The 114,371-nt window shown below is 60.3% G+C and carries 108 protein-coding genes (2 of these 108 cut by a window edge); 65 read left to right on the forward strand and 43 right to left on the reverse strand.

Annotated features, from left to right (window positions below; translation table 11 throughout):
• The 3 genes from PH605_RS07740 to PH605_RS07750 all read right to left on the reverse strand — a co-directional run.
• Positions 1-94, reverse strand: partial view of a carbohydrate ABC transporter permease gene (locus PH605_RS07740; protein ID WP_104679882.1) — the 5' end (the start) only. Its footprint begins 779 nt before the window's first position; 94 of the gene's 873 nt are visible here — the first part of the coding sequence; its start codon is at positions 92-94; its stop codon lies beyond the left edge, outside the window.
• Positions 95-160: 66 nt separating this feature from the next.
• On the reverse strand, positions 161-1,438 hold the full coding sequence (locus PH605_RS07745; RefSeq protein ID WP_142844553.1) for a D-tagatose-bisphosphate aldolase, class II, non-catalytic subunit: 1,278 nt from the start codon (positions 1,436-1,438) through the stop codon (positions 161-163).
• Positions 1,435-2,442 (reverse strand): tagatose kinase, encoded by a 1,008-nt coding sequence (locus PH605_RS07750; RefSeq protein WP_161987803.1) that lies wholly within the window; start codon positions 2,440-2,442, stop codon positions 1,435-1,437. The genes PH605_RS07745 and PH605_RS07750 overlap by 4 nt, the downstream gene beginning before the upstream one ends.
• A gap of 312 nt (positions 2,443-2,754) precedes the next feature.
• Between PH605_RS07750 and PH605_RS07755 the strand changes: the two genes are divergently transcribed.
• The 10 genes from PH605_RS07755 to PH605_RS07800 all read left to right on the forward strand — a co-directional run bounded on the left by PH605_RS07755 (position 2,755) and on the right by PH605_RS07800 (position 13,094).
• Complete coding sequence (locus PH605_RS07755; protein WP_161987802.1) at positions 2,755-4,068, forward strand: ABC transporter substrate-binding protein; 1,314 nt, start codon at positions 2,755-2,757, stop codon at positions 4,066-4,068.
• 259 nt (positions 4,069-4,327) lie between these two features.
• Entirely contained in the window at positions 4,328-5,098 is a 771-nt protein-coding gene (locus PH605_RS07760) for a galactitol 2-dehydrogenase (RefSeq protein WP_142844551.1), read from the forward strand.
• A 16-nt stretch (positions 5,099-5,114) separates the two neighbouring features.
• Positions 5,115-6,125: a D-altritol 5-dehydrogenase gene (locus PH605_RS07765; RefSeq protein ID WP_142844550.1), complete on the forward strand. Its 1,011-nt coding sequence runs from the start codon at positions 5,115-5,117 to the stop codon at positions 6,123-6,125.
• Between the two features lie 116 nt (positions 6,126-6,241).
• Positions 6,242-7,255, forward strand: coding sequence for a LacI family DNA-binding transcriptional regulator (locus PH605_RS07770; protein ID WP_142844626.1), 1,014 nt, complete (start codon positions 6,242-6,244; stop codon positions 7,253-7,255).
• A gap of 262 nt (positions 7,256-7,517) precedes the next feature.
• A complete protein-coding gene (locus tag PH605_RS07775) occupies positions 7,518-8,876 on the forward strand; it encodes an NAD(P)H-dependent oxidoreductase (protein ID WP_161987801.1) in 1,359 nt (452 codons plus the stop codon).
• Positions 8,877-8,893: 17 nt separating this feature from the next.
• Positions 8,894-9,196, forward strand: coding sequence for a putative quinol monooxygenase (locus tag PH605_RS07780; RefSeq protein WP_078053652.1), 303 nt, complete (start codon positions 8,894-8,896; stop codon positions 9,194-9,196).
• Positions 9,197-9,208: 12 nt separating this feature from the next.
• Positions 9,209-10,111, forward strand: a complete 903-nt coding sequence (locus PH605_RS07785) for an NAD(P)-dependent oxidoreductase (RefSeq protein WP_142844548.1) — start codon at positions 9,209-9,211, stop codon at positions 10,109-10,111.
• A gap of 22 nt (positions 10,112-10,133) precedes the next feature.
• Positions 10,134-11,129 carry a DctP family TRAP transporter solute-binding subunit gene (locus PH605_RS07790; protein WP_142844547.1) on the forward strand — a complete coding sequence of 332 codons (996 nt, stop codon included), beginning with the start codon at positions 10,134-10,136 and terminating at the stop codon, positions 11,127-11,129.
• Between the two features lie 129 nt (positions 11,130-11,258).
• Entirely contained in the window at positions 11,259-11,810 is a 552-nt protein-coding gene (locus tag PH605_RS07795; protein WP_078053641.1) for a TRAP transporter small permease, read from the forward strand.
• Positions 11,811-11,813: 3 nt separating this feature from the next.
• On the forward strand, positions 11,814-13,094 hold the full coding sequence (locus tag PH605_RS07800; RefSeq protein ID WP_035225683.1) for a TRAP transporter large permease: 1,281 nt from the start codon (positions 11,814-11,816) through the stop codon (positions 13,092-13,094).
• A 24-nt stretch (positions 13,095-13,118) separates the two neighbouring features.
• Here the strand turns inward: PH605_RS07800 and PH605_RS07805 are convergent, their stop codons facing one another.
• Positions 13,119-14,015: a LysR substrate-binding domain-containing protein gene (locus PH605_RS07805; RefSeq protein WP_142844546.1), complete on the reverse strand. Its 897-nt coding sequence runs from the start codon at positions 14,013-14,015 to the stop codon at positions 13,119-13,121.
• A gap of 85 nt (positions 14,016-14,100) precedes the next feature.
• On the reverse strand, positions 14,101-15,309 hold the full coding sequence (locus tag PH605_RS07810) for an MFS transporter (protein ID WP_142844545.1): 1,209 nt from the start codon (positions 15,307-15,309) through the stop codon (positions 14,101-14,103).
• A 123-nt stretch (positions 15,310-15,432) separates the two neighbouring features.
• Between PH605_RS07810 and PH605_RS07815 the strand changes: the two genes are divergently transcribed.
• Positions 15,433-16,278 (forward strand): AraC family transcriptional regulator, encoded by an 846-nt coding sequence (locus PH605_RS07815; protein ID WP_142844544.1) that lies wholly within the window; start codon positions 15,433-15,435, stop codon positions 16,276-16,278.
• On the opposite strand, the gene PH605_RS07820 is transcribed toward PH605_RS07815, so the two are convergent.
• Entirely contained in the window at positions 16,275-17,171 is an 897-nt protein-coding gene (locus PH605_RS07820; protein WP_193559570.1) for a helix-turn-helix domain-containing protein, read from the reverse strand. The two genes, PH605_RS07815 and PH605_RS07820, sit on opposite strands and share 4 nt — an antisense overlap.
• A gap of 86 nt (positions 17,172-17,257) precedes the next feature.
• Here PH605_RS07820 and PH605_RS07825 point away from each other — a divergent pair, with 86 nt between their 5' ends.
• The 6 genes from PH605_RS07825 to PH605_RS07850 all read left to right on the forward strand — a co-directional run bounded on the left by PH605_RS07825 (position 17,258) and on the right by PH605_RS07850 (position 25,189).
• Positions 17,258-18,529 carry an ABC transporter substrate-binding protein gene (locus PH605_RS07825; protein WP_142844542.1) on the forward strand — a complete coding sequence of 424 codons (1,272 nt, stop codon included), beginning with the start codon at positions 17,258-17,260 and terminating at the stop codon, positions 18,527-18,529.
• A gap of 258 nt (positions 18,530-18,787) precedes the next feature.
• Positions 18,788-19,648, forward strand: a complete 861-nt coding sequence (locus PH605_RS07830) for a carbohydrate ABC transporter permease (protein ID WP_142844541.1) — start codon at positions 18,788-18,790, stop codon at positions 19,646-19,648.
• On the forward strand, positions 19,645-20,481 hold the full coding sequence (locus tag PH605_RS07835; RefSeq protein WP_142844540.1) for a carbohydrate ABC transporter permease: 837 nt from the start codon (positions 19,645-19,647) through the stop codon (positions 20,479-20,481). The genes PH605_RS07830 and PH605_RS07835 overlap by 4 nt, the downstream gene beginning before the upstream one ends.
• Positions 20,482-20,490: 9 nt before the next feature.
• A complete protein-coding gene (locus PH605_RS07840; RefSeq protein ID WP_065656174.1) occupies positions 20,491-21,576 on the forward strand; it encodes an ABC transporter ATP-binding protein in 1,086 nt (361 codons plus the stop codon).
• Between the two features lie 45 nt (positions 21,577-21,621).
• Positions 21,622-23,625, forward strand: coding sequence for an aldo/keto reductase (locus PH605_RS07845; protein WP_142844539.1), 2,004 nt, complete (start codon positions 21,622-21,624; stop codon positions 23,623-23,625).
• A 331-nt stretch (positions 23,626-23,956) separates the two neighbouring features.
• Positions 23,957-25,189: a M24 family metallopeptidase gene (locus PH605_RS07850; protein WP_142844538.1), complete on the forward strand. Its 1,233-nt coding sequence runs from the start codon at positions 23,957-23,959 to the stop codon at positions 25,187-25,189.
• A gap of 8 nt (positions 25,190-25,197) precedes the next feature.
• On the opposite strand, the gene PH605_RS07855 is transcribed toward PH605_RS07850, so the two are convergent.
• The 3 genes from PH605_RS07855 to PH605_RS07865 form a co-directional block, all read right to left on the reverse strand.
• Complete coding sequence (locus tag PH605_RS07855; RefSeq protein WP_142844537.1) at positions 25,198-25,515, reverse strand: cupin domain-containing protein; 318 nt, start codon at positions 25,513-25,515, stop codon at positions 25,198-25,200.
• A 42-nt stretch (positions 25,516-25,557) separates the two neighbouring features.
• Complete coding sequence (locus PH605_RS07860; protein WP_125146388.1) at positions 25,558-26,295, reverse strand: FadR/GntR family transcriptional regulator; 738 nt, start codon at positions 26,293-26,295, stop codon at positions 25,558-25,560.
• 109 nt (positions 26,296-26,404) lie between these two features.
• Positions 26,405-27,202: an NAD-dependent epimerase/dehydratase family protein gene (locus tag PH605_RS07865; RefSeq protein WP_142844536.1), complete on the reverse strand. Its 798-nt coding sequence runs from the start codon at positions 27,200-27,202 to the stop codon at positions 26,405-26,407.
• A 138-nt stretch (positions 27,203-27,340) separates the two neighbouring features.
• Here PH605_RS07865 and kduI point away from each other — a divergent pair, with 138 nt between their 5' ends.
• The 8 genes from kduI to PH605_RS07905 all read left to right on the forward strand — a co-directional run bounded on the left by kduI (position 27,341) and on the right by PH605_RS07905 (position 34,972).
• On the forward strand, positions 27,341-28,165 hold the full coding sequence (kduI, locus tag PH605_RS07870; RefSeq protein ID WP_065656169.1) for a 5-dehydro-4-deoxy-D-glucuronate isomerase: 825 nt from the start codon (positions 27,341-27,343) through the stop codon (positions 28,163-28,165).
• A complete protein-coding gene (gene kduD / locus PH605_RS07875) occupies positions 28,162-28,905 on the forward strand; it encodes a 2-dehydro-3-deoxy-D-gluconate 5-dehydrogenase KduD (RefSeq protein ID WP_078053632.1) in 744 nt (247 codons plus the stop codon). The genes kduI and kduD overlap by 4 nt, the downstream gene beginning before the upstream one ends.
• Before the next feature lie 114 nt (positions 28,906-29,019).
• Positions 29,020-29,931: a 5-dehydro-4-deoxyglucarate dehydratase gene (kdgD, locus tag PH605_RS07880; protein WP_078053631.1), complete on the forward strand. Its 912-nt coding sequence runs from the start codon at positions 29,020-29,022 to the stop codon at positions 29,929-29,931.
• Between the two features lie 36 nt (positions 29,932-29,967).
• Complete coding sequence (locus PH605_RS07885; protein WP_142844535.1) at positions 29,968-31,104, forward strand: D-galactarolactone cycloisomerase; 1,137 nt, start codon at positions 29,968-29,970, stop codon at positions 31,102-31,104.
• The gene (locus tag PH605_RS07890; protein ID WP_065656165.1) at positions 31,101-31,979 is read left to right on the forward strand and encodes an amidohydrolase family protein; all 879 of its coding nucleotides are present in this window, start codon (positions 31,101-31,103) and stop codon (positions 31,977-31,979) included. Before PH605_RS07885 ends, PH605_RS07890 begins: the two co-directional genes overlap by 4 nt.
• Positions 31,980-32,122: 143 nt before the next feature.
• Positions 32,123-33,100, forward strand: a complete 978-nt coding sequence (locus PH605_RS07895; RefSeq protein WP_080858108.1) for a TRAP transporter substrate-binding protein — start codon at positions 32,123-32,125, stop codon at positions 33,098-33,100.
• Positions 33,101-33,169: 69 nt separating this feature from the next.
• Positions 33,170-33,691, forward strand: coding sequence for a TRAP transporter small permease (locus PH605_RS07900; RefSeq protein WP_003522682.1), 522 nt, complete (start codon positions 33,170-33,172; stop codon positions 33,689-33,691).
• Positions 33,692-34,972 (forward strand): TRAP transporter large permease, encoded by a 1,281-nt coding sequence (locus PH605_RS07905; protein ID WP_059757073.1) that lies wholly within the window; start codon positions 33,692-33,694, stop codon positions 34,970-34,972.
• Between the two features lie 29 nt (positions 34,973-35,001).
• Here the strand turns inward: PH605_RS07905 and PH605_RS07910 are convergent, their stop codons facing one another.
• Complete coding sequence (locus PH605_RS07910; protein ID WP_142844534.1) at positions 35,002-35,928, reverse strand: helix-turn-helix domain-containing protein; 927 nt, start codon at positions 35,926-35,928, stop codon at positions 35,002-35,004.
• Positions 35,929-36,140: 212 nt separating this feature from the next.
• Here PH605_RS07910 and PH605_RS07915 point away from each other — a divergent pair, with 212 nt between their 5' ends.
• The 6 genes from PH605_RS07915 to PH605_RS07940 all read left to right on the forward strand — a co-directional run bounded on the left by PH605_RS07915 (position 36,141) and on the right by PH605_RS07940 (position 43,125).
• Positions 36,141-37,022 (forward strand): carbohydrate ABC transporter permease, encoded by an 882-nt coding sequence (locus PH605_RS07915; protein ID WP_020812253.1) that lies wholly within the window; start codon positions 36,141-36,143, stop codon positions 37,020-37,022.
• A 4-nt stretch (positions 37,023-37,026) separates the two neighbouring features.
• On the forward strand, positions 37,027-37,911 hold the full coding sequence (locus PH605_RS07920) for a carbohydrate ABC transporter permease (protein WP_125146381.1): 885 nt from the start codon (positions 37,027-37,029) through the stop codon (positions 37,909-37,911).
• A 2-nt stretch (positions 37,912-37,913) separates the two neighbouring features.
• On the forward strand, positions 37,914-39,014 hold the full coding sequence (locus PH605_RS07925) for an ABC transporter ATP-binding protein (protein ID WP_125146380.1): 1,101 nt from the start codon (positions 37,914-37,916) through the stop codon (positions 39,012-39,014).
• A gap of 43 nt (positions 39,015-39,057) precedes the next feature.
• The gene (locus PH605_RS07930; protein ID WP_020809390.1) at positions 39,058-40,326 is read left to right on the forward strand and encodes an ABC transporter substrate-binding protein; all 1,269 of its coding nucleotides are present in this window, start codon (positions 39,058-39,060) and stop codon (positions 40,324-40,326) included.
• 112 nt (positions 40,327-40,438) lie between these two features.
• Entirely contained in the window at positions 40,439-41,992 is a 1,554-nt protein-coding gene (gene pglA, locus PH605_RS07935) for a polygalacturonase PglA (protein ID WP_142844533.1), read from the forward strand.
• Positions 41,993-42,000: 8 nt separating this feature from the next.
• The gene (locus PH605_RS07940) at positions 42,001-43,125 is read left to right on the forward strand and encodes a glycoside hydrolase family 88/105 protein (RefSeq protein ID WP_142844532.1); all 1,125 of its coding nucleotides are present in this window, start codon (positions 42,001-42,003) and stop codon (positions 43,123-43,125) included.
• A gap of 2 nt (positions 43,126-43,127) precedes the next feature.
• Here the strand turns inward: PH605_RS07940 and PH605_RS07945 are convergent, their stop codons facing one another.
• Both PH605_RS07945 and PH605_RS07950 read right to left on the reverse strand, forming a co-directional pair.
• Positions 43,128-44,390 (reverse strand): ATP-binding protein, encoded by a 1,263-nt coding sequence (locus PH605_RS07945; protein WP_142844531.1) that lies wholly within the window; start codon positions 44,388-44,390, stop codon positions 43,128-43,130.
• Complete coding sequence (locus tag PH605_RS07950; protein ID WP_193559569.1) at positions 44,387-45,118, reverse strand: response regulator; 732 nt, start codon at positions 45,116-45,118, stop codon at positions 44,387-44,389. The genes PH605_RS07945 and PH605_RS07950 overlap by 4 nt, the downstream gene beginning before the upstream one ends.
• Before the next feature lie 202 nt (positions 45,119-45,320).
• On the opposite strand from PH605_RS07950, the gene PH605_RS07955 reads away from it, so the two are divergent.
• From PH605_RS07955 to PH605_RS07970, 4 genes are all read left to right on the forward strand, one after another.
• The gene (locus PH605_RS07955; RefSeq protein WP_142844529.1) at positions 45,321-45,947 is read left to right on the forward strand and encodes a hypothetical protein; all 627 of its coding nucleotides are present in this window, start codon (positions 45,321-45,323) and stop codon (positions 45,945-45,947) included.
• A gap of 127 nt (positions 45,948-46,074) precedes the next feature.
• Positions 46,075-46,371, forward strand: coding sequence for a hypothetical protein (locus PH605_RS07960; protein WP_142844528.1), 297 nt, complete (start codon positions 46,075-46,077; stop codon positions 46,369-46,371).
• Positions 46,372-46,393: 22 nt separating this feature from the next.
• Entirely contained in the window at positions 46,394-47,617 is a 1,224-nt protein-coding gene (locus tag PH605_RS07965; protein ID WP_142844527.1) for an efflux RND transporter periplasmic adaptor subunit, read from the forward strand.
• Positions 47,618-47,620: 3 nt separating this feature from the next.
• Positions 47,621-49,579 (forward strand): MacB family efflux pump subunit, encoded by a 1,959-nt coding sequence (locus tag PH605_RS07970; protein ID WP_142844526.1) that lies wholly within the window; start codon positions 47,621-47,623, stop codon positions 49,577-49,579.
• Positions 49,580-49,592: 13 nt separating this feature from the next.
• Here PH605_RS07970 and PH605_RS07975 read toward each other — a convergent pair whose 3' ends face one another.
• A complete protein-coding gene (locus PH605_RS07975) occupies positions 49,593-49,829 on the reverse strand; it encodes an acyl carrier protein (protein ID WP_003520197.1) in 237 nt (78 codons plus the stop codon).
• A gap of 311 nt (positions 49,830-50,140) precedes the next feature.
• Between PH605_RS07975 and PH605_RS07980 the strand changes: the two genes are divergently transcribed.
• Positions 50,141-51,238: an acyltransferase family protein gene (locus PH605_RS07980; RefSeq protein ID WP_125146372.1), complete on the forward strand. Its 1,098-nt coding sequence runs from the start codon at positions 50,141-50,143 to the stop codon at positions 51,236-51,238.
• 369 nt (positions 51,239-51,607) lie between these two features.
• On the opposite strand, the gene PH605_RS07985 is transcribed toward PH605_RS07980, so the two are convergent.
• From PH605_RS07985 to PH605_RS08035, 10 genes are all read right to left on the reverse strand, one after another.
• On the reverse strand, positions 51,608-51,895 hold the full coding sequence (locus PH605_RS07985; RefSeq protein WP_142844525.1) for a hypothetical protein: 288 nt from the start codon (positions 51,893-51,895) through the stop codon (positions 51,608-51,610).
• Between the two features lie 547 nt (positions 51,896-52,442).
• On the reverse strand, positions 52,443-52,580 hold the full coding sequence (locus PH605_RS07990; RefSeq protein ID WP_162856819.1) for a hypothetical protein: 138 nt from the start codon (positions 52,578-52,580) through the stop codon (positions 52,443-52,445).
• 96 nt (positions 52,581-52,676) lie between these two features.
• Positions 52,677-52,892 (reverse strand): hypothetical protein, encoded by a 216-nt coding sequence (locus tag PH605_RS07995; RefSeq protein ID WP_078053614.1) that lies wholly within the window; start codon positions 52,890-52,892, stop codon positions 52,677-52,679.
• A gap of 252 nt (positions 52,893-53,144) precedes the next feature.
• The gene (locus tag PH605_RS08005) at positions 53,145-53,354 is read right to left on the reverse strand and encodes a cold-shock protein (RefSeq protein WP_003508146.1); all 210 of its coding nucleotides are present in this window, start codon (positions 53,352-53,354) and stop codon (positions 53,145-53,147) included.
• Between the two features lie 281 nt (positions 53,355-53,635).
• Positions 53,636-53,806 carry a hypothetical protein gene (locus PH605_RS08010; RefSeq protein WP_162856817.1) on the reverse strand — a complete coding sequence of 57 codons (171 nt, stop codon included), beginning with the start codon at positions 53,804-53,806 and terminating at the stop codon, positions 53,636-53,638.
• Positions 53,807-54,141: 335 nt separating this feature from the next.
• Entirely contained in the window at positions 54,142-55,377 is a 1,236-nt protein-coding gene (locus PH605_RS08015) for a Gfo/Idh/MocA family protein (RefSeq protein ID WP_125146370.1), read from the reverse strand.
• A gap of 18 nt (positions 55,378-55,395) precedes the next feature.
• Positions 55,396-56,217, reverse strand: coding sequence for a sugar phosphate isomerase/epimerase family protein (locus PH605_RS08020; protein ID WP_078053612.1), 822 nt, complete (start codon positions 56,215-56,217; stop codon positions 55,396-55,398).
• A 24-nt stretch (positions 56,218-56,241) separates the two neighbouring features.
• Positions 56,242-57,405 carry a dihydrodipicolinate synthase family protein gene (locus PH605_RS08025; RefSeq protein WP_142844524.1) on the reverse strand — a complete coding sequence of 388 codons (1,164 nt, stop codon included), beginning with the start codon at positions 57,403-57,405 and terminating at the stop codon, positions 56,242-56,244.
• A gap of 10 nt (positions 57,406-57,415) precedes the next feature.
• Complete coding sequence (locus PH605_RS08030; RefSeq protein WP_065656148.1) at positions 57,416-58,558, reverse strand: Gfo/Idh/MocA family protein; 1,143 nt, start codon at positions 58,556-58,558, stop codon at positions 57,416-57,418.
• 245 nt (positions 58,559-58,803) lie between these two features.
• Positions 58,804-59,514, reverse strand: a complete 711-nt coding sequence (locus PH605_RS08035) for a TetR/AcrR family transcriptional regulator (protein WP_080857166.1) — start codon at positions 59,512-59,514, stop codon at positions 58,804-58,806.
• Between the two features lie 117 nt (positions 59,515-59,631).
• On the opposite strand from PH605_RS08035, the gene PH605_RS08040 reads away from it, so the two are divergent.
• The 5 genes from PH605_RS08040 to PH605_RS08060 all read left to right on the forward strand — a co-directional run bounded on the left by PH605_RS08040 (position 59,632) and on the right by PH605_RS08060 (position 64,540).
• A complete protein-coding gene (locus PH605_RS08040; RefSeq protein ID WP_125146367.1) occupies positions 59,632-60,921 on the forward strand; it encodes an ABC transporter substrate-binding protein in 1,290 nt (429 codons plus the stop codon).
• 6 nt (positions 60,922-60,927) lie between these two features.
• Positions 60,928-61,881, forward strand: coding sequence for a carbohydrate ABC transporter permease (locus tag PH605_RS08045; protein WP_003520181.1), 954 nt, complete (start codon positions 60,928-60,930; stop codon positions 61,879-61,881).
• Positions 61,874-62,749 (forward strand): carbohydrate ABC transporter permease, encoded by an 876-nt coding sequence (locus PH605_RS08050; RefSeq protein ID WP_020809242.1) that lies wholly within the window; start codon positions 61,874-61,876, stop codon positions 62,747-62,749. The genes PH605_RS08045 and PH605_RS08050 overlap by 8 nt, the downstream gene beginning before the upstream one ends.
• An 86-nt stretch (positions 62,750-62,835) precedes the next feature.
• Entirely contained in the window at positions 62,836-63,912 is a 1,077-nt protein-coding gene (locus PH605_RS08055) for an ABC transporter ATP-binding protein (RefSeq protein ID WP_078053609.1), read from the forward strand.
• 262 nt (positions 63,913-64,174) lie between these two features.
• Positions 64,175-64,540: a hypothetical protein gene (locus tag PH605_RS08060; protein ID WP_020809241.1), complete on the forward strand. Its 366-nt coding sequence runs from the start codon at positions 64,175-64,177 to the stop codon at positions 64,538-64,540.
• A gap of 315 nt (positions 64,541-64,855) precedes the next feature.
• On the opposite strand, the gene PH605_RS08065 is transcribed toward PH605_RS08060, so the two are convergent.
• Genes PH605_RS08065 through PH605_RS08080 form a run of 4 tightly spaced genes read right to left on the reverse strand, consistent with a single transcriptional unit; the run spans position 64,856 to position 69,576 of the window.
• Positions 64,856-65,632: a sugar phosphate isomerase/epimerase family protein gene (locus PH605_RS08065; RefSeq protein ID WP_142844523.1), complete on the reverse strand. Its 777-nt coding sequence runs from the start codon at positions 65,630-65,632 to the stop codon at positions 64,856-64,858.
• A complete protein-coding gene (locus PH605_RS08070; protein WP_142844522.1) occupies positions 65,629-66,645 on the reverse strand; it encodes a hydroxyacid dehydrogenase in 1,017 nt (338 codons plus the stop codon). The genes PH605_RS08065 and PH605_RS08070 overlap by 4 nt, the downstream gene beginning before the upstream one ends.
• Complete coding sequence (locus tag PH605_RS08075) at positions 66,642-68,519, reverse strand: DUF2264 domain-containing protein (RefSeq protein ID WP_142844521.1); 1,878 nt, start codon at positions 68,517-68,519, stop codon at positions 66,642-66,644. The genes PH605_RS08070 and PH605_RS08075 overlap by 4 nt, the downstream gene beginning before the upstream one ends.
• Positions 68,512-69,576 carry a LacI family DNA-binding transcriptional regulator gene (locus tag PH605_RS08080; RefSeq protein WP_142844520.1) on the reverse strand — a complete coding sequence of 355 codons (1,065 nt, stop codon included), beginning with the start codon at positions 69,574-69,576 and terminating at the stop codon, positions 68,512-68,514. The genes PH605_RS08075 and PH605_RS08080 overlap by 8 nt, the downstream gene beginning before the upstream one ends.
• Positions 69,577-69,688: 112 nt before the next feature.
• Between PH605_RS08080 and PH605_RS08085 the strand changes: the two genes are divergently transcribed.
• The 7 genes from PH605_RS08085 (at position 69,689) to PH605_RS08115 (ending at position 77,934) form a co-directional block, all read left to right on the forward strand.
• The gene (locus PH605_RS08085) at positions 69,689-70,981 is read left to right on the forward strand and encodes an ABC transporter substrate-binding protein (RefSeq protein ID WP_142844519.1); all 1,293 of its coding nucleotides are present in this window, start codon (positions 69,689-69,691) and stop codon (positions 70,979-70,981) included.
• Between the two features lie 183 nt (positions 70,982-71,164).
• Complete coding sequence (locus PH605_RS08090) at positions 71,165-72,094, forward strand: ArsR/SmtB family transcription factor (protein WP_065656073.1); 930 nt, start codon at positions 71,165-71,167, stop codon at positions 72,092-72,094.
• A 122-nt stretch (positions 72,095-72,216) separates the two neighbouring features.
• Positions 72,217-73,728 (forward strand): arabinosylfuranosidase ArfA, encoded by a 1,512-nt coding sequence (gene arfA / locus PH605_RS08095; protein ID WP_065656072.1) that lies wholly within the window; start codon positions 72,217-72,219, stop codon positions 73,726-73,728.
• Between the two features lie 7 nt (positions 73,729-73,735).
• Positions 73,736-74,809: an ABC transporter ATP-binding protein gene (locus PH605_RS08100; RefSeq protein WP_065656071.1), complete on the forward strand. Its 1,074-nt coding sequence runs from the start codon at positions 73,736-73,738 to the stop codon at positions 74,807-74,809.
• A 73-nt stretch (positions 74,810-74,882) separates the two neighbouring features.
• The gene (locus tag PH605_RS08105) at positions 74,883-76,157 is read left to right on the forward strand and encodes an extracellular solute-binding protein (protein WP_142844518.1); all 1,275 of its coding nucleotides are present in this window, start codon (positions 74,883-74,885) and stop codon (positions 76,155-76,157) included.
• Between the two features lie 68 nt (positions 76,158-76,225).
• Entirely contained in the window at positions 76,226-77,110 is an 885-nt protein-coding gene (locus PH605_RS08110) for a carbohydrate ABC transporter permease (RefSeq protein ID WP_059757167.1), read from the forward strand.
• Positions 77,107-77,934 carry a carbohydrate ABC transporter permease gene (locus PH605_RS08115; RefSeq protein WP_065656069.1) on the forward strand — a complete coding sequence of 276 codons (828 nt, stop codon included), beginning with the start codon at positions 77,107-77,109 and terminating at the stop codon, positions 77,932-77,934. Before PH605_RS08110 ends, PH605_RS08115 begins: the two co-directional genes overlap by 4 nt.
• A 103-nt stretch (positions 77,935-78,037) precedes the next feature.
• On the opposite strand, the gene PH605_RS08120 is transcribed toward PH605_RS08115, so the two are convergent.
• From PH605_RS08120 to PH605_RS08145, 6 genes are all read right to left on the reverse strand, one after another.
• Positions 78,038-79,363: an LLM class flavin-dependent oxidoreductase gene (locus PH605_RS08120; protein ID WP_142844517.1), complete on the reverse strand. Its 1,326-nt coding sequence runs from the start codon at positions 79,361-79,363 to the stop codon at positions 78,038-78,040.
• A 406-nt stretch (positions 79,364-79,769) separates the two neighbouring features.
• The gene (locus PH605_RS08125) at positions 79,770-80,891 is read right to left on the reverse strand and encodes a sn-glycerol-3-phosphate import ATP-binding protein UgpC (RefSeq protein WP_125146359.1); all 1,122 of its coding nucleotides are present in this window, start codon (positions 80,889-80,891) and stop codon (positions 79,770-79,772) included.
• 32 nt (positions 80,892-80,923) lie between these two features.
• Positions 80,924-81,808 carry an ABC transporter permease subunit gene (locus PH605_RS08130; protein WP_065656066.1) on the reverse strand — a complete coding sequence of 295 codons (885 nt, stop codon included), beginning with the start codon at positions 81,806-81,808 and terminating at the stop codon, positions 80,924-80,926.
• A gap of 7 nt (positions 81,809-81,815) precedes the next feature.
• The gene (locus PH605_RS08135) at positions 81,816-82,706 is read right to left on the reverse strand and encodes a carbohydrate ABC transporter permease (RefSeq protein ID WP_065656065.1); all 891 of its coding nucleotides are present in this window, start codon (positions 82,704-82,706) and stop codon (positions 81,816-81,818) included.
• An 82-nt stretch (positions 82,707-82,788) separates the two neighbouring features.
• Entirely contained in the window at positions 82,789-84,132 is a 1,344-nt protein-coding gene (locus PH605_RS08140) for an extracellular solute-binding protein (protein WP_004432875.1), read from the reverse strand.
• Between the two features lie 262 nt (positions 84,133-84,394).
• Complete coding sequence (locus tag PH605_RS08145) at positions 84,395-84,868, reverse strand: VOC family protein (RefSeq protein WP_142844516.1); 474 nt, start codon at positions 84,866-84,868, stop codon at positions 84,395-84,397.
• Between the two features lie 272 nt (positions 84,869-85,140).
• Between PH605_RS08145 and PH605_RS08150 the strand changes: the two genes are divergently transcribed.
• The 3 genes from PH605_RS08150 to PH605_RS08160 all read left to right on the forward strand — a co-directional run bounded on the left by PH605_RS08150 (position 85,141) and on the right by PH605_RS08160 (position 88,730).
• Positions 85,141-86,925: a methyl-accepting chemotaxis protein gene (locus PH605_RS08150; protein WP_125146358.1), complete on the forward strand. Its 1,785-nt coding sequence runs from the start codon at positions 85,141-85,143 to the stop codon at positions 86,923-86,925.
• Positions 86,926-87,250: 325 nt separating this feature from the next.
• Positions 87,251-88,144, forward strand: coding sequence for a transglycosylase SLT domain-containing protein (locus tag PH605_RS08155; protein ID WP_142844515.1), 894 nt, complete (start codon positions 87,251-87,253; stop codon positions 88,142-88,144).
• Between the two features lie 172 nt (positions 88,145-88,316).
• On the forward strand, positions 88,317-88,730 hold the full coding sequence (locus tag PH605_RS08160; protein WP_142844514.1) for a hypothetical protein: 414 nt from the start codon (positions 88,317-88,319) through the stop codon (positions 88,728-88,730).
• A gap of 36 nt (positions 88,731-88,766) precedes the next feature.
• On the opposite strand, the gene PH605_RS08165 is transcribed toward PH605_RS08160, so the two are convergent.
• Positions 88,767-89,669 (reverse strand): hypothetical protein, encoded by a 903-nt coding sequence (locus PH605_RS08165; RefSeq protein ID WP_142780276.1) that lies wholly within the window; start codon positions 89,667-89,669, stop codon positions 88,767-88,769.
• A gap of 191 nt (positions 89,670-89,860) precedes the next feature.
• Here PH605_RS08165 and PH605_RS08170 point away from each other — a divergent pair, with 191 nt between their 5' ends.
• The 6 genes from PH605_RS08170 to PH605_RS08195 all read left to right on the forward strand — a co-directional run bounded on the left by PH605_RS08170 (position 89,861) and on the right by PH605_RS08195 (position 96,048).
• Positions 89,861-90,841 (forward strand): 3'-5' exonuclease, encoded by a 981-nt coding sequence (locus tag PH605_RS08170; RefSeq protein ID WP_142844513.1) that lies wholly within the window; start codon positions 89,861-89,863, stop codon positions 90,839-90,841.
• Between the two features lie 182 nt (positions 90,842-91,023).
• Positions 91,024-92,109 (forward strand): ABC transporter ATP-binding protein, encoded by a 1,086-nt coding sequence (locus PH605_RS08175; RefSeq protein ID WP_065656057.1) that lies wholly within the window; start codon positions 91,024-91,026, stop codon positions 92,107-92,109.
• Between the two features lie 30 nt (positions 92,110-92,139).
• Positions 92,140-93,429 carry an ABC transporter substrate-binding protein gene (locus tag PH605_RS08180; protein ID WP_004432888.1) on the forward strand — a complete coding sequence of 430 codons (1,290 nt, stop codon included), beginning with the start codon at positions 92,140-92,142 and terminating at the stop codon, positions 93,427-93,429.
• Positions 93,430-93,498: 69 nt separating this feature from the next.
• Entirely contained in the window at positions 93,499-94,410 is a 912-nt protein-coding gene (locus tag PH605_RS08185; RefSeq protein WP_142844625.1) for an ABC transporter permease, read from the forward strand.
• A 4-nt stretch (positions 94,411-94,414) separates the two neighbouring features.
• Entirely contained in the window at positions 94,415-95,233 is an 819-nt protein-coding gene (locus tag PH605_RS08190) for an ABC transporter permease (RefSeq protein WP_142844512.1), read from the forward strand.
• An 11-nt stretch (positions 95,234-95,244) separates the two neighbouring features.
• A complete protein-coding gene (locus PH605_RS08195; protein ID WP_142844511.1) occupies positions 95,245-96,048 on the forward strand; it encodes an aspartate/glutamate racemase family protein in 804 nt (267 codons plus the stop codon).
• On the opposite strand, the gene PH605_RS08200 is transcribed toward PH605_RS08195, so the two are convergent.
• Positions 95,940-96,833, reverse strand: a complete 894-nt coding sequence (locus PH605_RS08200) for a hypothetical protein (RefSeq protein WP_142844510.1) — start codon at positions 96,831-96,833, stop codon at positions 95,940-95,942. The genes PH605_RS08195 and PH605_RS08200 overlap by 109 nt on opposite strands.
• Before the next feature lie 573 nt (positions 96,834-97,406).
• Between PH605_RS08200 and PH605_RS08205 the strand changes: the two genes are divergently transcribed.
• The 5 genes from PH605_RS08205 (at position 97,407) to chrA (ending at position 103,013) form a co-directional block, all read left to right on the forward strand.
• The gene (locus tag PH605_RS08205) at positions 97,407-98,309 is read left to right on the forward strand and encodes a hypothetical protein (RefSeq protein WP_142781540.1); all 903 of its coding nucleotides are present in this window, start codon (positions 97,407-97,409) and stop codon (positions 98,307-98,309) included.
• A gap of 59 nt (positions 98,310-98,368) precedes the next feature.
• Positions 98,369-100,237 (forward strand): tyrosyl-tRNA deacylase, encoded by a 1,869-nt coding sequence (locus PH605_RS08210; protein ID WP_142844509.1) that lies wholly within the window; start codon positions 98,369-98,371, stop codon positions 100,235-100,237.
• A gap of 221 nt (positions 100,238-100,458) precedes the next feature.
• A complete protein-coding gene (locus PH605_RS08215) occupies positions 100,459-101,001 on the forward strand; it encodes a hypothetical protein (RefSeq protein WP_065656049.1) in 543 nt (180 codons plus the stop codon).
• A gap of 136 nt (positions 101,002-101,137) precedes the next feature.
• On the forward strand, positions 101,138-101,620 hold the full coding sequence (locus tag PH605_RS08220) for a hypothetical protein (RefSeq protein WP_065656048.1): 483 nt from the start codon (positions 101,138-101,140) through the stop codon (positions 101,618-101,620).
• Between the two features lie 184 nt (positions 101,621-101,804).
• Entirely contained in the window at positions 101,805-103,013 is a 1,209-nt protein-coding gene (gene chrA, locus PH605_RS08225) for a chromate efflux transporter (RefSeq protein ID WP_142844624.1), read from the forward strand.
• A 3-nt stretch (positions 103,014-103,016) separates the two neighbouring features.
• Here the strand turns inward: chrA and gcvA are convergent, their stop codons facing one another.
• A complete protein-coding gene (gene gcvA / locus PH605_RS08230; RefSeq protein ID WP_142844508.1) occupies positions 103,017-103,898 on the reverse strand; it encodes a transcriptional regulator GcvA in 882 nt (293 codons plus the stop codon).
• Positions 103,899-104,031: 133 nt separating this feature from the next.
• Here gcvA and ampC point away from each other — a divergent pair, with 133 nt between their 5' ends.
• Complete coding sequence (gene ampC / locus PH605_RS08235; protein WP_142844507.1) at positions 104,032-105,189, forward strand: class C beta-lactamase; 1,158 nt, start codon at positions 104,032-104,034, stop codon at positions 105,187-105,189.
• Between the two features lie 248 nt (positions 105,190-105,437).
• Positions 105,438-106,760 (forward strand): solute carrier family 23 protein, encoded by a 1,323-nt coding sequence (locus PH605_RS08240; protein WP_078053583.1) that lies wholly within the window; start codon positions 105,438-105,440, stop codon positions 106,758-106,760.
• A gap of 122 nt (positions 106,761-106,882) precedes the next feature.
• On the opposite strand, the gene PH605_RS08245 is transcribed toward PH605_RS08240, so the two are convergent.
• Positions 106,883-107,779: an SDR family oxidoreductase gene (locus tag PH605_RS08245; RefSeq protein ID WP_142844506.1), complete on the reverse strand. Its 897-nt coding sequence runs from the start codon at positions 107,777-107,779 to the stop codon at positions 106,883-106,885.
• Positions 107,780-107,886: 107 nt separating this feature from the next.
• Between PH605_RS08245 and PH605_RS08250 the strand changes: the two genes are divergently transcribed.
• On the forward strand, positions 107,887-108,705 hold the full coding sequence (locus tag PH605_RS08250) for a helix-turn-helix transcriptional regulator (RefSeq protein ID WP_142844505.1): 819 nt from the start codon (positions 107,887-107,889) through the stop codon (positions 108,703-108,705).
• Between the two features lie 72 nt (positions 108,706-108,777).
• Here PH605_RS08250 and PH605_RS08255 read toward each other — a convergent pair whose 3' ends face one another.
• From PH605_RS08255 to PH605_RS08280, 6 genes are all read right to left on the reverse strand, one after another.
• Complete coding sequence (locus tag PH605_RS08255; RefSeq protein ID WP_142844504.1) at positions 108,778-109,890, reverse strand: FAD binding domain-containing protein; 1,113 nt, start codon at positions 109,888-109,890, stop codon at positions 108,778-108,780.
• Positions 109,891-109,991: 101 nt separating this feature from the next.
• On the reverse strand, positions 109,992-111,239 hold the full coding sequence (locus PH605_RS08260; protein ID WP_142844503.1) for an oxalate decarboxylase family bicupin: 1,248 nt from the start codon (positions 111,237-111,239) through the stop codon (positions 109,992-109,994).
• A gap of 1 nt (position 111,240) precedes the next feature.
• Positions 111,241-111,708, reverse strand: a complete 468-nt coding sequence (locus tag PH605_RS08265) for a hypothetical protein (protein WP_065656040.1) — start codon at positions 111,706-111,708, stop codon at positions 111,241-111,243.
• 240 nt (positions 111,709-111,948) lie between these two features.
• Complete coding sequence (locus PH605_RS08270) at positions 111,949-112,323, reverse strand: response regulator transcription factor (RefSeq protein ID WP_080820869.1); 375 nt, start codon at positions 112,321-112,323, stop codon at positions 111,949-111,951.
• 66 nt (positions 112,324-112,389) lie between these two features.
• A complete protein-coding gene (locus PH605_RS08275; protein ID WP_142844502.1) occupies positions 112,390-113,046 on the reverse strand; it encodes a response regulator transcription factor in 657 nt (218 codons plus the stop codon).
• Positions 113,039-114,371, reverse strand: partial view of a PAS domain-containing sensor histidine kinase gene (locus PH605_RS08280; protein WP_142844501.1) — the 3' portion only. Its footprint extends 248 nt past the window's final position; the window shows 1,333 of its 1,581 coding nt (coding positions 249-1,581); its start codon lies beyond the right edge, outside the window — the gene reads right to left on this strand; the stop codon is at positions 113,039-113,041. Before PH605_RS08280 ends, PH605_RS08275 begins: the two co-directional genes overlap by 8 nt.

Here is a 114,371-nt window from a genome sequence, read left to right on the forward strand (position 1 = left end):
TCATCGCCAGAGGCACGATCATCCACACCAGCAACAACAGCACCGATGGCGCAAGCATGACCCGCGCTAATCCGCTCGTGTTTCGGGTTGCCATGAGTTTCCCCTCCCTGACCGATACCCGCAACGTCTCCCGCCGGGGCATCCCAATTTAACGATTGTCTTAGTGACGATCTTCGCCGGTTGCCGCATGGTAGGTCGCCAGCACCTGATCCACTGCCGCGACCAGAACCTCCTCCATATCCTTTCCTGCAACTGCCGCGAGCGGCAACTCGCCGAGATACTGGCGCAGCAGGGGTTCGGGAATTGTCTTCCCATCCAGCGCCTTATGCAAGGCGGAAACGGCCGCAAGCGCTTCCGGCCGCGTCCAGTAATAGCGGATACGGTCGCTGTAGCTGTAGTGGCGCTGCAATCGCAGCGTGATGTCATCGCCATGGTAATGTCCGCGCCAGTCGCCGGGTGAGGAAAGCATCAGCTCCTCCATGGTGCGCGCCAAAGGACGGTCGCCATAATCGCCGATCATCTCGGAGGCGATCATGTCGAGAGCGTAAAGCGCCTCGCGATAGGCGAAGGTCAGGCCGGGGCCCACTTTCAGGATGGGATATCCATCGCATACCAGTGTCGTGAGGGCGGCCTGCGTCTGGTAATCGGTGGAATGGGCCTCGAAGACCAGTTGCGGTTCGGCGTCCAGCACGGCGCTCAAGGCGGTGGCCGCTTGCGGGTCGTAAGCGACGACATTGTCGCTGCCGAATTCCACGCCGGGCTGCACGACAAAGGCGATGACCCGCTCGAACGCATCGGAAAGGCCGTGTCGCGCGAATATTTCGCGGTGAAGGTCGATGGTTTGGCGCGCCGCCTGCGGCTGCGTCGGTGCGACGGTGTCGAGCACATGGTCCGCACCCCCCGGCACCGGCACCTCGGTGCCGAGAATATAAAGCGGTCTCGGCAGGCCGGCAGCCGCGGCCGCCTTTTCGGCGACGGTTGCAAGCTTGGCGGCGCGGTTGGCTATCGTGTCGTCGTCCAGCGCCGCCGGTTCACCGGCGCAGCCCATCGAGGCATCGAGATGGATCTTGCGAAAACCCGCCGTCACATAGGCCTCGACCATGGCGGCGGCTTTTGTCAGCGCTTCCTCGGCCGTTTCCCTGCGCCAGGGATTGGGGCCGAGATGATCTCCGCCAAAAATCACCAGTTCGCGGGGCAACCCTTCTTCCTCGGCAATGCTGTTGACGAAGCTGACGAAGTCCCGTGGCGTCATGCCGGTATAACCGCCGAGATGATTGACCTGATTGCAGGTCGCCTCGATCAGCACCGGTGTCTTGCCGGCGGCGGCACGGCGGATTGCGGCGCGCAGAACCACGGGATGGGCGGAGCAGACGGAGGTTATGCCGGCGGGCTTGCCGGAGCGGCGCGCGGCGGCGAGATTTTCGAGTATACCGGTCACAGGATTTCCTCCGACAGTTGCGCGGCCAGAAAGGCGTCGAGTTCGGAAAGGCTGGCGGCGCCCTCCATCGGGCCACGGCGGGTGACATTGTGCGCGCCGGCGGCATTGGCATAGGTGAGCGCCTTTTGCGGATGCATGCCGAGGCGGCGGCAGGTGAGATAGGTCGCACCGAAACAGTCGCCGGCACCGGTCGGGTCGATTTCGCGGACCCGCAAGCCGGGGACGTCGATGCGCCCATGGGCGCGGCTGAAATGGCTTGCGCCATCCGCGCCGCGCTTCAGCACGATTTCGCCGATACCGGAGGCAAGCAGCTTTTCAATCGCCGCCTCCTCGTCATTCAGCCCGGAGGCCGCCTGAAGTTCCTCGCCGGAAGGCAGGAGAAGATCGGTAACACCAAGCAGATCGTCGATCAGCCTGCGGCCGGCATCGCCCTGCGCCAGTTCCTTGCGGATGTTGGGATCGAAGGAGACCGAGCCGCCGCGCGCCTTGACGCGTCTGATGGCTTCGAGAATGATTTCGCCAATGCCGGCAATCGCGAAGGCCGATCCCATGACATGCACATGGCCGGCTTTTTCGATGAGAGCCTGCGCTTCAGCCGTCATATGCGTTTCGCTGGCCGCCGAATGGGCGATGTTGAAAACGAAGTCCCTTGCGCCGTTTTCCCGGTAACGCACGAAGGCGCTGCCCGTTGGCCGATCGGGGATGGTAGCGATGGCTGAGACGTCGACGCCGTCGCCGCGCAGCCTCTCGACATTGAGACGACCGAAATCGTCGTCACCCACTGCCGCAATGATGCCGGCGGCTCCGCCGCAGCGCGCCACCTGATCGATGAAGATGGCGGGTGCGCCGCTCGGGAAGGGGCCGATCAGCGCCTGCGGCTCGAGAAAGCCGCTTCCCACCGTCGTCGCCATGATCTCCACGAGGATTTCGCCGGCCGTGATGGTCGGGCCTTTCGTGTGCGGCGCCAGTGCGGATGTCTGCCTCATCGTCTCCTCCATATGCATTCGGCTCCCGTCCTTTTGGCGGAGGTAATCCCGCCGTCCCGAGGGCTTCTGGTTTTCGGATATCATTCAAAAATTTACGCGCGTCAATATATGAGATGACGAAAATTTTGTTGCATCGCAGCAAGAGGAACGCCTTGGGAAATAATTTTTTATGATATTATCCGTTTTAAAACAGTGAGTTACTGGTGCTGGCGACGATGTCTCCATGCTCCGATTTATTTTCGGACGTTGACAAGAGCGCGGATTTTGCGAGATAAAAAATTTACGCATGTATTGTTATGCGTGGACATCCGTAAAGGAGGAGCGGGTCTCATGAGCAAATTAACTGGAATTCTGTCATCGTCCGTGGTTGGCATCGGCCTTTTCGCCGGTCTGGCGCAGGCAGAGGAAATCAACATCGCCACCGTCAATAACGGCGACATGATCATCATGCAGAAGCTTTCCAGCGCCTGGGAGAAGGAGACGGGCAACAAGATCAACTGGATCGTGCTGGAAGAGAATGTTCTGCGCGAACGCGTCACCACCGATATCGCCACCAATGGCGGCCAGTTCGACATCATGACCATTGGCGGTTACGAAGCGCCGATCTGGGGCAAGCAGGGCTGGCTGGCGTCGGTCGACGATCTCGGCGACGATTACGATTACGCCGATCTGCTCGATCCGATCAAAAAGGGCCTGACTGTCGATGGCAAGCTTTACGCGGTGCCGTTCTACACCGAAAGCTCGTTCACGCTTTACCGCAAGGATCTGTTCGACGCCGCCGGCCTGAAGATGCCGGATAATCCGACCTACGACCAGATCAAGGATTTCGCTGCCAAGCTGACCGACAAGTCGAAACAGCAATATGGCATATGCCTGCGCGGCAAGCCGGGCTGGGGCGAGAACATGGCCTTCCTCGGCACCATGATCAACACCTATGGCGGCCGCTGGTTCGACATGGACTGGAAACCGCAGCTGACGAGCGAGCCGTGGAAAAAGGCGATCTCGGATTATGTGGCGCTGATGAGCTCCTACGGCCCGCCCGGCGCGGCCGCCAACGGCTTCAACGAGAACCAGACGCTGTTTTCATCCGGCCGTTGCGCCATGTGGATTGACGCCACCTCAGCGGCGGGCCGCGTTTATGACCCCAAGCAGAGCCAGGTTGCCGACAAGACCGCGTTTACGCGTGCTCCGGTCGAGGCAACGCCGAACGGGTCGAGCTGGTCGTGGTCCTGGAACCTCGCCATTCCAAACAGCACGAAGAAGCTTGAAACCGCCAAGTCCTTCGTCAAATGGGCGACCTCAAAGAACTATGTGAAGACGGTTGGTGAAAGCGAAGGCTGGGTGGCCGTGCCGCCGGGCACGCGCAAATCCACCTATGAGTTGCCGGAATACAAGAAGGCCGCGCCTTTCGCGGATACCGTGCTGAAGGCGATCATGTCGGCCGATCCGTCCAAGCCGACCAAGGATCCGGTGCCCTATACCGGTGTGCAGTTCGTCGCCATACCGGAGTTCCAGTCCATCGGTACGGTTGTCGGCCAGCAGATCGCGGCAGCCCTCTCCGGCCAGCAGACCGTCGATGCGGCGCTCGAAGGCGCACAGAAACAGGTCGAACGTGACATGACCCGCGCGGGCTACATCAAGTAGCCGCGTCCTCCCGGCGTGCCGCCCGTTCGTCACTTTGGCGGCGGGCGGCATGGGTGGGGCTTTCGCACCCGTCTCCTCATTCCTGTGCTTGTCACAGGAATCTAGCCAGCCCAAGTCCTTGGTTTGGAAGGACTCTCTTGCCGCGTGAGAGCCGTGTCGGCTGCATTCCTGCAACAAGCAGGAATGAGGGGAGTGAGGAAAAGCATCGAACAACAAAAGAGCATGGCCAGATTACCCGCCATGCATCATGGAGATCGACATGAGATTGAAGAACAAGGTCGCGCTGATTACCGGCGCCGCCCGCGGCATCGGCCTTGGTTTTGCGCGGGCTTTTGCCGATGAAGGCGCGAAGGTGATTATCGCCGATATCGATATTGCCCGCGCGACGGCTTCCGCCGCGGCCATCGGCCCTGCCGCCAAGGCCGTGAAGCTGGATGTGACCGATCTTTCCGAGATCGACGCCGTGGTGAAGGCGGTAGATCAGGAATTCGGCGGCATCGACATTCTCGTCAACAATGCCGCGATCTTCGACATGGCGCCGATCAACGGCATTACCGAACGGAGTTATGAGCGGGTCTTCGACATCAATCTCAAGGGACCGCTGTTCATGATGAAGGCGGTTTCCAATGTGATGATCGAGCGGGCGCGCGGTGGCAAGATCATCAATATGGCAAGCCAGGCCGGCCGTCGCGGCGAAGCGCTCGTCACGCTTTATTGCGCTTCCAAGGCGGCGATCATTTCCGCCACGCAGTCGGCGGCGCTCGCGCTCGTCAAGCACGGCATCAATGTCAACGCCATTGCACCGGGCGTGGTGGATGGCGAGCATTGGGAAGTGGTCGATGCGGAATTCGCCAAATGGGAAGGCCTGAAGCCGGGTGAGAAGAAGGCGGCGGTGGCGAAATCCGTGCCGATCGGCCGTTTTGCGACGCCCGATGACATCAAGGGTCTCGCGGTTTTCCTCGCCTCTTCCGACAGCGACTATATTCTCGCCCAGACATATAATGTCGACGGCGGCAACTGGATGAGCTGAAAAGCCGGAGATGACCATGCATGCCATTCAATTCGTCGAGAAGGGACAGGCCGTTCTGGCGGAAGTTCCCGTTGCCGATCTGCCGCCTGGCCACGCGCTCGTGCGGGTCAAGGCTTCGGGGCTTTGCCACACCGATATCGACGTTCTCCACGCGCGTTACGGCGACGGTGCCTTTCCGGTCATTCCGGGGCATGAATATGCCGGTGAAGTTGCGGCCGTGGCCGCCGATGTGACGGGCGTAAAGGCCGGCGACCGGGTGGTGGTCGACCCCAATCTACCGTGCGGCACCTGCCCGAGTTGCAGGAAGGGGCTGACCAATCTGTGCAGCACGCTGAAGGCCTATGGTGTCTCCCATAACGGTGGTTTCGCGGAATTCAGCCTGGTGCGCGCCGATCACCTGCATGGCATCGGCTCCATGCCCTATCATGTCGCGGCGCTGGCCGAACCGCTTGCCTGCGTCGTCAACGGCATGCAGAGCGCGGGTATCGGCGAGAACGGAACGGTGGCTGAAAATGCGCTGGTTTTTGGCGCCGGTCCCATCGGCCTGCTGCTTGCCCTGTCGTTGAAAGCGCGCGGCGTCGAGACGGTGACGATTGCCGATATCAACGAAAGCAGGCTGGCTTTTGCCGAAGGTCTCGGGCTTAAGGTGGCGGTTTCCGGTTCGGAAGCGCTGCTGCGGCAACAGAAGTCTTTCGATGTCGTGGCCGATGCCACCGGTATCGCCCCCGTTGCGGAAGCGATGATCCCGCTGGTTGCCGATGGCGGCACGGCGCTGTTCTTCGGCGTCTGCGCGCCGGATGCCCGCATTTCGGTCGCACCCTTCGAAATCTTCAGGCGTCAGCTGAAGCTTGTCGGTTCGCATTCGTTGAACCGCAACATACCGCAGGCGCTTGCCATTCTGGAAACGGATGGCGATGTCATGGCGCGGCTCGTCTCGCACCGGCTGCCGCTTTCGGAGATGCTGCCGTTCTTTACGAAGAAACCATCCGATCCGGCCACCATGAAAGTGCAATTTGCAGCCGAATGATCGTTTGGTGGTTGATAACCGCAGTCGACCGGCTTTTCGTGCGAAGGCCGGTCGATATAAAGTACCACATGTAATATTTCATGGGGGCAAGCACTTTGGCCAAATCTATCAGGACGATGGAAGAGTTTTCGGAATTCGTCGGCCTTTCGCGCCCGACTGTTTCGAAATACTTCAATGATCCGGCCTCGGTCCGCAAGAAGACCCGGGACGCCATCGAGGATGCGCTGAAGAAATCGGGCTTCAGGCCTAATATTTTCGCCGTCAACCTCAACCGCCGCCGCTCCAATATCATTGGCATCATCATCCCGAATTCCACCGATCCGTTCTATATGGCGCTGACGAGCCGTATCGAGCTCATCGCCAACGAGGCGGGCTTCCTTGCTTTCGTGCTGTCATCGGATGGCAAAGCGGAAATCGAAGACCGCGCCATCCGCACTTTCAAGTCGATGAATGTCGCCGGCGCGATCATCGCGCCGCTGGGCGTCAAATCCCACCGCGCCACGCTGGAGCAACTCGCCGCCAGCATTCCGATCGTTTATGTCGATTCGCCGCTCGACGAGACCTCGGCCTTTGTTGGCACCGACAACCGCCAGAGTGTCGGGCTGATGGTGGATTATCTCTGCCGCTCGGGCGAGCCGCCCTGTTTCTTCGACATGCCGCAGGTCAATACCAATGCCGCCACGCGTCGCACCGCCTATGAGGAGGCCATGCGGCGCCTTGGTTTCGAGCCGCAGGTGATCAAGGTTCCGGACATTGTCACCTGGGATTTCGAGCGTTTCGCCTTCGATGAGGCGGGCCGGCTGCTGGAAGGGGCGGGTTCTCTGCCATCGCGCACCATTCTATGCGCCAACGACCGTATCGCCTTCGGCGTCATCGCAGCCGCCTTCCAGAAGGGCCTCAGGGTCGGCCATGGTGCGGATTATGACCTCAGGGTGGCCGGCCATGACGATCATCCGCTGTCGCGTTATGCCTGTCCGCCGATTACCACCGTGGCGCAGAATTATAACGAGATCGGCAGGCTGTCGATTGAGCTTCTGTTGCAGAAGCTGGACGAGGAGGCGGATGACACGACGCGGATGCGCGAGCGCATTCTCCTCAGCGCCGATCTGATGCTGCGCAAATCGGCCTGATGATCTGTTAGATAAGCTAAACAAAGAATCTGATTTTCTAAATAGAACTAATATTTGAACGCTCCTACTCTGTTCTCAAGGTTGCTTTGGGAGGCGACCGCGAGAGCCGGCGCAAAGGCGTGCCGGGATCCGGGAGGAACGCAGAAACGTCATGTGGCCAGCGCCGCGAGGGGTGAACCTTCGCAGCCTTGGTATCGCATGGCCTTCGCCGGGCAGTCTGGACATTCTCGCCAGCAATTTCCCCAGCGAAGGATGTCAAAACATGAATCTCTATTCTCTTCTGTCAGCGCGTGCAGCCGGCGGCAAACCCGTGCGGGTCGGCCTCATCGGCGCGGGCAAGTTCGGCTCCATGGTGCTGGCGCAGGCGCAGCGCATTGCCGGTTTCCATATGGTCGCCGTCGCAGACCTCAATGTCGGCAAGGCGAAGGAATCGCTGGATCGCGTCGGCTGGCCGAAGGAGCGTTACGATGCGAAGAGCTGCGCCGAGGCGCTGAAGAGCGGCAAGACCTATGTGACCGACGATGTGAACGAGCTTTTCGCCTGCGGCGAGATCGAATGCGTGATCGAGGCCACCGGCCATCCGCTGGCCGGCGCGCGCCATGCGCTGGGCGCCATCGACCACAACAAACATGTCGTCATGGTCAATGTCGAAGCCGATGTCATGGTCGGGCCGATCCTTGCCGAAAAGGCCCGCGCCAAGGGCCTGATCTATTCGATGGCTTACGGCGACCAGCCGGCGCTGATCTGCGAGCTGGTCGACTGGGCGCGCGCCACCGGTTTCGAGGTCGTTTCCGCCGGCAAGGGCATGAATTTCGAGCCGCGTTACCGTTATTCGACGCCGGACACGGTCTGGGGTTATTTCGGCTGGACGGACGAGGAAGTGGCCAAGGGTGACTTCAATCCGAAAATGTACAATTCCTTCACCGACGGCACCAAGGCTGCCATTGAAATGGCGGCCGTCGCCAACGGTACGGGACTGGATTGCCCGGATGACGGTCTGGCTTTCCCGCCGGCCGGCCTGCACGATCTCGCCCGTGTTTTCCGTCCCGCCGCCGATGGCGGCCGCATGGCGCGTTCCGGCCTCGTCGACATTGCCGCAAGCCAGGAGCCGGATGGACGCGAGGTGTTCAATAACATCCGCTATGGTGTTTTCGTCACCTTCAAGGCCCACAATGAATATGCCCGCGCCTGCTTCAAGCAATATGGCCTGCTGACGGATCCGTCCGGCTGGTACGCCTCCATGTGGCGTCCGTTCCACATCATCGGGCTGGAAACCTCGATCAGCGTGCTTTCCGCCGTGCTGCGCAACGAAGCGACCGGTTGCTCCAAGGAGTTCCGCGGCGATGCCGTCGCCACGGCGAAGAAGGATATGGCACCGGGCGAGATGCTGGACGGCGAGGGCGGATACGCGGTCTGGGCTAACGCCATTCCGGCCACCCGCAGCCTCGATATGAAGGCGCTGCCGATTGGCCTTGCCCATAATGTCAAACTGAAGCGCGCCATCAAGAAGGACCAGATCGTCAGCTTCGACGATGTGGAGCTGGTGAACGACCTCGATGTGGTGAAGTTGCGTCAGGACATGGAAAACCGCTTCCGTCCGCAAAAAGACGCAGCTGCGTAATGGACGGAGAACGGAACATGTCGAAAGGAGCTTTCGTGGTGATCGCGGAATTTCGGGTGAAGCCTGACGCGATGGATGCCTTTCTCGACGCCGCACGCGATGACGCCCAGCATTCGGTTCAGGATGAACCGGGTTGCCGACAATTCGACGTGGTGCGGCCGGAAACGGGGAACAATGTGGTGTTTTACGAGGTCTACGACGACCGGCAGGCTTTCGACGATCATCTCAAAACACCGCATCTCGACCGGTTTCGGGAAGCATTTCCCGCCCTTATCGAAGAAGAACTGCCGGTGCGTTTCCTGAACCGGCAATGGCTCTGAAAGATGGAAAAGATGGCTGACATTCGCCGGATCGCCGTTATCGGAACGGGTATCATGGGTGCCCCCATGGCGGGGCGTCTGGCGGAGGCCGGGTTTTCCGTCAAAGCCTGGAACCGCAGCGCTGAAAAAGCTGCGGTTCTGGCGGCAAAAGGCGTGCAGCCGGCGGCCACTGCTGCCGAAGCCGTGGTCGAAGCCGATGTCGTCATCTGCATGCTGAGTTCCGGGCCGGTCTGTGACGAGGTTCTGCTCGGTGCCTCGGGTGTCGTTTCCAACATGAAGCCCGGTGCTATTCTGCTGGTGATGAGTTCCATCCCGGTCGACAGCGCACGGGAACAGGCAGAGGTGGCCAAGGCTTATGGCGTCGCTTATGTCGACGCACCGGTTTCCGGCGGTGAAAAGGGAGCGATCGAAGGAACGCTCGCCATCATGGCCGGCGGCGAACAGCAGGATGTGGATGCATTGCGGCCACTCCTCAATTGCCTTGGCCGCGTCACCCATGTCGGGCCGGTGGGCTGCGGCTCATTGGCCAAGCTCGCCAACCAGCTGATCGTCGCCTCGACAATCTGCGCCGTTGCCGAAGCGTTGACGCTGGTTGAAGCGGGGGGAGCCGACCCGGCGCAGGTGCGCCAGGCTTTGCTGGGCGGTTTTGCCGAATCCACCGTTTTCCGCCAGCACGGCAAACGCATGGTGGAAGGCGATTTCCGTCCCGGCGGGCCGGCGAAATATCAGGTGAAGGATACGTCCACGGCGCTGGCCTTCGCCAGAAGCCGGGGCCTCAGACTACCGGTCGGCGAGGAGGTTGACCGGCTGTTCCGCTCCATGGTCGAGCATGGCGCGGGCGAGCTTGATCACAGCGGTGTGATCCTTGAGATTAAGCGCATGAATGCGTTCGGAGGAACGCTCGAAACTGTTTGAGAGACGACAAAGGGAGGAACACATGAAAATTTCAAAACTTTACGGGCTGGCTCTGGCCGCCACCATGCTGGTCGCATCCATCGCGCAGGCCGAAACGCTGACGCTTTCGACGCCCGATGCGGATACGTCCGAAATCACGCTTGCCGCCAACAAGTTTGCCGAGATCGTTTCGAAAAAGACCGATGGCAAGCTCAAGATCAAGGTGTTTCCGAACGGCACGCTTTATGGCGGCGACCCTTCAGCGGGTGTCAAGCAGCTGGCCGGCGGTTCACTCGACATGCTGTTGAACTCGACCTCGCTTTACGCGACCTTCAATCCCAAGTTCACGGCCATCGCCATTCCCTACCAGTTCCGCGATATCGACCAGCTCCGGGTCTATCTCGACAGCGATCTCGGCAAGGAACTTTCCACCGATCTCAGCAAAATCGGCATTCTCGGGCTCGATCTCTGGTCGCGGCCGCTGCGCCAGATCACCAATTCCAAGGCGCCGATCAAGTCGCCGGCCGATCTCAAGGGCATGAAGCTGCGGGTGCCGAACAATCCGCTCTGGGTCGAGTTCTTCGGCGCCATGGGCGCTGCTCCGACGCCTATGGCCTTTGCCGAAGTCTATAACGCTCTTCAGCTGAAAGTTGTCGACGGGCAGGAAAACCCGGTCAACGTGCCGGTCAGCGCAAAGCTTTATGAAGTGCAGAAGTATCTGACGATCAGCAATCACATCGCTGACGCCTGGGTGCTGGGCATGAACCCGGCCCGCTTCGAAGGTCTCGATGAGAACTTCAAGGTCGCGCTGAAGGAAGCAGCCACCGAGACCGAAGCCTGGAAGGCGCAGAACGACGCTGCCGATATCGACAAGTCGCTCGAAACGCTGAAGAAGAACGGCATGGAGGTCAACACGCTGACCGATGACGAACGCAAGGCCTTCGTAGAGGTCGCAGCCGGGCTTTCGGCGAAGTTCTCCGCACTGGTGAAAGATCAGGCGTTCTTCGACAAGACGCAGGCTTTCCTCAAGACGAACTGACGTTTTCGCGCAGGGAAGGCCGGATCTCGGTCCGGCCTTCCCCAACGTCAGCAAGGGTTGCTTTGCCGCAGAGGCAGGGTGGCATTCGTTTTACCGGATATCCGGTTTCAGCAGTGGAAGGGTATTGTCATGAACGATACGAAACCTTCGGTGCTCGGCACCATCGTTAAACTCATCGCCGATGTGGCCGCAGGGGCAGCCTGTGCCGGCATTCTCATCGTCGTTCTTCTTCAGGTCATTGGCCGCCTTGCCGGCAGCCCGCTTCCCTGGACCGAGGAGGCGACCCGCTTTCTTTTCATCTGGATGGTCTTCCTTGGCCTTGCGGCCGGTTTCCGCACCGTTGAAAGCGCCCGTGTCGTGGTGTTTCTGGTGCTGTTTCACCGCTTCTTCCGGCGGCTGGCGGTGCCGATCTATGTCGGTTCCTCGGTGTTCTTTTTCGGCATGATGGGCTGGACGGGCCTCACTTTGGTGCGCCAGCAGATCATGATGAACGAGACCGCCGCCACCCTGCCGATCCCCATGTGGACCATCGGCATTGTCTTGCCGGTTTCCGCCGTCATCGCAGTGCTGGCCATCATCGAATCGCTGCGCAGCCGCCGGGAGCTTATCGCGCTTCCCGAGCTTGGCCTGCCGGCGGATGAGATCGCCCATGCCGATATTTCCATTTCAGCAGGACATTGAGCCATGTCGGTCTTTCTTCTCGTCGCCTTTTTTGGTCTCAGTATGCTCGGCGTGCCGCTTGCCATCGCGCTCGCGCTCGCCAGTGTCGGCACGCTCTGGCTCTTCACCTCCATGCCCATGGACCTGCTGTCGCAGACGATGTTCTCGTCGATGAACTCCTTCCTCCTCGTCGCCGTGCCGCTGTTCATTCTCGTCGGCACCGTCATGGAACGAGGGCGTGTGGCGGAGCGCATCTTCGATTTCGCCGAGGCCATGGTCGGCTGGCTTCCCGGCGGTCTCGGCCATGTCAACGTCATCTCGTCGGTCATCTTTTCCGGCGTCTCCGGCTCGTCCGTCGCCGATATCGCCTCGGTCGGCGCCATCGAGATCAAGGCCATGGAGCGCCACGGTTTTCCGAAGGGTTATGCCGTCGGCATGACGCTCTGCACCTCCACGCTCTCCTCGATCATTCCGCCGTCGATCCTGATCGTGATTGCCGGCTCCATCGCCAATGTGTCGATCGGCACGCTGCTGATCGCGGGTCTGGTGCCCGGCCTCTTCATCGCCTTCGCCTTCCTCGTCTTCAACCACTTCTATTCGGTGCATTACGGTTACAATCCGCCGACACCGTTCAATTTCCGTCTGGTGGTCGTCACCGGTCTGCGCGCAATCCTGCCGATGCTGACACCGCTGATCCTCATCATCGGCATTGCCAGCGGCCTGTTCACGCCAACGGAGGCCGCTGCCATCGCGGTGGTTTATGTCGCGGTGCTCGGCGTTATCGTCTATCGCACGCTGCCGGTGCGGGAGCTGCCGGAAATATTGATCTCGACGGCGCGCATTTCCGGCACCATCCTGTTCATCGCCGCTACCTCGCAGCTTGCCGCCTGGGTCTTCACCTTCGATGGGCTGCCCGAACAGGTGGCCGAGCTTTTGAAGGCCATGAACCTTGGCCCGATGACCGGTATGCTCGTCATCTTCGTCTTCCTGCTGATCATCGGCATCTTCATGGAAGCGATCCCTGCCATGTTCATCCTCATCCCCGTGCTGATGCCGCCGGTGGAGGCACTGGGCATCGATCCGATCCATTTCCTGATCGTGACTGTCATGACGCTGACGCTCGGGCTGGTGACGCCACCGGTGGGGGTCTGCTTGTTTGCGGCGGCACAGGTGGCGAACATGAAGATCGAGGATGTCATTCGCGGTTCGCTGGCGCCGATGACGGTGCTGACGCTCGCCATCTTCGCGCTGGTGCTGTTCCCGGTGCTGACGCTCGGGCCAATCCGGCTGATGGGGCTTTATTGACGCGAAAACGGATTGCCTGAAACATCAGACAACGCGACGGGCTTGCCACTCGTCGCGTTGTTTTCGCATCCACTCCAGAAAAAGCGTCACTTTTCTCTGCCGCAGATGGGAATGCGGGCAGACGATCCATTGGGTGACGAGCTTGATGCGCGGCGCGTCCGTCACGGCCGGCACCAGCATTTTGTCCTGAAGCTCCCGCTCCATCATCAAGGTGCTTTCCAGCGCCACGCCAATGCCGAGAACGGCGGCATCGATGGCCATGTGGCTGCGGTCGAACAGCACCCGCCGCCAGTGCTTTTCGGCTGTCACGCCGGCCAGAGGGAACCAGTGGTTCCATTGCGCCTGCGCCTTCACCGAATGGATCAGCCGCTGGTTCTGCAATTCCTCGGGCAGAAATTTACCCGCACCCTTATAATTCGGCGAACAGACCGGCAGGAATTCCTCCTCCACCAGCCCTTCCACGAAGAGGCCCGGCCAGCGGCCATCGCCATGGCGCAGCTCTATATCGACGAGTTCCTGCGAAAAATCGGTGGGCTCGTTGGTGCCGTCAAGGCGCACTTCCAGTTCAGGATGCTCCTCCAGAAACGAGCCGAGACGCGGCAGCAGCCATTTGTTGGATATGGTCGGCGTCGCCCGGATCGTCAGCGTGGTGACAGAGCGGAAGCCGCGAATACTGTCGGTGGCGTCCGATATCTGCTCGATCTGGGCGGTGATCATCGAGAAATAGCGCTCGCCCGCTTCCGTCAATGTCACCTTGCGGCCGGTTCGCGCCATCAGGGTCGTGCCGAGCTGGCCTTCCAGCAACTGGATCTGCTGGGAAACGGCCGAAGGTGTGACACTCAGTTCCTCCGCCGCCCGTGAAATACTGCCCGCCCTTGCCGCGGCGTGGAAAACGAGGATCGATTTTATCGGGATTTGCATGGGTAGGGCTTTGCTCAACGGAATACGGCGGTCACCTGAGTATCACAGGTGACCGCCGTGTTGAAAAGCGTTGAACGCGAGGCTTTTAACGGTGGCTCGGCAGTTTGGGCAGGAACACCGTGAGCAGGCCGAGCAGCGGCATGTAGGAGCAGATGCGGTAGACGAATTCGATGCCTTCCTTATCCGCATAAACGCCCAGAACTGCCGCCCCGATGCCGCCGAAACCGAAGGCGAAACCGAAGAACATGCCGGCGATGAGGCCGACGCGGCCCGGCACCAGTTCCTGCGCGAACACGACGATGGCCGAGAAGGCGGAGGAGAACACGAAGCCGATGACGACGACGAGAATGGCTGTCCAGAACAGGTTCGCATAGGGCAGCAGCAGCGCGAAGGGAATGACGCCGAGGATCGAGAACCAGATGACGATGCGCGAGCCGAAGCGGTCGCCGATTGGGCCGCCGAAGAACACGCCCAGTGCCGAAGCGCCGAGGAAGAGGAACAGCAGAACCTGCGCGTCCTGAACACCAAGACCGAACTTGTCGATGGTGTAGAAGGTGAAGTAGCTGGACAGGCTGGCGAGATAGGCATTCTTGGTAGCGGTCAGAACCACCAGCACCAGAAGCGTCATGATCACCGTGCTACGGGCAAGGGGAAGGGTGCGGCTGGCCGGAGCCTTGCCGACCGTTGCGCGGCGATGGCGGGTGTACCAGACGCCAACCCAGGAAAGCACGCCAAAACCGACGAGCGCGATCAGCGAGAACCAGCTGAGGCTCGTCTGACCGAGCGGGATGACGATGAAGGCGGCGAGCAGCGGGCCGATGGCCGTGCCGGTATTGCCGCCCACCTGGAAGAATGACTGGGCCAGACCATGGCGGCCGCCGGATGCGAGGCGCGCGACGCGGGAAGCTTCCGGATGGAAGATCGCCGAACCGATGCCGATGAGGCAGGCGCCGATCACCAGAACCTCGAAACTATGGGCGAAGGCGAGCGTGATGAGGCCGGCGCAGGTGGACAGCATGGCGACGGGCAGGGAGAACGGCATCGGCCAGCGATCCGTCACCATGCCGACAACGGGCTGCAGCAGCGAGGCGGTGACCTGAAAAGCGAAGGTAAGCAGGCCGATCTGCACGAAATCGAGCGCGTAATTGGCTTTCAGCAGCGGGTAAAGCGACGTCAGCAGCGATTGCATGATGTCGTTCAGCATGTGGCAGAAGCTGGCTGCTGCGATGATTGAAAACGCCGTGCGTTGCGGGTTGAACCCGGTGCTGGTGCTGGCGCTGGTGACAGTGGCCATGATGACGTCCTCTCCGGTTCCCGGCGGAAGGCGGGAAACATGTCTTTATTTCTTCCCGCTTTTATTCATATTGTTTCTGGCCTGCATCTTTGCTCTGGACGATTTTCTTTGTGAGTGGGCCAAATGGCAAAAAACAATTCCATGATCTTCGGCTCCTTTTCTGCCGAAGACCACAACTACATGCTGAATTTGATCGATGGCACCAACGAGCCGGTGCTGGCGATTTCCCGCACCTATGCCAAGGGACATCGCGCACCGGTCCACAGCCATCTGCGGGCGCAGATCTGGCATGCCCGCCGGGGCGTGGTTCTGGTCAGCACCGCCGATGGTCGCTGGATGATACCGCCCGGCCATGGGCTGATTATTCCCGCCGGCCTGGAACACGAGTCGGAAACCATATCGACGGTGGAAATGCAATCGATCTATGTGCATCCCGACCTGTTTCAGGCCGAAGTGCCGCGGGTGGTGGAAATCACCGATCTCGCCTCCAGCCTGATTGCCGAATTGCTGGGCGAAGAGCATGAGCCACCCGCCTTCCATCGGCGCGGTCTGGTGCGGGCGCTGTTGCTGGACGAGATCAACCGTCTGCCGGACCGACCGCTCGGATTGCCTTTTCCCGATAACGAGCGGCTGGCGGCGCTGTGCCGCGATTTCCTGAAAAAGCCGGTGGCGCGGGTGGAGATCGATGACTGGGCGGTGGCCATGGGCATCAGCCGCCGCTCGTTTACGCGGCTGTTCCGCAAGGAATTGGGGTTGAGTTTCGTCACCTGGCGCCAGCAGGCCTGTATCTTCGCCTCCCTGCCGAGGCTGGCAGCCGGCGAGGCGGTGACGAATGTGGCGCTGGATGCCGGTTATGAAAACATCCCGGCTTTCACCACCATGTTTCGGCGAATGCTGGGCAGTTCACCAAGGGCCTATCGGCAGGCGGCGCGGCAGCGCAGCGCCGCTTTCGCCGATAATGAAGACTAAGCCGCCGCGGCCCGCATGTCGCGACGAAAATCGGATGGAGACATGCCGGCAATCTGGCGAAACGCCTTGTTGAAGGCGCTGACCGAGCCGAAGCCGCTTTCCATGGCGATCTGCAGGATATTGTCCTTGCCGGTCATCAGCATCGCCTGCGCGCGGGAGAGCCGGAGCAGGGTCAGATATTTGATCAGCGTCATGCCGGTGGATTTGCGGAACAGGTTCATCGCATATTTCGGGTGCAGCGAGGCGGCGCGGGCAATTTCCGTCGCGTCGATATCGTCGAGAAAATTGGCGGCGATGAAGTCGCACATGCGCACCACGCCGATGGACGGCGCCATGCCCTCCTCATCCTGTCTGCGTTTTCCATCGAGAGCCGAGGATATGACGGAGTAGGGCTCCAGAAACATCCGCTCGACCCGCAGCAGCAGTTCCTCGACCGCGTGCTGGGCTTTTGCCGGATCGCCCGAGGTGACGTAGCGGAACCAGCGGCCGAAATTTTCCGCATCAGCCCTGTCCGTCTCGGCACTCACCATCGTCGCACCGCCCATCAACTGGCTGGAGACGGCGGCCGGCAGGCGCATGCGGAAGAAATGCACCAGCGGCAGATGCGCGCCTGCATAAAAGGAATCGTCGGAGGAGTGGTCCATCTGATGCGGCTGGCCGCCCCAGAAGATGCACATCTGGCCGGCGTTGAGCGTCATGTCATGGTCGCCCATGCGGTAATGCACCGATCCCGACATCACATAATTCACTTCCACCTGCGCGTGCCAGTGGGGCCTGAGCATGATGGGCGGATGATTGTGAAAAAGCTGAAGCGTTGTCGGCATGCCTTCGATGCTGCTCGCACCCGGCTGGTAGAAGGCTCTTTCGGCAATCTTACTTTCCGCCAAATCGATGTTCCCTTTTTACGAGACAGATTTCCTGTCCCCGCTAATGTGCCCATGTTCGCTGAAGAACGGCAATTGAAAAAGGGAGGTTTTCAATGTGCTTGAAATTTCTTGGCGCGTCTACGGCCATGCTGCTTCTCGCAGCCCCGGCTTTCGCGCAAACCGAGACCGTTACCATCTGGAGCTGGAATGTCGCGGCTTCCGCGCTGAAATCCACGGTAGAGGGCTTCAACAAGCAGAATCCGGATATCAAGATCGTCGTTGAAGACCTTGGAAACAATCAGGTTTTTGACAAGACGCTGGCTGCCTGCGCAGCCGGGGGTGATGGTCTTCCTGATATCGTCACCATTGAAAATTTCGAAGCGGAACTGTTCTGGAGTCGTTTTCCCGATTGTTTCGCCAATCTGACCGAGCTTGGCTATACGCCTGAGAAACAGGCGCTTTTCCCTGATTTCAAGCGCACGGAACTGGAGGTTGACGGTGTCGCCTATGCGGTGCCGTGGGATTCCGGTCCGGTGGCGGTATTTTATCGCCGCGACTTCTATGAGAAGGCAGGCGTCGATCCGGCCACCATCAAAAGCTGGGATGATTTCATCGCCGCCGGCAAGAAGGTCATGGCCGCCAATCCCGGCACCGTTATGGCGCAGGCCGATTTCAATGGCGATAGCGAATGGTTTCGCATGATCGCCAATGAGCAGGGATGCGGTTACTTTTCGACCGATGGCCAGAACATCACCATCAACCAGCCTGCCTGTGTCGCGACCCTTGAAAAGGTCAAGGAAATGAAAGACGCCGGCATCATCACGGCGGCGATCTGGGATGAGAAAATCCAGGCCAATACGGCCGGCAAGGCCGCCAGCCAGATGTATGGCGCCTGGTATGAGGGCACGGTTCGTTCCGGCTCTCCTGATCTTTCCGGCAGATGGGGCGTCTATCTGATGCCGAGCCTGACGTCGGATGGCCCGCACGCCGCCAATCTCGGCGGTTCGTCGCTGGCGATCAGCTCGACCTCGGAACACAAGGAGGCCGCGTGGAAATATATCGATTACGCGCTCACCACCAATGAAGGTCAGGTGACGATGCTGAAATCCTTCGGCCTCGTTCCCTCACTGCTGTCCGCCATCGACGATCCTTTCGTCAAGGAAAAGCAGCCCTATTGGGGCGGACAGGCGGTGTGGACCGATATTCTCGCCACCCTGCCGAAGATCGTGCCGAGCCGCGGCACGGCGTTCCAGTCGGATGCGGATGCGATCTACAAGGCGACGCAGACGAAATATTTCGCCGGCGGTTATCCCGATGCGAAAGCGGCGCTCGATGATGCGGCCAAGCAGATCGAAACGGCGACGGGGCTCCCCGTCGGGCAGTAAGCCGGTGGCCAGGACCGGGCGGGTGCCACAAATTTCTTCTCCCCGAGGGGGAGAAGTCCGCGGCAGCGGGATGAGGGGGCGACGTTAGTGATATCCGGAGAGCCAGCCCCCTCATCCGACCCTTCGGGCCACCTTCTCCCCCTTGGGGAGAAGAAATATGCGGCACCGTTTTGCGATGGCGTTTTCCCTGAAAAACAGGGCGGGCCTTTCTGAAGCTTTTCCATTTATCCGGCCATCGTCCGGCATATGGAGGTCGTCATGCCGTCCAGGAACAGGATCGCTTATGCGTTTCTTGCGCCCTATCTCCTGATTTTCGCCACCTTCTGGGTCTGGCCGATCATCAGCTCGTTCATGCTGTCGTTCCAGAACACGCGGATCAATCCGTGGCGGTTCGCGCCTTCCATGAACTGGGGGCGGCTGGTTTCCGATCCGGCCTTTTATAATGCGCTCTATAATACGCTGATCATTCTGGTCATTCAGGTGCCGGTGATGATCGCGCTCGCCACCGTCATGGCGGTGCTGCTGAACTCGCCGCTCCTGAAAGCGCGGCCGCTTTATCGTTTTGCCTTCTTCGCACCCGTCGTCGTTGGCGAGGTGGCCTATGCGGCCGTCTTCCGGCTGATGTTCAGCGCCGATTTCGGCATCATCAACAAGCTCATCACCTCAGTCGGCCTTTCGTCCATCTCGTGGTTCGACAATGCCAGTGCGGCCATGGCACTGGTCATCATCGCGGTTACCTGGCGCTGGGCGGGATATAACGCCATCATAATTCTGGCCGGGCTGCAATCGATCCCCGGCGATGTCTATGAGGCGGCGACGCTGGACAAGGTGAGCAAGCGCCAGCAGTTTTTTCATATCACGCTGCCGCTCCTCAAGCCCATCATCCTGTTCTGCGTTGTCCTGTCGGTCATCGGCACCATGCAGCTGTTTGCCGAACCCTTCCTCATCACCAACAGGGGCGGGCCGGGCGGCGGCACGGAGACGCTGGGGCTGTTCCTTTATCGGCAGGGCTTCACTTCGCTCAATTTCGGCTACGCCTCGGCCATTGCCTACACCATGGCGGCGCTCGCCATCGCCATTTCACTCCTCAATCTCTGGGTCGGGAGGGAGCCGAAATGAGATCGAAATCGAGATCGCTTTTCTGGCAGAAGATCGCGCTGCATGCGGCGCTGACGCCGCTTGCCATCATCTGGCTGTTTCCGCTGTGGATGATGTTCGTGTTTTCGACCATGCCGGATTACGGCATTTTCAGCCCGGATATCGTGCTGATGCCGTCCACCAACTTCGTCGAGAATTTCAACAACCTGCAGGCGGACACCAATTTCCTCAGGGCCATGTTCATCTCGATCACCGTCGCCGTCATTTACACCGTGCTTTCGGTGTTCCTGACGTCGATGGCCGGCTGGGCGCTGGCGCGTTACCGTTTTGCCGGACGCGGGGTGGTGATCGCCATCATTCTCGGCACCATCACTTTGCCTTTCGCCGTTGTCGTCATTCCGCAATTCATCATGGTGGCGCGGGAATTCAAGCTTGCCAACACCTGGGTGGCGCTGATCGTGCCGCCGCTGTTCAACTCGCTCGGCGTGCTGTTCATGCGGCAATCCTTCTCGATGATGCCGACGGAACTTTTCGACGCGGCACGGGTGGAAGGCGTGAAGGAATGGCAGATATTCCTCCTCATCGCTTTGCCGCTGGCGCGGCCCACCATGGCGGCGCTGTCGATCATTCTCTTCCTGGCCTCGTGGAACAATTACCTCTGGCCGCTTCTCATCAATTCCCGCCCAGGAATGATGACCGCACCCGTGGCGCTTGGCACCCTCATCGGGCTGACCAAAGTGTCATGGGGCGGCATCATGGCCGGCGCGGTGCTGCTCACCGCACCCATTCTCGTGGTTTTCGTGGCGTTGCAGCGTCACTTCATCGCCGGCATTTCCGCCGGGGCAGTCAAGTAAGGGGGCCGCATGGCGGAACTTTCGCTCAACAACGTGGTCAAGCGTTATGGCGCGCTGGAAGTGATCCATGGCGCAAATCTGGAGGTAAAGGACGGGGAATTTGTCGTTTTCGTCGGCCCCTCCGGATGCGGCAAATCCACGCTTCTCCGCATGATCGCCGGGCTGGAGGATATTTCCGGTGGGGATATCGTGATCGGCGGCAGGACGGTGAGTGATGCCGACCCGGCCGATCGCGGCATTGCCATGGTGTTCCAGTCCTATGCGCTTTATCCGCATATGACGGTTGCCGAAAACCTCTCCTTCGGCCTCCGGATGAACGGCAACCCGAAGGCCGATACGCAAAAGCGGGTCAACCGCGCCGCCGAAATCCTGCAGATCAACGAGTTGATGCAGCGCCGGCCGAAGCAGCTTTCCGGCGGCCAGCGCCAGCGCGTCGCCATCGGCCGCGCCATCGTGCGCGAACCGCAGGTCTTCCTGTTCGATGAGCCATTGTCCAACCTCGATGCCGAATTGCGGGTGCAGATGCGCGTGGAAATCTCGCGCCTGCACAAGCAGCTCGGCACCACGATGATCTATGTGACGCATGACCAGACCGAGGCGATGACGCTGGCCGACAAGATCGTTGTGCTGCGGGCGGGCAATATCGAGCAGGTCGGCGCGCCGCTCGATCTCTACGATGATCCCGCCAACCGCTTCGTTGCCGGTTTCGTTGGGTCGCCGAAGATGAATTTCCTCGACGCCACCATCATCGGTAGCGGCGCCGACAGCGTCACGCTCGCTCTCGACAGCGATCCTGCGGTGCGGCTGACGTTGCCGATAAAGGAAGGCGTCAACGAGGGGGCCAAGGTCTCGCTTGGCATCCGGCCGGAGCATTTTGCCGATGCGGGCGGGGGCGATGCCGATCTCACCGTGCATGTCGATGTCGCCGAACATCTTGGCAATACCAGCTATGTCTATGCCCGAACCGAAGGCGGCGAGCAGCTGATCATCGAACGGCCGGAATCGCGCGATGTCGGCAATCGCGACCGGCTGACGGTTGGCCTTTCCGCCCGCCGGGCTTTCCTTTTCGATAGCAAGGGTGAACGCCTGCGCTGAACCCTTTCCCAAGCACCCAAGACTGATATGAAAGACGAGGATTTCATGACGACCGTACAACCGATCCGCTGGGGCATCATCGGCCCGGGCACCATCGCCAGAACTTTTGCTGACGGTATCGCCCATTCCCGCACCGGCAGGTTAGAGGCCATCGCCACCCGCAACCCGGACAAGCCGGGCCTTGCCGAAGCTTTTTCCGGTGCGCGCATTATCAAGGGTTACGACGCGCTGCTTGCCGATCCCGATATCGACGCCGTCTATATCGCCACACCCCATACCGGCCATGCCGAATGGGCGATCAAGGCAATCCGGGCGGGTAAAAACGTGCTGGTGGAAAAGCCCATCGCGCTTTCCGCCTATGATGCCGATGCCATTTTCCACGAGGCGAAAAAGGCCGGTGTCTTCGCGGGCGAAGCCTATATGTATCGCCTGCACCCGCAGACGTCGAAATTGCTGGAACTGGTGAAAGCCCGGGCGGTGGGCGATGTCCGGATCATCCGCTCCAGCTTCGGTTTCAACATGGGCTCGTTCCGGGCCGATCACCGGCTGTTCGCCAATGAAACGGCGGGCGGCGGCATTCTCGATGTCGGCGGTTATCCGGTTTCCATGGTCCGGATGATCGCCGGTGCCGTGGACGGCAAACCCTTCGCCGAACCGGAAAAGGTGGTGGGCGTCGCCCATCTCGGCCAGTCGGGCGTCGATGAATGGGCCTCGGCGGTGCTGAAATTCGCAAACGGCATCGTCGCCGAAGTCTCGTGCTCGATCATGGCGGCACAGGACAATGTGCTGCGCATCATCGGCTCGGAAGGGCGCATCGAGGTCAAGGATTTCTGGTTCGCCGCCGGCCACAAGGGCGGCACCGGGCGGATCGATATCATCAGGGGCGACAAGGTGGAAACCATCGAGTTGCCGGAGGATCGCTGGCTTTATTCCTTCGAGGTCGACGCGGCCGGCGAGGCGATCCGGCAGGGAAAAAAGGAATTCGATGCACCCGGCATGGCCTGGGCGGACAGTCTCGGCAATCTGCGTGTCATGGATCAATGGCGGGCTTCCGTCGGGCTCGAATACAGCATTGAAAAAGCAACGTCGCGCGTTGCCAATATTGCCGGCGGCAAGGTCGTGGCCGGAAACGCAGTGCCGAAGCGGCAGATACCGGGCCTTGCCAAGCCCGCTTCGGTGGTCGCGCTCGGTTTCGAGTTTTTCCCCAATTTCGCTTCTGCATCCCTGACGCTCGATGCGTTTTACGAGGCGGGCGGCAATCTCTTCGATACGGCCTATGTCTATGGCGGCGGCAAAACGGAGGCGATTTTCGGCGACTGGCACACCAGCCGCAAAGTGCCGCGCGAAGAGATCGTGTTGATCGGCAAGGGCGCGCATTCGCCGCTTTGCTATCCTGACATGATCGCCAGGCAGCTCGACCAGTCGCTGGAACGGCTGAAGACGGATTACGTCGATGTTTATTTCATGCATCGCGATAATCTGGAGGTTCCGGTCGGCGAGTTCGTCGATGCCATGGATGCCGAAGTCCGGCGCGGACGCATTCGCGGCATTTTCGGCGGCTCCAACTGGACGCGCGAGCGCATGGATGAGGCGGCCGCCTATGCTGCGAAGAATGGCAAGCAGGCTCCGGCCGCGCTCTCCAACAATTTCTCGCTGGCGGAAATGCTCGATCCCATCTGGGCGGGCTGCGTTGCTGCATCAGACGATGAGTGGAAGCAATGGCTGAAATCGCGCCAGATTCCCAATTTCGCCTGGTCCAGCCAGGGGCGCGGATTTTTCACGGACAGGGCAGGGCGCGACAAGCATGACGATGAAGAAATCGTCCGCGTCTGGTATTCCGACCGCAACTTCGTCCGCCGCGACCGGGCGATCGAGCTTGCGCAGAAACTCGGGCGCCACCCGATCCATATTGCGCTCGCTTATGTCATCGCCCAGCCTTTCCCGGTCATTCCGCTGATCGGGCCGCGCACGATTGCGGAGCTGGAAGACAGTCTTTCGGCGCTGGATATCAGGCTGACGCCCGAGCAGGTGAAGTGGCTGGAGGCGTGAAAGACAATGAGACGGCGGATTTATCCGCCGCTCATTCGGATAGGGCAAGGCGTTGCGGCATATTTCTTCTCCCCGCCGGGGAGAAGGTGGCCCGAAGGGTCGGATGAGGGGGCAAGCTCTCGGTTTATCTCTATCCTTGCCCCCTCATCCCGCTGCCGCGGACTTCTCCCCGGCGGGGAGAAGAAACAAGGGGCATCCGCTTGCTCCAACTGACGAATCTCAGGATGGAGACATCATCTTCTACCTTCATTCCTCTCCCGGCGACTGCTAAAGCGTAGGTTCATAAACCGTGCGGCCTGGCATTGCAGGCAAATGATCTACCGGGGTTCCCATGAGCGATATCGACCGAAGCCGTGCCCAGCAGCTGATGCGGGAAGCGGATATCGAGGCGCTGGTGCTGTTCCAACCAGAAGCCTTCCGTTATGCGGTCGGCGCCCATGCCGGTGTCGCGACCATGTGGGGCAGGGCGGGTTCGGCAATTGCGCTGGTGCCGGCCGATGCCGATGCGCGGCTTGCGGCCATCGTCAGCGATCATGCCGCCCCGCTTGTCAGAAGGGCCGCGCCGGATGTCGATCTGCGCTGCCATCGCATCTGGATCGATTTGGTCGATCTGTCGGGCGCCGAAACCATCGCGCAGGTGGACGACGCCTATCGCCGCAACAATTCCGGTGGCCCTAGGCCGGAAACATTCGACCGCGCCGCCTGTTTCGTCCTTCTGGCTGACCTGCTGCGGGAGCGCGGGCTGTCGGCGGCGCGCATTGGCGCAGACCTCGAATTCATGCCCGCCGCCGATTTTCTGGCGCTGCGTCAGGCGCTGCCCGATGTCGACTGGGTCGACGGATCGGCCGTGCTGCGCCGTCTGCGCGCCGTGAAATCCGAGCGTGAGATCGAGCTTCTGAGGCGTGCGGCGACTGCTGCGGAGGCCGGGCTGGTCGCGATGACTGCTGCCGTGAGACCCGGCGCGGCGCTCGGCGGGCTTTCCGCCGCCTGGAAGGCCGGCGCACAGGCCCATGCCGCGAAATCCGGGTTTTCGCTGAGCGGCCATTGGGATTACATATCCGTCGGACCCGCTTTGTCGGATATGGCGGCGGTTGTTACGCCGGGTGCGCTCATCAAGGCCGATGTCGGCACGCTGGTCGACGGTTATTCATCGGATGGCGCGCGGAGTTTTTCGTGGGGGCCGGTCTCGCCGCTGGCCGCCGATGTTTTCAGCGCCCTGGAAGCGGCCTTTGCCAGCGGGCTGGAAGCGATTCGTCCCGGCAATACATTCGGTGCTGTGCACGCCGCCATGCTGGCCTCGATGCGCAGGCAAGGTTTCAGCGAATATTATCGCGGCCATTTCGGCCATTCCGTCGGCAGTGGCGTGGGCATTGAGGAATGGCCGTTCTTTTCCCATGACAATCCGGAAATCATTCTTCCCGGCATGGTCGTGGCGCTCGAAGCGCCGTTTTATGGCGAAGGGCTGGGCGCGCTGATGATCGAGGACCAGTTCCTCGTCACCCCCTCCGGCGCGGAATGCATGAACAGCCTGCCGCGCAGCCTGCGGGATTTATCGGCGGACTGAGCGCCGGATCAGAGGAAATCGTCGCGGCGCGGGGTAAAGCAGTCGATCAGCTCGCCCTCTTCCAGACACAGGCAGCCGTGCTCGATATGGCCGGGAATGACGAGGCTATCGCCCTTCTGAAGGTCGTAGGCTTCTCCGTCGCGGTAAAAGCGGAAGCTGCCGCTGGCGACGTAGGTGGATTGCACATGCGGATGGCTGTGCAGCCTGCCTTCGGCGCCGGTATTGAAGCGGAAGGATACCACCATCAGTTCCGGCGCTTCGGAAAGCACTGTGCGCTCCACGCCATCGTCGGGGGAAACGGTGGGGAAGGTCGGAAGCTGCTGCATATCGTTCTCCTCAGTCATGCAATGCGGTTTAAACAGGTAGTCTCAGCGCGGCGCGCGCAGCATGGAGCGATAACGCGTCTGGCTGCTTTTCAGGTGGCTGCGCATGGCGCTGCGCGCCGCCTCCTCGTCGCCGTCCTGTATCGCGATCAGGATCGCTTCGTGTTCACCGACGAGCCGGGCGAGATCGGCGGGCGAAAGCACGGTTTCCGTGCCGTTTTCGGCCACCGCGCGGCGCGGAATGAGGGTGGGGCCGAGCACCTGCAGAAACTCGCTGAAGCGGGGATTGTTGGTCGCTTCGGCAATGGCGAGATGGAATGCGAAATCGGCCTCTGCTGTCGGCACGCCCCTGGTGGCGCTGGCGCGGAAGGCATCGAAGGCCTCGATGATCTTTTCCTCCTGCGCCGGCGAGCGGCGAATGGCGGCGAGACCGGCGGCGTCACCTTCCACGGCGGTGCGCAATTCCAGCATTTCGATCAGCGACGAGACGCGCGCAAGATCGACATTGTGGAAGGGGCGCCGCTCAGTGGGTGCGGGTTCCAGTACGAAAACACCAGCGCCCTGACGCGGCTCGACCAGACCGTCGGATCGCAGCGAGGCGATTGCCTCCCGCACCACGGTACGGCTGACGCCGAATTCCTGCGTCATCTGCGCTTCGGAGGGCAGGCGCTCGCCTGTCTTGTAACGACCCTTGGCGATCTGGCCGCGGAGTTCCTCCGAAACCTTCACCACAAGCGTTCTGCCTTGGGGGGCTGCCGGTTCGAAGCTTGTCGCTTTTGTCATCTTGGTCGCCGTTCTAAAAAATGTCGGTTGCGTGCACCGTTCCTCGATACGTCATTCGCGGCCTGGCATGCAATCCCGCCTTTTTCGCGGGAAAGGTCCGTGCGACATTTCACGTCTCCTTGAAGATCGGGTTGTCGACAAACACGCCACCCTGAAAGCGGATTACCGCGTCGCTCCGGTCCGGTTTGGGAACTGTCCGGGCGATGTGCTCCCGGAAGGCCTCGGCATTGTCCTTCGGCTTCCATCCCAGAAAGCCGAGATGCGAATTGTCCCACCAGCTTGCATCGTTGGCGGAGGCCCCCCAGACGACCGGGCAGCCGAGAACGGGTGCGCGGAACGCCGCTTCGATCAGCGACACGAAATCGTCATGCGAAAACCATGTGGACAGCATGCGGTAATTGTTGGGTTCCGGCGTGCAGGAGCCGATGCGCACAAGCGCCGTCTCCTGTCCGAATTTCTCAAAATACAGGCGGGCGAGGTTTTCGCCGAAACATTTGGAAACGCCGTAGAGGCCATCCGGGCGGAAGGGAACGTCGGGACCAAGCCGTTCGGTCTGGGGATAATAGCCGATCGTATGGTTGGAACTGGCGAAAATAATTCGCGGCTGGCCGTGGGCGCGGGCGGCCTCGTAGAGATTATAAAGCCCGATGATGTTGCCCTGAAGGATTTGTTCGAAAGGCTTCTCCACCGATATGCCGCCGAGGTGAACGATGCCGTCGCAACCGGCAACCATGGCATCCACGGCGTCTGCATCCGCAAGGTCGCATTGCATGCATTCCTCGTTCGGGCCTGCCGGATCGAGCGGGGCGAGATCGGCAAGGCGAATGGTCTCGGCCATCGATGCAAGGCGTTTGCGCATAACGCGGCCAAGCTGGCCCGCAGCACCGGTAACAAGAAGCCGTTTCATTGCCATTCTCCCTCAGCGTTGCACGTCCCTGGCGTGGTCGAGATATGCCTATGCCTCTTGACCTTGTCATACAGATCGTACAAAAAGCGGATAACATATATTATGTGCCATACGCAACAATCATGAAGGATGAGTTTGATGCTGACCGTCGAAACAAGGCAGGCCGTGAACCCGGAATATGCAAAAACGCTGGATACCGAAGGGCTCCGCCGGCATTTCCTCGCCAACGACATGTTTCGTTCCGGCGAAATCAGGCTGATCTACACCCATTATGACCGCTTCGTGATGGGCGGCGCGGTGCCGAACGGTGCGCCGCTGACGCTGGACAAGGTGGAAGAGACCAAAACGCCGTCCTTCCTCGACCGGCGCGAGATGGGCATCGTCAATGTGGGCGAGACCGGCACGGTCAGCGCCGGCGGCGAGACCTATACCCTCAATCGCGGCGATGTGCTTTATCTCGGCGCAGGCAGCGGTGCGGTGACCTTTGACGGGGCAGGGCGATTCTACATCACCTCCTGCCCGGCGCATCGCAGCCTGCCGGCGAAGCTCGTGACACTGGCCAATAGCAAGGAGGTCAAGCTCGGCGCGACCGAAACCTCCAACAAGCGCACCATCAACCAGTTCATCCATCCGCTGGTCATGGAAAGCTGCCAGCTGGTGCTGGGGTATACGACGCTGGAGGACGGCTCGGTCTGGAACACCATTCCTTCCCACATTCACGATCGCCGCATGGAGGCCTATCTCTATTTCGGCATGGATGAGAAGTCGCGCGTGCTGCATCTGATGGGTGAGCCGCAGGAAACCCGGCATCTGTTCATTTCGAATGAAGAGGGTGCGATTTCTCCGCCCTGGTCCATCCATTCCGGCGCCGGCATCGGTTCTTACACCTTCATCTGGGCCATGGCGGGAGACAATGTCGATTACACCGACATGGACTTTATCCAGCCGGGGGATCTGAAATGAAGAATCCCTTTTCGCTTCAGGGGCGTAAAGCGCTCGTCACCGGCGCGAATACGGGGCTTGGCCAGGCAATTGCGGTGGGGCTCGCTGCTGCCGGGGCGGAGGTGGTCTGCGCCGCCCGCCGCGCGCCGGATGAAACGCTGGAGATGATCGCCAGGGACGGCGGCAAGGCCAGCGCATTGTCTATCGATTTTGCCGATCCGCTGGCGGCGAAGGACAGTTTTGCCGGAGCCGGTTTCGATATTCTCGTCAACAATGCCGGCATTATCCGCCGTGCCGATTCCGTCGAGTTTTCCGAACTCGACTGGGACGAGGTGATGGACGTCAATCTCAAGGCGCTGTTTTTCACTACCCAGGCTTTTGCGAAAGAGTTGCTGGCGAAAGGCAGGTCCGGCAAGGTGGTCAATATCGCTTCGCTCCTCTCCTTTCAGGGCGGCATTCGCGTGCCGTCCTATACGGCGGCGAAACATGGCGTCGCGGGCCTCACCAAGCTTCTGGCGAATGAGTGGGCGGCAAAGGGCATCAATGTGAATGCGATTGCGCCCGGCTACATCGAAACCAACAATACCGAGGCGCTACGCGCGGATGCGGCCCGTAACAAGGCCATTCTCGAACGTATTCCGGCCGGCCGCTGGGGCCATTCAGACGATATAGCCGGGGCGGCGGTTTTCCTTGCCTCGCCGGCGGCGGATTATGTGCATGGCGCCATTCTCAATGTCGACGGCGGCTGGCTGGCGCGCTGATCTGTTACAGATTTCAACAATTCATCATACAACATGTATGATGAATTGTTGACAAGCATGCGGCAACCGGGTTAGGTGGCTTCCAGTCAATGAATTTGCAAAGGAATACCAAACATGAACCCTGAACAAATCAAGGCGGCGCTCGGCTCCGGCCTCTTGTCTTTCCCGGTCACCCATTTCGATGCCGATGGTCGTTTTGCGGCCGATAGCTACAGGGCGCATGTCGAATGGCTTGCCGGTTATAAAGCGCCGGTGCTGTTTGCCGCCGGCGGCACGGGTGAGTTCTTCTCGCTGAAGCCGGACGAAATTCCGACCATCGTTTCCGCCGCCAAGGATGTGGCCGGTGAAACCGCCATCGTTTCCGGCTGCGGTTACGGCACCGAGATTGCCGTTGATATCGCCCGCTCGGTCGAAAAGGTCGGCGCGGACGGCATCCTGCTTCTGCCGCATTATCTCATCGATGCGCCGCAGGAAGGCCTTTACGCCCATATCAAGAAGGTGTGTCAGTCGGTCGGTATCGGCGTCATGGTTTACAACCGCGACAATTCCGTGCTGCAGGCGGATACGCTGGCGCGTCTCTGCGACGAATGCCCGAACCTCGTCGGCTTCAAGGACGGCACCGGCGATATCGGTCTCGTTCGCCAGATCACCGCAAAGATGGGTGATCGCCTGATGTATCTCGGCGGCATGCCGACGGCGGAACTGTTTGCCGAAGCCTATCTCGGCGCCGGTTTCACCACCTATTCCTCGGCTGTCTTCAACTTCGTGCCGGGCCTTGCCAATGAATTCTACGCCGCGCTGCGCGCCGGCGAACGCGCCACCTGCGAGCGTATCCTGACGGAATTCTTCTATCCGTTCATGGCGATCCGCAACCGCGCCAAGGGTTATGCCGTCTCCGCCGTCAAGGCCGGCGTGCGCCTGCAAGGCTTCAACGCCGGTCCGGTGCGTGCGCCGCTGAAGGACCTGACCAATGAGGAAATCGGCATGCTCGACGCCTTGATCGGCACGCATAAGCGCAAAGCCTGATTTGGAGGCCTGATCGAGACAAGCGGGAGGGGAGCCATGAAGATCACAGCGGTGCGCACGCATCTGCTCGAACACCGGCTGGACACGCCGTTCGAAAGCGCATCCATGCGTTTTGACCGCCGCGCCCATATTCTGGTGGAAATCGAATGCGACGACGGAACCGTCGGCTGGGGCGAATGCCTCGGCCCGGCGCGGCCCAACGCCGCCGTGGTTCAGGCCTATTCCGGCTGGCTCATCGGCCAGGACCCGCGTGAGACCGAGAAGATCTGGGCCGTGCTTTATAATGCCCTGCGCGATCAGGGCCAGCGCGGCCTCAGCCTCACGGCCCTGTCCGGCATCGATATCGCGCTGTGGGACATCAAGGGCAAGCATTATGGCGCTTCCATCTCGATGCTGCTCGGCGGGCGCTGGCGCGAAAGCGTGCGGGCCTATGCCACCGGCAGCTTCAAGCGCGATGGCGTCGACCGCGTTTCCGACAATGCCTCCGAGATGGCGGAGCGTCGGGCGGACGGCTTTCATGCCTGCAAGATCAAGATCGGCTTCGGCATAGAGGAAGACCTCCGCGTCATCGCCGCCGTGCGCGAGGCGATTGGGCCGGATATGCGGCTGATGATTGACGCCAATCACGGCTACACCGTCACCGAGGCCATCGCGCTCGGCAACCGCGCCGCCGAGTATGGTATCGACTGGTTCGAGGAGCCGGTGGTTCCCGAGCAGCTCGATGCCTATGCCCGGGTGCGGGCCGGCCAGCCGATCCCGGTTGCGGGCGGCGAGACCTGGCACGGGCGTTATGGCATGTGGCAGGCGCTTTTCGCCGGCGCCGTGGATATTCTCCAGCCCGATCTCTGCGGCTGCGGTGGTTTTTCCGAAACGCAGAAGATCGCGGCGCTCGCCACGCTGCACGGCGTGCGCATCGTGCCGCATGTCTGGGGCACCGGCGTACAGATTGCCGCCGCCCTGCAATTCATGGCGGCGATGACGCCCGATCCGGTGCGGGTCAATCCCATCGAGCCGATCATGGAATTCGACCGCACCTATAATCCGTTCCGGCAGGCCGTGCTGCGCAAGCCGATAGAGGCGGTAAACGGCGTTGTCACGATCCCGAACGGCCCCGGCCTCGGAATAGAGATCAACCGCGACGCATTGCTTGAATTCAGGATGCCAGACCCGTGAGCGAACTTGTCAGAAAACTGAGCGGCACAGCGCCCCGGCCCGCTTTCCCGAAAGGCGCCGTCGATACGCAGATGCATCTCTATCTGCCCCACTATCCCGCCCTGCCGGGTGGACCGGGCCTGCCGCCGGGCGCTCTGCCTGGACCGGAGGATTATCGCAGCCTCATGCAATGGCTCGGCATCGACCGGGTCATCATCACCCAGGGCAACGCCCATCAGCGCGATAACGGCAACACACTCGCCTGTGTCGCGGAAATGGGCGAGGCGGCCCGCGCGGTGGTCATCATCGATGCGGGAACGACCGAAAAGGACATGGAAAAGCTTGCCGCCGCAGGGGCCGTCGGTGCGCGTATCATGGATTTGCCGGGTGGTGCGGTAAACCTGTCCGAGCTGGAAGCCGTGGACGAGCGCGCCCATGCGGCCGACTGGATGGTGGCGGTGCAATTCGACGGCAATACGCTGCTCGATCACCTGCCGCGCCTTCAGAACATCCGCTCGCGCTGGGTGTTCGATCACCACGGCAAGTTCTTCAAGGGCATCAGAACCGATGGCCCGGAAATGGCGGCCCTTCTGAAACTCATCGACCGCGGCAATCTCTGGTTCAAGTTCGCCGGCGTCTACGAAAGTTCGCGTGAGAGCTGGCCCTATGAGGACGTCGCCGCCTTTTCGCGCGTCATCGCCGCCCATGCGCCGGAGCGCATCGTCTGGGGCACCAACTGGCCGCATAATTCCATCCGCGAGACGGCGGCCTATCCCGACGATGCCCGCCTTGCGGAACTCATACTCGGCTGGCTGCCGGATGAAGCGGCGCGGCATCGCGCGCTGGTGGAAAATCCGGAAGCGCTGTTCAAGCTGCCGCCAGTCACGGCGGGATAGGTCAATCGGGGATGGCTGGGGAAGGGAGGTCCCCATCGTCCTTTTAAACTGAAAGTCTTTGCATGCCGGCCCGGATGGGCGTGAAAAAATCGGTCCGATAGCCTTGGAGGGGCTGGATCGTTTCAACAATGGAGGAGGAAAGCATGAAAAAGATTGCAAGCATGATGTGCGTCGCGATGGGGATCGCGCTCGCCGGTGTTTCCGCCAAGGCGCAGGAAATCACCTTGCGTTCTGCCGATATTCATCCCGACGGTTATCCGACGGTCGAAGCCGTGAAATATATGGGCGAGCTTCTGGCCGAGCGCACCAAGGGTCGCATCAAGATACAGGTCATGAACAATTCCGTTCTCGGCGGCGAGAAGGATACCATCGAGCAGACCCGCTTCGGCGTCATCGACATGAACCGCGTCAATGCCGCGCCTTTCAACAATCTGGTCAAGGAAACCACCGTTCTTGGCCTGCCTTTCCTGTTTCGCTCGACGGAGCACATGCACAACACGGTTGACGGCCCGATAGGCGATGAGGTTCTGGCGGCCTTCGAACCGCACGGCCTCATTGGTCTCGCCTTTTACGATTCCGGCGCACGGTCCTTCTACACCACCAAAAAGCCCATCGAAAAACTCGCGGACCTGAAGGGCCTGAAAATCCGCGTGCAGCAGTCGGATCTGTGGATTTCGATGATGCAGGCTTTCGGCGCCAACCCGACGCCGATGCCGATGGGCGAGGTCTATTCCTCGCTTGAAACCGGCGTTGTCGACGGTGCGGAAAACAACTGGCCTTCTTACGAATCCGCCCGTCACTACGAGGTCGCGAAAAACTACTCCCTGACGGAACATTCGCTGAACCCGGAAATCCTCGTCATTTCCAAGGTCTCTTACGACAAGCTCTCTCCGGAAGATCAGAAGCTCTTGCGTCAGGCGGCCAAGGATTCCGTCGGCAAGATGCGTGAACTCTGGAGCGCCCGCGAAAAGGCATCGGAAGAAAAGGTCCGCGCCGGTGGCGTCAATGTCATCAAGGTCAACAAGGAGGAATTCGCTGCCGCGATGGGTCCGGTCTACGACAAATTCGTCACCGATCCGAAGATGAAAGACCTTCTGGAACGGGTGAAAGCGGTCAAGTAATGCGCGGAAAACCGGCCCTGGGAACAGGGCCGGTTTTCTTTTGTCGCCGTTGACGCGGAGGAACAGACAATGCGAAATTTCATGCGGGCCATTCGCCCCTTTCTCGGCGCGCTCAGCCACGCGTCGCTCTATATTGCCGGTATCGGCATGATCGCCATGACGCTTATCGTCGGCTGGCAGGTCTTTGCGCGGTATATTCTCAACGATTCACCCAGCTGGTCGGAGCCGCTGTCGCTGCATCTCATGTCGTGGTTCATCATGCTGGGGGCGGCAGTGGGCGTGCGCGAGAGCGTGCATCTCGGGCTCGATATTTTGCGCTACATGATGCCGCCGCGCGTGCAGAAGGGCATGGACCTGACAAGCCTTGCGCTGATCTTCTTCTTCGGTGCCGGCATGGCCTGGTATGGCACCTCGCTTTCCATGGGCACATGGACGGCGACAATCCCGGTTCTCGGCTGGCCGGGCGGCACGGATTTCTTTCCGCTGATCGGCGGCGGTTTCCTCATTGCGCTGTTTGCGGCTGAACGTTTCGTCGATCTCGCCATCGGCGAGGAGATTGCGGCCGACGTGATCGTGCAGGAGGCCGCATAAATGGCTTACACCATTCTCTTCGGGGTCTTCACCCTGCTCATGCTGATCGGCACGCCGATCGCGTTCTGCCTCGGCATCGCGTCCTTCGCCACGGTTCTTTATCTCGGCCTGCCGCCCATTGTGGTGTTCCAGCAGATGAATTCCGGCATGAACGTGTTTGCGATGATGGCGATACCGTTTTTCATCTTCGCCGGCGACCTGATGGTGCGCGGCGGCATCGCCCATCGCCTCATCCGCTTTGCGGCCGGTCTCGTGGGACACCTGCGCGGCGGTCTCGGCCAGGTCAACATCGTGGCCTCGACGCTGTTCGGCGGCATTTCCGGCTCGGCCGTGGCCGATGCCTCGGCCGTCGGCGGGCTGATGATCCCGCAAATGGCCAAGCGCGGTTATGACAGGGACTATGCGGTCAATGTCACGGTCAATGCGGCTATCATCGCGCTGATGATACCGCCGTCGCATAACATGATCCTTTATTCCATCGCGGCGGGCGGCAATGTTTCGGTGGCCGATCTCTTCACCGCCGGCATTGTTCCGGGTTTCCTGCTTGCAGCGGCGCTGATGGTGACGGCCTATATCGTTGCCCGGCGCAAGGGTTATCCTTCCGAGCCGTTCCCTGGCTTCTCGAAGCTGATGTATTATCTCCTGGCTTCGTTCCCCGGCATCCTGTTGATCGGCATCATCTTCGGCGGCGTGCGTTCGGGCATCTTCACCGCGACGGAAAGTTCCTGCATCGCGGTTCTCTACGCCTTCCTCGTTGCCATGCTCGTCTACCGCGAGCTGGACTGGAGCGGTTTCGTCGAGGCGGTGATGGGTGCGGTGCGCACGACGGCCATGGTTCTGCTGGTCATCGGCACGGCGGCGTCCTTCGGCTGGCTGATGGCCTTCCTGCAGGTGCAGACGCTGATGATTGCCGCAATCAGCGCGATTTCGGACAATCCGATCATCGTGCTGCTCGTCATCAATGTCATCCTGCTGTTGCTCGGCACCTTCATGGACATGGCGCCGATGGTCATCATCTCCACGCCGGTGCTTCTGCCCGTCGTGAAGGCCTTCGGCATCGACCCCGTGCATTTCGGCGTGGTGATGATCCTGAACGCCGGCATCGGGCTCAACACGCCGCCGGTCGGAACGGTGCTTTTCGTCGGCTGCGCGGTGGGCGGCATATCGATACGGGAAGCGATGCGGACGATCTGGCCGTTCTTTGGAGCCAGCATCGCGGTGCTGCTTGCCGTCACCTATATTCCGTCGCTGTCCCTGTGGTTGCCGTCACTGTTCCGGTAATTCCAGCGCTTTCAACCGAGAAGGCCCCGCTATGCCGGGGCCTTTTCCGTTTCAGTGGCAAGCAGCCGCTGCTGTTCGTGTTCGTCAAAGGCCATAAGATTGCCGTGCCGGCTGCGGCGTATGCGGTTCATATGGTCGCGCGGGCTTAACCCCAATGTCCGTTTGAACATGCGTGAGAAATAATAGGGGTCGCCATAGCCCACTTCGGCCGCCGCCGCCGAGACCGAAAGCCCCGCCTCGAGAAAATGCATGGCGCGTTCCATGCGTTTGAACTCCTGATATTTGCGCGGCGTCCGCCCCACCCGCTTCTGGAATTCCCGCAGAAAATAATCGCGATTATAGGGAGCCGCCTCGGTCGCCCGGCCGGCAATGTCGGGGTCCAGTGGATTGGCCGAAATCATGGTGATCGCCTTCATCACCGCAAGGTCGAGGCCTTCCGTGCCCTCCGGCTGGAAACTCGGGCGGTCCACCCATCCGAGGAAGGCGTCGTCAATGAAGGCGATGAGAAGCACCATAAAGAGATGATGCTGGCCAAGCGTGACGGAGGAGGGCGGGGCGCTCTGCCGGTAGTGGCGCACCAGCGGTTCCAAGAGCGCCCAGCGGCTCAGCCTCACTTTCGGCTTCAGGTCCATCTGCGCGATCAGGTTGTGGCGGCCGTAAATATCCAGCGTGAAATGCTGCGCCACCCCGCGATAGGTGACGGCCTGCTCGTTCCAGCCGACAAAGCGCTGCCCCCGGAAAATCAGCATGGCGTCACCCGGCTCCAGCACCCGCGCCTCGCCATCAACGAGATAATGCCCGCGCCCTTCCAGACAGATGATGAGGTCGTCCACCTGGTTGGATTTGTCGATCTGCCAGGTGCGCGAATGCTCCATCTTGATCGTTGCGCGCGTCAGGTTGAGGTTGAGCGCCGCAGGTGGAACGGACGATAGAATGCCACCTTCGATTTCGTCCATCTTTTTCCTCGTCTTTGTTAATTCACCTTGGCGCGGAAATTTGGTTTTGTCACCGCATAAATTGCTTTTACGCGCCGTATCAATGAGGGAGGAGACCGGTCGCGGCGGGAAATTGCGCCATCACGCGCCCGCCGCCGGCCGTTCCGGGAGAATCACTTGTACGAAATTGTATTCTGTCATTCGCGTTCCACTGGGACGCGGGGAGGAGCGTTATGAAATCTCAGCGCTTCCTCGGGCTGGGATATCTGACGCCTTATATCGTCGGGCTTCTGGTTTTCACGGCCATCCCGTTTCTCGGCTCGCTCTATCTCAGCTTCACCCGTTACGATCTGATGAGCGATCCCAGCTGGGCGGGGCTGGCCAATTACGAGCGGCTTTTCACCCGCGACCGCACCTTCATGAAATCGCTGAACGTTACCCTGTTCTACGTGTTTCTGACGGTGCCGCTGAAGCTTGCCTTCGCGCTGTTCATTGCGGCCATACTCAATTATAAGCTGCAATTCATCAACTTCTTCCGCACCGCCTTTTACGTGCCGTCCATTCTCGGCGGCTCCATCGCGATTGCGGTTCTGTGGCGCTACATCTTCGCAAGCGAGGGGCTTGCCAATATGGCGCTGGCCGCCATCGGCCTGTCGCCGGTGGACTGGTTCGGCGATCCCGGCAACGCGCTTTTCACCATCACGCTGCTGCGTTGCTGGCAGTTCGGTTCGGCCATGGTGATTTTTCTCGCCGCCCTGCAATCCATCGACAAGTCGCTTTATGAGGCCGCCGCCATCGATGGCGCAGGCAAGGTGAGAACTTTCTTCTTCATCACGCTGCCGTTGCTGACGCCGGTGATCTTCTTCAACCTCATCATGCAGATGGTTCAGGCGTTTCAGGAGTTCAACGGGCCTTACATCATCACCCAGGGCGGGCCTTTGAAGTCCACTTATCTCCTGCCTCTTTACATCTATGACGAGGCCTTCAAGAAGTTCAACATGGGCTATGCCTCCGCCATCGCCTGGGTGCTCTTCACCATCATCACCGTGCTGACCCTCGTGGCCTTCTGGTCGTCGAAGAAGTGGGTCTATTACGCCGGCGACAAGCGGAACTGATGCCATGACCGATATCGCAACCCTAAACGACATGCAGGCGGCCCGCCGGGCGCGGCTGAGGCTCGTTTCCACCTCGGTCCGTTACGTGCTTCTCTTCGCGGTCGGTCTCGTCATGCTCTATCCGCTGATCTGGCTCGTGGGCGCAAGCTTCAAGACCAATTCGGAAATCTTCTCCGGCGCCGGTTTCATTCCCGAAAACCCGACTCTGGACGGCTATATCCGCGGCTGGGAAACCTCGACGCCCTATACGTTCGGCCGGTTCTTCTGGAATTCGTTCCTGATCATCCTGCCGAAAGTCATCGGCACGGCGATTTCCTGCACCATGGCGGCCTATGCCTTTGCCCGCTTCGATTTTCCGCTGAAGAAGATCCTGTTCGGCTCGGTCATCGCCATTCTGCTGCTGCCGAATGTCGTTACCCGCATTCCGCAATATATCCTGTTTCGCGATCTCGGCTGGCTGGACAGTTTCCTGCCGCTCTGGGTGCCGTCCGCGCTCGCCGGCGATGCCTTCTTCGTCTTCATGCTGGTGCAGTTCCTGCGCTCACTGCCATCGGACATGGAAGAGGCCGCCAGGGTGGATGGCGCCAACAGCCTGCAGACGCTCATCTACATCGTCGTGCCGATGCTGGCGCCGGCACTGATCTCGGTCTGCCTGTTCCAGTTCATGTGGACGATGAACGATTTCCTCGGGCCGCTGATCTACCTGTCATCGGTCGACAAATATCCGGTGAGCCTCGCGCTCAAACTCTCCATCGACACTACCGAAGCCTTCGAATGGAACCGCATCCTGGCAATGTCGGTGCTGACGATCGCGCCTGCGCTGATCGTGTTCTTCGCGGCGCAACGGTATTTCATTGAAGGGATCTCGTCTGGCGGGGTCAAGGGCTGAAAATGGCAAGCGTTCAACTTAAAAATCTCGAAAAAATCTATGGCGGCAGCTTCAAGGCCGTGCACGGCATCAATCTCGAGGTCGAGGATGGCGAGTTCATGGTGTTCGTCGGCCCCTCCGGCTGCGCCAAATCCACGACGCTGCGCATGGTGGCGGGGCTGGAGGAAATCACCGGCGGTGAAATCCTGATCGGCGACCAGCGCGTCAACGACCTGCCACCCGGCAAGCGCTCCATCGCCATGGTGTTCCAGAATTACGCGCTTTATCCGCATATGAAGGTGCGCGGCAATCTCGCCTTCGGCCTGAAGATCGCCGGCGTCGCGAAGCCCGAGATCGAAAAGGCAATCGACAATGTCGCGCGCATTCTCGAAATCGAGCCGCTGCTCGACCGTCTGCCGAAACAGCTCTCGGGCGGGCAGGCGCAGCGTGTGGCGCTGGGCCGCGCGCTCATCAAGAAGCCCGGCGTGTTCCTGTTCGATGAGCCGCTGTCCAATCTCGACGCAAAGCTTCGCGCCTCCATGCGGGTGCGCATCACCGATCTGCACCGTCAGTTGAAGGCGGAAGGCCTGTCCTCGACGGTCATTTACGTCACCCATGACCAGACGGAGGCCATGACCATGGGCGACCGTATTTGCGTCATGCAGGCGGGCCGTATCATGCAGGTCGCGACGCCGAAGGAGCTTTATAACCATCCCGCCAATCTTTTCGTCGCCGGCTTTATCGGCACGCCGGAAATGAACCTGGTGGATGTGGCAATCGACGGCGCTGAGTTCGTCATCGCCGGCCAGCGCCTGCCCATCGGTGCGCATCTGGAGCAACGGCTATCGGCGAGACCCGCAGATGCCGTCATCGGCATCCGCCCGCAGCATCTTTCGCTGGCGGGAGAAGCCGATGGCCCGGCGCTGCAGGCGAAACTCACCAATGCGGAATTCATGGGCCACGAGGTCTATCTGCACGCCGATCTCGGCGGCCAGAAGCTGGTGAGCGTGGTCGGTGCGGCAGAGTTCGAGGCGCTTGGGCGCGACGGCATCCTGCGGCTGAAGCCGGACCCCGAGAAGCTGCATATTTTCGACAAGGCCGATGGCCGCAACGTCTCGCTGTGAGGAGGGGACGGACGTGCCTGATTTTTCGAGGAGGAGAAGAACAATGAAGACGATGACAAGAATGATGGCGATGCTCGCCGGCGCCGCTTATGTGGCGATGGCGACGGCCCCGGCGGCGGGTGCTGCGGAACTGCGCATGTCGTGGTGGGGCGGTGAAAGCCGCCACGTCGCCACCCAGAAGGCCATTGCCGCCTGCGGCGAGAAATACGGCCACACGGTGAAGGGGGAATTCACCGGCTTCGACGGCTATCTGGAAAAGCTCACCACGCAGATGGCAGGCAAGACGGAGGCCGATATCGTTCAGGTCAACTGGCCGTGGCTGCCGCTGTTTTCCAAGAACGGAGAAGGTTTTGCCGATCTGCGCCAGCTGAAACCGCTCGATCTTTCGCAATGGGCGGAGAGCGATCTGGACGCCGGTTCGATGAATGGCGTGTTGCAGGGGCTTTCCGTTTCCACCACCGGCCGCGTCTTCTTCTTCAACGCCACCACCTTCGAAAAGGCCGGCGTTGAAATTCCGAAGACCTGGGACGAGTTTTTCGCGGCAACCAAGACCATCAAGGAAAAGCTCGGCAAGGACTATTACACCTTCAATGCCGTGAAGGAGACTGCCCAGCTGCTGGTGACGCTGGCTGTCGTGCAGAAGACCGGCAAGGATCTGGTCGACCCCAAGACCAACCGCGTGGCCTGGACGCCGGAGGAGCTGGCCGAGGGCATTTCCTTCGTCGGCAAGCTGGTCGAAACCGGATCGATCCGCTCGCAGAAAGAGGAAGCGGCCGATGGTAACGTCAATCTTTACGAAAAGCCGTCCTGGTCCGAAGGCCGGATTGCCGGTTCCTATGAATGGGATTCGACCTATTCGAAATATGCCGATCCGCTCAAGGAAGGGCAGGTTCTGAAACCGTTCCCGATGCTGAAGCTTGCCGATGCCGTGACCGAAGGCGTCTATCGCAAGCCTTCCATGGTGTTTTCGATCTCGAAAAACTCCAGGAACCCGGAAGCGGCCGCGCAAATCCTGAACTGCCTGCTGAACGAACCTGAGGGCATCGATGCGCTCGGCACCTCACGCGGTCTGCCCGCATCGAAGGCTGCGGCGGCGCGTCTGGGGGACAAGGGCGAGCCGGAAGTGCGGGCCGCCAACGCCATCGTCATGGCGGCATCGGGACCGGTGGTGTCACCCTTCAACGAGCATCCTGAAATCCGCTCGGGCTTCATCGATACGCTTGAGGAATATGCCTATGGCCAGCTGACGGCGGAAGAAGCGGCCGAGCAGATCATCGATACGACCAACGATGTTCTTGCCAAATTCGATTGACGACGATGGCCTGCCGCCTCAATGGCGGCAGGCTCCCTATCCGGCTGCCGGATGATGTAAGGCATGTCCGCCAAGGGTTTGGCCGGACAGGCACCAAAGACGAGAAAAGAGCATGAACGAACCCCTTATCATCGCGTCTTCGGCGCGAACGGCAGTGCTTTGCCTTGCCGTGCCCGGCGCTCGCTATTTCCTTCCGTCCAAAACGGCATGGCGTTTGACGTCGGCGGATGGCGCCGAAAGGAGAGGCGAAACCGCGACCGTGGCGACGCCGTTGCATGATCTCTCCCCGGATACGCGCTATGTCTTCGAAGCGGAGGGGTTTGGACGGCTGGAGTTCAGAACCGCCCCCTGTGCCGGGCTTGTCGAGGCTGCGGAATTTTCCCTGATGCCGGGTGTTGCGCTCGATGATGAGACACGTGCGCGCGCCAATGCACAGGCGCTGGAAAGGGCCGTGGCTGCGGTTCCGCAGGGTGGCACGTTGCGTCTCGGGGCCGGTCTCTGGACAGCCTTTCCCGTTCGCCTGAAAAGCAACATGACCTTCCACCTTGCCGAAGGAGCCGTGCTGCGCGCGCCCTCCACCCGCAGGGGCTGGCCGATCCTGCCTGCCCGCGATGAGGCAGGCCGTATGCTCGGAAGCTGGGAAGGCTTGCCGGATGCCTGTTTTGCCGCGCCGGTTCATGCCATCGCGGCAGACAATCTCGTCATCGAGGGCAGGGGCGTTCTCGATGGTTCGGGCGATAGCGGCGACTGGTGGAGCTGGCCGAAAGAAACTCGCGACGGCGCGCGCCGGCCGCGTGGCCTGCATCTCGTTTCCTGCCGGAACACAAACCTGCTCGGTTTCACCATCCAAAACGCCGCCTCCTGGACGATCCATCCGCAGGGCTGCGAAGACTTAATCGCCGCCGGCCTCAGCATCGTCGCACCGCATGACAGCCCGAACACCGATGGTTTCAACCCCGAAAGCTGCCGCAACGTTACGATATCAGGCGTGCGCTTTTCCGTCGGCGACGATTGCATCGCGGTGAAGGCGGGAAAGCGCGGCCCCGATGGCGAGGACGATCATCTCGCGGAAACGCGCGGCATTCGGGTGCGCCATTGCCTGATGCAGCGCGGCCATGGCGGGCTGGTGATCGGTTCGGAAATGTCCGGCAGTGTGCATGACGTGGCGGTCGAGGATTGCGACATGGTCGGCACGGATCGCGGCCTGCGCCTCAAGACACGGCGCGGGCGGGGCGGAACAGTCAGCAACATCGCCATGCGCCGGGTGCTGCTGGATGGCGTGCACACCGCGCTTTCCGCCAATGCCCATTACCATTGCGACGCCGATGGACATGACGACTGGGTGCAGTCGCGAAAGCCTGCGCCGGTCGATGGCGGCACGCCCTTTATCGACGGTATTACCGTGGAGGATGTCGAAATCCGCAATCTCTCCCATGCGGCCGGTGCTTTTCTCGGCCTTGCCGAAGCGCCCATCCGCAACATCGCCATCCGCAATCTCACCATTGTCTCGCGTGATCCTTCGGCCACCGCAACGCCGCCGATAATGGCCGACCGGGTGCGCCCCATGCGCCATGAGGCGATTGTTTTCGAGCAGGCGCATATAGTCAGCGATAATCCCGCCCTGTTGAGCGATGCTTCCGTTTCCATTGTGTCAGATTTCGATTGAGAAAACCGATGAAAGCCACTGAATATTTTGATCAATTCTCCAGTCGCTATAAACATTACAAGGGCGGAAGCTGGTGTTATGAGGATGGGTGCGTCTATCGTGGCCTGCAGCAGCTGTTCGACGCGACCGGGGAGGCACGCTGGAACGAGCATCTGCATCGTCTCGCTGATGCGCAGATAGCGCCAGACGGCACGCTCGCCGGGTACGATCCGCAGGAATATAATATCGACCATATTCTCGCCGGCCGTATCCTCTTTCCCCTTGCGGCGGAAACGGGCGATCCGCGTTACCTCGCTGCGGCGGAGCATCTGGCGGGGCAACTGCGCAGCCATCCGCGCATCGCATCCGGGAATTACTGGCACAAGAAGCGTTATCCGCATCAGGTCTGGCTGGACGGGCTTTATATGGGGCTTCCGTTCCAGATCGAATATGCGCAGGCGACGGGCCGGGCGGAACTGATCGACGATGCGCTGCGGCAGTTTTCAGCGGCACTCGCGGCGACCGAGGATAGCGGTGGGCTCTATGCCCATGGTTACGACCACAGCCGCAGCCAGCGCTGGGCCGATCCTCAAAGCGGCAAGTCTCCCGCCATATGGGCGCGTGCGGTCGGCTGGCTGGCCATGGCGCTGGTGGACGCGCTGGCCATTCTACCGGAGGACGGCGCGACGGCGGGGCTTCGCAACAAGACGCAGTCGCTTCTGGCCGGCATCATCGCACGGCAGACCGTGACAGGGCTCTGGATGCAGGTTCTCGACAATCCGGACCTTGCGGGCAATTATGGGGAAACATCCGCCTCGGCCATGTTTGCCTATGCCTTGCTGCACGCAGTGCGGCTGAAGCTCGTGCAGGGCGAAGAGGCGAATGCCGCCCTTTCGGCGGGTCGCCGCGCGCTTGAGGCGCTTCTTGAAACCCGGCTGAAAGCCGATGAAGAGGGCGTGACCCGCCTCACCGGAATCGTGCATGTCGCAGGCCTTGGCGGCTTTGAGGGCAATTATCGCGATGGAACGCCGGAATATTATCTGACCGAGCCGGTGGTGTCCGACGATGCCAAGGGGGTCGGGCCGCTGATGATGGCTTATGCCGAAAGCCTGCTTCTGGCCAAGCCGCAGGCGCAGGCTGTTTCAGCGGCGTGACGTCACGCCGCCCTTGCGAAGATCACGGTCTGGATCAGGCCCTGTTTCTTGTGGTTGGCAATGGTGATCGTGCCGCCGAAGCGCTCGATGATTTCCCTGGCGATGGCAAGACCAAGACCCACGCCGGGGATTGATTTACGCCGCGCGAGGTCCACCCGGAAGAAGGGCTCGAAAACCCGCCCGATCAGTTCCTGCGGAATGCCGGGGCCTTCATCCCTGATCGTCACGACGACTTCGCTCTCGTCTCCGGTCAGATCGATATGCGCCTTCTTGCCATGGGTGACGGCGTTCAGGATGAGGTTGCGCAGGGCTCTCTTCAGCGCCAGTGGGGCCGCCCTTATGGTCATGGCGGCTTCCGGCTCGATGAAGTCGAGCGCACCCGCATGGCCGAGATCGGAAACATCGCTGACGATCTCGCTGAGAAGCGTACCGATGTCGATCGTCTTGACGCTATCCTGGCTGACCTCTTCCCGCACCAGAAGAATGGCGCTGTCGGCGATGGCGTCCAGCTCCTCGAGGTCCGCCAGCCATTTCGCCCGTTCCTCGTCGTTTTCGATGAATTCCGCCCTCAGCCGCATGCGGGTCATCGGAGTTCTGAGATCGTGGCCGGCGGCGGCGACGAGGCGCATGCGGCTTTCCATCGCCGCCTTCAGGCGGGTCGCGAGTTCGTTCAGCGCCCGCGCGGTGGCGCGGATTTCGCCCGGTCCGGTTTCCGGCAGGTGCGGCAGCGAACCGTCAGGCCCGATGCTGGCGGCGGCATTTTCCAGCATGTCGAGCGGGCGGGTGATCTTGCTGGCGGCAAAGATCGAAACGGCGGCACTGCCGAGGATGATCAGCCCGATCCACATGCCGAAAATCTTCCAGCCGCCCGGCGGCGGACCCATATGCGGAATTTCCGCGACCAGCCAGCCACCTTTTTCCAGCGCGATAGCCGCCACGGGGGCAGGATTTCCCGGTGAGCGGATGACCATCGCGGTGCGCGGCTCTCCGACGCGGGCCAGCGCCTTTTCCAGAAATTCCGAGAGCATGCCGTCGAGATCGCCTTGCGGCGGCCTCTGTTCTATCTGAAAATAGCCGGGCTGCTGCAGGGAAGGATCACGCTCGGCCATGGTCACGGCAAAGGCGAGGCTGCGGGCCAGCGGCTCGATGGTGGCGTCGGGCGGCGGCGGCTGCAATGTCCGGTCCGCCACAAAAGTCGCAAGCGCGATGACGGCGATGATGGAGACGATCATCAGCGCCGTGATGCGGTTTTTAAGCGAGCTCATCGCTGCACCGGCAGGGTTCTGACTTGAACCGTCATCTGGTAACCGCCATTGCGCACGGTCTTGAAGATCGGCGTGTGTGTGTCGGCGTCCAGCTTCTTGCGCAAGCGGCTCATCAGCACGTCGATGGAGCGGTCGAACGGGCCGCGATCCTTGCCCTGCGTGAGATCGAGAAGCTGATCGCGGGAAAGCAGCCGGCCGGGCCTGTCGAGAAAGACTTTCAGAAGATCGAACTCAGCTCCCGTCAAATCTATCTTTTCACCGCTGGCGCGGATGACGGAGCGCTGCTCGGGATCGGCGGTGAAATCCGCAAAACCATAGGCGGCGGATGAGGGGCGGGGAGCCTCCTGCGGCGTGGCGCGGCGGAGCACGGCCTTGATGCGCGCGGTCAGTTCGCGCGGATTGAAGGGTTTGCCGAGATAGTCGTCGGCGCCGATTTCCAGCCCGACGATGCGGTCGACATCTTCCTTCAGCGCCGTCAGGAGAATGACCGGCGTGCGCGGCCGGCGACCCTGCAGATCGCGGCAGATATCGAGGCCGGAGCCATCGGGCAGCATCACGTCGAGCACGATGAGATCGGGATCGGAGCTGGCGATCTTTTCCTCGAACTCACGCCTGTCGGCGGCCATCGACACGCGAAACCCCTGCGAGCCGAGATATTTCGCGAGCAATGTGCGTATTTCCGGATCGTCATCGACGATCAATATATGTGTCACCGAAACTGTCGTCATATCGTCCAACCTTTTGATGCCACTATACATAAGCGCTGAAAAGAAACGGCGGATTTTTGCAACGAAAGCTTTCCGTGGCCGTTCTGGCAACATTCGGTTACAAATAGGCGGTTTGCGGAAGCAGCCGGGAAACATTCGGACCAAAGCCGGAAACGCGATGCTCCTATCGTCCTTTCATGTTGGAAAACGGAAGGAAGGTAAGATGAGAAACTCGCTACTGGCCGCCGCCATCGCGACAGCAACTATTGGCGTTTCCGCCGCCACGCAGGCAGCGGAAGAGAATGCGCCCGCACCCCAGGCGACCGAACAGGCTGCGCCGCCGCCCGCCAATCTCGATCTCGGCCCGGACATCGGCCCGGATGAAAGGCCGCTGCCGCCGCATGTGCGCAGAATGCCCGGCCCGGATGTTCTAGGGCTGGCGACGAAGCTTTCGGCGGCCGAAATCTATCTCGGCGTCACGCCGGAGCAGCTCGGTGCATGGCGCGCCTATACCACGGCGCTGATCGATCTCGTTTCCCCCGGTCCGGAGCGCAATCCGCCGCCGCCGGCGCCGGGTGAAAGCAAGGCCAAGCCCGAGCCGCGTCTTGCGGGAGAGGAGCTGGCAGGCATCATCGCGCAGAAGGCGGAAAAGGCCAAAGCCCTTCAGGACGCCATTGCGGCGCTGAAACCGAAGCTTTCGCCGCAGCAGGTGCTGAAGCTTGCCGAGCTCGAGCGTGCGCTGATGCCGCCTCCGCCTCCCGGCCCGCGTCATGGCCCCGCAGACCGCGGCGGCTTTGCTCTCCCGCATGGCGATATGAGGCCGCCGGTTCCCGAGGCGGAACGAAGCTGAGGCAACCTTTCGAAGTTTCCTCCTTTAATCTGCCCCCCAGTAAAGGAGGAAATCAGCCGGCGACGGCTGGAGCCGGGGGATCGCACGCCTGCGATCCCCCGCGTGATTGTCAAGCAGGAAGATGATGATGAGATATTTCTATCTGGTGCTGGCAACGGCTTTTGGTTTGAGCTTTGCCTGGTCGGTGGCGGTGGCAAAGGACAAGCCCGTGCAACAGCCGGCGGCCAAATCCCGGCAGGATGAACAACGGCGTCAGCCCGCCTGTGCGAAGGATCAGCGCGAAAAGATGGATTCGAGACGTCTTCGCAGCACCTGCCGCAAGGCCGCGGCGCGAAAATCGGCCTCTGCCTATGAATGGATCGAAGCGGAGAGGGGTTTCATCCTCGTAAAACACGAGATGACGCCGGTTTCTTCCTTCGAGTGAACCGGCTGGATAGGACATCGATATGAAAACGGCACGCAAGGCAGGTGCATTGCTGGCGGTTGTCGCTCTCGCCGTGGGCGGCTACTGGCTGTCCTCGCAATATACGCGGGCGGCCACACCCGGCTATATCACCGCACCGGTGACGCGCGGCGATATCGAGCAGACGGTGCTGGCGACGGGAACGCTGAAGCCCGTTCGCCTGGTCGCCGTCGGCGCTCAGGCCTCGGGCCGCATCACCGCCGTCAAGGTGGCGCTCGGCGATACGGTCAAGGCGGGCGATCTGATCGCCGAAATCGATTCCGTTACCCAGACGAACAGTCTGCGCACGGCGCAGGCGGCCCTGGCGAATGTGAAGGCGCAACGGGTGGAGAAGCAGGCGACGCTTCTTCTCAACCGCCAGAGCCTTGCCCGTCAGCAGGAGATGGTGTCAAAGAACGCGGCCTCCCGCGCCGATTTCGAAAGCGCCACCGCAGCCCTTGCCGTCACCGAGGCGCAGATCGAAGCCATCGACGCCCAGATCGAGGAAGCGCAGGTCGCGGTGGAAACGGCCGATGCCAATCTTGGCTATACGAAAATCACCGCGCCCATCGAAGGCACGGTTCTGTCGATCGTCAGCCAGGAAGGGCAGACCGTCAACGCCACCCAATCCGCGCCAACCATCGTCATTCTCGGCCAGCTCGACCGGATGACGGTGCGCACGGAAATTTCCGAGGCGGATGTAACGCGGGTCAGGCCGGACCTGCCGGTCTATTTCACGGTGCTGGGTGAGCCGCAGCAGCGTTACAACGCGACGCTCGCCTCGATAGAGCCGGCGCCGGAATCGGTGCGCAGCGATTCCAGCTTCAGTTCCTCGACCTCTTCATCCTCCAGCTCGTCCTCTTCCAGCACGTCGTCATCCGAGGCGATCTATTATAATGGCGTATTCGAAGTGCCGAACCCGGACGGCAAGCTGCGCACCTACATGACGGCGGAGGTCCATATCGTTCTCGGCGAAGCGAAGAACGTGCTGACCGTCCCTTCGGCAGCCCTTGGCAGCATGGACAGCGACGGCAGCTATGCCGTGCGCGTGGCCGGCGCCGATGGCAGGGTTTCCGAGCGCAAGGTCGAAATCGGGCTCAACAACAAGGTCACGGCGGAAGTGCGTTCCGGCCTTGCCGAAAGCGAGCGCGTGGTGACCGGCGAACGTTCCACCGACACCACCGCAAACGCCATGCCGGGGCCGGGCGGCCCGCCGATGGGGCTTTGAACCATGGCTGAACCTTTGATTTCGCTTAAATCCGTGCGGCGGGATTATCCCTCCGGCGAAGGCACGATCAGCGTGCTGAAGAATATCGACCTCACCATCGAGGCCGGTGAAATGGTGGCGATCGTCGGCGCGTCCGGGTCGGGCAAGTCGACGCTGATGAATATTCTCGGCTGCCTCGACCGCCCGACATCGGGTAGCTACAGCATCAGGGGCCGGGAAACGGGTAATCTCGATGCCGACGCGCTTTCGGCGCTCAGGCGTGAAAATCTCGGCTTCATCTTCCAGCGCTACCATCTGCTGGCCGAATTGACGGCGCTCGGCAATGTTGAAATTCCGGCGATCTATGCCGGCAAGACGCAGGGCGACCGCAGGCACAATGCCGCAAGGCTGCTTGGCCGCCTCGGCATGGCGGAACGCCTCGATCACCGTCCCGGCCAGCTTTCCGGCGGCCAGCAGCAGCGCGTTTCCATCGCCCGCGCCTTGATGAACGGTGCCGAGATCATTCTTGCCGACGAGCCGACCGGCGCGCTCGACAGCGCCAGCGGGGACGAGGTGTTGCGCATCCTCGGTGAGCTGCATGCCGAAGGCCGCACCGTCATCATCGTTACCCATGACATGTCGATTGCCAGACGCGCCGGGCGGATCATCGAGATCAGCGACGGCACGATCATTTCCGACCGCAGGACGGATGCAACGCCCGTACAGCAGGACGATGCCGAACCCGCTGCCGTTTCCGGCGGGTCTTCGGGTCTTGCGGGTCTCGTTTCGTCTCTGCGCGAGGCGTTGCGCATGGCGCTTCTGTCGATGCGGGCGCACAAGCTGCGCACCTTTCTCACCATGCTCGGCATCATCATCGGCATCGCCTCGGTCATCAGCGTCGTGGCGCTGGGGCAGGGATCGCAGCAGCGGGTGCTGCAGAACATATCGAGCCTCGGCACCAACACGCTGGAAATCTTCGCCGGCAAGGATTTCGGCGACATAAGGTCGGGCAAGATCACCACGCTCGTCGTTTCCGATGCCGAAGCGCTTGCCAAGCAATCCTATGTCGCGGCGGTGACGCCGACGGTCTCGACCTCCAGCACGGTGCGTTTCGGCGCTAAGGAGGCGAATGCGCTGGTGAACGGCGTCAGCGAGCGCTATTTCGTCGCCAAGGGCACCAAGCTGTCGCAGGGCCGCTTTTTCGATGGCGGAAGCGTGGCGCAGAAGGCGCAGGACGTGGTGATCGACGAAAATACCCGCAAATCGCTGTTTGCGGATTTCGACGGCAGCCCTGTCGGCCAGGTCATTCTCATCGGCAAGGTGCCGGCCCGCATCGTCGGCGTCACGCAGGCGCAGCAGGGCGGTTTCGGCTCAAGCCAGAACCTGTCGCTTTACCTGCCCTATACCGCCGTCCAGTCGCGCTTTCTCGGCAGCCTGTCGCTGCGCAGCATCACGGTGCAGGTGGCCGACGATGTCGATGCCTCAATCGCCGAGCAGGCGGTGACGACGCTTCTGACCCAGCGGCACGGCACACGGGATTTCTACATTCTCAATACCGACGATATCCGCCAGACCATCACCAGCACCACGCAGACGCTGACCCTTCTGATTGCGGCCATTGCGGTGATTTCGCTGCTGGTCGGCGGCATCGGGGTGATGAACATCATGCTCGTTTCTGTGTCTGAACGCGTATCGGAAATCGGCGTGCGCATGGCGGTGGGCGCGCGCCGCACCGATATTCTGCGGCAGTTCCTCATCGAGGCGGTGCTGGTCTGCATCATCGGCGGTACGCTGGGCGTGCTCGGCAGCCTCGGCTTCGGCGCGCTTTTCTCCGCCTTCAGCAGCAATTTCGCCATGGTCTATTCCACGGCGTCGATCATCGCCGCCTTCGTCTGCTCGACGCTGATCGGCGTTGTCTTCGGTTATCTGCCGGCGCGCAACGCGTCGAAGCTCGATCCCGTCGCGGCTTTGTCTGCGGGGTAAATCCCCCCGCCGGTCACGCCTTGTTTTTTTCGACGAAGCGGATGGCGTCGCCAACGGTCAGGATCGTGCTTGCGGCGGAATCTGGAATTTCCACCCCGAATTCCTCTTCGATTTCCATGACGATCTGAACGGTCTCGAGCGAATCCGCACCGAGATCGTCAGCAAAACTGGCCTCGTCCACGATGGTGGCAGGGTCTGCACCAAGCTGGTCCACGATGATTTTTCTGATACGTTCTGCAATGGTGGACATGGTGAGACTCCGCGAAAGTTGCCTGCCGCCGAACGCCGCTCCATCTGAATTTGCGCCGAAGATATCCAAGCGAAATCAAGCTGAATTTCGAAAGGACAGGGCACAGAGTCAAAGGCTCGGAAGATCGATGACATCCGGACGTAGCACGCCTTTCGCAGCCGCGAAAGAGTGTCGATCACCCGTTAGTATTCCATAATAATATGGGATGTTCGCCACGTTAAACAGTTTGTGACTGGCAGCAGTGAACCGCAACGCGGTAAAGCTCGTTGCCTGTGAACCTCAAATCCGTCAGCCAAACCGAGCCTCATGCCATGGTCCAGTCGTCCCCGGAACGCTTTATATTGCTCGATGGCATAAGGGGCGTGGCCGCCCTTTTCATCGTCCACCGCCATGCCGAGGATCTGTTTGGGAAAAGCACGGCTTCGAGCTATCTCGCCGTGGATCTGTTCTTTGCGCTCAGCGGTTTCGTGCTCGCGCATGCCTATAGCCGGAAACTGGCCGAAGGGGCGATTACGCCAGGCTTTTTCATGAAGGCGCGCTTTGCACGTCTTTACCCTCTTTATGGGCTGGCGCTGGCCCTGATGGCGGCCTATTTCATCTGCCTCTACGTGCTGGGCCTGCCGACGCCGATCGATGATCTGCATCGTCTTATCGATCCCGGCGAGCTTGCTTTCGCCTTGGTAACGGGGCTGCTCTTTTTGCCGGCGCCCTTCACGCTCACTCTGAACGGCGCGCTGTTTCTCGTCAGCCCGGCATGGTCGCTTTTCAACGAGCTGGTGGTGAATGCGTTTTACGCCCGCTTCGGTGTCCGGGCCACGACGAAACAGACCGCCGCGGTGCTCATTGTCAGCGCCCTTGTGCTGATGGTGGCCGCCGCCGAGTTCGGCCGTCTGCATGCCGGTTTTCGCTGGCATGAAATGTATGCCGGCATGGGGCGGGTGTTCTTCTCGTTTTTTGCCGGCGTGCTGATTTACCGTTTCCGCAATCGCGTACCGCAGTTGAGACCTTTTCAGGCGGCGCTTTGCCTTCTGCTGGTCTGTTTCATTCTGGCCGTGCCGATGTCGCGCGAGCTTCGACCGTTCTTCGATCTTGCGGTGGTCCTCGTCGTCTGGCCGCTGCTGCTGTTCGTCGCCAGCAAGACGGTTCCGGGCCGCGGTGTGGGAATGGTGTCGGTGTTTCTCGGCACGGCGTCCTACGCGGTCTATGTGCTGCATATTCCGCTTCTGGCCTGGACGGAGCTTCTGATCCCCGCAGTACACCGGGAAAACCTTGCTTTGCCGGCCGGCATTGTTTTCCTCATCGGCACGACGTGCCTGTCATGGTGGCTGACGGTCCATTACGATCAGCCCGTTCAGAAATGGCTGAAGAACCGGTTGAGAAAGCCGAGTGAAGTCCGCCAGCCGGTATGACCCTGCCTCGCGGCTGAAAACCTCAATAATGGGCGAAAATCGGGGCAGTCAGCACGAAAGCCGCGACGAGGCTGATGATCGTCAGTTTCGCCGCTCGCATGCGGCGCATTTTGCGGCCGCTCCAGTCATACGTCATACTCACCTCCACGCAGACGCAAAACTTACCGGCATGGGAAACAACGCAAGCCTGGCGAAGACCGGTCATGGTCCCGCAACGCACAGGGTGCACATTCCATACCCAAGCTTCCCGGGACGCGCCTGATCGCGCGCGGGACGCCCAATTTCAGTGTTGCCTGATATACGGCTTTTGCCAAGCCGTTATTTTCATCGGTGATTTTGAAGGCCGCCACGGAAAGGGCGGCAAGTCCATCACCGGTAAAGAGGCGGCAAGCCCTGAATGGCGTAACGCGGCAGCGGTTTCCACGGTTTGACGCGTTCATGTTTGTGAACGCCGAACAGGAACAGCATTTCCTGCGAAATATCGGCAGGGTCGGTCAAGCCATCCTGAAAGAGCTCGATCACCTTGCGGGCGGCATTGTTGTAGAGAATGACTTCGTCATCCATGGTGTGGCTGTCATAACCGAGACCTTCCAGCACTGACTGCAGCATTTTCAGGTCCTGCGATGTGATGATGCAATTTTCATATGCGGAAGACATGACGTCCTCCTTTCCCGTGGGGGTCAAAAAAGCTGGAGCGTCGCGTCGCCACCCATAAGTGGCGCGAGGACGCTTCAACGCCTCGAAACGCGCACAGCATCAGGCAAACCGTCTCCGGCCTGTACCGTCATGCATGTCGCGTGGCTTGGAGATCGTTCCCCTGGTCAACAGGCGGGACAGGGCAAAGATTGCAAGAGGCCTTACGGCGGCAACGCCCTTTAATTACCGATAGGGAAGGGTGCGCCCTTTGAGGAGAATAGGCAAGTTAATTCTGTCTCGTAGAATGGGCAATTTAGCACGCGCTCCCGCAGGCAACAAAAAAGGCCGGGGCAATATTGCACCGACCTTCCTCATATCGCCCTCAACACCCGTGCCAGTACATCCGTGGTCAAAAGTCTGAAGCGACTAAAACAACTGCGAACGTCGATTTCATTCGCGCTCACCAGCAGTTGCCATGAGAGCTGTTTAAATGGGCAATGTGGCCAAAACAAGTCCGGCATGGATGGCGATGCTTTTATTCGCCGTGACTTGTCGGCCCGCTTGGCGCCTATTTCTTTTTGCTATCCGCTGTCGTGGCGTTTGCGAATTTGACCTGCGAACCGGTGGGCGGCGCGGCAGGTGCTTTCGTCTTGTCCTTCTTCGGTTTGCGGATTTCCTTGTTGCTGCGCAATTGACCCTTGGCCATGGTGTACTCCTCCTGTTGGATTGATGCGGCCTCGAGCGGCTATGAGACAATCCGTTCAAGGCCCGTTCGAGCGGGCGATGCTGGAAATCCGGCCAGTCAGTTCTTGCCGGATCGTTTTTTTGCGGAAACCGGCACGTCGGCGATAATCGTCGCTTCCTGTGCTTCGCGAAGCTGGCGAAGGCGTTCCGTTTTGCGGGCGCGCTGGTCGGCCTCGGCGTTTATGATCTGCTTTGCGGCGTTATCCGTCAATGACGCCCTGTCCTGTGCGGATAGTTTGCCGGGTTTGAAAAAAGCTTCCTTTGACGCGGCCATGGCATTCTCCTTTATGGAAGAGCGGTATCGGAAGGCTGTCGGGGGCGGGTAACCTTTTTGGGGGCAGGCAGCAGCCCTTCGCGCTGAATTTTCTTCTTTGCCCTCTTGCGGCGGTGGCGCACGGCTTAGGCTTCTTCGCGGACGCGCTTTTTCCCTGGCCCAAAAACAAAAGGCCGGGCTTTGACCCGACCTCTCACAATCATTCTAACCTGCAGCCAGTACATCCGTGGTCTGCGGGTTAAATGATGAATATCAAGCTGCCTGAAGGTTATCAGCCGAGCTTTTGCCGGACCGACGGTCCTGGACGATCTCGTAGCTGATTTTCTGGCCGTCGTTCAGCGAACGCATGCCAGCGCGCTCAACAGCGGAGATGTGAACGAAAACGTCCGTGCCGCCATTGTCAGGCTGAATGAAGCCGAAGCCCTTGGTGGCGTTGAACCACTTTACAGTACCAGTGTTCATAACGATTTCCTTTCGTAGAATCGTTGTGGTTCCCGCGATACCTTGCGGGATAAGATCGATTATTTGAGAGGAAATCCGACGGGGAACAGTCTGTTCCAGAACGACGTCACAAGCAATGGTCGATGAAGAAAATATAGGCGCAATTTTTGATTTTGCAATGGGCATTGAAGGAAAAAGCACCGGCGACCGACCGATCATTGGCTAAGTATCTGGTTCACGGTGCTATTTCCCGCTGACCCAATCGTGCGCCCGGTTTGGCGCGGCCTTTGGTTTCGCGCGCATCAACCTCCACCGGGAGACACGTCCTTCGCACGGTCATCCGGCAGGCTGCCTGCCCCCGGCGTCTTGTCATAGTCGGTGAGGGACGGTTTGGCGTGCGGGCCGGCGGGAGGAATGTCGTTCGGGCTGGAAGGCCGTTTGTCAACTGTTTTCGGCTTCGTTTTGTTCGTCATGTCGCGTCCTCCTTTTAAAGGGGAAACGCAGGGGAAAAGGCGCGGGTTCCGTTTCCACGCCGCGCGGGCGCGCTTTTCCGCCGTCAGCGGCGGGAACGCGGCTTTTTCTCTTCCCGGTTCATATCTCGCCCCACCCATTTGAAAAATACGACGAGGCTGAGGCCGATGATGATGAGCGGAACGAAGGATTCAAAACTGGACATGACTCACTCTTTCTTCCCCCGGCGACCATTTTACCGGCATGGAAGAAGCGCGTAATCTGTGGAATATCGTCCGTTCTTTTTTGGCAATTGCCATCTGCGGCCCAGTTGTCGATGGACCGCAGACGAAGGCGGTTAAACCGGAAGCGATTTCACCGCTGCCGTGCCGCCTTCACGGGCGCTTTTCAGCGCCGCCACCCCTGTCAGGACGGACATGGCGCCGGCGCGCGAGCCCGCCCGCTGCCGCAGCCGGTCGTTGGAGCCGGGCTTGAAGATCATGTCGCGCATGCGGTTGTCGCCGCCATAATGGCCGCCCGGCTCATGCGGCACCCAGATATGTTCGACGCCACCGCCGAAGCTTTTCACCAGCAGGATTTCATCGGCCGGCGGTTCCGTCCAGGGCTGCTTTTCATACTGGCGCATCTCGATGCGGCCCTTATGGCCGTTGAAGGCGATGTGGTGGCCCTCGATCGGCATATAGGTGTTGAGCGAATAGGAGACCTGCACGCCGCTGGCATAACGGATCGAGGCGCTCATCGTATCGGGAATGTCGATCTCCTCGCGGAAGACGCAGGCATCGCGCACATAACCGTCCACCGTCGAAGGGTCTTCATAAAGCGCATCGAGAAAAGGATCGGCCCCGAGATCCATGAAATAATCGCACTCGCTTTTGTGCGGACAGGTGCGACAGCGCGTTCCGCGGAACGGGCCGTTCTTGCCATAATGCAGCAATTGCCCGAAGCCCTTCACCTCCACGGGATCGGAATCGAGATACCAGTTCAAGAGATCGAAATGGTGGGTCGCCTTGTGCACGAACAGGCTGCCGGAATGCTCGGTGAAGGCGTGCCAGCGGCGGAAATAATCTGCGCCGTGCTGGTTATCCAGATACCAGTGGAAATCGACCGAGGTGACGGTGCCGATGGCGCCTTCGTCGATCAGCTCCTTGATGCGGGCAGCGGTGGGAGAGAAACGGTAATTGAAGGAGACGTCGACGCGGCGGCCGCTTTTGGCCTCCGCCGCGCGAATACGGTCGATCTTTTCCGGGGTGGTGGTCATGGGCTTTTCGCTGATGACATCGGCCCCGCCTTCGAGCGCCCGGATGATGATGTCGTCATGTGTGTCATCAGGTGTGCAGACGATCACCAGCTCGGGTCGCTGCTCCTCCATCATCCGGTCGAAATCGTCGTAAAGCGGCGCGCTCGATCCCATCATGGCGCGGGCGCGTTCGGCGCGCATCAGGTTCAGGTCGCAAATGCCGACCAGTTCGACATAGTCGCTCCAGCCGGCCAGCAATTCGCGGCCCCACATGGTGGTGCCGCGATTGCCGGTGCCGACCAGCGCATAGCGTTTGCGTTTCACCTTTTCAGGCATTGTCTCTCTCCCGGATAATCAACAAACAGTCTTGAAACGCTCGACCACGGTGGCGAGGACCTCGTCCATCGGGCGCGCCTGCCAGCGATGCGAAAAGATTTCCACTTCCTGCGGGCCGTGGAAGCCGGCGGCCTCGATCATGGCGCGAAATGCCTTGAGGTCAATCACGCCGTCGCCCATCATGCCGCGATCGTTGAGCGGATCGGTGGTCGGCACCAGCCAGTCGCAGATATGATGGGCGAGAATTTGCCCGTTTCTGCCCGCACGCGCCACCTGTTCTTCCAGCTCCGGATCCCACCAGACATGGTAGACATCGATGGCGACACCGGTGCCGGCACCCAGCCTGTCGCAGAGATCGAGCGACTGTTTCAGCGTGTTGAAGCAGGCGCGGTCGGCGGCATAGAAGGGATGCAGCGGCTCGATGGCAAGCGGCACGCCGGCAGCCCGCGCATAGGGAAGAAGCTCGGCCATGCCGTCCTCCACCATCTGCCGTGCACCTTTCAGATCGCGCGAACCGGCGGGAAGGCCGCCCACGACCAGCACAAGGCAGTCTGCCTTCATGGCGGCTGCCTCATCGACGGCGCGTTTATTGTCCTCGATGGCGAGGCGGCGGCCTTCCGCATTGGGCGCAGGGAAGAAGCCGCCCCGGCAATGGCCGCTGAGTCGCAGCCCGTTCTGCTCGACAATGCGGGCGGCTTCCGTAAGGCCAACGCCATGCACCTGCTCGCGCCAGGGCGAGATGGCGGTTATGCCGTGCGCGAGGCAGGCATCGACGATCGCGCCGAAGTCTCCGCCCTGACGCACGGTGGCGAAATTGATGGAAAGGCCTTCAAGGCTCATCTCGGTATCTCCCCTTGTTTTGCTTCACCCGATGCCACGGACGGCCAGAAACGCCTTCATGCGCTGCGTCGCCAGATCCGGCTCGGTCAGCACATTGGCCCTGTCCGCCAGTCGGAAAAGCTCAGCGAAATGCTGCGTGGAGCGGGTGCTTTCCTGCCCGCCGACCATGGTGAAGTGGTCCTGCAACCCGTTGAGATAGGCGAGGAACACCACGCCGGTCTTATAGAAGCGGGTCGGGGCCTTGAAGATGTGGCGCGACAGCGCCACCGTCGGCTCCAGTATATCGAAGAACTCGTTGTCCGCCCCGCGCTTCAGGCAGGCCAGCGCTTTCGAAGCCGCAGGCGCTATGGCGTCGAAAATGCCGAGCAGGGCATCCGAATGGCCCTTCTCGTCACCGGCGATCAGTTCGGCATAGTTGAAATCGTCACCGGTATACATGCGCACGCCTGATGGCAGACGGCGGCGCATGACGATTTCCTTTTCCTTGGAGAGAAGCGAAATCTTGATGCCATCAATCTTGTCGGCATTCTCCTCGATCATGGTAAGGCAGGTTTCCATCGCCGCCATATGGTCGCCAGCCCCCCAATAACCCTCAAGCGCCGGGTCGAACATTTCGCCCAGCCAGTGGATCACCACTTTCTGGTCAGCCTGGGATAAAACTCTGGCATAAGCCTTGAGATAATCATCCGGCGAACGGGCGGCAGCGGCCAGAGCACGGCTCGCCATCAGGATTACGCGTCCGCCTTCTCCCTGAACAAAATCAAGCTGTTCCAGGTAAGAGTCGACAATCTGGTTCAGGTCGTAACCGCCGCCATTCAGATGATCGGTTCCGACGCCGCAGGCAATCAGCGCATCCTTGCGACTGGCCGCCTCCTTCAGCGAACGGGAAATCAGTTCCTGCGCCTGCGGCCACGCGAGCCCCATGCCGCGCTGTGCCGTATCCATCGCCTCGGCGACACCGAGGCCGAGATCCCACAGGCGGTGACGGAAACGTAAGGTGGCGTCCCAGTCGATGGCGGGCGTGAGCCATGGGTCGTTATCGGCAAGGGGATCGGCCACCACATGGGCGGCCGCGAAGGCGACGCGGTTGAAATCCGCCACACTTCGTTTCTCAACCGCGACCGGCGTGCCTGATAGTCTGTAGACCTCAATGCTGCGGTCATCCTTCGGAAGCTTGAGTTCGCTCACCATCGCCTCCTTACGAAATAGCGGGAACGTCGAGCCAGCGGCGTTCCTTCCATGATTTCAGTCCAAGTTCGGCAAGCTGCACGCCCTTCACGCCTTCCATCAGGCCATAGGGCCACGGATCGTTGTCGACGAGGTGGCGCACGAACATTTCCCACTGCGCCTTGAAGCCGTTGTCATAAACGACATTGTCCGGCACCTCCTGCCAGGTCTTGTAGAAATCGATGGTCTGCGGCTGGTCGGGGTTCCACACCGGTTTCGGTGTATTGGTGCGGTGCTGGGTAAAGCATTTGGTCAGGCCCGCCACCGCCGAACCATGGGTGCCGTCCACCTGGAAGGTGACGAGGTCGTCGCGGCGCACCCGCACCGCCCATGAGGAGTTGATATGGGCAATGACGCCGCCTTCCAGCTCGAAGGTGGCATAAGCGGCATCGTCGGCATCCGCCTTATAGGCTTTGCCCTGCTCGTCGAAACGTTCCGGAATATGGGTCGCGCCGAGGCAGCTGACGGATTTCACCGGGCCGAACAGATTGTCGAGCACATAACGCCAGTGGCACAGCATATCGAGAATGATGCCGCCGCCATCTTTCAGACGGTAATTCCAAGAAGGGCGCTGCGCCGGCTGCCAGTCGCCTTCGAACACCCAGTAACCAAACTCGCCGCGCACCGAGAGGATTTTGCCGAAGAAGCCGCTGTCGCGCAGCATAGCGAGCTTGCGCAGGCCGGGCAGGAAAAGCTTGTCCTGAACGACGCCGTGTTTGATGCCGGCGCTTTCGGCAAGCCGGGCAATGGCCAGCGCCTCTTCCATCGTGTCGGAAATCGGCTTTTCGCAGTAAACGTTCTTGCCGGCCTTGATGGCTTTCTCCAGCAGGCTGCCGCGCATCTGTGTCGTGCCGGCATCGAAGAACAGCGTATCGTCGGGGTTCGCCAGCGCCGCATCGATATCGGTCGTCCAGCGCGCGACATTATGCTTTTTCGCGATTTCCTCGATCTTTGCGCCGTTGCGGCCGACCAGAATGGGGTCGAGCATGACCCTTTCGCCGTTTTTCAACAGCACGCCGCCCTGATCGCGAATGGCGAGAACGGAGCGCACGAGATGCTGGTTGTAACCCATGCGGCCGGTGATGCCGTGCATGATGACGCCGATACGTTTCATGAATTTCCTCCCAAGGCGGCCTCTTCCCGAAAGCCGCTTCCGTCAAACATGGCAATTTGTAACCATTTGGTTATTTGTGGTCGTGAAGGATGCGATCTGTCAAGGTGTTTTTGACAGGAAAAATTCATGGTCTGACGACCGTTGCGTTTTTGTGTTTCCACCGCGCCGCAAAAGAAAACGACGCGCTTCGCGGATGCGAATGGCGCGTCGTCGCTGTTGTTAAAGAGGAATTCAGTTCGGCCGGCTCAGACCGGCCGCACTGCAGCAAGCAGGGTGTCGACGATATGCTGGCCCCAGCGTTCCAGCTCGGCGGGGTCTGTCAGGTCGCGCTGGAAGATCGTCGACAGCGTGAACCGGTTGGAAAGATAAAAGGCGCCGAGCGAAGCGATGGTCAGATAGACGTCGATCGGATCGAGACCGTCACGGAATTCGCCCGCGTCGCTGCCGCGCCGCAGCACGTCTTCCAGCTCTGAAATGAAATTCGAATGCATCGCCGTAATTGCCGGAGATTGCCTGAGATAGCGGGCTTTATTGAGGTTTTCCGTGGCGAGAATGCTCAGGAATTCGGGATGGTCGAGGAAATAGTGCCAGGTGAAAAGCGCAAGCTCCCGCAAGCCCTCCGAAGGGGCCTTGCGGGCCAGGTCAAGCCGTCTCTCGGTATGGCGGATATGGCGGTACGCGTCTTCCAGAACGGCGAGATAAAGCGCATCCTTGTCGCCGAAATAATGGTAGATCATCCGCTTGTTGGTGCCGGCGCGCCGGGCGACGACATCGATTCGCGCCCCTGCCAGCCCCTTGGCGGCCACCTCGCGGCGGGCGGCTTCGAGAATGGCGGCGCGCGTTCTTTCCGGGTTTCGCACCTGTGTCGTCGCGCGTTTGCGCTTGGGTGACGGCGTTTTCTCCATGGCCGCATCGGGGGCAGGATCGGACGGCTGGTTTTTTGTCGTTTCTTCCATTTCAGCACCCGCTTGACAATGTTTGCGATCAGTGTTCCCATGTAACCAATTAGTTATAAAACGGCAAGTGTCGTTTACGTTCATCATCAATTGGCAGTCAATAGGGAGGAGTTGCCAATGCCCATGATGCTTCACAGAAGAGGTGTGCTTTCAGCAGGGCTTGCGGCCCTGTCGCTTGCAACATTGGGAGGAGGGTCGGCGCAGGCCCAGGCCGCGCGCCTTCGCATGTTGTGGTGGGGTTCGCAGGAGCGCGCCGACCGCACCAACAAGGCGATAGCAGCCTATAAGCAGGTCAAGCCGGATCTCGATATTGCCGGTGAATTCGCAGGCTGGAGCGATTATTGGCCGCGCCTTGCCACGCAGGTTGCGGGCCGCAATGCGCCCGACCTGATTCAGATGGATTATCGTTACATCTTCGAATATGGCCGTCGCGGCGCGTTGGCACCCCTCGATGAATATATCGGCAAGGGCCTGAAGATCGAAGATTTCGGCAAGATGAACATCGATTCCGGCCGGGTCGATGGCAAGCTTTACGGCATCAATCTGGGCGTCAATTCAAGCGCCGTCTTCTTCGACAAGGCGGCCTGGGAAAAATCCGGTGCGACGCCGCCGGCGATCGGCCAGACCTGGGAGGAGTTTGCCGAAAACGCCGCCAAGCTCAGCAAGAACAAGCCGAAGCCCGGCTATTACGCCACGGCCGACGCCAGCGGCGTGGAGCCGAGCTTCGAGAACTGGCTGCGCCAGAACGGCAAGTCGCTCTACACGCAGGATGGCGGCATCGGCTTCGATCCTGCCGATGCGACCAAGTGGTTCACTTTGTGGGCGGATCTGCGTAAGAGCGGCGCCTGTGTGCCGGCCGATGTGCAGGCGCTCGACCAGCTCAACATCGAAACGAACCCTTTGACGACGGGCAAGGCGGCAACGGCATTCGCCCATTCCAACCAGTTCGTCGGTTATCAGAAGCTCAACAAGTCCAAGCTTGCCATAAGCTCCTATCCGAAGAGCACCAAGGATGGCCCTTCCGGCCATTATCTGAAACCCTCCATGCTCATCAGCGTCGCCAATGGCAGCGCCGGCATCGAGCAGGCCGTCGGTTTCATCAACTTCCTTGTGGCTGAACCGCAGGGCATCGATATTCTCGGCGTCGAGCGCGGCGTTCCGGCTTCGGAATCCATGCGTAGCCAGTTGAGCAGCAAGCTCGACGAGGTCAGCAAGACGATGGTGGACTATATTGCCGAGATTACCCCCGGCGTCGGCGATCTGCCGCCGGCGCCGCCTCCGGGCGCGGGCGAATTCGCCTTCGTCCTCAAACGCACGGCGGAGGAAATCGGCTTCGGCAAGATCACGCCGGAAGAGGGCGGTGACCGCCTCGTCAAGGAATCCGAAACCGTTATCAAACGGAAGTGATGGTTTATGGCCTTTCGATCTGAAACTCTTGTGGGGGAGAGCCGTGGCGCGGCTCTCCCGAAACGGGGCGGCGTGAAGCGGATTTTCGACCGCAACATTCACGCCTACCTGTTTCTGCTGCCCTGGCTGATAGGCTTTTTCGGCCTCACCCTCGGTCCCGCGCTTGCGTCGCTTTACCTGTCTTTCACGAATTACGACCTGTTGCAGTCGCCGGACTGGGTGGGGGCGGCAAACTATGTGCGCATCGCCACGGCCGATCCGAAATTCGCCGCAGCCATGCAGGTAACCTTTACCTATGTGCTGCTGTCGGTGCCGCTGAAGCTGATCTTCGCGCTGCTCGTCGCGCTCGCCTTCAACCGCGGCATCAAGGGGCTGACGCTTTATCGTGCGATCTTCTACCTGCCGTCGCTGCTGGGTTCGAGCGTCGCGATTGCCGTGCTCTGGCGCCAGCTTTTCGCCTCGGATGGTCTCGTCAACATGATCCTGTGGCAGGCCTTCGGTTACGAAGGGCCGAGCTGGATTTCCAATCCGGATTATTCGATCTACACGCTGGTCATCCTGTCCGTCTGGCAGTTCGGTTCGCCGATGATCATCTTCCTCGCGGGTCTGAGACAAATCCCGCAGGACATGTATGAGGCCGCCGAAATCGACGGTGCAAGCAAGGTGCGGCAGTTCTTCCGCATTACCCTGCCGCTTTTGACGCCGGTGATCTTCTTCAACGCGGTGATCCAGACCATCGATGCCTTCAAGGCCTTCACCCCCGCCTTCATCATCTCCGAAGGCACCGGCGGTCCGATCAACTCCACGCTGTTCTACACGCTTTACCTCTATCAGGAAGCCTTCGGTTTCTTCCGCATGGGTTATGCCTCGGCGCTTGCCTGGATTTTGGTGATCATCATCTCGCTGTTCACGGCCTTCTCGTTCCTCAGCGCGAAATACTGGGTGCACTACGATGACTGATGCTGTTACCGCCCCCCGGCCGGGCCAGGGCCCGCAACGTTCGCCGCTGAAATCGGTGATGCTCCACACGGCGCTGATCATCGCGTCCTTCGCGATGCTCTATCCGATCCTGTGGATGATCTCGGGTTCCTTCCGGCCGCAGGACGAGCTGTTCGGCTCTTCCTCACTCATTCCCTCGGCGGTGGATGTCGGCGGATATATTCGCGGCTGGACCGGGCTGCAGGTGAGCTTCGGGCAGTTCTTCTGGAACTCCTTCTTCATCTCGGTGCTCGCCACCATAGGCAACGTGGTCGGCTGCTCGCTCGCCGCCTTCGCTTTTGCCCGGCTTCGCTTCGGAGGGCGCAATTTCTGGTTCGCGCTGATGCTCGGCACGCTCATGCTCCCCTATCACGTCGTGCTCATTCCCCAATATATCCTGTTTCTAGAAATGGGCTGGGTGAACACCTCGCTGCCGCTGATCGTGCCGAAGTACCTCGCGACGGACGCCTTCTTCATCTTCCTGATGGTGCAGTTCTTTCGCGGTATCCCGCGTGAGCTGGACGAGGCGGCGGTGATGGATGGCTGCTCGCCCTTCCGCATCTACTGGAAGATCATGCTGCCATTGTCGCTGCCGGTGCTTGCGACGGCCGCTATCTTTTCCTTCATCTGGACCTGGGACGACTTCTTCGGTCCGCTGATCTATCTGAACGACATCAACACCTACACCGTGCAGCTTGGTCTCAGGTCCTTCGTGGATTCCACCGGCAGCTCGGACTGGACCTCGCTTTTCGCCATGTCCAACCTGTCGCTGGTGCCGGTCTTCCTGTTCTTCCTGTTCTTCCAGCGGCTGCTGATCGAAGGCATCGCCACCACCGGAATGAAACGCTGAACGGAACCCGCATCGGGAACGCATTTTAAGACAATCAACACTGTCGCTGCCGCCCTGCATGCGGCGCGACAGTCGGGAGAAACAGCATGGCAAGCAGCATTACGCTCGAAAAAATCGTCAAGCGGTTCGGCGCTTTTCCGGTCGTTCACGGCATCGATCTCAAGATCGAGCCGGGCGAGTTCACCGTTTTCGTCGGCCCCTCGGGCTGTGGCAAATCCACGCTTCTGCGCATGATTGCAGGGCTTGAGGAAATCTCCGAAGGCGATCTGCGTATCGATGGCGAAAGGGTCAACGAAACCGCCGCATCCAAGCGCGGCATCGCCATGGTCTTCCAGTCCTATGCGCTTTATCCGCATATGAGCGTCTACAAGAACCTTGCCTTCGGTCTGGAGACGGCAGGCTACAAGAAACCGGAAGTCCAGGCGCGGGTGCAGAAGGCCGCCGATATCCTGCAGATCGGCCCGCTTTTGCAGCGCAAGCCGAAGGCGCTTTCCGGCGGCCAGCGCCAGCGCGTCGCCATCGGCCGCGCCATCGTGCGCGAACCGAAAATCTTCCTGTTCGACGAGCCCTTGTCCAACCTCGATGCGGAACTGCGCGTGCAGATGCGCGTCGAAATCGCCAAGCTGCACCAGACGCTCGGCAGCACCATGATCTATGTAACGCACGACCAGGTGGAAGCCATGACCATGGCCGACAAGATCGTCGTGCTGCGCGACGGCCGCATCATGCAGGTCGGCCGCCCGCTCGATCTCTACAACAACCCGGCCAACCAGTTCGTCGCCGGTTTCATCGGCTCGCCGAAGATGAATTTCCTCTCCGCCAAAGTGGTTTCGGGCGACAGTTCCAACCGCACCATCGAGGTGGCCGGCCAGCGCATCGTGCTGGAAAAGCCGGTTGCCGCGCAACAGGGTGAACCGCTCACCTTCGGCGTGCGCCCGGAACATGTGAACCCGCAGGCGCAGTCCGCCTCTTTGGGTGAGGCTTCCATCCAGCTCGTTGAACATCTCGGCGGCTCAACGGTGGTCTACACCGCGACCCCCGACGGCCAGCCCGCCACCGTGCTGCTGGACGGCCAACGCCATATCCGCATCGGCGAGACCATTCCCTTTGCGTTCGATCTTTCGAAGACGCATCTCTTCGGGGCGGATGGGCGGCGGATATGACACTTGTATTTAGCGTCTAAAGTAGATGACAAGAGAAAAGCCCCCTTCAGTCATATTGGCTTTGCAGGCCTTTTCGAGCGATTGCGTGCTTACGCGATGAAGAGGTTCTTTCGCGACCAAAGACTTCGGTAAGCTGCATCTCGAGCCGAGGGCACAGTGCGTCGATGATGATCGTGAAGAACAAAGGTGGACGCACGTGGCAAGGTCCGATTGCGTAACGAGGAAAATCTGTCCAGTGTGAAAGTTAGGACTGGAGAGACGAATGCTGAGATTATGGCAGCGCATCACATATTATCGTCATCGTAGTGAGCTTTGGGCGCTTAACAAGGCGCAGCAGATGCCGCTCGTGGCAGGCTTTCCAATCTCGTTGGTGGTCTCATTTTGGTGGTTTGTTATGGCGACGCCAGTGATGCTGCCGCATATAATATTGCAAGCTTACTCCAAGAGTGCTGCGACAATTTTCTTGTTGATCACTGGTCTTCCCCTACTTCTAGCGATCGTTTTAGCGATGCCTTGGTTTTTCAGCTGGCAAGGAATTGCGGCAGGTCTGATGTCGGGTCGATCTGAGGCAGCGAGGAAAAAGGAACAAGTCTTAATGTATGCAATTGACGCCTATAGGGCGAAGTGAGTTTAACGTCTGCGTGCCTGCTGGTTCTCGGCGATTTGGCAAAGATGGTAGGCGTCAATTTCGAGATTCTGCCCATCCCATTTAACGCTCGCACCATAATCTGCAATTGTCGCGGTTTTCCAGATGTCCTCAGATAGTAGTGGAGCCAGTAATCCTCCACCGGTGGCGATCCACCCTGTCAGATCAGCAGACGACTGGCCGCCGTCTGCCCATTCAACCGTGAGCAAGCCATGAGGTTTCGCTGTAATGCTTTTGACCCGTGGTATAATAACCTTCTCCCGTTAACCGGTAAGAGTAGACATTGATCGGTCGAGATTATGACTTATCAAAAATTTCTCCAAGTATCACCGCATCTTCCGCGAACTGCCCGACATCGTCGCCTTTGACGAATTCGAGCATCGCGAAAGCCGGTTTTTTCCAGGCGCCTTCCGGCAATGCATCCACGCACGCCCGCCAATAATCCGCGCGTTCGTGAAGCGGCAGGCGGCTGGTGTCGGCGAGCCAGGCGAAGACGTGGAGATGGCAGATGCGTGGGCCGAGTGCGGATATTTCCGCGAGTGCGTCCTCCAGCGGCAGGCCGGGGGCGGGTTGCCAGTAGAAAAACAGGTTGGGCATCGGCAAATCCTGCATGAGTTGCAGGGCCGAGGGCAGGGTGTCCGTCAGGGAGTTGGGGTGATATTCGAGGCCGATTGTGATGCCATGGTCGTGCGCCCGGCGGGCGATTGTCGCCAGCGCTTCCGTTGCCGCGCGGCGTTCTCCGGGGGAGTAATCGGCAGATGGGCGTCTGCGGCTGCCGGGCCAGATGCGGATATGGCCGGTGCCGAGGGCCTTTGCGGTTTCGAGCACGGCGGTCACATCTTCCGGCGCAAAATCCGGCGCAAAGATATAGGAGCCGTAGGAGGAGACGGAGAGGCCGGCTTCCGCCGTCCGCGCCGCCACATCCCTTGCATTTTCGAGATCGCCGGGCGGTACATGGATATCCGCGCCCCATTCGATGGACCTGATGCCGTTTGCGGCGGCAAGCTCGATGACGGCTTGTGGCGACAGGGAGCGGAAGGTGACGGAGCAGAGGCCCGGCTCGAAAAATCTCATGCGATCAGTTCCAGATGTTCCGGCCGCACCTGCTGTTGCAAGGGTGCCGCGCGGCAGAAGCGTTCGATTTCGGCAATCGCCATGTCGCCGAGCCTTGCGCGTTCAAGCCCGGTGGCGCCGGCGATATGCGGTGTCAGGAACACGTTCGGCAGGCTGTAAAAGGGTGAATCCGGCGGCGGCACTTCCGGGTCGGTCACGTCGATGACGGCTTCGATGCGTCCGGTTTTCAGTTCGGCCAGAAGCGCGTCTTCATCCACCAGTGCGCCGCGCGCCGTATTGATCAGGGTCGCGCCGTCCTTCATGCGGGCAAGCGCTGCCGCGCCGATCATATGCCGTGTCTGCGGCAAGGAGGGTGCATGCAGGGAAATGACATCGCTCACCGCCATCAGCTCCTCGAGCGACACAAGCTGCACGCCGAGCTTTTCCGCCTCCGCAGGGCTTAGAAGCGGATCGAAAAGGATGAGGTTGAGATCGAAGGGCTGCAACAGATTGATGACGCGACGTCCGATGCGCGATGCGCCGACGATGCCGACCGTCAGGCCGAGATTGCCGATGGCCTGCGCCTGTAACAGCTCGACAGGGGCGCGGTCGCGATGCTCCAGATAAAGGCGTCGGAAGCGGAAGGTGCGCTTGCCGGCGAGCAGGATCATCGCCAGAGAAAATTCGGCGACCGGCTGTGCATTCGCCTCCGCCGCGCTGCACACGGTAACGCCACGATCGAACACCGCTTGCGATAGGAAATATTTGACCGTGCCGGCGGCATGGGAAATCAGCCTGAGGCGCGGCATCAGCGCCAGTTCCCGCGCGCCGATATCCGGACAGCCCCAGCCGGTCAGAAGCATATCCGTCCGCGCCAGCTGCTCTTTCACTGCGGGATCGTGGAAATCGCAGATCCGCCCCGTGTCGAGAATATCGACGCTCTGCGACAGCCTTTCGAGCGCCTGCGGTGTCAGCACATGCTGGGTTCGCTCCGGGTCCATGGCAAGGCTGAGACGCGGAAGCGGGCTCGTCATTGCGGCTCTCCCGTTGCCGCCATGCTGCTGACCGGAACGCCCCGTTCCGCAAACAGGCGGTCGAGCGCCTCCATGTCCGGAAGTGCCGGAACTGTCGCCAACGCTGTTTCGCTTTCTGGCCCGGTCACCCCGACAAAGACCGCGCAGGCAAGCAGGGTCTCGCGCGCCGGAATCTCGCCCCGCAGTTGCGGCACCGTGGTCTTGGCGTTGATGAGATTGGTGTTGGGCAGCGCCTTCAGCGCCACGCCGTGGCGGGTAACGCTCGAACCGAGATCGACGATGGCGGATATGTCTGTGCCGCAATCGGCGGTCGCCCGGCCGGTCTCTTCGCGCACGGCATCGCGGTCGCCATCGTTGCGGTTGATTGCGAAGCCGCCTTCGGTCACCGAAAGGGGGCGGGCGGAGGTGATCCGGTGCAGCCTGATATGCCAGCCGCCAGCCGCAACCAGCGTCGTTTCAACCGCCACATCCGGGAAGGGCTTCCACGTTGCCCGCAGGCTTTCCGCGGCCAGCAGAACCTTTTCGTTGGTCTCGCGCACGCGGTAATGCAGGCCGTCTTCGGAGAATGCCAGCATATTGTCGAAACCGTTGGTACTGAAACCGCGCTCATCCACTTCGACGCCGAAACCGTAACGGGAGGAATAGGCGAATTTGGCATATTTCTCCGGCCCGCCGCGCATGGAGAGGTTTTCCTGCCCGCTGCAAAGCGCCGTGATGTTGCCGCTGGTCCGCATCATCACCATGCCGGGATGAATGAGTGGCTTTGGTTTTGCGGATGTTTCGGGCTGCTTTTCCTCCGCCTGCCAGAAGGGGTGGCTTTCCGGCAGGGCGAGCGGTAGGAAGGCTTTAAAGGCCCAATAGGGCGAGCCCGCCGAATTATAGCTTTCCGACATGGTGAGCTGCGGATAGGCGTAGCCGATGGAAAGCACGCCGTCGCGGTCGGCAATCGGCTTTTTCGCCCACCAGCGCAGATGTTGCAGATAAAGCCCCTTGATCTCGCCCCAGGGCAGCGCCTCCTCATCGGCAAAGGCAAGGCCGGCCCAGAAGCCGCCGCAGGCGAAGCGGTAGGTCATGGAGCGACCGAAGGCGAGCGTGCCGCCATCCTCATCGAACCAGCTGGCGAAATCGCCGGCAAAGAGGCGCGCCCGTTCCCGGTAGCGTGCGGCGTAGGCATCCTCAGGCTTGCTGAGTTTCGCGTAGATCAGGCCGTAAAAATGCATGGCAAAGGCGATGTAATGGTCGATGCGGCGGTAATTGCCATCGCGATACCAGCCGTCGGCGATATAGAATTCATCCAGTTCCTTCTGGAATGTTTCTGTCAGGCTGCGGTCGAAATCGATGCCAAGATGATCCAGCGCCATATCGACCATCACCCGGAAAAACTTCCAGTTATTGTCGGCGTAATTGCGCTCGCGCGCCGTCAGCAGATAGCGACGCACATTGTCTTTCTGCGCGTCCGAGAGCGGTTCCCACAGGTGCTGCGGCGCAAGCCGCAGCGCAAAACCGAGCGCGGCAAGCTCTACCAGCCGCTGATCCCTTTGGCGCACGTCGCCCCAATATTCGGGATGGGAAGGATCGGTGCCGTTGGCTATTCCCCGTGCCAGAAGCGGCCAATGGTCGAAATGATCGCCGCTCAGCGCAAGCGGTGCGATGCCCCAGAGCGGCCGGGCGAAACCTTCCAGATCAGCCGCCGCCCGGTCGAAATGCGCGGCGGTGCCGCTCAGCGTCACTCTTGCACCGCCCGGCGAAAAATAGGGAAGAAGCGGCGCAAAACTGTCGTCGAGCGCCCGCCGGACATCGGCGCGGCTTTTGAGCGGATTGCCGTGCAGCGGATTGAATCTGGCCATGGTGGGCTTACTCATGGTGTCATGCATCGCGTGCCGCCTTTCCTGTCTTTTTCGCCTTGCCGGCCGTCTGTCCTTCCACCAGCTGCACACCGAGCTGCACCTGGCGGGCATTGGCGGAGGGTTCCGTCAGCCGGCGGCGCATCAGTTCCACCGCCTCGCGGGCGATTTCTCGGCGGTCGACGCGGATCGTGCTGAGACGGGGCGTGGAGAGTTCGGCAAAGGGCAGGTCATCGAAGCCGATAATGGAAAGATCGTCCGGCACGGCGAGGCCAAGCTCCTGCGCCGCCCCGAGCGCCCCGAGCGCAATCGCGTCATTCATGCAGAAAATGCCGGTGAGTTCAGGGTTTTGGGCCAATAGCTGGCGAACCGCGTCGCCCGCCTGTCCGAAGCCGCTATCCGCCGTCGAAAGCAGAAACTCCTCATAGGTCGTTCCCTCTTCCTCAAGGATCGTGTGGCGGAAGCCGCGCATACGCTCCCTGATGGTGTGGCGATGATGCGGGCCGATATAGGCGACCTTGCGGTGACCGAGTTCCAGCAGCCGCCGCGCCGCCAGCGCGCCGCCGTAAAAATTGGAGGGCGAGACGCAGTCCAGCATCATGGAGGGATCGGCGCTGTTGACCAGAACCGGTTGCAGTACACCCTGCGTGATGCGGTGGATGATTTCATCCTCGGGATCGAGGCCGATGGCGAGAAGGCCGTCCACCTCGCAGACCCGCTGGGTCAGCGCATCATCCACCTGTTTCTGGTGCAAGAGCCGGATGTCGAGTTCGAAACCGTCGGTCTGGGCAAGGCTGCGCAGCATGTCGAAAATATCGTGATAAAAAGCGCCGATATCGCCGGTCGCCCTTTCGGCGGACATGAGTGCGAGGATTTTCTTGCCCTCCAGCGGGACGCCGCCGGTCTGGTTCGCAACCGGTCGCAACGGATAACCGAGCTCCGCGGCCACCCCCAGAACCTTGGTCTGGATCGACGCGCTGATACCTTTCTCTCCCGCAAGAACGCGCGAGACGGTGCTGATGGAAACGCCGGCGCGCTGGGCGATATCCGACTGGCGCGGGCGGCTGATGTCGGGCGTATCGTTCATATCGTCTCCTGCGCTTGCAAAAAATTCTGATATGATGCAAATATTGCAAATGAGGAAAATTTGCAAGAATTTTAGTAGTCAATGAAAAATTTGCAAAACGCGGGAGGAGCAGATGCAAACTATCGACAGACGTGGATTTTTGGTGACGGCGGCGCTGGCCGGTCTCGGCGTGGCGGCGGGTGGTCTTCGCGCGGCCGCGGCGGAGACCCGGCTTCGCTGCGTATGGTGGGGATCGGCCGACCGCAGCAAGCGCACCAACGACGTGATCGCCCTTTACCAGAAGGCTAACCCGCAAACGGAAATCAGCGGCGAAATGATCGCCGGTTCCGATTACTGGACCAAGCTTGCGACATCGATGGCGGGGCGCAACGTCGCCGATATCTTCCAGCTTGAACCTTCCACCATCGCCGATTATTCCGGCCGTGGCGCCTGCATGGAGCTGGACCAGTTCGTCGGCAAGTCGCTCGATCTTTCCACCTTCGGCAAAAGCGAGGTCGATCTCTGCCGCATCGACGGCAAGCTTTACGGCGTCGGCCTCGGGCTGAATTCCTTCTGCATGATGTATGATGCCGACACGCTGAAGGAAGCCGGCGTTTACGTGCCGCAGGACCAGATTACCTGGAAGGCGCTCTCTGAACTGGCGCGCGATTTCAAGAAGAACGGTCCGGCAAAACGGAACTACTGGGCGGTGCCCTATGGCGCGCGTTACCACTATGTTTTCGATGTCTGGCTGCGCCAGCGCGGCAAGTTGCTGTTTCAGGACGGCACCATCGGCTTCAACAAGGAAGATGCGAAGGAATGGTTCGCCTATTGGGAGGATCTGCGCGAGAACAAGCTCTGCGTTTCCGCCGATATCCAGACGCGTGACGACAATACCATCGAATCCAACGCCCTGACGCTTGGCAATTCGGCTATCGGCTTTGCTTATTCCAACCAGCTTGTCGGTTATCAGAAGCTCAATAAACAAACGCTGTCCATCGGCATGCTGCCGGGTGAGGGGCCGGGCAAGCCGACCGGGCATTATTACCGGCCGGGCCTCATCTGGTCCATTTCGTCCACCTCGACCAATGCGGAAGCGGCGGCGAAATTCATCAACTTCTTCGTCAACGATCTGGAAGCCGGCAAGGTGCTCGGCGTCGAGCGTGGCGTGCCGCCCGCCAAGGTCGTGCGGGAAGCATTGCTGCCGAGCCTCAACGAGACCGAGCGCAAGACGGTGGATTATATCGAAAGCCTGTCGGGCAAGCTCGATACCTATCCGGAACCCGCACCGATCGGCGCCAACGAGTTCGACCGCGGCGTGATGCGTCCCATTGCCGATTCGCTCGCCTTCGGCCGCGCCAGCGTGGATGAAGCGGCGCAAAACCTCGTCGACACCGGCACGCGGACCCTGCGCAAGCGCGGCTGACGACGAAACGGGCACCGCCACGCGGTATCGAGACCGTGTGGCGGTGCTCTTTTTTGTGAAGTGACGGGGGTGAATGGCGCTTCACGCCTTTCAAAAGCACCAGCATGACAAACAGCACTGGACAAGTGCATGGCATTTAAGCCAGAAATTCTGATCTGGATCGATAAATCTGAAGATTAGAATATGGCGCCCAATTTCCTCCTCGTTGATGCTGAAAAAGAATTCGATGTCCTGAAAGCGGCGGCGTCGCTGATCCGCGTGCAGATATTGAAGTTACTGCATGAGGCGAGCGGCCTCAACGTCAACGAAATTGCGCAGAGACTGGAGCTTCCCCAGTCCACCGTTTCCGCCGGAGTGGCCGTTCTCGAGGAAGCGGGGTTGCTGCGAACCGAAACGCGCAAGGCGCGCAAGGGCAACCAGAAAATCTGTTTCGCCACCTGTGACGAACTGATTGTTTCCTTCCGAAAACCCGAGGCGCCGGCCGCATCAAATTACATCGCGGTCGCTATGCCGCTCGGTCTCTACACCCAAAGTTCGGTAACCGCGCCCTGCGGCATTTGCTCGCCGGAGGGCATCATCGGCCTTCTCGATGTGCCCGATACATTCATGGATCCGGACCGCATGAAGGCGGCGCTGCTATGGTTGACCTCCGGCTTCGTGGAATATCAATTTCCCAACAATGCCAAGATTCAAGGCCGGGAAGTCGAAGAAATCGAGTTTTCGATGGAGGTCAGCTCTGAAGTGCCGGGAACGCACAGCAACTGGCCGTCCGATATTACGCTATCCGTCAACGGCCGGGAAATCGGCGTCTGGACCTCGCCCGGCGACTTCGGCGACAAGCGCGGTGCGTTTACGCCGGACTGGTGGAAGCTCTCCGGTTCCCAATATGGCATGCTCAAGACCTGGCGCATCACCGCGCAGGGAACCTATGTCGACGGAACCCGGATTTCGGATGTGACGCTGGCGGATATCGATCTGACCAGCCACCGTTCCATCCGCCTGCGCATCGAGGTCAAGGCCGATGCAAAACATCCGGGCGGGCTGAATATCTTTGGCCGCGGCTTCGGGAATTACGATCAGGACATCGTTCTGCGCCTGCGCACCGCAGGCTGATCCAGCCAATTTTCAAAAGTATGATTTTCGCGGTTGACAGGCGCGGATTCCCTCGGCAACTATATTATCAAATATGGTTCATATCATATTTTAAGATATAAATGCGCAGGGAGGAGAGCCTTATGAAAGCGCGGGTTTCAGTCCACCGGGACTTCCGGATTGGGCGTATCGACGATCGTCTTTATTCCGCCTTCATCGAACATATGGGGCGTGCCATCTATGGCGGCATCTATGAGCCCGGCCATCCGCAGGCGGACGCGAATGGCTTCCGCAGGGACGTTCTGAAATTCGTGCAGGACCTGAAAATTCCGGCCATCCGTTATCCCGGCGGCAACTTCGTTTCCGCCTATCGCTGGGAAGACGGCATTGGGCCGCGCGACCAGCGCCCCATCCGTCTCGATCTCGCATGGCGCTCCAAGGAAACCAACCAGATCGGTATCAACGAATTCGCCGACTGGGCGCAGATGGCCGGCATCGAGATGATGCTCGCCGTCAATCTCGGTTCCCGTGGTCTGGATGACGCCCGCAATTTCCTCGAATATGTGAATTTTCCGGGCGGCACCACGCTCAGCGATTTGCGCCGCAGCCATGGCGCGGAAAAGCCCCACGGCGTGAAAATGTGGTGCCTCGGCAACGAGATGGACGGTCCCTGGCAGATCGGTCACAAGACGGCGGTGGAATATGGCCGTCTGGCCAATGAAACCGCCAAGGCCTTCAAGGGTTTCGATCCGACGATTGAAGCGATTGTCTGCGGCAGCTCCAATGACGGCATGCCGACCTATCCCGAGTGGGAGCGCGAGGTGCTGGAGGAATGCTATGAGAATGTCGACCACATCTCGCTGCACAAATATTTCGGCAATAACAGCCGCGACACGCTGAATTATTTCGGCAAGATCGAGGAAACCGGGCGCTATATCCAGACGATCGCCGGTGTCATCGATTATGTGAAGGCGAAGAAGCGCGCAAAGAACGATGTGTCCATCTGCTTCGACGAATGGAACGTCTGGTATCACATCCGCGAAGAAGACGGCAAACGCATCAAGAGCTGGGACTGGCCGGAGGCGCCTGCACTTCTGGAAGAGACATACAACTTCGAAGATGCGCTTTTTGTCGCCGGCCTGCTCAATGAGTTCATCCGCCGTTCGGACCGCGTGCGCATCGCCTGCATCGCCCAGCTCGTCAATGTCATCGCCCCCATCCGGGCGGAAAAGAACGGGCCTGCATGGCGGCAGACGATCTATTATCCCTATCAGTTCGCCTCGCTTTATGGCCGTGGCGTCGCGCTGAACGTCGCCGTCGATTGCCCGACTTACGATTGCAACGCGGCCGACGACGTCAAATATCTCGATGTTGCCGGTGTTTACGACGAGGCGGAAGGCGTCGTGACGCTGTTCGTGCTCAACCGCCATCTGACAGAGGCGGCGGAGATCGATGTCAGCCTCACCGGCTATTCCTCCGCCACTCTCAGCCTGCATCTTGCCATGGCGGGATATGATCTGCGTCTCGGCAACGGCCCGGATCAGCCGGATCGCGTCGTGCCGGTGCCCGGCAGCGGCGTCGCCGTGGAGGACGGGGCGCTGAAGGGTTCGGTGCCGGCACTGTCCTATCATGTGCTGCGGCTGAAGGTTCAGTGAGGCGGCCATGGGTGTCCGTCTCAACAATGTCGCCAAGTCCTTCGGATCCTTCGCGGCGATCCGGGATGTTTCGATGGAAATCCCAGCCGGCAGCTTCGCGGTCTTCGTGGGGCCTTCCGGCTGCGGAAAATCCACCCTGTTGCGCATGATCGCCGGCCTTGAGGAAACCAGCGGCGGGCGCATCGCCATCGATGAGCGTGATGTCACCGCGGTCGAACCGGCGGATCGCGGGGTTGCGATGGTGTTCCAGAACTATGCGCTCTATCCGCATCTGACGGTGTTCGAGAACATGGCGTTCAGCCTGCGTCTTGCCCGCCGACCGAAGGCGGAAGTGACGGAGAGGGTGGGCGAGGCCGCGCGCATCCTCCAGCTTGAGGAGCATCTGCACAAACGGCCCTCGCAGCTTTCCGGCGGCCAGAGGCAGCGCGTAGCCATCGGCCGCGCCATCGTGCGGCAGCCGAAGGTCTTCCTGTTCGATGAGCCGCTGTCCAATCTGGACGCCGAACTGCGGGTGCAGATGCGGCTGGAACTGACCCGGCTTCACCGCAAGCTGGGCGCGACGATGATCTATGTCACGCACGACCAGGTGGAGGCCATGACGCTCGCGGACAGGATTTTCGTGCTGAAGGGCGGCATCGTGCAGCAAGCGGGGGCGCCGCTTGCCCTTTATGACGATCCGGACAACCGCTTCGTGGCCGGTTTTATCGGATCGCCCGCGATGAATTTCCTGCGGGCCGATATCGTCTCCCAGGCGGATGGCATCGTGACGCTCGCGCCCGAGGGCGGGGCGGGGCATTTCAGGGCCCGGCTTGCCCAGTCCGTTTCCCCCGGCCAGCGGGTCGAGATCGGAATTCGGCCGGAGCATCTGACGATTACGGAACAGGGCGCCCTGCCGGTCGTCGTCGAGGTTGCGGAAGAGCTTGGCGATCTTTCCTACCTCTATACCCGCACCGGATCCGGGAAGGAAATCATCGTGCAGCGGCAGGGCACGCGGGAAAGGCTGGATGGCCGGTCGGTATCGCTTACCGCCTCGCCCGACCATGTACTTGTCTTCGACGATAACGGCAGACGGTTGCGATAGGCGCGAGGAGGCGTCTTTCGAAACAGCAAACCATCCCACAACGGGATGTTCTATCAAACGGGAGGAGTGAACGATGCGACTGATCAAGACATTGCTTGTTGGTGCGGCTCTGGGTCTCAGCGCCCTGCCGGCTCTCGCGAAGCAGGATATCGTCTGGTGGGACTTTCTGTCGGGCGGTGACGGCGTGCGCATGAAGGCGTTGATCGATGCCTTCAACAAGGAACACCCCGACATCCAGATCAAGGGAACGACGCTCGAATGGGGCGTGCCCTTTTATACCAAGGTGCGCACGGCCTCCGCGGTGGGTGAGGGGCCGGATATCATGACCTATCACCTGTCACGCGCGCCGCTCGGCCTTGAAGAAAAAGTGCTGAGCGAAATCACCGAAAAGGATCTCGAGGATGCGGGGCTGAAGGCTGGAGACTTCTTCAGCGCACCCGTGGATGCGGCCACCCAGAACGGCAAACTCTACGCCGTGCCCTTCGATATCCACGCGCTTGTCCTTTATTACAACGCCGATCTTCTCAAAGGCTCGCCCTATCTCGACGCCGAGGGCAAGCTGACCGGCATCAAGACGATCGAGGATTTCGAGAAGGCGCTGGCCTGGGCGAAGGACAATGGCGTTGAGACGCCGATCACCTATCAATCGGGTGGCGAAGGCGGGGTGTGGCGCGTCTTTTATACGCTGCTGTCGCAACAGGGCGGCGAACTCGTCACTGAAAAAGAGGTTCTGGCCGACGACAATGCCGAAAAGGCGGCAAAGGCCATCGAGACCATGTCCAGATGGCGGGAAAACGGCTGGGCCCCGGAACAGGCGGAATATGAAGCCTCGGTGGCGCTGTTTTCCGCCGGCAAATCCGCGTTCCAGCTGAACGGCGTTTGGGAAGTTCCGACCTACAAGGATCTGGAAAAGAACGGCAAGCTCGGCTTCAAATGGAGTGCGGTGGAAGTGCCGCCCCTGATGGGCAAGCGCGCCACCTGGGCGGATTCCCATGCTTTCGCCATTCCGAATGAAGGCGATAAAACGGTCTCCGGCGAAAAACGCGCTGCGGTGATGAAGGTGATCGGCTGGATGGAAAAACACGCCATCAGCTGGGCCGATGCCGGGCATATTCCCGCTTACAAGTCCATCACCGAAAGCAGCGAATACAAGGCGATGCAGCCGAATGCCACCTATGCCTCGCTGGCGGAAGCGGCGGTGTTCGATCCGAAGACCACCATAACCGGGGTCGCTTCCCCGGCCTATGACGCCGCTCTCAACGTCATCGCCCCTGCCATTCAGGGCTTCATGAGCAGCACCGACGCCGTGGAGCAGATCAAGGATGAGCTGCAGGGCAAGCTCAAGTAATCGACAGCCTGCCCTCCGGTTTGAGGCCGCAGGGCAGGCTGCAATGCGCAAGCTCCCGGAGACATTCCATGGCAATGATTGAAAACCGGCGCAAGAAATCGCTGATCGCGCTGTCGATGGTGACGCCGTTCGTTCTGGTCTTCACCACCTTCTTTCTTTATCCGCTGATAGAGATGGTGCGCATGAGCTTCACCGATGCGCCGCTGATCGGTGAGGGAAACTGGGTCGGTCTGGAGAATTACGCGAAGCTGCTGGGCGACCGCCTGTTCGTCACCTCGCTCAAGAACAACGGTTATTTTGTGCTTCTGACCGTCGTGCCCACGACCGCCATCGCCCTGATGATCGCTCTCGCCATCAGCCGCCTTTCGGGCGTGAAGCAGACGATTGCCATGAGCCTGTTTTTCCTGCCCTATGTGCTGCCGGTTTCGGTCGTCACCGAAATCTGGGCGTGGATGCTCGATCTGCAGTTCGGCATTCTCCAGCCGGTCATATCGCTGCTGGCGGGCAAACCCGTCGCCGTTTTCAAGAACCCCTACTGGGTCATGCCGATGGTCGCCGTCGTCACCATCTGGTGGACGAACGGCTTTAATGTGCTGCTCTTCATTGCCGGGTTGCGGAACATACCGGCCGAGCTTTATGAGGCGGCCGCTCTGGATGGCGCGACGACCTGGCAGCGCTTCCGCCGCGTCACCTGGCCGCTTCTGTGGCCGGTCACTGCGCTGGTGCTGACGCTGCAACTGATCCTGCAGCTGAAGATATTCGACCAGATCTATCTCTTAAGCGGCGGCGGGCCGTTCAATTCCAGCTTCGTTCTGCTTCTCAAGGTCTATCGCGAGGCCTTCCAGATGAACAATGGCGGTTATGCGTCTGCCGTCGCGACGGTGCTTTTCCTGCTGATCGTCATCGTTTCCGTTTTCCAGTTCCAGCTGCTGCGCATCCGGAGGAATTCATGAGCCCGATGAGAAAATTCGAGAACCTCGTTCTGACGCTGCTGACTTTTTCGGCGGCCCTCGTCTGGATTTTTCCGCTCTACTGGAGCTTCGTCACCTCGCTTCGCGCCGATGAGAACGTTGCCGGCAACATGTCGCTTTTGCCGGACGAGTTTCGCCTCGGCGCTTATTTCAATGCGATATTCAATACCCGGCTGATGACCTGGTATGTGAACTCCATCGGCGTCGCCGTCATCGTCACGATCTCGGTGCTGTTCATTTCCATGCTCTGCGCCTATGCGCTGTCGCAGATACGCTTTCCGGGCAGGCGGCTGCTTTATGGCATCGTGCTGGCAAGCTTTATGGTGCCGGCGCAAACGCTGGTCGTCACCCAGTTCATCCTGATGAAGAACCTCAACCTCATCAACACCTGGGCGGGCATCATCCTGCCGCAGTTGATCACGCCCATCGTCATCATCGTCTACAAGCAGTTTTTCGACAGCGTGCCGAAGGAGATGCGCGAAGCGGTGGTGCTGGATGGCGGCGGTGAATACACGATCCTGTTCCGGGTCTATCTGCCGCTCAACTGGGGCATCACGACCGCCATGGCGATCGTGACCTTCATTACGGTATGGAACGCCTTCTTCTGGCCCTTCCTCGTGGTCACTTCCGAAAACATGATGACGATCCCGGTCGGCATCACCCAGGTCAACGACGCTTTCGGCGTCGCCTATGCGCGGCTGATGGCCGTCGCCATGCTGGCGGCCCTGCCGGTCATCATCGCCTATGTCATCTTCCAGCGGCGCGTGACGGAGGCGATCATGATTTCGTCGGGTGTGAAGGGGTGAGTGGGCATTGTGCAGGGCGGTCAGTACCTCGTTCTTGAGACTGGAGAGCTGTGGCGCGAAAAATCTCCCTACCGGGAGCGCAATCGGCGCGACGGCGCTTTATTCAGGTGAAAAAACGATTGGCTGGTCGTTGCAGGCCAAGATGGTCGCGCAATGTCGGCCCCTCATAGTCCCTGCGGAACAGCCCGCGCCTTTGCAGTTCCGGCACTACCTTCGTCGTGAAGTCGTCGAGGCCGGCAGGCAGGAAAGGGAAGGTGACATTGAAACCGTCCGAACCCTCTTCATGGAGCCATTGCTCCATCTCGTCAGCGATGGTCTTTGGTGTGCCGACGAAGGCAAGGCCCGCATAACCGCCCAGCCGCTGGGCAAGCTGGCGCACCGTCAGGCCCTCGCTTCGGGCAAGCTCGATCACCCTTTCACGGCTGGATTTGCTGGCGTTCGTTTCCGGAATATCAGGCAGGGGACCATCGGGATCGAAGCCGGAAACATCGTGGCCGAGCGCAATCGAGAGCGAGGCGATTGCGCTGTCATAATGGACGAGACTGTCGAGCCGGGCGCGTTTGGCCTTCGCCTCTTCAACGCTGTCGCCGACGAGAACGAAAGCGCCCGGCAGGATGACAATTCCGTCGCGTGAACGGCCAGCGGCGACGGTCCTGTCCTTGACGTCCTTATAAAAAGCCTTGCCCGCCGCAAGCGTGGGTGTTGCGGCAAAAACCACCTCTGCCGTCTCGGCGGCAAGCTGGCGTCCCGGCTCGGAAGCTCCGGCCTGCACGATGACGGGCCAGCCCTGCACCGGGCGCGCGATGTTGAGCGGCCCGCGCACGGAAAATTCAGGTCCCTTGTGGCCCAGCACATGCATCTTTTCGGGATCGAAGAACAGGCCGCTGTCGACATCGCGGATAAAGGCGTCGTCGGAAAAGGAATCCCAGAGACCGGTGACGACATCGTAAAATTCCCGCGCGCGGCCATAGCGCTCGGCATGATCCGGCTGTTCCTCGCGGCCGAAGTTCCGGGCCGCGTCGGGATTTGACGTGGTGACGATGTTCCAGCCGGCGCGACCGTTGCTGAGGTGATCGAGCGAGGCGAAACGCCGGGCGACGTGATATGGCTCATCGAAGGTGGTGGAGGCGGTGGCGACCAGCCCGATGCGGGAGGTGACGGCGGCGAGCGCCGAAAGCAGGGTGAAGGGCTCGAAGGAGGTGACGGTGTGGCTGCGGCGCAGCGCCTCGGTGGGCATGTTCAGCACCGCCAGATGATCGGCCATGAAGAAGGCATCGAACTTCGCGGCCTCGAGCTGTTGCGCGAAGCGCGCCAGATGGGCGAAATTGAAATTCGCATCGGGGAAGGCGCCCGGATAACGCCATGCGCCCGTGTGGAGACTGACGGGCCGCATGAAGGCGCCGAGATGCAGTTTGCGATCATTTGCCATTGGGCTTCACTTTCGTCGATGTTTTGGCTTGCGCGGCGCGTTTGCCGCAGGCAGGCCTTTGCTCGTCGCGACGATATCCCCGCCGGGGGATTGGCGCGGCAAAGACTATTCCGATTATGATTTCCGAACCGAAAGATTTTTGCTGAAATTCTGCATCTGGCGATGATCCCGTGGCGGTAGCCGCTCGGTCATCTTTGAAGTGCAACGGCGCAGTGGCCGCGGCAAGACAGTTGACGGTGGATGCTTTCGCTGTCAAATTTCCATGAAGAAATATATAATATTCAATATATTAAATAGGTTTTCTGATGTGATTTATCCGACTTGATCAGTCATTCGACACCATCGCTTCCGGAGCCGGTGCGGGTGGACTATATCCGAAACCGCACCGGAGGCATCTTACGCGGGCCTAAACCGCCAGCAGTTTCTCGTTGCCGATGCGGGTGGTTTCGACGGCGCCCTCGGTTTCGATCCGTTTTCCCGTGGCCGGATCGAAGAAATGAAGGTGGGCGGCGGGGAGATCGAGGTGGATGCGCTGGCCGGGTTTCACCGAAAGGTCCTCACCGATGGCGGCGGAGAAGGTCTCGCCGGCGATATCGGCATGGACGATGCGGCCGGAGCCCAGTTCTTCGACAAAATCCACAACTGCCGGCACGCCGGCGCCATCCGTGCTGACCACGCACTGTTCCGGGCGGATGCCGACGGTCACGTCGCGGCCGCGCAGTTCCAGCGCGGTTTCGGGGAAGAGCTTTACGGGCGTGCCATGCAGCATCACGGCGGGGGATTCCACTTCCACCCTCGTGTTGAACAGGTTCATGGCAGGCGAGCCGATGAAAGAGGCAACGAAGGTGCTGGCCGGGCGGTGATAGATATCCAGCGGATGGCCGACCTGCTCAACATTGCCCCTGTTCATCACCACCAGCCGGTCGGCCAGCGTCATGGCCTCCACCTGATCGTGGGTGACGAAAATGGAGGTGGCGGAGAGGCGCTGGTGCAGCTTGCGGATTTCCGCGCGCATGGTCACGCGCAGCTTGGCGTCGAGGTTGGAGAGCGGCTCGTCGAAGAGAAACACTGCAGGTTCGCGGATGATGGCGCGGGCCATGGCGACGCGCTGGCGCTGGCCGCCGGAAAGGGCCGCGGGCTTGCGCTCAAGATAATCGGAAAGGCCGACGATCTTTGCGGTCTCCTCGATGCGGCGCTGGCGTTCGGCCTTCGGAACGCCCGCGACCTTCAGCGCATAGCCGATATTGCCGGCCACCGACATATGCGGATAAAGCGCGTAGTTCTGGAACACCATGGCGCAGCCACGCTCGCGCGGTTCCAGCGTGTTGACCACCCGCCCGCCAATGGCGATCTCGCCGGAGGTGATGTCCTCCAGACCGGCGATCATGCGCAGAAGCGTGGATTTGCCGCAGCCCGACGGGCCGAGGATGACGACGAATTCGCCGGAGTCGAAGGTGAGGTCCACGCCGTGCAGGGTGGGCGTCTTGCCATAGGATTTGCGGACCTGACGGATATCGATCTGAGCCATGATGGGAAACCTTGTTGTTGAAAGCCGCGCTGTTACTTGTCGGACGATACGAGGCCGCGGACGAACCAGCGTTGCAGGAAGGCCACGACGAGAAGCGGCGGCAGGATGATGATGAGGGAACCGGCCAGCGTGACGTTCCAGTCCGGCGTGCCGTCATCGGCGGGCAGAAGCGCGCGCAGCGACATCATCACCGTCTTGTAGGACGGATCGGTGATCATCAGCAGCGGCCACAGATACTGGTTCCAGGCGTAAACGAACATGATGGTGGTGAGCGCCAGCATGTTGGTGCGCGACAGCGGCAGCAGCATGTCCACGAAGAAACGCGCCGCACCCGAACCGTCCATGCGCGCGGCCTCCGCCAGCTCGTCCGGGATCGTCATGAAGAACTGCCGGTAGAGAAAGGTGCCGGTGGCGGTGGCGATCAGCGGCAGGGTGAGGCCGGCATAGGAGTTCAGCAGGTTCCATTCCAACGTGACCTCGATGCCGAACAGGCCGAGGATGGAGCGGAACGGTTGGAACAGATCGGCGGCGACGGAATAGGTCGGCACCACGCGCACTTCGAGCGGCAGCATCAGGGTGATGAACACCGTCCAGAAGAACAGATGCCTGAGCGGCGAACGGAAGAACACGATGGCGAAGGCGGTGAAGGCCGAGAGGGCCACCTTGCCGACGGTCACCAGCGTCGCCATGATGATACTGTTGAGGAGGGCGTTGCCAAGATTGGCGCGTTGCCAGGCCGCCTGCGCATTGGTGAAGAATTCGCCCTGCGGCATGAAGCTGAAGGGGACGCTGTTGACCTGCTGGACCGACTGGCTGGCGCCCGAAATGACGACGATGAAAGGGCCGATGAGCAGGACGAAGCCGGCCACCATGATCGCATAGGTCAGGGCGTCGGCATAGGGTGTGCGCTGGATCATCGCGGCCTCACTTGTAATGGACTTGCCGCTCGACGAAGCGGAACTGGATGAAGGTGAAGACCATGATGAGGCCGATGAGGACGAGGCTCTGGGCAGAGGCGCCGGAATAGTTCAGCCCCTCGAAGGCCTCGCTGACGATGCGGTAGACCATCACTTCGGTGGCGTGGTTGGGGCCGCCCTCGGTGGTGGAGGCGACGATGCCGAACGTATCGGCGCCGACGAAACCCTCGGTCATCATGATGACGGTGAGGAAGAACAGGGTGGGTGCAAGCAGCGGCACCTGAATGTCGATGGCGCGGCGAATGGGCCCGGATCCGTCCATGGCGGCGGCCTCCGTCAGCGAACGCGGCACGGATTGCAGGCCGGCGAACAGGAAAATGAAGGTGTAGCCCGCCCATTTCCAGATGAAGATGACGATGACGAGGATGAGCGCGTGCTCGCCATATTTGGCCGGGTTCCAGATATCGGGCCACCAGGCATTCAGCGATGCGGCGATGCCGCGTTCCGGCGACAGGATGAAGCGGAAGGCCATGCCGGCGGCGGGACCGGCAATCGCATAGGGCAGGATATAAAGCACCCGGAAAAAGCCGGAGCCAGGAAGCTGGCGATCGACCGCAAGGGCGAGCACAAGGCCGATGAGGATCGCGAAAAACGGCCCGGCGACCGCAAAGATCAGGCTGGTGAGGATCGACTGCCAATAGAGCGGATCGCCGAAGGTTTCGATGAAATTGGCTAAACCGACAAATTCCGCCTGGCCGCCGAAGGGCGGCTCCAGGGTGAATGCCCAGTTCAGCACCGCCGCGACCGGCCAATAGAAGAACAGAAGGATAAGCAGAAACTGCGGCAGGGCGAAGAGCACAGGCAGCCATGTGCTTTTGAAGACGGTACGCTTTTCCATTGGAGTCCGGCAGAGTTCGAGATTTCGGCGGGCCTGCCCGAACGACTGTCCGGACAGGCCTTTGACGGCGAGGAAAGAACGCTTAGTTCAGCTTGGCGCCTTCATAGGTCTTTTCGAAGCGGCGCAGGCCGGTGTTGGCGCGCTCGACGGCCTTGTCGAGTTCAGCCTGGATATCGGCGTTCTGCATGAAGATGGCTTCGAGCGAGGTGGCGACTTCCTTGCGGATCTGCGTGAAACCGCCGAGGCGGATACCGCGGGTATATTCGGAAGGCGGCGTAAAGGTCAGGCTCTCGATGGCCTTTTCGCGGCCCTTATAGGGGGCCTTGTCGTAAAAACCATTGGCCTTCATGGCGTCGAAGCCGGTCTTGGTGACCGGGATGTAACCGGTGACCGTCGACCACCACTCAACCATGTCGGGCTGGGCGATGAAGTTCAGGAATGCGGCAGCGCCCTTGTATTCGGCTTCCGGACGACCGGCCATGACCCACAGCGAAGCGCCGCCGACCAGCGAGTTGTGGCGTTCGGTGCCCTTCCAGATCGGCAGCATGGCGACGTCCCACTTCACGCCTTCCGGCATGGACTTGCCGACGGTGCCGTGGTTGGCGATGGAAGTCATGAACATCTGGCAGGTCTGCGAGGTGAAGGCCGGCAGGATATCCATGCCGAGCTGCTTGGTCTTGACGACGAACAGCTTCTCGTCCTGCATCTTCTTGAAGAATTTCACGTGGTCGACGAACTTGGTCTTGTTGATCGCAAGTTCCGCGTCCAGACCCTGATAACCGTTGGCCTTGGTGGCGATCGGCTGGTTGTGGATGGCGGAGAACTGCTCCATCAGCATCCATGTGTCGAAGTTAAAGGCGAGCGGGCATTCGAAGCCGGCGGCTTTCAGCTTCTTGGAAGCTTCTTCGACCTGTTCCCATGTGTCGGGCTTGAAGGTGATGCCGGCTTTTTCGAAAGCGTCGACATTGTAATAGAACATCGCGGTCGAAGAATTGTAGGGGAAGGAGTTCAATTCACCCGAAGCCGTGGCGTAATAATTGGCGATGCCGGGGAAATAATTGTTCCAGTCGATCTTGTAGCCATTGTCGGCCATCAGCTTCTTGGCGGGAACGAAAGCCTTGGACAGCATCATGTCCAGCGTGCCGGCGTCATAAATCTGGGTGATGGCGGGCTGCTTCTTGGCGCGATAGGCGGCAATGGTGTTCTGCAGGGTGGATTCGTAATCGTTCTGCGAGGTGCAGACGATCTCGAATTCGGCCTGGGAGTCGTTGAACTTCTTGCAGGTGTCCTGCACGCGGTCGCCGAGATCGCCGGAAAGACCGTACCAGAATTCGAACTTGGTCTTTTCTGCCTGGGCGGCGGTGGCGCCGAAGGCGGCGGCGATGGCGACGCCGGCCACGAAGGAAGTCAGAGCGGAAGATTTCATGAGTTGAGCCCCGTTGCTGGAATGATGGCCTGCTCGGCAAGGACTTCACGTCCCCGGCACGAAGCCACGGAGGCTCTGCTAACAGCCGTCTTTGACGGATGGCTTACAGTTTGTTGAACGTTTTATGATGACTGGCCGCGCAGCCCATTCTGCGCGGCAAAAAATGGGCGACAAATACAAAAAACCGGAATTTAAGCTGATTTATCAGGGGCTTCCGGTTTTTAGCCTGCCTCGCTACTTGCTGCTGAACAGCTTTCGCCAGTCAACCGCGACGTGCAGCCTCGATGGCGGCGACGTCGATTTTCTTCATGTCCATCATCGCATCGAAGGCGCGTTTGGCCTCCGCGCCGCCGGCGGCCATGGCTTCCATCAGCACGCGCGGCGTGATCTGCCAGGAAACGCCCCATTTGTCCTTGCACCAGCCGCAGGCGCTTTCCTGCCCGCCATCGCCGACGATGGCGTTCCAGTAACGGTCGGTTTCTTCCTGGTCTTCGGTCGATATCTGGAACGAGAAAGCCTCGCTCTGCTTGAAGACCGGCCCGCCATTGAGGCCGATGCAGGAAACGCCTGCCACGGTGAACTGCACCGTCAGCACATCTCCCTTCTTGCCGGAGGGATAGTCGCTCGGCGCATGGTGAACGCCGGTTACCGCGCTATCCGGAAAGGTTTCGGCATAAAATCTGGCCGCGGCCTCGGCATCCTTGTCGTACCAGATACAGATCGTGTTCTTTTCCATTTGTGTGCTCCTCCCAAATTGAAATCGTCGTAGCGCCGGCGCGGAAATTCGCCGGCCATTGCCGGTTCCCCATTCGGTATAGAATGCGAGCATGCGCCGAACGTTCCCAAAAAAAGGCGGCGAGAAAAAACCGGCAGAGAACACATTGCACGGTATCTGCAACTTCAGATGATGAACATCAACTTTATCCTTAAATATTATTTAAGAATGTAATCATAATATTCACGAATGATTTTGAATAGGAATCATCCCTTTCCATCGGAGAAACGCGCGTGAGTATTCTTGATCGTGGTGCCAATGCTTTTGCGGTTCTCGCCGCGCTTTCCAAATCCCAGGCCATCATTGAATTCGACCTTTCGGGAAAAATTCTCAACGCCAACGAAAATTTCTGTCGGGCGCTCGGTTATGAGCTATCGGAAATCGTCGGCAGGCACCACAGCATGTTCGTGGAGCCGGCGGTCGTGTCCTCGCAGGATTACAAGGCCTTCTGGTCCAAGCTCTCGGCCGGCCAGTTCGATCAGCGGCAATATAAGCGCATCGGCAAGGGCGGCCGGGAAGTCTGGATCGAGGCGTCCTACAATCCGGTGTTTCGTCGCGGCAAGCCGGTGAAAGTGGTCAAGATCGCCACCGATATTACCGACCGCAAGCTGAAGGCGGCGGAAGATGCCGGCAAGATCGATGCCCTGTCACGGGCGCAGGCCATCATCGAATTCTCCCCGAACGGCGAGGTTTTGACTGCAAACGAGAATTTTCTGGCCGCGCTCGGTTATTCGCTGGCGGAAGTGCAGGGCAGGCACCATTCCATGTTCTGCGAACCGGCCTATACGCAGTCGTCGCAATATAAGCAGTTCTGGGAAAGGCTGGCCGGCGGCGATCTCGTGGCGGATGAGTTCATGCGGCTTGGCAAGGGCGGCCGCAAGGTCTTCATTCAGGCGTCCTATAATCCGATCTTCGATCTCAACGGCAAGGTGTTCAAGGTCGTCAAATTCGCGACCGACGTGACCGGCCGCGTCGAAAACGTCGAAAAGCTGGCGCAATGTCTCACCGATCTGGCCGAGGGCGATCTTGCCCAGAGCATCGACAAACCCTTCATCCCCTCGCTTGAAAGATTGCGCACGGATTTCAACGCGGCTTCGGAAAAGCTCAAAAGGGCCATGACGCTGGTGTCTGAAAATGCCGGCGCCATTTCGTCCGGTTCCAACGAGATCAGGTCCGCTGCCGACGATCTCGCCAGACGCACGGAGCAGCAGGCCGCCTCCATCGAGGAAACGGCAGCCGCGCTCGAAGAAATCACCACCGCCGTCAACGATTCGAGCCGTCGCGCCGAAGAGGCCGGCAAGATCGTCGCCCGTGCCCGTGACCATGCGGAACATTCGGGACAGGTGGTGCGCGATGCGATCGGCGCCATGGACCAGATCGAAAAATCATCACGCGAGATTTCCAACATTATCGGCGTGATCGACGAAATCGCCTTCCAGACCAATCTTCTGGCATTGAATGCAGGCGTGGAAGCCGCCCGCGCGGGTGAAGCGGGCAAGGGTTTTGCCGTGGTGGCGCAGGAAGTTCGCGAACTCGCGCAGCGTTCCGCAACGGCCGCCAAGGAAATCAAGAGCCTGATCAATGCCTCCGGCGCGCAGGTGGAAAACGGCGTCGGCCTTGTCACCCGGGCGGGTTCGGCCCTGCAGGAAATCGCCGAGCAGGTGCGGGATATCAACACTAATGTCGTTGCGATTGTCGATGCCGCGCGCGAACAGTCCACGGCGCTCGCGGAAATCAATCAGGCGGTCAACACCGTCGATCAGGGCACCCAGCAGAACGCCGCCATGGTCGAGGAACAGACCGCCGCAAGCCACAGCCTTGCGCGGGAAGCGGCGGCCCTGTTCGAACTTCTCGGGCAATTCCGGTTCGAGGACATGGCCCGATCCTCCGCCTCTGCGCGCGGCGGCTTCGAGCAGCAATCCGCGCCAGTGAGCTCGCATCGCAGCGCACCCCGCCCGCTTGCGGCGCGCGGTTCCGCCGCGGTTGCCGTCAAGCATGAGGAGTGGCAGGACTTTTAGGGTGAGGCCTCAACAAGCCGAGCCAATCACGCCAACGTCATCCTCGGGCTTGTCCCGAGGATCTGCAACGTATTGATTTTATTCGACCTGATCAGAACCTCGGCACAGGGCCGAGGATGACGTCGAGAGAACGTTGGCCCTCCACGACTGACTTGAAAGGGGCTGCCCGCCGTCCGCGCCCCATCCGATCACGTCAGTCCATTCGATGTTCGATACGTGATGACAAGCCGCAAAGCTGGGCATATCTTCCGGTTTGGCCGATAATCGGCACATCGTGTCTGGAATTTTCGGGGGCTTTCGCTTGGCAGGGATATCGACAAGCCGCATGGCTCTTGCCCTGTGTCTGCTGACCGCAGCCTTCGGCGCGGCGCAAGCCGAAGAGCCCGCCGGGAAAAAAGCCGCCTGCGCCTATAGCCATGATGTCGCGCCGGACCTGTGCATCAATGCAGGCAGTTACAATAATGATCTTTGCCATGCCATTGAGGTGCTCGCCGCCCGCCATGCCGTTCCGCCGGATTATTTCGCCCGGCTGATCTGGCGGGAAAGCCTGTTCCGGCCCAATGCGGTCAGTCCGAAGGGGGCGGAGGGCATCGCCCAGTTCATGCCGGGAACGGCCCGGTTGCGCGGTCTCGAAGACAGTTTCAACATCATCGCCGCGCTTGAGGCGTCTTCCCGATATCTCTCCGAATTGAACGTGCAGTTCGGCAATTTCGGCCTTGCCGCCGCAGCTTACAATGCGGGGGAGGCGGGCTTGCGGAACTTCATCGCCAACGGCCGCCTGCCCACCGAAACCCGCGATTATGTGTTTGCGATAACCGGTTATCCGGTGGAGACATGGAAGGACAATCCGCCGGAAAAGGCGGCGCCGGCGCTGGATGACAACCGTTCCTTCCTCGATGCCTGCGTGCGTCTCGCCGACACCCGCACCATGAACGATCCCGTTCTCATTGCATCGGCCGACTGGGCGCCATGGGGCGTGCAGCTTGCGGCGCATTATAATCCGTCCGTGGCGAACCGGCTTTTCACCCGGGCGATCCTGCAGCTTTCGGACCCGCTGAATGCCGAGCGGGCTTTGATCGTGCGGCAGCGGGGCGGAAATTTCGGTTCGCGGCCGCGTTATGCCGCCCGCATCGGCCGGGAAACCAGAGCCGAAGCCAATGCGCTTTGTGGCGATATCCGGCGGGCGGGCGTTCCTTGCACCGTGTTCCGCAACAGGTAAAAACGGCGCGCGCCGAACCGGTAAATCGTCCTTTCGCGACAGGGCTGATCATAACAAGTTGATCGGCTTTGCGGCCGTTCCATCTTTCCGTGCAAAATGATCGTGCCTAGATTTGCCCCGGACGCCGGCCGAGAGCCGGGGCCGGTGACGTTTTGTAGGGAATGATCTGGAAATGAGATGGCTTGAAAGAGGATGTCTGGCGGCCGTGCTGGTCGTCGTTGCGGCGTGCACCAGCGCCGGCGAGACGGAGATTTCCCGCACTGTCGCCGGTTTCGTGGGGCAACCGCGCGAGGCCGCAATCGCCCGACTCGGCCGCCCGAACAAGGTCATCATCGAGAACGGCGACACCGAATCCTACTGGCTGAAAGTCGATAGGGAGACCTATGCCGGTCTCAGCAACAGGCGCGAAGTCAAGACCGTAGACGGGCAGGCGCAGGTCTCGGAAACCGAGGGCATGAAGATCAAGGAGCATCGCCGCGACTGCATCATCAAGATAACCGCAGATGCCGCCTCCATCATCAGGACAAGCGAGATCATCGGCAATCCGGCCAATTGCGAAAACCTTCTCGACAGCCAGGCCTCCTGAGGAACTGCTGGCGCGGCCGCTCCGCTTGCCGAAGCCTCAAAGCTCCATCTTGATCGTCAGCATATATTCGGTGCCCTTCGCCCGGTCGCGCGTGCGGGAGACTTCGAGCGTGACCTTATCCATCTTGTGCCCAAGGGTTTCCTTGATCGTTCCTCCCGGCGTATCCTCGCGTCGGAACGAGGTGTCGCCGTAACCGACGCCGATTTTGCGGGTAATGGCGTTTTCCGTGTAGGTTCTTCCGAACATGGCGGAAGCCTGGCCGCTGCGCACCGTCGTTTCGAAACCGCGGGATTCGAGGTCGCGATAGGCCGAGGCGGCAATCGAATTGTCCGAGCTGCTATAGCTGCCGCCGGCGCTTATTCTGGCGAGGCGATGGCCGTCATGTTCCAGGGAAAAATTGCCATCGGCCGAAGGTCCGAAACGACCGCCGTTCATGGCATCCTTATAGGTGAAGCGGAAGCGGCCGCTGCGTGCGTCCACCTGATAATTATAGGAGGCGTCGCCGCTGCGGATCTGGATGCCCGGCGCGGGCTCGCTGCCGAGGATCGGCGAAACCTTGTCCGCGAACTGGAACAGGGGTTTGGTGACCTCTTCGAATTCCGACGTCGACAATGCCAGCGGCTTGCCATCCGGGTCGAACTTCCCGACCGCCAGGCACGGGCGCTGGTTGATGATGCTCTTCAGGGCAAAGACCGTGCAATTGTCGCTTGTCGTGCCGGCAATCGCGGCGTGCACGGAATTGCGCAGGGTGTAACTGCCGCAGCAGGAGAAGGCCTCGTTGTCGAGGCTCGCATCGCGCGTATAGCCCGTAAAGACAATGCCGCTTGCCCCGTTGGTAAGGCCTGCATTCGCGAAATGCGGCCCGCTTTGCAGCGGAAACAGCTTCAGCCGGCTCTGGTCAGCGAGCGTTTTCGGGTTGGAAGGCGATGGAAGCGGCATTCTTCTTCTCTCCTGAAAAACGGGAACGGTGCGCTTTTTTTACCATCGTAAATTGAAGCCGCAACCCTTAACTGTACCCCGTGAGATATGCCGTTTCTGTGGATGAGAGCGACCGCTGTTGTTACCGTGAGCCTGTGCGCATATGCTGGATTACTCAATCTTGATTTCCGGGCAAGGCGGACAGGCGCATAATGACCTCCCAGTTGGATTTTTTCGCACCCGCGGCAGCGCGGCTTCCGCAGGCTGAAAGAGGGCGAAAAGCCGGTGGTCGCGAAACGGCCCAAAAGACCGGTACGGACGATGAGGCCCTTACCGCCTATCTTGAATCCACCGGCAATTATCGTGTCCTGCGCCGGCTGCAGCCGCGCGCGGTCGTCGATCAGCCAAGGCCGGAATTTGCCCGTCAGGGTGTGATCCTCGATACGGAAACGACGGGTCTCGACCATCGCACCGATGAGATCATCGAAATCGGCGTCATCACCTTCACATTCGACGATAACGGCACAATCGGCGATGTCACCGGCATTTATGGCGGGTTGCGGCAGCCAGGTATCGCCATTCCCGAAGAAATCACCCGTCTGACCGGGATCACCGACGAGATGGTCGCGGGACAGTCGATAGACATGGACCGGCTGACCTCCCTCGTTGCCCATGCCGATCTGATCATCGCCCACAATGCCGGTTTCGACCGTCCCTTTTGCGAGGCCTTCTCGCCGATCTTCCGCGACAAGGCATGGGCCTGCTCCGTTTCGGAAATAGACTGGCGCACGCGTGGTTTCGAGGGCAACAAGCTCGGTTATCTGATCGGCCAATCCGGCTATTTCCACGATGGCCATCGCGCGGTGGACGATTGTTTCGCGCTGCTGGAAGTGCTGGAGCAGACGCGCCCCGGCCAGAGCAGCACGCCCTTTGCCGAACTCCATGACGCGAGCCGGCGCTCAAGGGTGCGCCTCTACGCGGAAAACAGCCCGTTCGACATGAAGGATCATCTGAAAAAGCGCGGCTATCGCTGGTCGGACGGCTCCGATGGCCGGCCGAAATCCTGGTGGGTGGAGCTGCCGGAGGAAAAGCTCGAAGAGGAGCTGCATTTCCTGCGGACCGAAATCTACCGCTGGGACGCCGATCCGACGGTCAAATATCTCACCGCTTTCGACCGGTTCAGGGCCGGGTGAAGCGCGGGGCATTTTGGGCTTTCAGATTGCATACAATTTCTGCAATGAATCGAAAACAATCGCTGTAAAATTGGGCAGGTCCGCGCACGGGTCTCCGAAGCGCAAAAAAATATCATTTTACATCAATGGCTAAGCCGATTGGCACGCCTCCTGCATGACAAAGACGTCGCAGGAGAGTGTTTATGAGCAAAGCCGCAGCAATCGACATCGCGTCCGTATCCAAGATTTACGGCAACACCACCGCCGTGCATGCGATAAGCCTCAAGATTCCCGCCGGGAGCTATTGCTGCCTGCTTGGCCCGTCGGGCTGCGGCAAGACCTCGACATTGCGGATGATTGCCGGCCACGAAAGCATCTCCAGCGGCGATGTCCGGCTAGGCAATACAGTCGTCACCGATCTGCCGCCCGCCCGGCGCGGCACGGCGATGATGTTCCAGTCCTATGCGCTGTTTCCGCATCTCGATCTCGTCGACAATGTCGCCTTCAGCCTCAAGATGAAGGGCGTGGACAAGGAAACCCGCCGGGCGAAGGCGCTCGAAATGCTGCGGCTGATGCAGCTCGAACCCTATGCCAGCCGCCGGCCGGCCCAGCTTTCCGGCGGGCAACAGCAGCGCGTGGCGCTGGCGCGCGCGCTGATTACCGATCCCGAGGCGCTGCTGCTGGACGAGCCGCTTTCGGCGCTCGATCCGTTTCTCAAGATCCGCATGCGCGCCGAGCTGAAGAAGCTTCAGACCTCGCTAGGCATTACCTTCGTGCATGTCACCCACAGCCAGGAAGAGGCCATGGCGCTCGCCGATATCATCGTCGTCATGAATGACGGCCGCATCGAACAGGCGGCCACCCCGCGCGAGGTGTTCGAGCGTCCCGCCACTGCCTTCGTTGCCCGCTTCATGGGCGACCACAATGTCATTTCCGGGCGTTACCGGGAAAAAACGGATGATCTCGTTACGCTCGAAGTGGCGGGCGGCGGCACTTTCACGGCAAGCGGCGTCGCCCCGGATGACGGCGCGGTCGATATCGCCGTGCGCACCGACCGCGTCCGCGTCGGGGAGGCGCAGCAGCCGGGCCTCGGTTTCACCGGCATCGTCTCGAATGTCGAATATCGCGGCGCAAGCGTGAAGATCGCCGTCACCGGCGCGGGCATCGAGGATTTCAACGTCATCCTCAGCGATGCCGCCTTCTTCGAAAATCCGGTCAGGACCGGCGACGCCATACCGCTTTCATGGAATGCGGCCGATGCCATCGTGCTCGGCCGGGTAGAGAAGTGACCCCAAAAATAACCAGAGGAGAACTTTGAAATGACCGATACCACCAACAGCAAAAAGGGCCTGTCCCGCCGCGGCCTCCTGAAAGCGGGTGCAGCCGCCACGGGTGCGGCGATCGGCTCCGGCCTTATCACCGGCTTCCCGACCATCTGGGCGCAGAACCCGATCACCATCCGCCAGTTCGGCACGGGTGTGTCGAACCTCAACGCCATTGCCGAAAAGTGCAAGGCCGATCTCGGCATCACGCTTGAAATGACGGCGACGGATTCGGATGCCGCCGCCCAGCGCGCCGTCACCCAGCCGAACTCCTACGATATCGCCGATATCGAGTACTGGATCCTGAAGAAGGTCTATCCGGCCGGCGTCATCCAGCCGATGGAAATCAAGAAGCTGAAATATTACGACAAGATCGTGCCGCTGTTCAAAAACGGCAAGCTGAAGCCGGACAGCGTCGTGGCGCAGGGCACGGCCCCGCACACGGTCGGTTTCGTCGAAAAGCCCGGCGACAAGAAGTTCGCCAAGGGCGAGACCGATTATTTCACCATGGTTCCTACCATCTACAACGCCGATACGCTCGGCATCCGCCCCGATCTCGTCGGCCGCGATATCTCCAGCTGGGCCGATATCATGGACCCGAAGTTCAAGGGCAAGACCTCGATCCTCAACATTCCCTCCATCGGCATCATGGATGCGGCGATGATCATGGAAGCCATGGGCAACATCAAATATGCCGACAAGGGCAACATGACCAAGGAGGAGATCGACAAGACCATCGACTTCCTCATCAAGGCGAAGAAGGACGGCCAGTTCCGCGCCTTCTGGAAGAGCTTCGATGAAAGCGTCAACCTCATGGCCTCGGGCGAAGTCATCATCCAGTCCATGTGGTCGCCCGCAGTCGCCGCGGTCCGTTCCAAGGGCATCGCCTGCAAATACCAGCCGCTGAAGGAAGGCTATCGGTCCTGGGGCGGCGGTCTTGGCCTTGCAAAGCACCTCTCGGGCGCGAAACTCGATGCGGCCTATGAATATATCAACTGGTACACTTCCGGCTGGGTCGGCGCTTACCTCAACCGTCAGGGTTATTATTCCGCCGCCATGGAAACGGCCAAGGAACACATGAGCGCCGACGAGTGGGGCTACTGGGTCGAAGGCAAGCCGGCGCAGGGTGATATCATCGCGCCCGACGGCAAGGTCATGGAAAAGGCCGGCGCCGTGCGCGATGGCGGCTCCTTCGAGGAACGCATGGGCAAGGTCGCGTGCTGGAACTCCGTTATGGATGAAGACCGCTACATGGTTCGCCGCTGGAACGAATTCATCGCGGCCTGATGTCCTGAAAAGACGGCGCCGGCGGCCAATGCCGCCGGTTCCTGCCCATAAACAGCGAAAGGCTTCATGATGGTGACGGTCAGACTCATCGGCGTCAGCGACAAAAAGGACACGCCGCCCCGCAGTTTCGCGCTGCCGCAAAAGCTCGTCTCCTATGTCCAAGCTGCCCCGCTTTTGCTGATCCTCGGCTTTTTCCTGGCTCTGCCGATCCTCATGATCGCCGTTGTCAGCTTCTGGGATTACGATTTCGCCCAGATGTATCCGGATTTCGTGACGTTCAACTATCTGGAAACGCTCGGCTCGTGGGTCACCTGGCAGACCTATCTCAACACCCTGAAATATGCTGCCATGGTCTGGGCCATCACGCTGTTCTGCGGTTTCTGGATCGCCTATTTCCTCGCCTTCCACATTCGCACCACCACCATGCAGATGGTGCTCTTCCTCGTCTGCACCGTGCCCTTCCTGACGTCGAACATCATCCGCATGATTTCCTGGATTCCGGTGCTTGGGCGAAACGGCCTCGTCAACAGCGCATTGGTCGGCACCGGCATCATTCCCGAGCCGATCGAATGGCTGCTTTATTCGGATTTCGCCGTGGTGCTGGCCATGGTGCATCTTTATACGCTGTTCATGGTCACGCCGATCTTCAACACGCTGATGCGCATCGATAAATCGCTGATCGAGGCGGCGCGTGACGCCGGCGCGACGGGCTGGCAGACGCTCAGCAACGTCATCATTCCACTTGCCAAACCCGGCATGGCGATTGGTAGCATCTTCGTCGTCACGCTGGTCATGGCCGATTTCTCCACCGTTCAGGTGATGTCCGGCGGTCAGAGCGCCTCGGTGGCGCTGATGATGAAGAACCAGATGTCGCTGCTGCAATATCCGGCCGCCGCTGCGAACGCCGTCATCCTGCTCATCCTCGTTCTTCTGATGGTCGCGGGCATCCTGCGCATCGTCGATATCCGCAAGGAGCTTTGATCCAATGCATCAGGAAAAACGCGGCCGCGAATTCTATGTCCTCGCCTTCTTTTTCGCCCTCTTCGTGCTGTTTCTTTACGGCCCGCTGTCGGCCATCCTCATCCTCGCCTTTCAGGGGCCCAATGGCGGGCTGACTTTCCCGCTGAACGGCGTTTCGCTGCACTGGTTCGGCAATCTCTTCGAACAGCAGGCCGTCGGCGATTTCGGCGGCTCTTTCCGCCGCTCCTTCGCTCTTGGCCTGATGGTCATGGCCGTTACCGTGCTTGTCTCGCTGCTGGCGGGCCTTGCCTTCCGGCGCAAATTCATCGGGGCGACGCCGTTGTTCTATCTGTCGGTCGCAAGCCTCGTGGTGCCGTCGATCATCATTTCGCTCGGCATCGGCGTTCTGTTCCAGCAGCTCGGGCTGGAGCCGTCATGGTATACGTCCGCCTTCGGCGCGCATCTCACCTGGACGCTGCCTTTCGGCGTGCTCATCATGCTGGCCGTCTTCAACCGCTTTTCGCCGTCCTATGAGGAAGCGGCCCGCGATCTCGGCGCATCCTCCTGGCAGACCTTCGCCCATGTGGTGCTGCCGATGATCGCGCCGAGCCTGATCGGCGTCGGCCTCTTCGGCTTCACGCTTTCTTATGACGAGTTCGCCCGCACATTGATGACGTCAGGCACCTACAACACGCTGCCGCTGGAAATCTACGGCATGACCACCAATGTCACGACGCCGGTGCTTTATGCGCTCGGTGCTGTTACAACCCTGTTTTCCTTCCTGGTGATCGCGGCCACGCTCGGCCTGATCGTCACGCTCAATCGCCGCCATTCACGCGGATAAAGAAACGTAAAATGCGCATACTCGTCATCAATCCCAACACCACGCAATCCATGACCGCGACCATCGCCGACGCCGCGACGCGGATAGCCGGCCGTGATACGGACATAATGGCCGTTACCTCGTCCATGGGGCCTGTCTCCATCGAAGGTTATTACGACGAGGTTTTCGCCGTGCCCGGCCTGCTGCTGGAGCTGGCAAAGGCGCCGGCGCTTGGAGCCGACGCGGCGATCATCGCCTGTTTCGACGATACCGGGCTCGATGCCGCCCGGGCTCTCGCCGATATTCCCGTTATCGGCATCTGCGAGGCGGCGGTCTCCGCCACCGCCTTCATCGCCCAGAAATTCACCATCGTCACGACGATGGAACGCTCGCGGCTGCCGCTGGAACATCTTGTCCATCGTTATGGCATGTCCGCCCGCTGCAATGTGCGCGCCGCCGATATTCCGGTTCTGTCGCTGGAAGATCCCGCCTCGAACGCTCGTGAAAGGCTGCGCGCGGAAATCTCGCTGGCCCTGAAAGAGGACAGGGCGGAGGCGATCGTGCTCGGTTGCGCCGGTATGGCGGATCTTGCCGCCGAACTGCGCGATGAGTTCGGCGTGCCGGTTGTCGATGGCGTCGCGGCGGCCGTCAAGCAGGCGGAATCGCTGGTGTCCATGGGGTTGTTCACCGCCAAGCGCGGCGCCTATGCCACGCCGCTTGCCAAGCCCTATCGCGGATTGCTGGAGCCATTCCGGCCGGACAGGCTCTCCGGGGCATCGGCAGACGGCGGAGACGTTCTCACCGCTTCCGCCCATAAAACGACGAAGGCGAGCTGATAGGCCAGATCGCGCTGGACGTTCTGCAATGCAAGATCGCTCAGAACTATTCTGGATCCGTTTCTTTGCAAGATGTTCAAACGCTCGGCCCTGGCGAGTATGGCCGTGACATGAGCGCGACTGACCCCATAGGCGCGCGCCGTCGCCTTGCGGGAGAACACGCAACCCGTCGCATCGCACGCGTCTGTCTTCGCGGCGGACAGCAGGTCCAACAGGATCAGGAAACCAGGCGCATGCCCAAGGAACATCCGCATTCCCTCTGAGAGAAAAGGCAAATCCTGCGCGTGCCGCAGAAACCAGCTCACACCGTCGATCAGCGCGCCCGTTCCGATGGCTTCCTCCGCAGGCGTCTCCGTTGCCGGGAGGGTTTGCCATGGCGAGGCCGCGACGCAATAGGTGCTGGCAAGCCTCTCGATTGCCGAAATAATCCAGCCATTTAGCGACCATGGCCGCTCACGGTTATCGCCGCCGGGCGGGTGACGCTGCGCGGTATTTTCCAGTTCCAGCCAGTCGATCAAGGCGCGTGTCCTGCGGCTGGATGCCCAGCCGGGTGGAACGACGACGGCCTGAACCGCCGCCAGCGTAAATTGCCCGCCATGGACCGATGCGATGCCCACGGCGCACATGACGGTGGCGAATGCGCCGAAGTCTCCGAGTGCACGGACGAGGCGCTGCTCCTGTTTGAAGGCGTTCGATAGGTGGGTGCAAAGATAGGCGACGGCATCACCAAAGGCATCGTCGTTCAGGATTCGGTTCGCAAGTAGGTCCAGCCTCTCTCGAAGCATGTCCGGCCGAGGCCGGGCGAAGTCCCTCCTCGGGTGCGTCTTTGAAGCTGGGGCGCCTGCTTTTCCGGATACCTTTCTCCCGTGGTTTTTTGCGCATCGCTACTTTATGGCGAATTCGAAAACGTGAGTTCTGTTCGCTGATGACGGCCGTGCAGGGCAGTCGTGACAGCCGGAAGGTTCCCCTCCGTAAGATGCGTGCATTTTGTTGCACTCCCCCGAGGCCCCGTTGAGCGGTATTAAAAAATACTCTCATAAATTGAATGTTAAGGGGCGCGTAAAAATGTGTTCCCTTTTGAAACGGTTTGCGGGAGTAACGCTGACAATAGCGTTATATGCTGTTTTTATTGCATAATTTAATGAAGCGTCGGATGTGGAATCTTTCGTTCATTTACCCGGAATGCAATCTTTGATGGTTGCTTTTTAGGTCTTGACGACGTTGCAGACGATGCGTCCGAAAGTGCCTGATATCCGAATGTTACTGCCAGGACTCCGGCACGGTCGGCAACGATGCCGGGCGGCGCATGGAGCCCGTCATGCCTTTTATTCATCCCCAATTCTCCAGAGGAGGTTGAAATGATGCAACTTAAACACGTTGTTTTTGCCGGCCTTGCGGCCTTCGCAATGGAATTCGATATCCCGTCCATGGGCCAGCCGGCCATTGCGAACGCGGCCACCCTCACCGCCGAGCAGACGGCGGCTTTCAAGTCGAAACTGGAACAGGCGGAAGCGAGCCGCGAACTGCTCGGCCGCCGATCCGTGTGCCTGATGGACCATCTGACGGCGCAACAGCAGCTCAGCGCCGACCGCGAGAAGGCGCTGGGGGAGGCCATGTACCTGCAGATCGAGCTGGAGCGGCAGGTGGTGCAGTCCGAAACCAGCGTGAAGGGCTATGAGGAGCTGGTTCAGTCCGAAAACGAGAACGTCAAGGCGCGCCAGGCCACCTTCGAAAAAGCCCGGAAGGAAAGGGACGAGCAGGCCAAGCGAGTAAAAATATGCAGCGGCGTCCTCTTCTTCCTGCCGGGAATTTGCCAGGCCGGTGACGCCGCGGTGAAGGCGCTGGGCTGGATGAATGATGCGGAGCGGGAATACCGGACCGCGCAGCCACGGCTGGACAATGCCCGGGCGGCTCTTGAAGGCGTTCGCAACCAGCTCGAAAACAATCGCCGCCAGCTTGCGGCGGCACAGCAGAGCCACGCGGAAAACCAGAAGGCGGTGAAAACTCTGGAGGAGCAGATCACCAAGCTCAAAGCGGCGATCTCCACCATCAACGTCAAGGTTCAGGACTTCAACATTCAGGTCGGCAACTTCACCAGCGCTCTGAAGGAAGCGAGCGAGGTCAATCCTGACGACGCGAAAATACGTCAGGTTACGCGGCTGTCCGCCGAGATCGACGGCCTGACCAAAGACGTGCCGCAGTTCATTTCCTCCACCGAGGCCGGACTGCCGGACGACGCGAAGAAGCAGTGCGGATCGTGAACGATCACCCCCCCCAAAAAAATGACTCTCCGTAACCACCCATCAACAGGAGCATGAAAATGAACAATGTCGTGACTTTCGAAAGCCGGACCGCCCAGATCAACAGCGCAATCGACGCCGGCGTCGACGCTATCGTTTCGCAACCGAATTTCAGCCTTCCCAAGTCGGATACGGCGCTTGTCCGGTCTTATGTCGATAAGATCCAGGGGACCTATGATGTCGAGCGCGCCAAGCGCGACACCGACAATGCGATCGATCTGCTTTACATCGCCTATAACACCACGCCGCAGGAAAACGGCGATATTCGCGTCCGCATCAGCGCAATCATGAACAGGCTGATCACGTCGCAGCAGAAAAGCGAAATAGTCATGAAGAACGCGATGGAGGCGGCCACCCGCATCGGCCTGTCCATCGGCGATCTTTTCCCGGACTGGCTCGATGTCAGGGAAGAAAACGATCAGGCCGAAATCAAGGCATTTGTCTCCAACGATCTGATAAAGCTCGCAACGAATATCCGGGATAGGGCGCTCAGCGTTCGAGACGAGCTTCTTGCCCTCGCTGCAACCTATGACGCCATCATCAGGGACACGGCGCAAACCACGGATATGAGCGAAACGGCGTTGAGCAAACGCCTCGCCGATAAAGCCGTGATGGAACGCGAAATCCGGGAGGCGGACGCACGGCGGGAACAGCTTGAATCGCTTGTCAACGATCTCAAGGAACAGGTTGCGGCGTTCGAAAAGAAGGCCCGGGAATATGAGCAGCGGGCCAATACGGCCGAGCAGCGTGCTTTTGTCATGTCGATCGTCCGCGTCGGCGCGCAGATGATTTCAAGCGCAATTCCCGCCATCGCCATGGTGGCGGGCGGTCCTGCCTCCATGCTGGCCTCGTCGGTTGGCGGCGCGCTTTCGGGACAGTCCAAGGGCGGGCAGGATGCAGACGGGCAGGGGCAGGGCGGCGGCTCCCGCACCCCGTCAGGCGGCGGAAGCAAGGCCGATGCGGCCGCCAAGCAGAGCGAGCTTTCCGAAAAGAAAGCCGAGCTTCGCAAGAGCGAGGAAAAACGCGACGCTCTGAAGGGGGATGTCAAGTCGCTCGAGGACGCCAAGGCGAAGCTTGCGCAGGACGCGGAGAGCGCGGACCCCAAATCGAGCAAGGCCATCGAGCTTGCCGAACTCGACAAACGTCTGGCAGCACGTGCCGCGGAACTCAAGGCGCAGGAAGAAAAGATCGCCGCTCAGCAAACGGTTATTTCCAGCCTGCAGGCTTCGCTCGATGCTTTGGACAAGGGGCTGGGCAAGCTCTCCGAAGAGCAGCAGCAACAGGCCGCCAGCCTGCGCGAAATCCAGATGCAGATGATCGACAAGGCGGAGGCCTATGAGAAGGAACGCCGTACCCAGGCGGCCGAGCTCATCAGGATCAATGCCCTGCTGAAGGGAAAGCAGGCCGAGGATGACAAGATCAAGCTTGCGGTGCAATCGCTCAACGTCAGCATTTCCGCGCTGAAACGCATGAAGGAAATCGTTGAAGAAATCGCCTTCTTCTTCAAGGGCTTTGCCGATTTCATGCAGGCGGTTGCAGATGATGCCCAGCGTCAGATCACCGGCATCGAAAATGTCGCCGGGCAGGAGCCGCTGCGAAAGAACCGCTTCGCGCAGCTCATCCGCTCCGTCGACGAGTTCTTCGTCAGGCAAACCGCCCAGTGGCACGCGGTGGTGATCGTCTCCGACCGCTTCAACCGCAGCTTTGCCGAAGGATGGTCGAAGCTCAACAAGTTGCAGGGTGGATATATCGACAGTGCCAATCTGCCGGCCTATCTGGCGGGTGTCGCGGAGAAGCTCTCGGCCATCGTCGCCGAACGTGAGGCTGCCGCGGACGCAAAAATCGCGTCGTTGCAGGCCTATCGTCAGGACCTCAGCAAGACCGCCTGATCCCTTAAGAGCCTGCCGCTCCTGTTCCGGCCCGACAGGACGCGTCTCCATGATCCCGGCCGAACACGTCCCCTCGGGCATGGGATCATGGGCAATGTCCTGCCGGCGCAGATGCCGGCAGGACGGCCAACACCACCCAGACCTCAACACCCGGCAGATGTAATCAACGACGGGCACCCGGCTGTAACCCGTACCCCGTCATTTTCAACAAGGAGAAGACCATGCCAACAGTCAACAACCCTCCCGCCCTGGTGCCCCAGCTAACCCCCGCCTGGTGCTTTGCCGCCGTCGAACAGATGGTGCGGGCCTATTACGGACTTCCCGCGGCGACGCAATACGTCATTGCAAGGCGCAACACCGCAGCACTCGCCACCGTCGATCCCGAGGTTCGCGAGCGCTGGGAACTGGCGGAGGTTCTGGATCAAACCGGCGGCATCAATGAACAGGCCGGCGCCAACCAGAACAGCAATATCGTCCAGCTGGTTTCCAGCCAGTGGAACGCCTTCGATCACGAAACGACCGGCGGCCACTTCGTCAATGGCCTGACGGCCGATATCGTCAGACACGAGATCGATAACAACCGCGTCTTCGTGATCGGCACGGAGTACCACTATTACCTCGTCTATGGCTACACCGTGAATGGCAAGGATCTGGAACTTCATATCCTCGATCCATGGCCAGCCGGGCAGGGCGGTGCCAGAACGCGGCTCGGCCTGCAGGCGTTTTTGGCCATGCCGGCCCGCGTCGCCATCACCTTCGGCTAAGCCGCAAAGCCGAACACCGGCCGCATTTCCATCGATTGCCGGATTTATCCGGCGCCCAATCAACCACAGATCCCACCATGCTATCCTGCACGCCAACGTCCGGGAACAGGTGGTCCATGTCCAAAAGGAGATACACATGCCACTTCTTGGCAATTTCGTCGTCAAGCATATCCGGCCCTTCGGTGAAGCAGGATATAATGCTTTCGGCAATGATCAAACCATCGAGTTCCTCTCAAGTCTCGGGCTCAGCGGCGGGGATATCGCGAATATTTTCGCCGCCTGGCGCCTGGCGGCCCTGGCCGATCCCGTCGGCGAGAGCAATCTTCTCGTTGCGGCAGCGAATGGGCTGGCGCAGGCGCGATGGGAATATCTCTATGAGACCCAGATGAGCACTGTCCTGTTCCTCGACGATGTCCAGCTTGAATCGCTCAGCCACCTCGCGCCGGGCGCCAACCAAAACTTCTCATGGCGATCCCCAACCCCCATCGCCGCCGCGGTGACCATCCACAACGGCAGCAACCGGCATCACATCATCTGGGATGCGACGGGCTTTTCCGGCGGCACCGATGAAAATGGCTGGATTTCGCACTTCACCGCATTGTTGCCCACCGAGCGATAGGCCCTTCGCCGGATAATCGCCAAACGACGCCGGGAAGTTTGCTAACTTTCCGGCGTCGCCACTGCCAGCCTCTTCATATCCCTGTCGTAATAGTGTCTGATACCGAAATCGTTTTGAGGCCGATAGTGTTGACGAACAGTCGTTGCACGCAGGGAGTTCTTTCGTGAAGTCGTCAACACAGGCAATGCCCACTGAAGCTGACAGCCACAAACAGGGAACGCCCAACGAAGTTTTCGCAGCTTTCCTGAAGCTTGGCGTCACCTCCTTCGGCGGCCCCATCGCGCATCTCGGTTATTTTCGCGATGAACTGGTCGTGCGGCGCAAATGGATCGACGAGGCCGGTTATGCCGATCTTGTGGCGCTGTGCCAGTTTCTTCCCGGCCCGGCCTCCAGCCAGGTGGGGTTTGCGCTCGGGCTGCTGCGGGCAGGCCCGCTCGGTGCGCTGGCGGCCTGGACGGCCTTTACCCTGCCATCCGCCATTCTCCTGTTTTTCTTCGCCATGGTCGCCGCCTCCATCGAAGGGCCAGTCGGCACCGGCCTCCTGCATGGGCTGAAAATCGTCGCCGTCGCCGTCGTGGCGCAGGCGGTCTGGGGCATGGCAAAAGGCCTTGCGCCGGATCGTGAGCGGGCCAGCATCGCGCTTGCCGGCATCGTCTGCGTCGTGTTTGTCGCCGGCGCCTTCGGGCAGATCCTGGCGCTTGCCGTCGGCGCGCTCGCCGGGCTTGCCTTGTGTCGCGCCGATGCCGCGCGGCAGGCCACCCATCTCGCCTTCCGGGTGCCAAAAAGTGCGGGATACATTGCGCTCGCCACCTTTGCCCTGCTTCTTGGCCTCCTGCCGCTGCTTGCGGCGGTCGCGGCGTCACAGGGCCTCTCCTTGTTCGATGCCTTTTATCGCGCCGGCGCGTTGGTTTTCGGTGGCGGGCACGTGGTGCTCCCGCTGCTGCAATCGGAAGTCGTCGCCACGGGCTGGGTTACGGAAGATGCCTTCATCGCCGGATATGGCGCAACCCAGGCCGTGCCCGGCCCGCTCTTCACCTTCGCCGCCTATCTCGGTGCGGTGGCAGGGCCACAGCCCAACGGCGTTGCAGGTGCGGCTATCGCCCTTGTCGCGATCTTCCTGCCCGGCATGTTGCTACTCGTCGGCGCGCTGCCCTTCTGGGAAGGGTTCCGCAAGCACCTTTTGGCGCAGGCTGCCATGCGCGGCGCAAATGCCGCTGTCGTCGGCATTTTGGGCGCAGCGCTTTATGATCCGGTCTGGACAAGCGCCATCTTCACCCCGAAGGATTTCACCCTGGCGCTCACTGGCTTCATCCTGTTGACGATCTGGAAAAGCCCGCCATGGGCCGTGGTGGTCCTCTGCGCGGCCGGCGGCGTTCTGCTCGCCCTGGCATAGGCCTTATTCCGCAGAGCCTATGCTATTGAACATCCAGTCGGAAAAGGCCTGCATGGCGGGTGTCGGCGGTTTCGATTGCAGCCGGGTCAGCCAATAGCTTCCGAGCGAAATGGTAACCGGAAAAGGCTGGATGATCGCGCCGGAGGCGAGATGCCGCGAAAACATCGATGGCGGCGCCAGCGCCACGCCCAGCCCCTGCAGGGCGGCCTCCATCATGCCCAGAGACGTATCGAAAACAATGCCGGCATTCACCTGCGCGGCGGGCGTCACGCCGGCCGCGGCAAACCAGTTGCTCCATTCATCGGCCCTGTAGCTGCGCAGCAGCGTCGCTTCCATCAGATCAGCGGGCGTTTTCAGTGTCTCTGCCAGTTTCGGCGTGCAGAGCGGGGAGAGAGGCGCCTCGAATAACCGAAAGGCATCCGTGCCATGCCAGGAGCCCTGGCCGAAACGAATGGCGAAATCCAGCCCTTCAGCCGCCATATCCACCCGGTTATTATTGGTGGAAACCCTGACATCGATGAAGGGATGCTGCTTCTGAAACGCCTTCAGCCGGGGCAGCAGCCAGCCCACGGCAAAGGTTCCCACAACACCCAGAAACAGCAGTTCGCGCACCTGACCGGCCTCGATCCGGTCGAGCGTCGTCGCCATCTGGTCGAAGGAACTTGTCACCGTCGGCAGCAGGGCCTCGCCTTCGGCGGTAATCTTCAGGCCGCGCGGAAGCCGCTGAAAAAGCGAAACGCCAAGTCGCTTTTCCAGCCCTTTCACCTGCTGGCTCACAGCCGCCTGCGTCACACATAATTCGATGGCCGCGCGGGTGAAGCTCAGGTGCCGCGCCGATGCCTCAAAAGCCCGTAAGCCGTTCAGGGGAAGAAATTGCCGAACCATTCGAGACCTAGATTTTCTTGTGTCTTCTCCGAGATATCATGATTTGTTCGTGCAATGTAGGCCGGTTAAACGTCTTTCGCTGGGAACGGCCCACGGGCTGAAAATCCACCCTAGGTTTTGGAGAACGCGAAAGATGAAACTTAATCGCAGACATATCGCACTGGCCACTTTGCTTTCGACGGGCCTGTTCACGCAGGCGCTCGCCGCCGATGATGCGAAGCTGAAAGCGATAACGGATGCAGCGATCAAACCGGTCATGGAGAAAAACGGCATTCCGGGCCTTGCCGTTGGTATCAGTGTCGATGGCGAAAGCCACATCTTCACCTATGGCGTCATGTCCAAAAGCTCGGGCCAGCAGGTGACGGCGCAGACGCTTTTCGAACTCGGCTCCATCTCCAAGACTTTCACGGTCACCCTCAGCACCTATGCCGAAATGAATGGCCGGCTTTCGCTCTCGAGCAAGGTGGAAAATTATCTTCCCTCCATGAAAGGCAAGCCCTTCGGTGATGTCACGCTGATGCAACTCGGCACCCACACCGCCGGCGGCTTTCCGTTGCAGGTGCCGGATAACGTCAAGACGGAGCAGCAGTTGCTGGCCTATCTCAAGGCCTGGAAACCCTCATACAAGCCCGGAACACACAGAACTTATGCCAATCCCAGCATCGGAATGCTCGGATACATCACCGCAAAGGCCATGGGCCAAAGCTTCGATGACGCCATGAAAGATACGCTCTTTCCCGCTCTGGGCTTGAAGAACACCTTTACCGTGGTGCCTGAGGCAAAGATGGCCGATTACGCGCAGGGCTATAAGCGAACGGGCGAGCCCGCCCGCGTGACACCCGCCGTTCTCTCTTGGGAAGCCTACGGCGTCAAATCGACAGCGGAGGATATGATCCGTTTCGTCAATGCGAATATGGGACTGGAAAAGCTGGACGGAAAAATCCAGCAGGCGCTCACCAACACCCATACGGGATATTTCAGCGTCGGCGCAATGACGCAGGACATGGTCTGGGAGCAATATACCCATCCCGCACCGCTGAAGACATTGCGAGAGCTGAATTCCGGTGCCCTGCTCAAGACTGTTCCGGTCTCCGAAATCTCGCCGCCCATGAAGCCGCGCCAGGATGTCTTCATCAACAAGACCGGCTCCACCAATGGTTTTGGCGCTTATGTGGCGTTCATACCAAAGCAGAAATTGGGCATCGTCATTCTGGCCAATAAAAACTACCCCAATGAGGAGCGGGTTTCGGCGGCCTATGAGATTCTGACGGCGCTTGAAAAAGCGCGCTAATACCGTCGATCTGGTATCATTTTACCGGCGCGGGAGCTGATTGTTCCGCGCCGGAATGCGTAACGGTGGGAAACGGTCCGTTGCCGATGACAGGTGCAGCCGATCGCGCTAACGGAGAAAAGATGCATCGGCTGCCGATTCGATCTCCGGAGGCGGGCGCAAATCATAAAAAGCAAATCTTTTGCACGGCGACGAACTGAAACCGGAAAACCCGGGAAGCGCGTGCCGGCTGTTTCCTGGGGGGCGACATGAGTGATACCGGTGGTTATTTTCCGCGCTGGCGACTGAAAACCGAAGGGCGCATCCTGCCCGATGAGCGTCTGCCTGCGGGGCAGACGGCGGTGCTCGGTCTTCAGCATGTCGTGGCGATGTTCGGATCGACGGTTCTTGCACCATTGATCATGGGGTTTGATCCGAACGTCTCTATCCTGTTTTCGGGCATCTCGACACTGATTTTCTTCATCGCCGTTGGCGGACGTGTCCCGAGCTATCTTGGCTCTTCCTTTGCGTTCATCGGACCGGTGCTCGTGGCAACGGGTGCGGCCGCGGGCGCGGCGAGCCCTGATATCGCGCTGGCGCTCGGCGGCATCATCGCCGCAGGTGTGCTTTATGCCCTGATCGGCGTCATCGTCATGATCGCCGGCCATGACTGGATCGAAAAGCTGATGCCGCCGGTTCTGACCGGCGCGATCGTTGCGGCAATCGGTCTCGTTCTCGCACCCATTGCGATTGCAAGCGCTTCCGGCTCCGGCCCGGGCAATCCCGACGGCGACCAGCTGTCGCGCTGGATTGCGATCCTGACTGTCACATCGGTCGGCGCGATTGCTGTCTATGCGCCCGGCATGGCGCGCCGCTTGCCCATTCTTCTCGGCGGCGCGATTGCCTATATCGCTTATCTCGTGGTGGCGAACGGCCTCGGTCTCGGCAAACCGGTCGATTTTGCAGGCGTTGCGGCCGCATCGTGGTTCGGTCTGCCGACATTCACCGCGCCGGTATTTTCCGGCTCCGCGATTGCGCTGATTGCTCCGGTCGTCGTCATTCTCGTGGCGGAAAATCTCGGGCATATCAAGGCGATAGGCGCGATGACCGGGCAGAACCTCGATCGTTATCTCGGTCGCGCCTTTATCGGTGACGGCATTGCGACGATGTTCTCAGGCGCCTTCGGTGGAACCGGCATGACGACCTATGCCGAAAACATGGGTGTCATGGCGATAACCCGCATTTTCTCGACGCTCGTCTTCGTCGTAGCTGCACTGGTGGCCATCATTCTCGGCTTTTCGCCGAAATTCGGTGCGCTCATTCAGACCATCCCCGGACCGGTCATCGGCGGCCTTTCCGTCGTGGTCTTCGGCCTCATCGCGGCGACAGCTGGGCGGATCTGGGTTGAAAACAGGGTCGATTTTTCCGAGCCGCGCAACCTCATCACCGTGGGTATCGCGCTGGTGCTGGGCGCCGGCAACTTCAAGCTCAATGTCGCGGGCTTCACGCTCGATGGCATCGGCACGGCAACAATCGGAGCGATTGCCTTTTACCACCTGCTGGGCCTTGGCAGACGGGCGTCGGGCAAGTGATGCCTGCCACCTGAACATCCACCATGTTTGGAAGCAGCATCGGTTTTCCCGGTGCTGCCGTGTTGCCATCTTCGCCGCATCTGATCCTGACGACAGGCGTGAGGCGGACGCCTGCCTGCCGGTTATTCGATCGTCGCGTAGTCCATGGCTCTGAGATCGTCGAGCAGGCCCGGTCCAGTGGGTATCCAGCCGAGTTTCTCCCGGGTGAGCGCGCTGGAGGCCGTAAGATCCATGGCGGCGAACAGGGCAAACCAGCCGAAATGGCCGGCGGCGTCCTCTTTGCCTATGGAAACGAGCGGCAGCCCAAGCCTCTCGGCAACTATCCCGGCAATATCGCGCACCACAACGCCTTCTTCCGCCACGGCATTATAGCGAGCACCCCGCTCCGCCCGAAGGAGCGCCATCACGTAGAGCTTCGCCACATCGTCCACATGCCCGGCTGACCAGCGATTGCCGCCGTCCTCGACATAAGCGACAATGCCTTTTTCGCGCGACATCTCGATATAGGGCGAGATGAGGCCCTGTTTTACCGTGTCATGCACCTGCGGGAGCCGGACGACGCCGAGATTGACGCCCGCCTGCAATTGCTCCTGGCCCGCGAGTTCCGAGGCGATGCGCGGATTGAAATGATGCGTATCGAACACATCCTCCCGGGCGGGTTCGCCATTGCCGGGGTCACCCATGCCGACCCCTGAGGTGATGAGCATCGGCCTGTCGGAACCAGCCAATACGGCACCGAGCGCCGCGATCACCCGGCGATCCTTTTCGCAATTGGCGGCGAAATTCGCGAAATCATGGTCGAAAGCCGTATGGATGACGGCATCGGCAGTCTCTGCACCCCCGGCGAGTCTGGCCGCATCTTCCAGCGTTGCGATGTGGGCGGAAGCTCCAGCGGCCTGCAGCGCTTTTGCGCCGGCCTCCGAGCGGGTGAGGCCGACTACCTCATGGCCGGCGATGAGCAGTTCACGAAGAATCCGGGAGCCGATGAACCCGGTGGCACCTGTCAGAAAAACACGCATACAAAATCTCCCGCGTTGACGGGGAGGGTGATCTCATGAAGAATTGTCCTGTTAAAGTAGTGACTTTATCATGGTATAATTCTCAACAGGCTGCGGCGAGAAATGTAATGACGGAGAATGCACTTAGCACCTTCCTGCGTGATCGCCGCCTGCGGCTTGATCCTGCAACGTTTGGTTTTCCCATCGGCCGCCGCCGCACACCGGGTCTGCGCCGGGAGGAGGTCGCCCAGCGTGCCAACATAAGTCCGACCTGGTATACGTGGCTGGAGCAGGGTCGCGGCGGTTCGCCCTCGGCGGATGTGCTGGATCGTATCGCCAAAGGACTGATGCTGACCGATCCTGAGCGCGACCACCTGCATATATTGGCCTTCGGACATCTGCCCGAGCAGCGTTATCGTCAGCCCGAGACGATAACGCCCCGTCTTCAGGGCGTGCTTGACGCGTTGCCCTTCAGCCCCGCGATCATCAGAACGGCGACATGGGACGTCCTGGCATGGAACCGGGCCGCCGCCGTCATCCTCACGGATTACAGCAAACTGGCGAGGGAGAACCGCAACATTCTGCGTCTGATTTTCTCCGATGATCGGGTGCGCACTGCCCAGGAGGACTGGCGCAATGTCGCCCGCTACGTGGTCGGCGCGTTCCGGGCAGATGCCGCGCGCGCCGGCGCTGGCGCCGGCATCCAGCAACTTGTCGATGAGCTCTCGGCCGCCAGCCCCGAATTCAAGGCCATGTGGGATGACAACGAGGTCACAAGCATGCACGAGGGCCTCAAGCGCCTACACCATCCGGTTCTGGGAACAATCGAACTGGAGTTTTCATGCTTTGCGGTGGAGGGACGCTCGGATCTCAACATGATGGTCTATAATCCCGCCAACCCTGAAATGAGCGAGCGATTTCGCGCCCTGATCGCAAAATCCGGATGACCCCCTGCGCTTAGCCGTAGGCACAAGTCGCGGACAACAATGACGCCGGGCGGACCTGATTTTGACCCGTCTTCAGATCGCGGTCTCGGCAAGCCTCCGGCCATAGGCGGCGATTGACTTGCCCACCGGCAGGCGGGTTTTCTGATATCGTGAAAGGGCTGCAGGCAGGTCGTCCGTCTGTCGCAGGGCGTCGCGTAGTGCCATTGCGTCGCCTGCGGCCTTGGAAACGCCCATTGCGGTGTGAGGGCGAACCACAAAGGCGGAATCCCCGACCAGCGCCATATGTGGCGACACCATCTGTTCAGCCTCATAGTCAAAAATGCCCTGGATCGATGGGGTTTCCTCGGCTTCGACCGCAAGAGCCAGTTGCGGCGGCAGAAGGGAAAACGCGTCGCTGCGCAGTTGCTCGCGGCGCTGTTCGGCCAGCTCACCTCGGGGGAGCGAATGCTCGAAATGCCTGCCGTCGCGGCCGGCGAAGGTGCGGGGCAGCTCGTCAGCCGGTGTGGGGCGATACCATACCCAGTTGTAACGGCGCTGTCCCTGTTGTGTCTCACCCTTTGGGCCCGGCACGAGGTAACCCAAAACATGAATGCCGGGTGCGATATAAAAAGCGAAGCGGTCGAGCAGCAGGGATGCATCGGCCGGCAATTTGGTTTCCAGGATCAGTCCGCGCCAGGCGACGTAACCCGCAAAGGCGTTTTCTGAATGACGATTAACCGCCTTGCGTATGACCGAACCCAGGCCATCCGCGCCGATCACCAGATCGGCGCGGTCTTCCGTGCCGTCGGTGAAGGATAGTGTCACTCCATCAGGGCCTTCCCGAACCGCGTTGATATGGTGTCCGAGACGATAGGTATCGGCGAGGAGGCGGGAGGATACGCTCTCGAAGAGATAGTCCCATGAAATCTGCATCTGCGGCGTCTTCTGGCGCTGGGCGACGTGGCCGCCGGCGTCGAGGTAGATGCGCTCCTTTGCAACCACACCGACATGGGAGACGTCTTCGCAGCCGATCTGGTCTAGAACCTCGAATAATTCCTGCTGTGGCACCAGTCCTGCACCACGCCCTGCGAGGCCGGATGCAGAGCGTTCGTAGACTTTCACATCGTGCCCGTCCTGCTGAAGCAATGTCGCCGTGAAGAGACCGGCAAGCGAGCCGCCGGCGATCCGGATCGTCAATGGTTTCATGGCTGTTCCTGACTTTCGATACTGGTTTTGCGTTGCGTCCTGTCTTGGAAGACCTGCGGATCGGGTATGCCGAAACGCCGGTCAAAGTGTGGGCAGGATGTTCAGCCCGGCATGATCGCCGGCTGGTTTGCGGGAAACTTCGCCACATCCTCGATGCTGACGTTGAGATGCTGGGCCACGAGCGCCGGCGGGGTGTGGGTCAGCCAGGACGACAGGCTGACCTCCTGGTATTCGGCGGTCTTGAAGACCGCGACGAATTGCAGGTCGGTCTTGCCGGTATTTTCGATGATGTGGCCCTGGCTCCTCTTCACGTAGCCAATGTCGCCAGCACGGAAATCCGCGGTCTGGCTGCGTGGCCCCGCGTCGAACACGGTCATTCGGCCTTCACCCTTGATCCAGTATTGCCATTCGTCCGCGTTGGGGTGCCAGTGCATTTCGCGCACCCCGCCGGGCTTGATCGTTTCGATGGCGGCGGCGATGGTTTTGGACACGGTAAAGGCGCTGCTGTCGGCGAGACGAATGACGCCGGCAGCGTTTTCCTTCAGTGGTTTTGATGCCGCGAGTTTATAGGTGAACGGGAACGGCGGAAGCCCCGCGCCGGCAACGGCTTCCTGATCCCGGGAGAGCGGTCCAGGCTCCTTGCCCTGGAATATCCAGAGGTTCTGCAGTGGAATGTTCCGGAACACGTCCGGCACGACGCCGAAATTCTTTGCCAGCAGCTCGGGCGAGGTGTGCGCCAACCAGTCGGTGAGAAGCAGGGTGCCATATTCGGACTGGTCGCCTTCGTCGAACACGATGACGAATTCGCAACCGTCGGGACCAAGTCCCTGCAGCGAATGGGGGTAGCCGGCCGGAAAATACCAGAGATCACCGGCCTCCACATCCTGCACATAAGCGCGGCCCTGCGTATCGAGCACCGTGATGCGGCAACGCCCGTTGGTCATGATCGCCCATTCTGCGGCGCGGTGCCAGTGCATCTCACGAATGCCGCCCGGTCCGAGCCGCATGTTGACGCCGGACACGGCATCCGAAATCGCGAAGTCCGACTTGGTCACCTGACGTGCCCAGCCGCCATTCTGGATACGTTTGGCGGCGTTGTTGAACGAACCCCAGAAAAGCTGCATGTCGCCAACATCGGTCGCCGGTGGGCTCTGGAAAGACGGAAACTGGTTGTTGATCGCAGGGTTCTTCGGGCCGGGATCGCTGAGGCCGGCGGCATTGGCATTAATTGCTCCCTCGGCGGGCTGATCGGGATTGCCGAAAGATGCTGCTCCGGCCGCGCTGGCGGCAAGGGCGGTGCCGCCGACGGCGCCGATTGCGAGGACTGCGCGTCTGGTCAACGTTTCCATTTCAGAACTCCTTGTTCATAGCGAGTTGGGACGAGGTGTCGATTGTGTGGGTCTGTGATGCGAGTTGGAGCAAGGCGATGCGGTCGATCAGCTCGGCATTGAAGAGGCGGTGTTGGAGCTGACAGAAGGCTTTTGGATCCAGCGTGTCGTGCCGGTCCGTTTTTCGGGCGGCGCGCATGGCGACGCAGGATGTGTCGTCGGTGGCCGCTACAGTCTCTTTGCCTTCGGTTGCATCGCCGGCAGACGCGACAGGCGCGGAATGTCCGTAAGGCCTGTCGATCGTCTGCGGTGTGAGGATGCGGAAGGCGCTGGCTGATGCGACGTCTTCGGAGGCCGCGAGCGCCGGCTCGCTATCCCTGATCAGGAGTACATTTCCTCCGAACAAGGCGACCGCACCCAGAACCAACATTGCTGCGACTTTGAGGTGACGCCGTCTTTGCGCGTCGGCATTCTTGCTGATGGAGGTCATGCCCTGCTCCTGAAATGGGTGGTGGTGTCGTCGGGAGCGTCCGGAAGGGAGGCGCTTGACTGGAGCAAAGGTTACGGCGGAGAGGCGGGGCCGGCATCTATACAGAGGTCTAGTTCGTATAGCGGAACGTCTTGGCGGCGAAACAATCCAGGAAATGGCGCTCGCCCAACGACAACGCATGCCCGGACGCACGCGTCGGAGCATGAAATAGCGATGGATTTCACTCGGGAAAGATTGTCGTCAGGATTGCGCGTTGAGCACGGATTGCAGGCATCCGATCAGACTGACGATATTGACTGGCTTGCCGAGAAAGGCCAATGCGCCGCCGTTCAAAGCCGCGTTCCGGGTGCGCTCATCCTGATAGGAGGTGACGAAGATCATGGGCGGATGGTCGCCGCGCCGGTTCAGCTCGCTCTGCAACTCGATGCCGGAAAGACCGGGCATTTTCACGTCCACGACGATGCAGTCGATGCCCGCCTGCTGCTTCGATTCCAGGAATTCTTCGGCAGAAGCAAACAGGCGGCATTCGTAACCAAAGGACATGATCAGATCATCCATGGCTTCGCGAATGGCGGGATCGTCGTCGACGACAGCAATGACGGGAACGGGGGGCAATGAAAGCGACCTTTTCTGTTTTTCTTTCTTCTTCTATGCGCCCATGCCGCTATCAAAGATACCATACTAAGATACAGGTGGCCGTAGCTTCTCGCCGATCAGCTCCGCTTTGCGCACGAGATCGGCGAGGGATCTCGCCTCCATCTTGCGCATGACATTGCCCCGATGCAGCTTCACGGTGACCTCGCTTATGCCGAGTTCGTAGGCGATCTGCTTGTTCATCAGGCCGCGGACAACGGCGCCCATGACCTCGCGTTCTCTTGGCGTCAGTTGTTCGGCAAGGGAGGTGACGGCGTCGTTCTGGGCGCTTTCGCGGCGTCGTGACGCATCCCGCTCCATCGCGGCCGCGACAGCGTCGAGAATGTCCTGTTCCTTGAAGGGCTTGGTCAGAAAATCCACGGCGCCCGCCTTCATCGCCCGCACGCTCATCGGAATATCGCCGAAGCCGGTCATGAAAATGATCGGCATCCGGTTGCCGACGCGTTCCAGCTGCATCTGGAAATCCAGGCCGCTTATGCCCGGAAGCCGCACATCAAGCAGCAGGCAGCCAGGCCGGTTCAGATTGGCTTTTTCAAGAAAGGCGCCGGCGCTGTCGAAAGCTTCGGCATCGAACTTCATGGAGCGGAAAAGATCGGTGAGCGCCTCGCGCATCGACACATCGTCGTCGACGATGAACACGATGGGTGACAGCGGCTCCTTTGTCGTCCTGCGTTGCTCAGGCATGTTCCATCTCCTGGCTGATCGGCATGGAAATGGTAAAGACCGCCCCGCCGAGAGGATGATTGTCACCAGTAAGTCTGCCGCCCCGTGCTTCGAGTGTCGTGCGGCAGATGGAAAGCCCCATGCCCATTCCCGTTTCCTTGGTCGTGAAAAACGGCGAAAACAGCTTTTCCTTCATCTGCGCCGGGAAACCCGGTCCGTTGTCGTGAACCGCAATATGAATATTGTCCCTGTCTTCACGTTCCTTCCGCACCGTGATGGTGCGATTGACGGTGCCCGCCTCTTCCATGGCCTGAATGGCGTTTGTGAGAAGATTGATGAGGACCTGCTGCAATTCGATCCTGACGGCTGTTATCGGCGGCGTGGCCGCTTTTTCCACATGCACCGTGCTTCTGCTGCGTTCCAGCTCATGTTCGAGAAGGCTTAGCGTTTCGTCGATGAACTCATCGAGGTCGAAGGTTTCCACCTTGCCGCTCGTATGGGCGAGCAGGCTGCGCGTGTTCTGGATGATTTCACTAGCGCGCTGCCCGTCGCGGATCATGCGTTCGGCCGAGCGGCGGGCGGCGGCGAGATCCGGCGGATCGCGATCGAGCCAGCGCAGCAATGTCTGCGCATTGACGATGATGGCGCCAAGCGGCTGGTTCAGTTCGTGGGAGAGCGATGCGGACATGGCTCCGACGGCCGCCGCCTTCGAGGCCTTTGTCAATTCCGCCTGAGCTTCAGCCAGCGCCTTCAGCGCCATTTCGCGCTGGGTGATATCCACCATGCTGACCACCACACGATTGAAGGAGGCCGCCTCCGCGGGGAAACTGATTGAAAGAAGCACCAGCTTGTCTTCGCCGCTGTCGGTGCGCACCACCACCTTGTCTTCAAAGACACCCTGATTGTCGATGATCGCCTGCAGCACATCGACGAACTTGCCGGATGAAGACACGACCGATCGCTGAAGGGTGCCGCGGATAGAGGAATCGTAACCCAGCATTTCCTTTCCGGCTTCATTCGATGCAACGACGGTGATGAGATCGATGCATTGCTGCGTAAAACCCGGATTGGCGCGGGCATGGGCCCGCATGTCGGTGATGCCCCGTTGCTTGAGGCCCATCAGCAGGGCGTGAAGCTTCGAATAGTCGCGTTCCCAAAGTGCGACGCGCGTACGATCGAAAATGGAGCGATAACGCTCCTCGCTTTCCTTCAGCGCCGCATTGACGGACAACATTGCCAGCCGGGCGGTCTCGGTTTTCAAAAGCAGCATGGTGGTGACGGCAAGTGCCGCAAGGGCGACGACCAACCGAAGCGCCGACTGGAAATCCGCATCCTGCGCGTGGGTC

It is taken from the genome of Agrobacterium sp. CFBP 3001, from assembly GCF_027871605.1.
Lineage (GTDB): Bacteria > Pseudomonadota > Alphaproteobacteria > Rhizobiales > Rhizobiaceae > Agrobacterium > Agrobacterium leguminum.

Bases quoted from the DNA above. Each gene is read 5' to 3' on its own strand.
- PH605_RS07750 (WP_161987803.1), bottom strand. From the start codon at position 2,442: ATGCATATGGAGGAGACGATGAGGCAGACATCCGCACTGGCGCCGCAC.
- PH605_RS07755 (WP_161987802.1), top strand. From the start codon at position 2,755: ATGAGCAAATTAACTGGAATTCTGTCATCGTCCGTGGTTGGCATCGGC.
- PH605_RS07760 (WP_142844551.1), top strand. From the start codon at position 4,328: ATGAGATTGAAGAACAAGGTCGCGCTGATTACCGGCGCCGCCCGCGGC.
- PH605_RS07765 (WP_142844550.1), top strand. From the start codon at position 5,115: ATGCATGCCATTCAATTCGTCGAGAAGGGACAGGCCGTTCTGGCGGAA.
- PH605_RS07770 (WP_142844626.1), top strand. From the start codon at position 6,242: ATGGAAGAGTTTTCGGAATTCGTCGGCCTTTCGCGCCCGACTGTTTCG.
- PH605_RS07775 (WP_161987801.1), top strand. From the start codon at position 7,518: ATGAATCTCTATTCTCTTCTGTCAGCGCGTGCAGCCGGCGGCAAACCC.
- PH605_RS07780 (WP_078053652.1), top strand. From the start codon at position 8,894: ATGTCGAAAGGAGCTTTCGTGGTGATCGCGGAATTTCGGGTGAAGCCT.
- PH605_RS07785 (WP_142844548.1), top strand. From the start codon at position 9,209: ATGGCTGACATTCGCCGGATCGCCGTTATCGGAACGGGTATCATGGGT.
- PH605_RS07790 (WP_142844547.1), top strand. From the start codon at position 10,134: ATGAAAATTTCAAAACTTTACGGGCTGGCTCTGGCCGCCACCATGCTG.
- PH605_RS07795 (WP_078053641.1), top strand. From the start codon at position 11,259: ATGAACGATACGAAACCTTCGGTGCTCGGCACCATCGTTAAACTCATC.
- PH605_RS07800 (WP_035225683.1), top strand. From the start codon at position 11,814: ATGTCGGTCTTTCTTCTCGTCGCCTTTTTTGGTCTCAGTATGCTCGGC.
- PH605_RS07805 (WP_142844546.1), bottom strand. From the start codon at position 14,015: ATGCAAATCCCGATAAAATCGATCCTCGTTTTCCACGCCGCGGCAAGG.
- PH605_RS07810 (WP_142844545.1), bottom strand. From the start codon at position 15,309: ATGGCCACTGTCACCAGCGCCAGCACCAGCACCGGGTTCAACCCGCAA.
- PH605_RS07815 (WP_142844544.1), top strand. From the start codon at position 15,433: ATGGCAAAAAACAATTCCATGATCTTCGGCTCCTTTTCTGCCGAAGAC.
- PH605_RS07825 (WP_142844542.1), top strand. From the start codon at position 17,258: ATGTGCTTGAAATTTCTTGGCGCGTCTACGGCCATGCTGCTTCTCGCA.
- PH605_RS07830 (WP_142844541.1), top strand. From the start codon at position 18,788: ATGCCGTCCAGGAACAGGATCGCTTATGCGTTTCTTGCGCCCTATCTC.
- PH605_RS07835 (WP_142844540.1), top strand. From the start codon at position 19,645: ATGAGATCGAAATCGAGATCGCTTTTCTGGCAGAAGATCGCGCTGCAT.
- PH605_RS07840 (WP_065656174.1), top strand. From the start codon at position 20,491: ATGGCGGAACTTTCGCTCAACAACGTGGTCAAGCGTTATGGCGCGCTG.
- PH605_RS07845 (WP_142844539.1), top strand. From the start codon at position 21,622: ATGACGACCGTACAACCGATCCGCTGGGGCATCATCGGCCCGGGCACC.
- PH605_RS07850 (WP_142844538.1), top strand. From the start codon at position 23,957: ATGAGCGATATCGACCGAAGCCGTGCCCAGCAGCTGATGCGGGAAGCG.
- PH605_RS07855 (WP_142844537.1), bottom strand. From the start codon at position 25,515: ATGCAGCAGCTTCCGACCTTCCCCACCGTTTCCCCCGACGATGGCGTG.
- PH605_RS07860 (WP_125146388.1), bottom strand. From the start codon at position 26,295: ATGACAAAAGCGACAAGCTTCGAACCGGCAGCCCCCCAAGGCAGAACG.
- PH605_RS07865 (WP_142844536.1), bottom strand. From the start codon at position 27,202: ATGAAACGGCTTCTTGTTACCGGTGCTGCGGGCCAGCTTGGCCGCGTT.
- kduI (WP_065656169.1), top strand. From the start codon at position 27,341: ATGCTGACCGTCGAAACAAGGCAGGCCGTGAACCCGGAATATGCAAAA.
- kduD (WP_078053632.1), top strand. From the start codon at position 28,162: ATGAAGAATCCCTTTTCGCTTCAGGGGCGTAAAGCGCTCGTCACCGGC.
- kdgD (WP_078053631.1), top strand. From the start codon at position 29,020: ATGAACCCTGAACAAATCAAGGCGGCGCTCGGCTCCGGCCTCTTGTCT.
- PH605_RS07885 (WP_142844535.1), top strand. From the start codon at position 29,968: ATGAAGATCACAGCGGTGCGCACGCATCTGCTCGAACACCGGCTGGAC.
- PH605_RS07895 (WP_080858108.1), top strand. From the start codon at position 32,123: ATGAAAAAGATTGCAAGCATGATGTGCGTCGCGATGGGGATCGCGCTC.
- PH605_RS07900 (WP_003522682.1), top strand. From the start codon at position 33,170: ATGCGAAATTTCATGCGGGCCATTCGCCCCTTTCTCGGCGCGCTCAGC.
- PH605_RS07905 (WP_059757073.1), top strand. From the start codon at position 33,692: ATGGCTTACACCATTCTCTTCGGGGTCTTCACCCTGCTCATGCTGATC.
- PH605_RS07910 (WP_142844534.1), bottom strand. From the start codon at position 35,928: ATGGACGAAATCGAAGGTGGCATTCTATCGTCCGTTCCACCTGCGGCG.
- PH605_RS07915 (WP_020812253.1), top strand. From the start codon at position 36,141: ATGAAATCTCAGCGCTTCCTCGGGCTGGGATATCTGACGCCTTATATC.
- PH605_RS07920 (WP_125146381.1), top strand. From the start codon at position 37,027: ATGACCGATATCGCAACCCTAAACGACATGCAGGCGGCCCGCCGGGCG.
- PH605_RS07925 (WP_125146380.1), top strand. From the start codon at position 37,914: ATGGCAAGCGTTCAACTTAAAAATCTCGAAAAAATCTATGGCGGCAGC.
- PH605_RS07930 (WP_020809390.1), top strand. From the start codon at position 39,058: ATGAAGACGATGACAAGAATGATGGCGATGCTCGCCGGCGCCGCTTAT.
- pglA (WP_142844533.1), top strand. From the start codon at position 40,439: ATGAACGAACCCCTTATCATCGCGTCTTCGGCGCGAACGGCAGTGCTT.
- PH605_RS07940 (WP_142844532.1), top strand. From the start codon at position 42,001: ATGAAAGCCACTGAATATTTTGATCAATTCTCCAGTCGCTATAAACAT.
- PH605_RS07945 (WP_142844531.1), bottom strand. From the start codon at position 44,390: ATGAGCTCGCTTAAAAACCGCATCACGGCGCTGATGATCGTCTCCATC.
- PH605_RS07950 (WP_193559569.1), bottom strand. From the start codon at position 45,118: ATGACGACAGTTTCGGTGACACATATATTGATCGTCGATGACGATCCG.
- PH605_RS07955 (WP_142844529.1), top strand. From the start codon at position 45,321: ATGAGAAACTCGCTACTGGCCGCCGCCATCGCGACAGCAACTATTGGC.
- PH605_RS07960 (WP_142844528.1), top strand. From the start codon at position 46,075: ATGAGATATTTCTATCTGGTGCTGGCAACGGCTTTTGGTTTGAGCTTT.
- PH605_RS07965 (WP_142844527.1), top strand. From the start codon at position 46,394: ATGAAAACGGCACGCAAGGCAGGTGCATTGCTGGCGGTTGTCGCTCTC.
- PH605_RS07970 (WP_142844526.1), top strand. From the start codon at position 47,621: ATGGCTGAACCTTTGATTTCGCTTAAATCCGTGCGGCGGGATTATCCC.
- PH605_RS07975 (WP_003520197.1), bottom strand. From the start codon at position 49,829: ATGTCCACCATTGCAGAACGTATCAGAAAAATCATCGTGGACCAGCTT.
- PH605_RS07980 (WP_125146372.1), top strand. From the start codon at position 50,141: ATGGTCCAGTCGTCCCCGGAACGCTTTATATTGCTCGATGGCATAAGG.
- PH605_RS07985 (WP_142844525.1), bottom strand. From the start codon at position 51,895: ATGTCTTCCGCATATGAAAATTGCATCATCACATCGCAGGACCTGAAA.
- PH605_RS07990 (WP_162856819.1), bottom strand. From the start codon at position 52,580: ATGGCCAAGGGTCAATTGCGCAGCAACAAGGAAATCCGCAAACCGAAG.
- PH605_RS07995 (WP_078053614.1), bottom strand. From the start codon at position 52,892: ATGGCCGCGTCAAAGGAAGCTTTTTTCAAACCCGGCAAACTATCCGCA.
- PH605_RS08005 (WP_003508146.1), bottom strand. From the start codon at position 53,354: ATGAACACTGGTACTGTAAAGTGGTTCAACGCCACCAAGGGCTTCGGC.
- PH605_RS08010 (WP_162856817.1), bottom strand. From the start codon at position 53,806: ATGACGAACAAAACGAAGCCGAAAACAGTTGACAAACGGCCTTCCAGC.
- PH605_RS08015 (WP_125146370.1), bottom strand. From the start codon at position 55,377: ATGCCTGAAAAGGTGAAACGCAAACGCTATGCGCTGGTCGGCACCGGC.
- PH605_RS08020 (WP_078053612.1), bottom strand. From the start codon at position 56,217: ATGAGCCTTGAAGGCCTTTCCATCAATTTCGCCACCGTGCGTCAGGGC.
- PH605_RS08030 (WP_065656148.1), bottom strand. From the start codon at position 58,558: ATGAAACGTATCGGCGTCATCATGCACGGCATCACCGGCCGCATGGGT.
- PH605_RS08035 (WP_080857166.1), bottom strand. From the start codon at position 59,514: ATGGAAGAAACGACAAAAAACCAGCCGTCCGATCCTGCCCCCGATGCG.
- PH605_RS08040 (WP_125146367.1), top strand. From the start codon at position 59,632: ATGCCCATGATGCTTCACAGAAGAGGTGTGCTTTCAGCAGGGCTTGCG.
- PH605_RS08045 (WP_003520181.1), top strand. From the start codon at position 60,928: ATGGCCTTTCGATCTGAAACTCTTGTGGGGGAGAGCCGTGGCGCGGCT.
- PH605_RS08050 (WP_020809242.1), top strand. From the start codon at position 61,874: ATGACTGATGCTGTTACCGCCCCCCGGCCGGGCCAGGGCCCGCAACGT.
- PH605_RS08055 (WP_078053609.1), top strand. From the start codon at position 62,836: ATGGCAAGCAGCATTACGCTCGAAAAAATCGTCAAGCGGTTCGGCGCT.
- PH605_RS08060 (WP_020809241.1), top strand. From the start codon at position 64,175: ATGCTGAGATTATGGCAGCGCATCACATATTATCGTCATCGTAGTGAG.
- PH605_RS08065 (WP_142844523.1), bottom strand. From the start codon at position 65,632: ATGAGATTTTTCGAGCCGGGCCTCTGCTCCGTCACCTTCCGCTCCCTG.
- PH605_RS08070 (WP_142844522.1), bottom strand. From the start codon at position 66,645: ATGACGAGCCCGCTTCCGCGTCTCAGCCTTGCCATGGACCCGGAGCGA.
- PH605_RS08075 (WP_142844521.1), bottom strand. From the start codon at position 68,519: ATGCATGACACCATGAGTAAGCCCACCATGGCCAGATTCAATCCGCTG.
- PH605_RS08080 (WP_142844520.1), bottom strand. From the start codon at position 69,576: ATGAACGATACGCCCGACATCAGCCGCCCGCGCCAGTCGGATATCGCC.
- PH605_RS08085 (WP_142844519.1), top strand. From the start codon at position 69,689: ATGCAAACTATCGACAGACGTGGATTTTTGGTGACGGCGGCGCTGGCC.
- PH605_RS08090 (WP_065656073.1), top strand. From the start codon at position 71,165: ATGGCGCCCAATTTCCTCCTCGTTGATGCTGAAAAAGAATTCGATGTC.
- arfA (WP_065656072.1), top strand. From the start codon at position 72,217: ATGAAAGCGCGGGTTTCAGTCCACCGGGACTTCCGGATTGGGCGTATC.
- PH605_RS08100 (WP_065656071.1), top strand. From the start codon at position 73,736: ATGGGTGTCCGTCTCAACAATGTCGCCAAGTCCTTCGGATCCTTCGCG.
- PH605_RS08105 (WP_142844518.1), top strand. From the start codon at position 74,883: ATGCGACTGATCAAGACATTGCTTGTTGGTGCGGCTCTGGGTCTCAGC.
- PH605_RS08110 (WP_059757167.1), top strand. From the start codon at position 76,226: ATGGCAATGATTGAAAACCGGCGCAAGAAATCGCTGATCGCGCTGTCG.
- PH605_RS08115 (WP_065656069.1), top strand. From the start codon at position 77,107: ATGAGCCCGATGAGAAAATTCGAGAACCTCGTTCTGACGCTGCTGACT.
- PH605_RS08120 (WP_142844517.1), bottom strand. From the start codon at position 79,363: ATGGCAAATGATCGCAAACTGCATCTCGGCGCCTTCATGCGGCCCGTC.
- PH605_RS08125 (WP_125146359.1), bottom strand. From the start codon at position 80,891: ATGGCTCAGATCGATATCCGTCAGGTCCGCAAATCCTATGGCAAGACG.
- PH605_RS08130 (WP_065656066.1), bottom strand. From the start codon at position 81,808: ATGATCCAGCGCACACCCTATGCCGACGCCCTGACCTATGCGATCATG.
- PH605_RS08135 (WP_065656065.1), bottom strand. From the start codon at position 82,706: ATGGAAAAGCGTACCGTCTTCAAAAGCACATGGCTGCCTGTGCTCTTC.
- PH605_RS08140 (WP_004432875.1), bottom strand. From the start codon at position 84,132: ATGAAATCTTCCGCTCTGACTTCCTTCGTGGCCGGCGTCGCCATCGCC.
- PH605_RS08145 (WP_142844516.1), bottom strand. From the start codon at position 84,868: ATGGAAAAGAACACGATCTGTATCTGGTACGACAAGGATGCCGAGGCC.
- PH605_RS08155 (WP_142844515.1), top strand. From the start codon at position 87,251: ATGGCTCTTGCCCTGTGTCTGCTGACCGCAGCCTTCGGCGCGGCGCAA.
- PH605_RS08160 (WP_142844514.1), top strand. From the start codon at position 88,317: ATGAGATGGCTTGAAAGAGGATGTCTGGCGGCCGTGCTGGTCGTCGTT.
- PH605_RS08165 (WP_142780276.1), bottom strand. From the start codon at position 89,669: ATGCCGCTTCCATCGCCTTCCAACCCGAAAACGCTCGCTGACCAGAGC.
- PH605_RS08170 (WP_142844513.1), top strand. From the start codon at position 89,861: ATGACCTCCCAGTTGGATTTTTTCGCACCCGCGGCAGCGCGGCTTCCG.
- PH605_RS08175 (WP_065656057.1), top strand. From the start codon at position 91,024: ATGAGCAAAGCCGCAGCAATCGACATCGCGTCCGTATCCAAGATTTAC.
- PH605_RS08180 (WP_004432888.1), top strand. From the start codon at position 92,140: ATGACCGATACCACCAACAGCAAAAAGGGCCTGTCCCGCCGCGGCCTC.
- PH605_RS08185 (WP_142844625.1), top strand. From the start codon at position 93,499: ATGGTGACGGTCAGACTCATCGGCGTCAGCGACAAAAAGGACACGCCG.
- PH605_RS08190 (WP_142844512.1), top strand. From the start codon at position 94,415: ATGCATCAGGAAAAACGCGGCCGCGAATTCTATGTCCTCGCCTTCTTT.
- PH605_RS08195 (WP_142844511.1), top strand. From the start codon at position 95,245: ATGCGCATACTCGTCATCAATCCCAACACCACGCAATCCATGACCGCG.
- PH605_RS08200 (WP_142844510.1), bottom strand. From the start codon at position 96,833: ATGCTTCGAGAGAGGCTGGACCTACTTGCGAACCGAATCCTGAACGAC.
- PH605_RS08205 (WP_142781540.1), top strand. From the start codon at position 97,407: ATGATGCAACTTAAACACGTTGTTTTTGCCGGCCTTGCGGCCTTCGCA.
- PH605_RS08210 (WP_142844509.1), top strand. From the start codon at position 98,369: ATGAACAATGTCGTGACTTTCGAAAGCCGGACCGCCCAGATCAACAGC.
- PH605_RS08215 (WP_065656049.1), top strand. From the start codon at position 100,459: ATGCCAACAGTCAACAACCCTCCCGCCCTGGTGCCCCAGCTAACCCCC.
- PH605_RS08220 (WP_065656048.1), top strand. From the start codon at position 101,138: ATGCCACTTCTTGGCAATTTCGTCGTCAAGCATATCCGGCCCTTCGGT.
- chrA (WP_142844624.1), top strand. From the start codon at position 101,805: ATGCCCACTGAAGCTGACAGCCACAAACAGGGAACGCCCAACGAAGTT.
- gcvA (WP_142844508.1), bottom strand. From the start codon at position 103,898: ATGGTTCGGCAATTTCTTCCCCTGAACGGCTTACGGGCTTTTGAGGCA.
- ampC (WP_142844507.1), top strand. From the start codon at position 104,032: ATGAAACTTAATCGCAGACATATCGCACTGGCCACTTTGCTTTCGACG.
- PH605_RS08240 (WP_078053583.1), top strand. From the start codon at position 105,438: ATGAGTGATACCGGTGGTTATTTTCCGCGCTGGCGACTGAAAACCGAA.
- PH605_RS08245 (WP_142844506.1), bottom strand. From the start codon at position 107,779: ATGCGTGTTTTTCTGACAGGTGCCACCGGGTTCATCGGCTCCCGGATT.
- PH605_RS08250 (WP_142844505.1), top strand. From the start codon at position 107,887: ATGACGGAGAATGCACTTAGCACCTTCCTGCGTGATCGCCGCCTGCGG.
- PH605_RS08255 (WP_142844504.1), bottom strand. From the start codon at position 109,890: ATGAAACCATTGACGATCCGGATCGCCGGCGGCTCGCTTGCCGGTCTC.
- PH605_RS08260 (WP_142844503.1), bottom strand. From the start codon at position 111,239: ATGGAAACGTTGACCAGACGCGCAGTCCTCGCAATCGGCGCCGTCGGC.
- PH605_RS08265 (WP_065656040.1), bottom strand. From the start codon at position 111,708: ATGACCTCCATCAGCAAGAATGCCGACGCGCAAAGACGGCGTCACCTC.
- PH605_RS08275 (WP_142844502.1), bottom strand. From the start codon at position 113,046: ATGCCTGAGCAACGCAGGACGACAAAGGAGCCGCTGTCACCCATCGTG.